This is a genomic window from Nocardioides antri, from assembly GCF_008373765.1.
GTDB classification, from domain to species: Bacteria; Actinomycetota; Actinomycetes; order Propionibacteriales; family Nocardioidaceae; genus Nocardioides; species Nocardioides antri.
Map to the genome: position 1 here is coordinate 733998 of NZ_VUJW01000001.1, position 110274 is coordinate 844271.

At 71.6% G+C, this 110274-nt stretch carries 115 protein-coding genes and 1 tRNA gene (2 of these 116 running past the window's edge); 78 read left to right on the forward strand and 38 right to left on the reverse strand.

Annotated features, from left to right (window positions below; all coding sequences use genetic code 11):
• The 3 genes from F0U47_RS03565 to F0U47_RS03575 all read right to left on the reverse strand — a co-directional run.
• Positions 1–457, reverse strand: partial view of an ABC transporter ATP-binding protein gene (locus tag F0U47_RS03565; protein WP_149748900.1) — the 5' portion only. The gene continues 317 nt to the left of window position 1, outside the view; only the first 457 of its 774 coding nucleotides appear in the window; it begins with the start codon at positions 455–457; the stop codon falls past the left edge of the window.
• A 65-nt stretch (positions 458–522) separates the two neighbouring features.
• Positions 523–1611, reverse strand: a complete 1089-nt coding sequence (locus F0U47_RS03570) for an S-adenosylmethionine:tRNA ribosyltransferase-isomerase (protein ID WP_149748901.1) — start codon at positions 1609–1611, stop codon at positions 523–525.
• Position 1612: 1 nt separating this feature from the next.
• The gene (locus F0U47_RS03575) at positions 1613–2341 is read right to left on the reverse strand and encodes an SDR family NAD(P)-dependent oxidoreductase (protein ID WP_149748902.1); all 729 of its coding nucleotides are present in this window, start codon (positions 2339–2341) and stop codon (positions 1613–1615) included.
• Between the two features lie 140 nt (positions 2342–2481).
• Here F0U47_RS03575 and glpK point away from each other — a divergent pair, with 140 nt between their 5' ends.
• Both glpK and F0U47_RS03585 read left to right on the forward strand, forming a co-directional pair.
• Positions 2482–4005: a glycerol kinase GlpK gene (gene glpK, locus F0U47_RS03580; protein WP_149748903.1), complete on the forward strand. Its 1524-nt coding sequence runs from the start codon at positions 2482–2484 to the stop codon at positions 4003–4005.
• Positions 4006–4018: 13 nt separating this feature from the next.
• Positions 4019–5773 carry a glycerol-3-phosphate dehydrogenase/oxidase gene (locus tag F0U47_RS03585; protein WP_149748904.1) on the forward strand — a complete coding sequence of 585 codons (1755 nt, stop codon included), beginning with the start codon at positions 4019–4021 and terminating at the stop codon, positions 5771–5773.
• Between the two features lie 10 nt (positions 5774–5783).
• Here the strand turns inward: F0U47_RS03585 and F0U47_RS03590 are convergent, their stop codons facing one another.
• The gene (locus tag F0U47_RS03590; protein WP_149748905.1) at positions 5784–7742 is read right to left on the reverse strand and encodes a carboxypeptidase regulatory-like domain-containing protein; all 1959 of its coding nucleotides are present in this window, start codon (positions 7740–7742) and stop codon (positions 5784–5786) included.
• A 29-nt stretch (positions 7743–7771) separates the two neighbouring features.
• On the opposite strand from F0U47_RS03590, the gene F0U47_RS03595 reads away from it, so the two are divergent.
• Positions 7772–8539 (forward strand): SDR family oxidoreductase, encoded by a 768-nt coding sequence (locus F0U47_RS03595; protein ID WP_149748906.1) that lies wholly within the window; start codon positions 7772–7774, stop codon positions 8537–8539.
• Here F0U47_RS03595 and F0U47_RS03600 read toward each other — a convergent pair.
• On the reverse strand, positions 8531–9310 hold the full coding sequence (locus tag F0U47_RS03600) for an SURF1 family cytochrome oxidase biogenesis protein (protein ID WP_188111145.1): 780 nt from the start codon (positions 9308–9310) through the stop codon (positions 8531–8533). The two genes, F0U47_RS03595 and F0U47_RS03600, sit on opposite strands and share 9 nt — an antisense overlap.
• A gap of 46 nt (positions 9311–9356) precedes the next feature.
• Here F0U47_RS03600 and moaA point away from each other — a divergent pair, with 46 nt between their 5' ends.
• The gene (moaA, locus tag F0U47_RS03605) at positions 9357–10349 is read left to right on the forward strand and encodes a GTP 3',8-cyclase MoaA (RefSeq protein WP_438362045.1); all 993 of its coding nucleotides are present in this window, start codon (positions 9357–9359) and stop codon (positions 10347–10349) included.
• Between the two features lie 16 nt (positions 10350–10365).
• On the opposite strand, the gene F0U47_RS03610 is transcribed toward moaA, so the two are convergent.
• The gene (locus tag F0U47_RS03610; protein ID WP_149748908.1) at positions 10366–10569 is read right to left on the reverse strand and encodes an acetone carboxylase; all 204 of its coding nucleotides are present in this window, start codon (positions 10567–10569) and stop codon (positions 10366–10368) included.
• Positions 10566–10853, reverse strand: a complete 288-nt coding sequence (locus tag F0U47_RS03615; protein ID WP_149748909.1) for a DUF3099 domain-containing protein — start codon at positions 10851–10853, stop codon at positions 10566–10568. Before F0U47_RS03615 ends, F0U47_RS03610 begins: the two co-directional genes overlap by 4 nt.
• A 52-nt stretch (positions 10854–10905) precedes the next feature.
• Here F0U47_RS03615 and F0U47_RS03620 point away from each other — a divergent pair, with 52 nt between their 5' ends.
• The 3 genes from F0U47_RS03620 (at position 10906) to fabI (ending at position 12852) form a co-directional block, all read left to right on the forward strand.
• Positions 10906–11118: a dodecin gene (locus F0U47_RS03620; protein WP_149748910.1), complete on the forward strand. Its 213-nt coding sequence runs from the start codon at positions 10906–10908 to the stop codon at positions 11116–11118.
• A 224-nt stretch (positions 11119–11342) separates the two neighbouring features.
• The gene (gene fabG, locus F0U47_RS03625) at positions 11343–12068 is read left to right on the forward strand and encodes a 3-oxoacyl-ACP reductase FabG (RefSeq protein ID WP_149748911.1); all 726 of its coding nucleotides are present in this window, start codon (positions 11343–11345) and stop codon (positions 12066–12068) included.
• A gap of 1 nt (position 12069) precedes the next feature.
• Positions 12070–12852, forward strand: a complete 783-nt coding sequence (gene fabI, locus F0U47_RS03630; RefSeq protein ID WP_149748912.1) for an enoyl-ACP reductase FabI — start codon at positions 12070–12072, stop codon at positions 12850–12852.
• Here the strand turns inward: fabI and F0U47_RS03635 are convergent.
• On the reverse strand, positions 12797–13510 hold the full coding sequence (locus tag F0U47_RS03635; protein WP_188111146.1) for a YwaF family protein: 714 nt from the start codon (positions 13508–13510) through the stop codon (positions 12797–12799). The genes fabI and F0U47_RS03635 overlap by 56 nt on opposite strands.
• Positions 13511–13545: 35 nt before the next feature.
• Between F0U47_RS03635 and F0U47_RS03640 the strand changes: the two genes are divergently transcribed.
• Entirely contained in the window at positions 13546–14085 is a 540-nt protein-coding gene (locus F0U47_RS03640) for a SixA phosphatase family protein (RefSeq protein ID WP_149748914.1), read from the forward strand.
• Here F0U47_RS03640 and serB read toward each other — a convergent pair.
• Complete coding sequence (gene serB, locus F0U47_RS03645) at positions 14082–15293, reverse strand: phosphoserine phosphatase SerB (RefSeq protein WP_149748915.1); 1212 nt, start codon at positions 15291–15293, stop codon at positions 14082–14084. The genes F0U47_RS03640 and serB overlap by 4 nt on opposite strands.
• Before the next feature lie 25 nt (positions 15294–15318).
• Positions 15319–16056, reverse strand: coding sequence for an Rv1486c family protein (locus F0U47_RS03650; RefSeq protein WP_246159412.1), 738 nt, complete (start codon positions 16054–16056; stop codon positions 15319–15321).
• 70 nt (positions 16057–16126) lie between these two features.
• Between F0U47_RS03650 and F0U47_RS03655 the strand changes: the two genes are divergently transcribed.
• Together F0U47_RS03655 and F0U47_RS03660 are read left to right on the forward strand one after the other, a co-directional pair.
• Positions 16127–16921 (forward strand): ABC transporter ATP-binding protein, encoded by a 795-nt coding sequence (locus F0U47_RS03655; protein WP_149748916.1) that lies wholly within the window; start codon positions 16127–16129, stop codon positions 16919–16921.
• Positions 16918–17703, forward strand: a complete 786-nt coding sequence (locus F0U47_RS03660; RefSeq protein WP_149748917.1) for a sulfite exporter TauE/SafE family protein — start codon at positions 16918–16920, stop codon at positions 17701–17703. Before F0U47_RS03655 ends, F0U47_RS03660 begins: the two co-directional genes overlap by 4 nt.
• 11 nt (positions 17704–17714) lie before the next feature.
• On the opposite strand, the gene F0U47_RS03665 is transcribed toward F0U47_RS03660, so the two are convergent.
• Positions 17715–18092 (reverse strand): DUF4267 domain-containing protein, encoded by a 378-nt coding sequence (locus tag F0U47_RS03665; protein WP_149748918.1) that lies wholly within the window; start codon positions 18090–18092, stop codon positions 17715–17717.
• A 10-nt stretch (positions 18093–18102) separates the two neighbouring features.
• Positions 18103–19086, reverse strand: a complete 984-nt coding sequence (locus F0U47_RS03670; protein WP_149748919.1) for an alpha/beta hydrolase — start codon at positions 19084–19086, stop codon at positions 18103–18105.
• A gap of 74 nt (positions 19087–19160) precedes the next feature.
• On the opposite strand from F0U47_RS03670, the gene F0U47_RS03675 reads away from it, so the two are divergent.
• Complete coding sequence (locus F0U47_RS03675; RefSeq protein WP_223162628.1) at positions 19161–19934, forward strand: class I SAM-dependent methyltransferase; 774 nt, start codon at positions 19161–19163, stop codon at positions 19932–19934.
• Here the strand turns inward: F0U47_RS03675 and F0U47_RS03680 are convergent.
• The gene (locus F0U47_RS03680) at positions 19919–21337 is read right to left on the reverse strand and encodes a metallophosphoesterase (RefSeq protein ID WP_149748920.1); all 1419 of its coding nucleotides are present in this window, start codon (positions 21335–21337) and stop codon (positions 19919–19921) included. The genes F0U47_RS03675 and F0U47_RS03680 overlap by 16 nt on opposite strands.
• A 63-nt stretch (positions 21338–21400) precedes the next feature.
• Between F0U47_RS03680 and F0U47_RS03685 the strand changes: the two genes are divergently transcribed.
• The 3 genes from F0U47_RS03685 to F0U47_RS03695 all read left to right on the forward strand — a co-directional run bounded on the left by F0U47_RS03685 (position 21401) and on the right by F0U47_RS03695 (position 24025).
• Positions 21401–22123 (forward strand): PP2C family protein-serine/threonine phosphatase, encoded by a 723-nt coding sequence (locus F0U47_RS03685; protein WP_149748921.1) that lies wholly within the window; start codon positions 21401–21403, stop codon positions 22121–22123.
• Between the two features lie 91 nt (positions 22124–22214).
• Positions 22215–23345, forward strand: coding sequence for an LLM class flavin-dependent oxidoreductase (locus tag F0U47_RS03690; protein WP_149748922.1), 1131 nt, complete (start codon positions 22215–22217; stop codon positions 23343–23345).
• On the forward strand, positions 23342–24025 hold the full coding sequence (locus F0U47_RS03695) for an FMN reductase (protein ID WP_149748923.1): 684 nt from the start codon (positions 23342–23344) through the stop codon (positions 24023–24025). Before F0U47_RS03690 ends, F0U47_RS03695 begins: the two co-directional genes overlap by 4 nt.
• A gap of 6 nt (positions 24026–24031) precedes the next feature.
• Here the strand turns inward: F0U47_RS03695 and F0U47_RS03700 are convergent, their stop codons facing one another.
• Together F0U47_RS03700 and F0U47_RS03705 are read right to left on the reverse strand one after the other, a co-directional pair.
• Positions 24032–26029: an elongation factor G gene (locus tag F0U47_RS03700; RefSeq protein ID WP_149748924.1), complete on the reverse strand. Its 1998-nt coding sequence runs from the start codon at positions 26027–26029 to the stop codon at positions 24032–24034.
• A gap of 85 nt (positions 26030–26114) precedes the next feature.
• A complete protein-coding gene (locus F0U47_RS03705; protein ID WP_149748925.1) occupies positions 26115–26642 on the reverse strand; it encodes a YbhB/YbcL family Raf kinase inhibitor-like protein in 528 nt (175 codons plus the stop codon).
• A 107-nt stretch (positions 26643–26749) separates the two neighbouring features.
• On the opposite strand from F0U47_RS03705, the gene cobA reads away from it, so the two are divergent.
• Together cobA and F0U47_RS03715 are read left to right on the forward strand one after the other, a co-directional pair.
• Positions 26750–27982 carry a uroporphyrinogen-III C-methyltransferase gene (gene cobA, locus F0U47_RS03710; protein WP_149748926.1) on the forward strand — a complete coding sequence of 411 codons (1233 nt, stop codon included), beginning with the start codon at positions 26750–26752 and terminating at the stop codon, positions 27980–27982.
• Positions 27975–28778, forward strand: a complete 804-nt coding sequence (locus tag F0U47_RS03715) for a TrmH family RNA methyltransferase (protein WP_149748927.1) — start codon at positions 27975–27977, stop codon at positions 28776–28778. Before cobA ends, F0U47_RS03715 begins: the two co-directional genes overlap by 8 nt.
• A 27-nt stretch (positions 28779–28805) precedes the next feature.
• Here the strand turns inward: F0U47_RS03715 and F0U47_RS03720 are convergent, their stop codons facing one another.
• Positions 28806–29825 carry a response regulator gene (locus F0U47_RS03720; RefSeq protein ID WP_149748928.1) on the reverse strand — a complete coding sequence of 340 codons (1020 nt, stop codon included), beginning with the start codon at positions 29823–29825 and terminating at the stop codon, positions 28806–28808.
• A gap of 89 nt (positions 29826–29914) precedes the next feature.
• Between F0U47_RS03720 and F0U47_RS03725 the strand changes: the two genes are divergently transcribed.
• Entirely contained in the window at positions 29915–31459 is a 1545-nt protein-coding gene (locus F0U47_RS03725) for a sensor histidine kinase (RefSeq protein WP_149748929.1), read from the forward strand.
• A complete protein-coding gene (locus F0U47_RS03730) occupies positions 31456–32991 on the forward strand; it encodes a sensor histidine kinase (protein WP_149748930.1) in 1536 nt (511 codons plus the stop codon). Before F0U47_RS03725 ends, F0U47_RS03730 begins: the two co-directional genes overlap by 4 nt.
• Positions 32992–33000: 9 nt before the next feature.
• Here F0U47_RS03730 and def read toward each other — a convergent pair whose 3' ends face one another.
• On the reverse strand, positions 33001–33606 hold the full coding sequence (gene def / locus F0U47_RS03735; protein ID WP_149748931.1) for a peptide deformylase: 606 nt from the start codon (positions 33604–33606) through the stop codon (positions 33001–33003).
• Between the two features lie 106 nt (positions 33607–33712).
• Between def and F0U47_RS03740 the strand changes: the two genes are divergently transcribed.
• From F0U47_RS03740 to F0U47_RS03765, 6 genes are all read left to right on the forward strand, one after another.
• Positions 33713–35077: an acyl-CoA dehydrogenase family protein gene (locus tag F0U47_RS03740; protein ID WP_149748932.1), complete on the forward strand. Its 1365-nt coding sequence runs from the start codon at positions 33713–33715 to the stop codon at positions 35075–35077.
• Positions 35077–36291 (forward strand): acyl-CoA dehydrogenase family protein, encoded by a 1215-nt coding sequence (locus tag F0U47_RS03745; protein WP_149748933.1) that lies wholly within the window; start codon positions 35077–35079, stop codon positions 36289–36291. The genes F0U47_RS03740 and F0U47_RS03745 overlap by 1 nt, the downstream gene beginning before the upstream one ends.
• Before the next feature lie 244 nt (positions 36292–36535).
• A complete protein-coding gene (locus F0U47_RS03750) occupies positions 36536–37021 on the forward strand; it encodes an RNA polymerase sigma factor (RefSeq protein ID WP_149748934.1) in 486 nt (161 codons plus the stop codon).
• The gene (locus F0U47_RS03755; protein ID WP_149748935.1) at positions 37014–37592 is read left to right on the forward strand and encodes a hypothetical protein; all 579 of its coding nucleotides are present in this window, start codon (positions 37014–37016) and stop codon (positions 37590–37592) included. The genes F0U47_RS03750 and F0U47_RS03755 overlap by 8 nt, the downstream gene beginning before the upstream one ends.
• Entirely contained in the window at positions 37589–38020 is a 432-nt protein-coding gene (locus tag F0U47_RS03760) for a hypothetical protein (RefSeq protein WP_149748936.1), read from the forward strand. Before F0U47_RS03755 ends, F0U47_RS03760 begins: the two co-directional genes overlap by 4 nt.
• Complete coding sequence (locus tag F0U47_RS03765; RefSeq protein ID WP_149748937.1) at positions 38008–38556, forward strand: carboxymuconolactone decarboxylase family protein; 549 nt, start codon at positions 38008–38010, stop codon at positions 38554–38556. Before F0U47_RS03760 ends, F0U47_RS03765 begins: the two co-directional genes overlap by 13 nt.
• Here the strand turns inward: F0U47_RS03765 and galK are convergent.
• Positions 38553–39671, reverse strand: coding sequence for a galactokinase (galK, locus tag F0U47_RS03770; protein WP_149748938.1), 1119 nt, complete (start codon positions 39669–39671; stop codon positions 38553–38555). The two genes, F0U47_RS03765 and galK, sit on opposite strands and share 4 nt — an antisense overlap.
• Before the next feature lie 63 nt (positions 39672–39734).
• On the opposite strand from galK, the gene F0U47_RS03775 reads away from it, so the two are divergent.
• The 5 genes from F0U47_RS03775 (at position 39735) to F0U47_RS03795 (ending at position 44042) form a co-directional block, all read left to right on the forward strand.
• Positions 39735–41174: a GuaB1 family IMP dehydrogenase-related protein gene (locus tag F0U47_RS03775; RefSeq protein ID WP_223162629.1), complete on the forward strand. Its 1440-nt coding sequence runs from the start codon at positions 39735–39737 to the stop codon at positions 41172–41174.
• 7 nt (positions 41175–41181) lie between these two features.
• Complete coding sequence (locus F0U47_RS03780) at positions 41182–41736, forward strand: nucleosidase (protein ID WP_149748940.1); 555 nt, start codon at positions 41182–41184, stop codon at positions 41734–41736.
• 13 nt (positions 41737–41749) lie between these two features.
• Positions 41750–42799, forward strand: coding sequence for a serine/threonine-protein kinase (locus tag F0U47_RS21975; RefSeq protein ID WP_188111147.1), 1050 nt, complete (start codon positions 41750–41752; stop codon positions 42797–42799).
• Positions 42796–43431, forward strand: a complete 636-nt coding sequence (locus F0U47_RS03790; RefSeq protein ID WP_149748942.1) for an RNA polymerase sigma factor — start codon at positions 42796–42798, stop codon at positions 43429–43431. The genes F0U47_RS21975 and F0U47_RS03790 overlap by 4 nt, the downstream gene beginning before the upstream one ends.
• A 98-nt stretch (positions 43432–43529) precedes the next feature.
• Positions 43530–44042 (forward strand): calcium-binding protein, encoded by a 513-nt coding sequence (locus F0U47_RS03795; protein ID WP_188111148.1) that lies wholly within the window; start codon positions 43530–43532, stop codon positions 44040–44042.
• A gap of 9 nt (positions 44043–44051) precedes the next feature.
• Here F0U47_RS03795 and F0U47_RS03800 read toward each other — a convergent pair whose 3' ends face one another.
• Entirely contained in the window at positions 44052–44645 is a 594-nt protein-coding gene (locus F0U47_RS03800) for a LysR family transcriptional regulator substrate-binding protein (protein ID WP_149748944.1), read from the reverse strand.
• Between the two features lie 90 nt (positions 44646–44735).
• Between F0U47_RS03800 and F0U47_RS03805 the strand changes: the two genes are divergently transcribed.
• From F0U47_RS03805 to F0U47_RS03815, 3 genes are all read left to right on the forward strand, one after another.
• Entirely contained in the window at positions 44736–45200 is a 465-nt protein-coding gene (locus tag F0U47_RS03805) for an HNH endonuclease (RefSeq protein ID WP_246159413.1), read from the forward strand.
• A 45-nt stretch (positions 45201–45245) separates the two neighbouring features.
• Positions 45246–46100 carry a polyphosphate kinase 2 gene (ppk2, locus tag F0U47_RS03810; protein ID WP_149748946.1) on the forward strand — a complete coding sequence of 285 codons (855 nt, stop codon included), beginning with the start codon at positions 45246–45248 and terminating at the stop codon, positions 46098–46100.
• A gap of 194 nt (positions 46101–46294) precedes the next feature.
• Positions 46295–46882 carry a M23 family metallopeptidase gene (locus F0U47_RS03815; RefSeq protein WP_223162630.1) on the forward strand — a complete coding sequence of 196 codons (588 nt, stop codon included), beginning with the start codon at positions 46295–46297 and terminating at the stop codon, positions 46880–46882.
• 23 nt (positions 46883–46905) lie between these two features.
• On the opposite strand, the gene F0U47_RS03820 is transcribed toward F0U47_RS03815, so the two are convergent.
• Positions 46906–47184 carry a Fe-S cluster assembly protein HesB gene (locus F0U47_RS03820; protein ID WP_149748948.1) on the reverse strand — a complete coding sequence of 93 codons (279 nt, stop codon included), beginning with the start codon at positions 47182–47184 and terminating at the stop codon, positions 46906–46908.
• A 132-nt stretch (positions 47185–47316) separates the two neighbouring features.
• Between F0U47_RS03820 and F0U47_RS03825 the strand changes: the two genes are divergently transcribed.
• Positions 47317–47402, forward strand: a tRNA-Leu gene (locus F0U47_RS03825).
• Between the two features lie 41 nt (positions 47403–47443).
• Here F0U47_RS03825 and F0U47_RS03830 read toward each other — a convergent pair.
• The 3 genes from F0U47_RS03830 to F0U47_RS03840 all read right to left on the reverse strand — a co-directional run bounded on the left by F0U47_RS03830 (position 47444) and on the right by F0U47_RS03840 (position 49281).
• Complete coding sequence (locus F0U47_RS03830) at positions 47444–47875, reverse strand: hypothetical protein (RefSeq protein ID WP_149748949.1); 432 nt, start codon at positions 47873–47875, stop codon at positions 47444–47446.
• A gap of 344 nt (positions 47876–48219) precedes the next feature.
• Positions 48220–48693: a DUF4383 domain-containing protein gene (locus F0U47_RS03835; protein WP_149748950.1), complete on the reverse strand. Its 474-nt coding sequence runs from the start codon at positions 48691–48693 to the stop codon at positions 48220–48222.
• 120 nt (positions 48694–48813) lie between these two features.
• Complete coding sequence (locus F0U47_RS03840; protein ID WP_149748951.1) at positions 48814–49281, reverse strand: GNAT family N-acetyltransferase; 468 nt, start codon at positions 49279–49281, stop codon at positions 48814–48816.
• A 41-nt stretch (positions 49282–49322) separates the two neighbouring features.
• Between F0U47_RS03840 and F0U47_RS03845 the strand changes: the two genes are divergently transcribed.
• The gene (locus tag F0U47_RS03845) at positions 49323–50627 is read left to right on the forward strand and encodes a M20/M25/M40 family metallo-hydrolase (RefSeq protein ID WP_223162631.1); all 1305 of its coding nucleotides are present in this window, start codon (positions 49323–49325) and stop codon (positions 50625–50627) included.
• Positions 50628–50633: 6 nt separating this feature from the next.
• Here F0U47_RS03845 and F0U47_RS03850 read toward each other — a convergent pair whose 3' ends face one another.
• Both F0U47_RS03850 and F0U47_RS03855 read right to left on the reverse strand, forming a co-directional pair.
• Positions 50634–50831 carry a DUF5703 family protein gene (locus F0U47_RS03850; protein ID WP_149748953.1) on the reverse strand — a complete coding sequence of 66 codons (198 nt, stop codon included), beginning with the start codon at positions 50829–50831 and terminating at the stop codon, positions 50634–50636.
• On the reverse strand, positions 50831–51778 hold the full coding sequence (locus tag F0U47_RS03855) for an aldo/keto reductase (RefSeq protein ID WP_149748954.1): 948 nt from the start codon (positions 51776–51778) through the stop codon (positions 50831–50833). Before F0U47_RS03855 ends, F0U47_RS03850 begins: the two co-directional genes overlap by 1 nt.
• Before the next feature lie 75 nt (positions 51779–51853).
• Between F0U47_RS03855 and F0U47_RS03860 the strand changes: the two genes are divergently transcribed.
• Positions 51854–52675 carry an undecaprenyl-diphosphate phosphatase gene (locus F0U47_RS03860; RefSeq protein WP_149748955.1) on the forward strand — a complete coding sequence of 274 codons (822 nt, stop codon included), beginning with the start codon at positions 51854–51856 and terminating at the stop codon, positions 52673–52675.
• Between the two features lie 4 nt (positions 52676–52679).
• Here the strand turns inward: F0U47_RS03860 and corA are convergent, their stop codons facing one another.
• Positions 52680–53660: a magnesium/cobalt transporter CorA gene (corA, locus tag F0U47_RS03865; RefSeq protein WP_149748956.1), complete on the reverse strand. Its 981-nt coding sequence runs from the start codon at positions 53658–53660 to the stop codon at positions 52680–52682.
• A 30-nt stretch (positions 53661–53690) separates the two neighbouring features.
• Between corA and F0U47_RS03870 the strand changes: the two genes are divergently transcribed.
• The 4 genes from F0U47_RS03870 to mshC are packed head-to-tail and all read left to right on the forward strand — an operon-like array spanning position 53691 to position 57014.
• Positions 53691–54407 (forward strand): histidine phosphatase family protein, encoded by a 717-nt coding sequence (locus tag F0U47_RS03870; RefSeq protein ID WP_149748957.1) that lies wholly within the window; start codon positions 53691–53693, stop codon positions 54405–54407.
• Positions 54408–54416: 9 nt separating this feature from the next.
• Positions 54417–55001 (forward strand): DUF3090 domain-containing protein, encoded by a 585-nt coding sequence (locus F0U47_RS03875; RefSeq protein WP_149748958.1) that lies wholly within the window; start codon positions 54417–54419, stop codon positions 54999–55001.
• Positions 55001–55756: an SCO1664 family protein gene (locus F0U47_RS03880; RefSeq protein ID WP_149748959.1), complete on the forward strand. Its 756-nt coding sequence runs from the start codon at positions 55001–55003 to the stop codon at positions 55754–55756. Before F0U47_RS03875 ends, F0U47_RS03880 begins: the two co-directional genes overlap by 1 nt.
• A gap of 22 nt (positions 55757–55778) precedes the next feature.
• Positions 55779–57014, forward strand: coding sequence for a cysteine--1-D-myo-inosityl 2-amino-2-deoxy-alpha-D-glucopyranoside ligase (gene mshC, locus F0U47_RS03885; protein WP_149748960.1), 1236 nt, complete (start codon positions 55779–55781; stop codon positions 57012–57014).
• A gap of 8 nt (positions 57015–57022) precedes the next feature.
• Here mshC and F0U47_RS03890 read toward each other — a convergent pair whose 3' ends face one another.
• A complete protein-coding gene (locus F0U47_RS03890) occupies positions 57023–57868 on the reverse strand; it encodes a PAC2 family protein (protein WP_438362050.1) in 846 nt (281 codons plus the stop codon).
• Positions 57869–58030: 162 nt separating this feature from the next.
• Here F0U47_RS03890 and metH point away from each other — a divergent pair, with 162 nt between their 5' ends.
• Positions 58031–61804 (forward strand): methionine synthase, encoded by a 3774-nt coding sequence (gene metH / locus F0U47_RS03895; protein ID WP_149748962.1) that lies wholly within the window; start codon positions 58031–58033, stop codon positions 61802–61804.
• On the forward strand, positions 61788–62444 hold the full coding sequence (locus F0U47_RS03900) for an HAD family hydrolase (protein ID WP_149748963.1): 657 nt from the start codon (positions 61788–61790) through the stop codon (positions 62442–62444). Before metH ends, F0U47_RS03900 begins: the two co-directional genes overlap by 17 nt.
• Here F0U47_RS03900 and F0U47_RS03905 read toward each other — a convergent pair.
• Positions 62416–63309, reverse strand: a complete 894-nt coding sequence (locus F0U47_RS03905; protein ID WP_149748964.1) for a RecB family exonuclease — start codon at positions 63307–63309, stop codon at positions 62416–62418. The two genes, F0U47_RS03900 and F0U47_RS03905, sit on opposite strands and share 29 nt — an antisense overlap.
• 76 nt (positions 63310–63385) lie before the next feature.
• Between F0U47_RS03905 and F0U47_RS03910 the strand changes: the two genes are divergently transcribed.
• From F0U47_RS03910 to arc, 4 genes are all read left to right on the forward strand, one after another.
• Positions 63386–64540, forward strand: coding sequence for a M50 family metallopeptidase (locus F0U47_RS03910; RefSeq protein WP_246159414.1), 1155 nt, complete (start codon positions 63386–63388; stop codon positions 64538–64540).
• An 11-nt stretch (positions 64541–64551) separates the two neighbouring features.
• On the forward strand, positions 64552–65508 hold the full coding sequence (locus F0U47_RS03915; protein WP_281290961.1) for a tRNA (adenine-N1)-methyltransferase: 957 nt from the start codon (positions 64552–64554) through the stop codon (positions 65506–65508).
• A complete protein-coding gene (locus F0U47_RS03920; protein WP_149748965.1) occupies positions 65508–66278 on the forward strand; it encodes a glutamine amidotransferase in 771 nt (256 codons plus the stop codon). Before F0U47_RS03915 ends, F0U47_RS03920 begins: the two co-directional genes overlap by 1 nt.
• Before the next feature lie 75 nt (positions 66279–66353).
• On the forward strand, positions 66354–68105 hold the full coding sequence (gene arc, locus F0U47_RS03925; RefSeq protein WP_149748966.1) for a proteasome ATPase: 1752 nt from the start codon (positions 66354–66356) through the stop codon (positions 68103–68105).
• 22 nt (positions 68106–68127) lie between these two features.
• Here arc and F0U47_RS03930 read toward each other — a convergent pair whose 3' ends face one another.
• A complete protein-coding gene (locus F0U47_RS03930; RefSeq protein ID WP_149748967.1) occupies positions 68128–68961 on the reverse strand; it encodes a DUF1206 domain-containing protein in 834 nt (277 codons plus the stop codon).
• Between the two features lie 80 nt (positions 68962–69041).
• Here F0U47_RS03930 and dop point away from each other — a divergent pair, with 80 nt between their 5' ends.
• From dop to prcA, 4 genes are read left to right on the forward strand one after another with little or no spacing between them, the layout of a single operon-like run.
• Positions 69042–70550 carry a depupylase/deamidase Dop gene (dop, locus tag F0U47_RS03935; RefSeq protein ID WP_149748968.1) on the forward strand — a complete coding sequence of 503 codons (1509 nt, stop codon included), beginning with the start codon at positions 69042–69044 and terminating at the stop codon, positions 70548–70550.
• Between the two features lie 9 nt (positions 70551–70559).
• Positions 70560–70757 (forward strand): ubiquitin-like protein Pup, encoded by a 198-nt coding sequence (locus F0U47_RS03940; RefSeq protein WP_149748969.1) that lies wholly within the window; start codon positions 70560–70562, stop codon positions 70755–70757.
• Entirely contained in the window at positions 70754–71608 is an 855-nt protein-coding gene (gene prcB, locus F0U47_RS03945; RefSeq protein ID WP_149748970.1) for a proteasome subunit beta, read from the forward strand. Before F0U47_RS03940 ends, prcB begins: the two co-directional genes overlap by 4 nt.
• Positions 71605–72489, forward strand: a complete 885-nt coding sequence (gene prcA / locus F0U47_RS03950; protein WP_149748971.1) for a proteasome subunit alpha — start codon at positions 71605–71607, stop codon at positions 72487–72489. The genes prcB and prcA overlap by 4 nt, the downstream gene beginning before the upstream one ends.
• Here the strand turns inward: prcA and F0U47_RS03955 are convergent, their stop codons facing one another.
• The gene (locus tag F0U47_RS03955; protein WP_149748972.1) at positions 72490–73908 is read right to left on the reverse strand and encodes an FAD-dependent oxidoreductase; all 1419 of its coding nucleotides are present in this window, start codon (positions 73906–73908) and stop codon (positions 72490–72492) included.
• 58 nt (positions 73909–73966) lie between these two features.
• Here F0U47_RS03955 and pafA point away from each other — a divergent pair, with 58 nt between their 5' ends.
• The 11 genes from pafA (at position 73967) to F0U47_RS04010 (ending at position 85393) form a co-directional block, all read left to right on the forward strand.
• Positions 73967–75328 carry a Pup--protein ligase gene (pafA, locus tag F0U47_RS03960; protein WP_149748973.1) on the forward strand — a complete coding sequence of 454 codons (1362 nt, stop codon included), beginning with the start codon at positions 73967–73969 and terminating at the stop codon, positions 75326–75328.
• 46 nt (positions 75329–75374) lie between these two features.
• Positions 75375–76385 (forward strand): FKBP-type peptidyl-prolyl cis-trans isomerase, encoded by a 1011-nt coding sequence (locus tag F0U47_RS03965; protein WP_149748974.1) that lies wholly within the window; start codon positions 75375–75377, stop codon positions 76383–76385.
• A gap of 29 nt (positions 76386–76414) precedes the next feature.
• Positions 76415–77377 (forward strand): helix-turn-helix transcriptional regulator, encoded by a 963-nt coding sequence (locus F0U47_RS03970; protein WP_149748975.1) that lies wholly within the window; start codon positions 76415–76417, stop codon positions 77375–77377.
• Positions 77374–78381 carry a helix-turn-helix transcriptional regulator gene (locus F0U47_RS03975; protein WP_149748976.1) on the forward strand — a complete coding sequence of 336 codons (1008 nt, stop codon included), beginning with the start codon at positions 77374–77376 and terminating at the stop codon, positions 78379–78381. Before F0U47_RS03970 ends, F0U47_RS03975 begins: the two co-directional genes overlap by 4 nt.
• Before the next feature lie 54 nt (positions 78382–78435).
• Entirely contained in the window at positions 78436–78684 is a 249-nt protein-coding gene (gene tatA, locus F0U47_RS03980; RefSeq protein WP_149748977.1) for a twin-arginine translocase TatA/TatE family subunit, read from the forward strand.
• Positions 78685–78697: 13 nt separating this feature from the next.
• Positions 78698–79534: a twin-arginine translocase subunit TatC gene (tatC, locus tag F0U47_RS03985; protein ID WP_149748978.1), complete on the forward strand. Its 837-nt coding sequence runs from the start codon at positions 78698–78700 to the stop codon at positions 79532–79534.
• Entirely contained in the window at positions 79531–79950 is a 420-nt protein-coding gene (locus F0U47_RS03990; protein ID WP_149748979.1) for a hypothetical protein, read from the forward strand. The genes tatC and F0U47_RS03990 overlap by 4 nt, the downstream gene beginning before the upstream one ends.
• 9 nt (positions 79951–79959) lie before the next feature.
• Complete coding sequence (locus F0U47_RS03995) at positions 79960–80841, forward strand: diacylglycerol kinase (RefSeq protein ID WP_246159415.1); 882 nt, start codon at positions 79960–79962, stop codon at positions 80839–80841.
• Positions 80838–83558 (forward strand): DEAD/DEAH box helicase, encoded by a 2721-nt coding sequence (locus F0U47_RS04000; protein WP_149748980.1) that lies wholly within the window; start codon positions 80838–80840, stop codon positions 83556–83558. Before F0U47_RS03995 ends, F0U47_RS04000 begins: the two co-directional genes overlap by 4 nt.
• 8 nt (positions 83559–83566) lie before the next feature.
• The gene (locus F0U47_RS04005) at positions 83567–84460 is read left to right on the forward strand and encodes an LLM class flavin-dependent oxidoreductase (protein WP_246159416.1); all 894 of its coding nucleotides are present in this window, start codon (positions 83567–83569) and stop codon (positions 84458–84460) included.
• 69 nt (positions 84461–84529) lie between these two features.
• A complete protein-coding gene (locus tag F0U47_RS04010) occupies positions 84530–85393 on the forward strand; it encodes an alpha/beta fold hydrolase (RefSeq protein ID WP_149748981.1) in 864 nt (287 codons plus the stop codon).
• Here the strand turns inward: F0U47_RS04010 and F0U47_RS04015 are convergent.
• Complete coding sequence (locus F0U47_RS04015; protein WP_246159417.1) at positions 85390–86325, reverse strand: 5'-3' exonuclease; 936 nt, start codon at positions 86323–86325, stop codon at positions 85390–85392. The genes F0U47_RS04010 and F0U47_RS04015 overlap by 4 nt on opposite strands.
• Before the next feature lie 51 nt (positions 86326–86376).
• On the opposite strand from F0U47_RS04015, the gene F0U47_RS04020 reads away from it, so the two are divergent.
• The gene (locus tag F0U47_RS04020; RefSeq protein WP_246159418.1) at positions 86377–86844 is read left to right on the forward strand and encodes an Lrp/AsnC family transcriptional regulator; all 468 of its coding nucleotides are present in this window, start codon (positions 86377–86379) and stop codon (positions 86842–86844) included.
• A gap of 23 nt (positions 86845–86867) precedes the next feature.
• Here the strand turns inward: F0U47_RS04020 and F0U47_RS04025 are convergent, their stop codons facing one another.
• On the reverse strand, positions 86868–88334 hold the full coding sequence (locus F0U47_RS04025) for a KamA family radical SAM protein (RefSeq protein WP_149748982.1): 1467 nt from the start codon (positions 88332–88334) through the stop codon (positions 86868–86870).
• Positions 88335–88426: 92 nt separating this feature from the next.
• Between F0U47_RS04025 and kdd the strand changes: the two genes are divergently transcribed.
• The 7 genes from kdd (at position 88427) to F0U47_RS04060 (ending at position 95419) form a co-directional block, all read left to right on the forward strand.
• The gene (gene kdd / locus F0U47_RS04030) at positions 88427–89485 is read left to right on the forward strand and encodes an L-erythro-3,5-diaminohexanoate dehydrogenase (protein ID WP_149748983.1); all 1059 of its coding nucleotides are present in this window, start codon (positions 88427–88429) and stop codon (positions 89483–89485) included.
• The gene (kamD, locus tag F0U47_RS04035) at positions 89482–91041 is read left to right on the forward strand and encodes a lysine 5,6-aminomutase subunit alpha (RefSeq protein ID WP_149748984.1); all 1560 of its coding nucleotides are present in this window, start codon (positions 89482–89484) and stop codon (positions 91039–91041) included. Before kdd ends, kamD begins: the two co-directional genes overlap by 4 nt.
• A complete protein-coding gene (gene kamE / locus F0U47_RS04040) occupies positions 91038–91766 on the forward strand; it encodes a lysine 5,6-aminomutase subunit beta (RefSeq protein WP_149748985.1) in 729 nt (242 codons plus the stop codon). Before kamD ends, kamE begins: the two co-directional genes overlap by 4 nt.
• Positions 91763–92155 (forward strand): 3-aminobutyryl-CoA ammonia lyase, encoded by a 393-nt coding sequence (gene kal, locus F0U47_RS04045; RefSeq protein WP_149748986.1) that lies wholly within the window; start codon positions 91763–91765, stop codon positions 92153–92155. Before kamE ends, kal begins: the two co-directional genes overlap by 4 nt.
• Positions 92156–92554: 399 nt before the next feature.
• Positions 92555–94132, forward strand: a complete 1578-nt coding sequence (gene lnt / locus F0U47_RS04050) for an apolipoprotein N-acyltransferase (protein ID WP_149748987.1) — start codon at positions 92555–92557, stop codon at positions 94130–94132.
• Positions 94125–94925, forward strand: a complete 801-nt coding sequence (locus F0U47_RS04055) for a polyprenol monophosphomannose synthase (RefSeq protein WP_246159419.1) — start codon at positions 94125–94127, stop codon at positions 94923–94925. Before lnt ends, F0U47_RS04055 begins: the two co-directional genes overlap by 8 nt.
• On the forward strand, positions 94922–95419 hold the full coding sequence (locus F0U47_RS04060; RefSeq protein WP_246159420.1) for an FxsA family protein: 498 nt from the start codon (positions 94922–94924) through the stop codon (positions 95417–95419). Before F0U47_RS04055 ends, F0U47_RS04060 begins: the two co-directional genes overlap by 4 nt.
• A gap of 20 nt (positions 95420–95439) precedes the next feature.
• Here F0U47_RS04060 and F0U47_RS04065 read toward each other — a convergent pair whose 3' ends face one another.
• From F0U47_RS04065 to F0U47_RS04080, 4 genes are all read right to left on the reverse strand, one after another.
• Entirely contained in the window at positions 95440–95829 is a 390-nt protein-coding gene (locus tag F0U47_RS04065) for an RNA polymerase-binding protein RbpA (RefSeq protein WP_149748989.1), read from the reverse strand.
• A gap of 167 nt (positions 95830–95996) precedes the next feature.
• Positions 95997–97349, reverse strand: a complete 1353-nt coding sequence (locus F0U47_RS04070; protein WP_149748990.1) for an MFS transporter — start codon at positions 97347–97349, stop codon at positions 95997–95999.
• On the reverse strand, positions 97346–98119 hold the full coding sequence (locus tag F0U47_RS04075; protein WP_149748991.1) for a glycerophosphodiester phosphodiesterase family protein: 774 nt from the start codon (positions 98117–98119) through the stop codon (positions 97346–97348). Before F0U47_RS04075 ends, F0U47_RS04070 begins: the two co-directional genes overlap by 4 nt.
• Positions 98120–98126: 7 nt before the next feature.
• On the reverse strand, positions 98127–99677 hold the full coding sequence (locus F0U47_RS04080; RefSeq protein WP_149748992.1) for a helix-turn-helix domain-containing protein: 1551 nt from the start codon (positions 99675–99677) through the stop codon (positions 98127–98129).
• An 85-nt stretch (positions 99678–99762) separates the two neighbouring features.
• Here F0U47_RS04080 and F0U47_RS04085 point away from each other — a divergent pair, with 85 nt between their 5' ends.
• The gene (locus tag F0U47_RS04085; RefSeq protein ID WP_149748993.1) at positions 99763–100782 is read left to right on the forward strand and encodes a zinc-dependent alcohol dehydrogenase family protein; all 1020 of its coding nucleotides are present in this window, start codon (positions 99763–99765) and stop codon (positions 100780–100782) included.
• A 3-nt stretch (positions 100783–100785) separates the two neighbouring features.
• Here the strand turns inward: F0U47_RS04085 and F0U47_RS04090 are convergent, their stop codons facing one another.
• Complete coding sequence (locus tag F0U47_RS04090) at positions 100786–101322, reverse strand: META domain-containing protein (RefSeq protein ID WP_149748994.1); 537 nt, start codon at positions 101320–101322, stop codon at positions 100786–100788.
• Positions 101323–101326: 4 nt separating this feature from the next.
• Complete coding sequence (locus tag F0U47_RS04095) at positions 101327–102031, reverse strand: alpha/beta fold hydrolase (RefSeq protein ID WP_149748995.1); 705 nt, start codon at positions 102029–102031, stop codon at positions 101327–101329.
• 434 nt (positions 102032–102465) lie between these two features.
• Here F0U47_RS04095 and F0U47_RS04100 point away from each other — a divergent pair, with 434 nt between their 5' ends.
• The 9 genes from F0U47_RS04100 to F0U47_RS04140 form a co-directional block, all read left to right on the forward strand.
• The gene (locus F0U47_RS04100) at positions 102466–103245 is read left to right on the forward strand and encodes a DinB family protein (protein WP_149748996.1); all 780 of its coding nucleotides are present in this window, start codon (positions 102466–102468) and stop codon (positions 103243–103245) included.
• Between the two features lie 118 nt (positions 103246–103363).
• Complete coding sequence (locus F0U47_RS04105) at positions 103364–104593, forward strand: GGDEF domain-containing protein (RefSeq protein ID WP_188111149.1); 1230 nt, start codon at positions 103364–103366, stop codon at positions 104591–104593.
• 338 nt (positions 104594–104931) lie between these two features.
• On the forward strand, positions 104932–105687 hold the full coding sequence (locus tag F0U47_RS04110) for an alpha/beta hydrolase family protein (protein ID WP_149748998.1): 756 nt from the start codon (positions 104932–104934) through the stop codon (positions 105685–105687).
• A gap of 10 nt (positions 105688–105697) precedes the next feature.
• Positions 105698–106129 carry a helix-turn-helix transcriptional regulator gene (locus F0U47_RS04115; protein WP_149748999.1) on the forward strand — a complete coding sequence of 144 codons (432 nt, stop codon included), beginning with the start codon at positions 105698–105700 and terminating at the stop codon, positions 106127–106129.
• Positions 106130–106191: 62 nt separating this feature from the next.
• Positions 106192–107037, forward strand: a complete 846-nt coding sequence (locus F0U47_RS04120; RefSeq protein ID WP_149749000.1) for an SDR family oxidoreductase — start codon at positions 106192–106194, stop codon at positions 107035–107037.
• Between the two features lie 34 nt (positions 107038–107071).
• Positions 107072–107263 (forward strand): hypothetical protein, encoded by a 192-nt coding sequence (locus F0U47_RS04125; RefSeq protein WP_149749001.1) that lies wholly within the window; start codon positions 107072–107074, stop codon positions 107261–107263.
• Between the two features lie 63 nt (positions 107264–107326).
• Positions 107327–107737: a VOC family protein gene (locus tag F0U47_RS04130; RefSeq protein WP_149749002.1), complete on the forward strand. Its 411-nt coding sequence runs from the start codon at positions 107327–107329 to the stop codon at positions 107735–107737.
• A gap of 26 nt (positions 107738–107763) precedes the next feature.
• On the forward strand, positions 107764–110109 hold the full coding sequence (locus tag F0U47_RS04135; RefSeq protein WP_149749003.1) for an ATP-binding cassette domain-containing protein: 2346 nt from the start codon (positions 107764–107766) through the stop codon (positions 110107–110109).
• Positions 110110–110125: 16 nt separating this feature from the next.
• Positions 110126–110274: the 5' end (the start) of a VOC family protein gene (locus F0U47_RS04140; RefSeq protein WP_149749004.1), read on the forward strand. Its footprint extends 313 nt past the window's final position; the window shows 149 of its 462 coding nt (coding positions 1–149); its start codon is at positions 110126–110128; the stop codon falls past the right edge of the window.

Consider the following 110274-nt stretch of genomic DNA (forward strand, 5'->3'; position numbering starts at 1 on the left):
CGCCCGACATCTCGCTCGGCCGGTGCCCGAGCCGGTCGCGCAGGCCCACCGCGTCGACCACCATGTCGAACCAGGCCTGGTCGGGCTTGGTGCCGGCCAGGTCGAGGGGGAGGAGGATGTTCTCCTTCGCGGTCAGCGTGGGGATCAGGTTGAAGGCCTGGAAGACGAACCCGACCCGGTCCCGGCGCAGGGCCGTGAGCGCCTTGTCGCTGAGGCCGGACAGGGAGGTGCCGTCGACCTCGACGGTGCCGGAGGTCGGGGTGTCGAGGGCGGCCAGGCAGTGCATCAGGGTCGACTTGCCCGAGCCCGAGGGGCCCATGATGGCGGTGAACTTGCCGGCCTCGAGGTCGACGGTGACGCCGGCGAGGGCGTGGACTTCCGACTGGCCGGAGCCGTACACCTTGCGCAGGTCGACGGCACGTGCGGCTACAGGCGGGCGATGGGGGGCGCTCGTCATGAGGTTCACCTTGCCCGATCGCCGGTGGTGGCGCATCGGGATATCCCCTGAGGCGACCCCGGGGTTCAGCCGCGGGCCGGGAGCAGCAGCGCCGAGTCCCCGAACTCGTGCCACAGGTAGCGCGCCTCGACGGCGGCGGCATAGGCCCGCTGGGTGAGCTCGCGCCCGGCGACGGCCTCGACGAGGAGCAGGTGCGAGGCCTCCGGGTCGTGCCACCCGGTGATCAGACCGTCCACGATCCGGGGCGGGTCGGCGGGGGTCACGACACGCGACGTCCAGCCGCGGGCTGCAACCACAGTGGCGCCGTCCCCGGTGCTGTGCACTGCCGACTCCAGGGCGCGGGTGACGGTCGTGCCGACCGCGACCACCCGGCCGCCGCCGGCGCGGGCGGCGTTGACGACCGCGGCGGTCGTCGCAGTCACCTCGAACCGCTCCGGCTGCGGAGCCTCGCCGGCCTCCTGCGAGGAGACGCCGGTGTGCAGCGTGACGGGGGCGACGACCACGCCGCGGGCGACGAGACGCGTCACCAGGTCCGCGGTGAACGGACGGCCCGCCGACGGCATCTCCGCGCTGCCGGGCCGATGGCCGAAGACGGTCTGGTAGTCGGCCAGCGGGTAGCGGTCGGCCAGGTAGCCGTAGGAGATCGGCCGGCCGTAGCGGCGCGCGACGCCGGGGAGGTCTCCGTGGACGACCTCCGCCTGCCAGAGCCTGTTCCCGGTCCCGGTGGGCGAGGAGTGCGGCTCGGGGTACGGCGCCAGCAGGCGCAACCGGGCGGCACCCGCAGCGATCTCCAGCACGTCGCCGGGCTCCGCGTCGAGCACGGCGCGATCGGCATCGGGCGCGCGTCGTACCTCCACCACCCAGGTGCCCTCGGGCAGGGGCGTGGCGAGGTGGACGACCACCGGGCCGTGGCGGTCCGAGAGCGCGTCGAGCTGTGCCGCGACGGTCGCGGAGTCGTTCACGACGACGACATCGCCGGGGTGGAGGTGCTCGGGGAGGTGGGTGAACCGGGTGTGGTTGAGCCCGCGCTCCCCGTCGGAGACCAGCAGCCTGACCCGGTCCCGGGCGACGCCGCGTCGCTCCGCCGGAGCAGGCGCGAAGACCGAGCGGGGAGCAGCGAAGCTGGTGGCGGGACGCTCGTCGAGAAGGGGCATCTCAGACCACCGCCCGGTCCGCCGCACGGAGCGCGGGGAAATCGGCGGCGCGGTAGCGGCCCGACGGGGGCCGGCTGGACAGCAGGGCGAGCAGGTGCGGGACGACGGTCTCCGGGAGCGGGCGGTCGGAGATGTCCTCGCCCGGGAACCAGTCCTGGTGCATCTGGGTCCGCATGTCGCCCGGGTCGACGGCGTACGCCGTGATCTCGGGGTTCTCGGCGGCGAAGGTCAGCGTGATGTGGTCCAGCCCCGCCTTCGAGGCGCTGTAGAGCCCCCACCCGGCGTAGTGCTCGACCGCTGCGTCGGACGAGATCGAGAGGAGCACCCCGCGGGAGGCGGCGAGCCTCGGCAGCAGCAGCGACGTGAGGACGAGCGGCGCGCCGACGTTGTGGCGCCAGACGTACTGCAGGTCCTCCGGCGTCGTGTCGGCCAGCAGGCGGTGCCGGGTGTCCCCGCTGATCGGTCCGAGCGCGCTGGCGTTGTGGACGAGGAGGTCGAGACCGCCGCGCTCGTCGACGGCCGCGCGGAGCGCGTCGCGGTGGCCGGCGTCGGTGACGTCGCCCGGGATCGCGGTGATCCGGTCGGCGCCGGGGAGGTCACGGAGGCGGTCGAGGCGGGCGGCGTCGCGGCCGTCGGTCACGACGTGCCAGCCCTGGTCGGAGAGTGCGGCCACGAGCGCGCGGCCGAGGCCGGCGCTGCCGCCGGTGATGAGTGCTGTCTTGGTGGTCATGCACCCATCGTGAAACTTAAAGTTAACTTGAAGTCAAGGGCTCGGTCGGGGGAGATGAACGCGATCGGGATCGGCTGTTCCGCGCCCGCCGCGCTGCACTTCCCGCTCATCTCGCCGGACTGACGTGCCAGAGTGGGTCCGTGGCGGAATACGTGGGGGCCATCGACCAGGGCACGACGAGCACCAGGTTCATGGTGTTCGACCATGCGGGCGCCGAGGTCGTGCGCCACCAGCTCGAGCACGAGCAGGTCCTGCCGCGGGCAGGCTGGGTCGAGCACAACCCGGTCGAGATCTGGGAGCGGACGTCGGCCGTCGTGCAGACCGCGCTCGGCAAGGCCCGGCTCGGCGCCGATGACCTGGCGGCGGTCGGGATCACGAACCAGCGGGAGACCACCTTCGTCTGGGACCGGCGCACGGGCCGCCCGCTCCACAACGCGATCGTGTGGCAGGACACCCGCACCGACGGCATCGCCGCGGCCCTCGACCGGGACGGGCGAGGCGACGTGATCCGGCACCGGGCGGGACTGCCCCCGGCGACGTACTTCGCCGGCGGGAAGCTGCAGTGGATCCTCGAGAACGTCGACGGCGTGCGGGAGGCCGCCGAGCGCGGCGATGCACTGTTCGGTACGGCGGACACCTGGCTGCTGTGGCACCTCACGGGTGGCCCGGACGGCGGGGTCCACGTCACCGACGTCACCAACGCCAGCCGCACCATGCTGATGGACCTCGAGACCCTAGACTGGGACGACGAGCTGCTCGGGTTCTTCGGCGTCCCGCGGGCGATGCTGCCCGTCATCCGGGAGTCGTCGGCCGCGGCGTCCGGCGGCCCGTTCGGCGTGACGCGCAGGACCGGCCCGTTTGGCGGCGAGGTGCCGCTCACCGGCATCCTCGGCGACCAGCAGGCCGCCACCGTCGGCCAGGTCTGCTTCGCACCCGGCGAGGCCAAGAACACCTACGGCACCGGCAACTTCATGCTGCTCAACACCGGCACCGAGATCGTGCGGTCGAAGGCGGGGCTGCTCACGACGCCGGCCTACCGGCTCGGCGACGAGCCCTGCGTCTACGCGCTCGAGGGCTCGATCGCCGTCACCGGCTCCGCCGTGCAGTGGCTGCGCGACCAGCTCGGCATCATCAGCGGAGCGGCCGAGTCCGAGGCGCTGGCCCGCCAGGTCGAGGACAACGGCGGCGTCTACTTCGTGCCGGCGTTCTCGGGCCTGTTCGCGCCGTACTGGCGCTCCGACGCCCGCGGCGCCATCGTCGGCCTGTCCCGCTTCAACACCAACGCCCACCTGGCGCGGGCGACCCTTGAGGCCATCTGCTACCAGTCCCGTGACGTCGTCGAGGCGATGTGCCAGGACTCGGGTGTCGAGCTGGAGGTGCTCAAGGTCGACGGGGGAGTGACCGCCAACCAGCTGTGCATGCAGATCCAGGCCGACGTGCTGGGCGTGCCCGTCAGCCGGCCGGTCGTCCCGGAGACGACGGCGCTCGGCGCGGCGTACGCTGCCGGCCTCTCCGTCGGGTTCTGGTCCAGCACCGACGAGCTGCGGCAGAACTGGCGCGAGGACACCCGCTGGGAGCCCCAGTGGGACGAGGACCGTCGAGCCGACGGCTACGCCCGCTGGCAGAAGGCCGTGCAGCGCACGCTCGACTGGGTCGAGGTGTGATGAGGGAGCCCCGATGACGCCCGCCGCCCTGTCGCCCCGCGCCCGCGCCGCGGCGCTCAAGCGCCTCGAGAGCCAGCAGTTCGACGTGCTCGTGATCGGCGCCGGCGTCGTCGGCTCGGGGTGCGCCCTCGACGCCGCGACCCGTGGCCTCAAGGTCGGCCTGGTCGAGGCCCGCGACTTCGCCTCCGGCACGTCGAGCCGCAGCTCCAAGCTGATCCACGGCGGGCTGCGCTACCTGGAGATGCTCGACTTCCGGCTGGTGGCCGAGGCGCTCAAGGAGCGGGGCCTGCTCATGCAGCGGCTGGCGCCGCACCTGGTCCGTCCGGTGCCCTTCCTCTACCCGCTGACCGGTCGCGGCTGGGAGCGCTGGTACGCCGGCTCCGGCGTCGCGCTCTACGACGCGCTGGCCAAGACGAGCGGCTACGGCGACGGCACGCCGGTGCATCGGCACCTGACCCGGCACGGCGCTCGCAAGGCCTTCCCGTCGCTGCGCAAGGACGCCCTGGTCGGCGCGATCAAGTACTACGACGCGCAGGTCGACGACGCGCGCCACACCATGTTCCTCGCGCGGACCGCGGCGACCTACGGCGCCGCGGTCGCGAGCCGAACCCGTGTGATCGGCCTGATCAAGGAGAGCGAGCGGGTCGTCGGCGCCGAGGTGATCGACCTCGAGACCGGCCACCGGTTCGAGATCCGCGCGTCCCAGGTCATCAACGCGACGGGCATCTGGACCGACGAGACCCAGGCGATGGCCCGCGAGCGCGGCCAGTTCCAGGTGCGGGCGAGCAAGGGCATCCATCTCGTCGTACCCCGCGACCGCGTCCGCGGCGAGACCGGCCTGATCCTGCGCACGGAGAAGTCGGTGCTGTTCGTCATCCCGTGGAAGCGGCACTGGATCATCGGCACCACGGACACCGACTGGGCGCTCTCGAAGGACCACCCGGCGGCGAGCTCGAGCGACATCGACTACCTGCTCGAGCACGTCAACGCAGTGCTCGAGGTGCCGCTGACCCGCGACGACGTCGAGGGCGTGTACGCCGGCCTCCGGCCGCTCCTGGCGGGCGAGGACGCGGCCACGTCGAAGCTGTCGCGCGAGCACGCCGTCGCGCACTCCGTGCCGGGCCTGGTGGTGATCGCCGGCGGCAAGTACACGACCTACCGGGTGATGGCGGCCGACGCGGTCGACGAGGCCGTGCGGGGCCTGGAGATCTCGGAGGGGAAGACGGTGGGGCCGTGCGTGACGGAGCAGATCCCGCTCGTCGGCGCCGACGGCTACCAGGCGCTGTGGAACCAGCGCCGCACGCTGGCAGCCCAGTCCGGGCTGGCGATCAACCGGATCGAGCACCTGCTGGAGCGCTACGGCTCACTGGTGCTGGAGGTGCTCGACCTGGTCGCCGCCGAGCCCGACCTCGCCGATCCGCTGCCGGGCGCCGAGGACTACCTCAAGGCCGAGGCGGTGTACGCCGTCACCCACGAGGGCGCCCGCCACCTCGACGACGTGCTCACCCGCCGTACGCGGATCTCGATCGAGACGTTCGACCGCGGCGTCGCTGCCGCTCCGTGCGTCGCGGACCTCGCCCGCGGCTACCTCGGCTGGGACTCCGCGCAGCACGGCCGCGAGCTGGAGCACTACCTCAAGCGGGTCGAGGCCGAGCGCGAGAGCCAGCGGCAGCCGGACGACCACACCGCCGACGCCGCCCGGAAGGGCGCGCCCGACGTGGTGCCCGTCTCCCACGTGGCGGAGAGCATCGAGGGCGTCGTCGACTGATCGGGGGTGCCTACGGCGTCGCGGCGACGAGGTCGCCGGCCAGGGGCGCGGTCTGCCCCCGGACCACCGCGACCGGGTCGGCGTCGCGCACCTGCGGGTTCGTCCGGGTGGGTGAGTCGGCGTCGTAGTAGAGCCCGGTCGCCGCGCCGCTGCACGCGCGCGTGACGAGCACGAGGTACGACGCCGTGCTGAGCCCGCCGACCGCGAAGTAACCCTCAGCGTCGGTCACCGTCCGGCGGACCGCGAGCGCGTTGTCCGGCGCGCGCGCCCGGAGCTGGCAGCCGACGACGGGGTCGCCGGACCCGTCCAGCAGCCGGCCGGTGATCGTGCCGCCCGGGTCGAGGGTGGCGCTGATGCCGCTGACGATGGCGGCGTCGACCGGCACCGGGGTCGCGCCGGCGAGCCCGCCGCCGTCGCCCCGGTTGCGCCACCACTCAGCGGCCAGGGATGACGCCGCCGTCTCCCGGTGGAAGCCGACGAAGTAGCTGCCGGACGGGATCTCCCGGAAGCGGTAGTAGCCGTTCGCGTCGGTCGTCCGCGTGGTCGCCAGCCGGCCGGACGGCATGTACAGGTCCACCCGGACCGGCTCGGTCGCGCCGTTGACGCGACCGCGGATCTCGCCCGCCTGGCCGGTGGCGATGTCGATCCCCGTCGTCGTCGCTCCGGCGATCACCTCGAACGGCTCGCCGCCCTGCGGCGTCGGGCTGCCGCCGTTGCAGGTGTGCGGGAACGCGGGCACGAACTCGGGCTCCTGGTGGTTGACGCACACCACGTAGGTCCCGGTGGGGAGCGAGCCGACCGCATAGGTCCAGTCGTTCCCGACGCCCACGGGGACGGACTCACCGGTCGCGACCGCCTCCCAGTCGTCGCCAACCCGTCGCCACGCCGTCACGTTGGGGTAGCCCTGGGCGCCGAGGTACATCTCGGGCAGCGTGCCCTCGACGAATCCGGCGGGTCCCGGTGCGAGGTCGATGCCGGTCCGCTGCTGGCTCGTCGCGAGCACGATGTCCCTGGCCTCCGCCGGTTGGGAGCCGTGGCGCCAGCAGGCGGTGACGACGTCGTACCCGGACGCGCACACGCGGTAGGTGTCAGCGTCCAGGCCGGCGATCCGGTATCCGCCGTCGCCGCCGACATCGTCAGCGGCGGTGTACTGCCACCGGTCGGCCTGCCGCCGGTAGGCAACGACACTCACGTATCCCGTCGATGCCGGTGGGCGGGTGACGCTCCCGGAGATCGTGGCGCGCCGGGCGACGCGGAAGTAGATGGCGGACGTCGTGTCTGGGTCGACTGTCACCTCCTGGGCGTCGTCCAGGGAGGCGACATCCTCCCAGCACTCCGGGAGGAACTCCCGCGGCACGTCAAGGAGGCAGAACCGGTACGTGCCGGGGTCGAGGTCGGGTACGACGAAGGTGCCGTCGGCCAGGCTCTGCTCGCCGCCGCGCCACTGCCAGGTCCCGTCCGGCATCCGCCGGTACGGCGCGACGTACGCCGACACGCCGGCCCCGCCGGCACCGACGACACGACCGCGCAGGCGGGCCTCCAGGGGGAGCGAGGGCGTGACCGTCGTCGTACCGCCCTCGGCGAGGACGATGTCGGTGGCGCCCCAGACGTCGTAGCCGCCTGACCAGCAGCGCTGTCCCACGTCCTCCCACCACATCTCGTCCGGTGCCCGGAAGCACGCCCGGTACGTGCCGGTGGGCAGCGCGAGCGAGAACTCGCCGGGCGGCAGTGCGGTGCTGCTCTGCCACACGGTCTGGGACGCCGCGAGGCGCCAGCGGTCCGGACCGTCGGCCTCGTAGACCTCGACCATGAACGACCCGTACGGGGTCCCGTCGGGTCCGCTCACGATGCCGTTGAGGGTGCCGGTTGCGGCTGTCGCGGACGTGCCGGTGAGGAGAGTGACGATCAGCGCCAGCACGAGAGCAACGCCCGAGATCGGCGCCCGTCCGGCCCGGGGGCGGCGGGGCATTGCGACACAGTACGCCCTAACCTCGCAGCATGGATCTTGATCTTCGCGACCGCGTCTTCATCGTCACCGGTGGGACGCGCGGGCTCGGAAGGGCGACGGCGGAGACGCTCGCGGCCGAGGGGGCCCGCGTCGTCGTCTCGGGTCGCTCGCAGGCCAACGTCGACTCGGCGGTCGCCGCGCTGGACGTGGTGGGGGAGAACCGCGCGGTCGGTGTCGCGACCGACAACGCGGACCCGGCGACCCCGGGAAGGCTGATCGCGGCTGCGCAGGACCGGTGGGGCCGGCTCGACGGCGCGCTGATCAGCGTCGGCGGCCCGCCCCCCGGCACGCTCGGCGCGATCACCGACGAGCAGTGGACCGAGTCCTTCTCGTCGGTGTTCCTCGGCGGGGTGCGGCTCGCCCGCGAGATCGGCGCGGTGCTCGGCGAGGACGGGGCGATCGCGATGGTGCTCTCCACCAGCGTACGGGAGCCGGCGGCGGGTCTCACCGTCTCCAACGGCCTGCGGCCGGGACTTGCGATGGTCGCCAAGGACCTGGCCGACGAGCTCGGTCCGCGCGGCGTGCGCGTCAACGGGCTGCTGCCCGGCCGCGTGAGCACCGAGCGGGTCGCCGAGCTGGACGAGGCGACCGGCGACGCCGATGCCGCGCGTCACCGTTGGCGGGAGCGGATCCCGCTACGGAGGTACGGCGCGCCTGCCGAGTTCGGCCGGGTCGCGGCGTTCCTGCTGTCGCCGGCGGCGTCGTTCGTCACCGGCACGATGGTGCCCGTCGACGGGGGCATGACCCGCTCATTCTGACGCGGTCTCGCGTCGGCGTCGCTCGCCGCGCGGGCCGTGCTTCCGCTCGTCCCAGGCGAGGTAGCCGAAGCCGCCGAGGGCGAGCACGCCGAAGAACCACCACTGGAGCCCGTAGAAGAAGTGCGGGCCCTCGTCGGTGTCGGGCTCCTCGGGGCGCTCGAGCGACTCCGCCGGCTCCGGCTCCTCGGACAGGAGCTCCACGAACCCGCCGTACACCTCGCGGTCGAGCGCCTGGCCGACCGCCTCGCTCGAGATCGCGCGCATCCCGCCGTCCGAGACCTCGGTGCTCTCGCCCTCGCCGTCGGCGCGCACCCAGCCGGTGATGGTCACCTCGCCGGCCGGCGGCTCCGGCACAAGGTCGATCGGCTCGACGCCCGGGTCGCCCTCCGGCATCCAGCCGCGGTCGACGACCAACGTGGTGCCGTCCGCCGTCACCAGCGGGACGACCACCTGCATCCCGGGGGCGCCGTCGCGGGTGCGGTAGCGGACCAGGAGGGTGTCCTCGGCGGCGTACGTGCCCGTTGCCTCGACCACGGTGTACTCCTCGTCCGCGGCGACCGGCTCGCCGACCGCGAGCACCTCGTCGACGGGCACCGGGTCGTCGTGCGCGTTCGCCTCGATCACGGCGTTGCGGTCGCGGCGGTCGTCGAGGCGGCCGAACTGCCACTCGCCGAGCCACCAGGTGCCGATTCCGAGGAGAACGACCGTCAGGAAGAAGAGGAACCAGCGGCGGCTGAGCAGGAACTGCCATGACCCCAGCCACTCACGCACGGGCACCACGGTAGTGCTGTCAGGGGTTGCGCCTATCCTTGGGAGGGTGCAGCCGCTCGTGGACCGTTATGGTCGGGTGGCGACAGACCTCCGGGTGTCGCTGACCGACCGCTGCAACCTGCGCTGTACCTACTGCATGCCGGCCGAGGGGCTCGACTGGCTGCCGGGCGACGACCAGCTCACCGACGACGAGGTGGTGCGGCTGATCGCGATCGCCGTGGAGCGGCTCGGCGTCCGCGAGGTGCGCTTCACCGGTGGTGAGCCGCTCGTGCGCCGCGGCCTGGTCGACATCGTGCGCCGCACCAGCGCGCTCGACCCCGGCGTCGAGCTCTCGATCACCACCAACGGGATCGGCCTCGCCCGCACGGCGCAGGCGCTGGCGGACGCCGGGCTCGACCGGGTCAACGTCAGCCTCGACACCGTCCGCCCGACGACCTTCCAGGAGATCACCCGCCGCGACCGGTTCGACGACGTGGTCGCGGGGCTCGCGGCCGCCGAGGCCGCCGGGCTCGGCCCGGTGAAGGTCAACGCCGTGCTGCTCCGGGGCGTCAACGACGACGAGGCGCCCGAGCTGCTCCGCTGGTGCCTCGAGCGGGGCTACCAGCTGCGCTTCATCGAGCAGATGCCCCTCGACGCCCAGCACGGCTGGTCGCGCGAGGAGATGGTCACCGCCGACGAGATCTTCCGCCACCTGGACCAGGAGTTCGCGCTCACGCCGGCCACCGAGCCCCGGGGGAGTGCCCCGGCGGAGCTGTTCCTCGTCGACGGGGGCCCGGCGACGGTGGGCGTGATCGCCTCGGTCACCCGGCCGTTCTGCGGCGACTGCGACCGGGTCCGCCTCACCGCCGACGGCCAGGTGCGCAACTGCCTCTTCGCCCGGCAGGAGTCCGACCTGCGCGCGGCGATGCGCGCCGGCGCCACCGACGAGGAACTCGCCGACCGGTGGCTGGTCGCGATGGCCGGCAAGGCCGCCGGCCACGGCATCGACGACCCGACCTTCCTGCAGCCCGACCGCCCGATGTCCGCCATCGGCGGCTAGTGCGGCCTATTGCGGCCTAGTGCGGCACCGTGTCCTTCAGGAACCCACGGGCGCCGAGGAACGCCTCGAGCGAGTCCTTGTGGTCGTCGCACGCGAGCCAGACCTTGCGCCGGTCGGGCGTGTGGATCCGCGGGTTGTTCCAGAGCAGCTGCCACGCGGCGCCTGCGCGACAGCCCTTGGCGGAGCAGAGCTCCGGCTCGCTCTGAGGTGCTCCGGTCACTTCGAGCCCAGCTGACGGTCGCTGCGCCCACCGTCGGTGAGGGGCAGGGCGTCGGTCTTGGAGCTGGCGGCGTTGGCGTTGACGACCGCGACGTAGGGGAGGATCACAGCGGCGGCGATCAGGATCGGCCAGAGCCACGTGATGCCCGCCATCCCGGCGATCGCAGCGCCGATGAAGCACGCCGTCCGGATCGACATCGAGATGATGTAGCGACGCTGCCGGCGGGCCAGGTCGGCCTGCGGCGTGGATCCCGCGGTGGTGATCCGGATCGGGGCGTCGGACATACCTGCAGCCTACGCCGCTCGGGGGCACCCGAGCAGGTCTAGGCTCACCCCCATGAGCAACCGCACCTACCGGGTCACCGAGATCGTCGGCACCTCACCTGATGGCATCGACCAGGCCGTCCGCAACGGCATCGAGCGCGCCGCCATGACGCTGCGCCACCTCGACTGGTTCGAGGTCATCGGGACGCGCGGCCAGATCAAGGACGGCCAGGTCGAGCACTTCCAGGTCACGATGAAGGTCGGGTTCCGGCTCGAGGACGACTAGGCGGGGGTTTGTCAGGTCCCGGGCCGCGGAATACCCGGTCGACCGGGTACGCCGCGGGTTGTCGGCCTCTGCAGTAGCGGACAACCCGTGGGATACCCGGTCAACCGGGTATCCCACGCCACCCCACGCCACCCCCTCTTTGTCGAGTCTCCACAAAACCACCGGGCTAAGTTGCGCGGTGAGCGCAGCGAGCGGCGACCGGTCGGGGCGCTAGCGTCGAAGACGTGAACACCCCGACCGTCACCGAGCCGCGCTCGGTCCTCGTCACCGGCGGCAACCGTGGCATCGGCCGCGCGATCGCCGAGGCGTTCCTCGCCCAGGGCGACCGGGTCGCCGTGACCACCCGCAGCGGCGGTGCGCCCGACGGCGCGCTCGAGATCAAGGCCGACATCACCAACCCCGCCGACGTCGACGCCGCGTTCGCCGCGGCCGAGGAGGCGCACGGGCCGGTCGAGATCCTCGTCGCCAACGCCGGGATCACGGCCGACACGCTCCTGCTGCGGATGTCGGAGGAGGACTGGTCGTCGGTCATCGACACCAACCTCACCGGCTCCTTCCGGCTGGCGAAGCGGGCGGCCAAGGGCATGCTGCGACTCAAGCGCGGCCGGATCATCTTCATCTCCAGCGTCGTCGGCCTCCTCGGCTCACCGGGCCAGGTCAACTACGCGGCGTCGAAGGCCGGCCTGGTCGGCATGGCGCGATCGCTGGCCCGCGAGCTCGGGTCCCGGTCGATCACCGCCAACGTCGTCGCTCCGGGCTATGTCGAGACCGACATGACCGCGGTGCTGAGCGACGAGCAGAAGGACGCGATCCGGGGTCAGATCCCGCTCGGGCGCTACGCACAGCCGGAGGAGGTCGCCGCGGCTGTGACGTGGCTGGCCGCGCCGGCGTCGGCCTACGTCACCGGCGCCGTGATCCCCGTCGACGGCGGCCTGGGAATGGGGCACTGACATGGCAGGCATCCTCGAGGGCAAGAACGTCCTGGTCACCGGCGTCACCCACAACACGTCCATCGGCTTCGCCGTGGCCCGCTTCGCGCAGGAGCAGGGCGCGACGGTGCTGATCTCCAACTTCGGCCGCGCACTCGGGATCACCCAGCGGATCGCGAAGCGGCTGCCCGAGACGCCGCCGGTGCTCGAGCTCGACGTCACCGACGCCGACCACCTCGCGAACCTCCCGGCGATGGTCCGCGAGCACCTCGGCGAGGAGGCGACGCTCGACGGCGTCGTCCACTCGATCGCCTACGGCAACCCCGAGACCCTGCTCGGCGGGAACTTCCTCGACGGGCCGTGGGAGGACGTGGCGCAGGCGGTCCAGGTGTCGGCGTACTCCCTGAAGTCGCTCGCCGTCGCCTGCCGCCCCCTGATGCCGACGGGCGGCTCGATCGTCGGGCTGACCTTCGATGCGACCGTGGCCTGGCCGGCGTACGACTGGATGGGCGTCGCGAAGGCCGGGCTGGAGTCCTGCTCGCGTTACCTCGCGCGCGACCTCGGCCCGCAGGGCATCCGGGTCAACCTGGTCTCCGCCGGGCCGCTGCGCACCCTCGCCGCCAAGGCGATCCCGGGCTTCGGCGACCTCGAGGACATGTGGAAGACCCGCGCCCCGCTCGGCTGGGACAACTCCGACACCGAGCCCACGGCCCGCGCCGTCGGCGCGCTGCTGTCCGACCTGTTCCCGGCTACGACGGGAGAGATCGTTCACGTGGACGGTGGCTTCCACGCGATGGGCGCTTGACCGCCCCCTGCAGCACCCAGGTCATCAGCGCCCACACGGCGACGATGAGCACGATCTCCTCGACGACGTACCACGGCCAGTCGTGGAAGTAGTCGAGGATCGAGCTGCGCGGCTTGCGCATCAGGTAGCCGTAGTTGGTGTCGGCGACGACGTTGAAGGCGTACGTCGCCACGGCCCAGACCAGCGTCGTGAGGACCGTCGCGCCGTAGTCCCGCCACCGCGGCACCAGGCGCAGCCCCACCACGAGGTAGACAGCCGCCCACACGATCAGCAGGTGCAGCGCCCAGAACGCGAAGTACCGCGGGTGTGGGATCTCCTCGTTCAGGGCAGGCGTCAGCACTCCCTGGATGGTGAGGGTCAGACCCCAGAAGAACGTCAGGGCCACCGGGAACGGCCGGTGCGACCACAGCGCCCACGTCGCCGCGACCCAGGCCAGGTCGCACAGGTGCAGCGGCAGCGTCACGCCGATGTCGAAGTTGGCGACCAGGTCGACGACCTGGAACGGGACCGTCACCGCCGGGATCAGCACCGCCATGGTCCGGCTGAACTGGGTCGGTCCGTCGGCAGCACGATGCTGCCGGCCCAGCCACGCGGCGCCGAAGAGGCCGACCGCGAAGAGGACCAGCGGCACCAGGTGGCTCGGCCCGTACGACGACACGTCTCCATCCTCTCTCACCCCCTAGGCTTTCGGGTATGGTGAGCACCCCCCATCGGCTGGTCGTGGTCCGGCACGCGAAGGCCGAGGCGTACGGGCCGACCGACTTCGAGCGGGAGCTGGCTCCTCGCGGCCGTCGGGACGCCGCCGCTGCCGGCGCGTGGCTTGCCGGGCAGGGGGTCGAACCCGACGCCGCGCTCGTGTCGGCGGCGCTGCGGGCCCGCCAGACCTGGGAGGCGCTCGCCGACGGCGCCGGGTGGTCGGTCGCACCCGATCTCGACGACTCGCTCTACAACGCCGACGAGGACGGCGTCCTCGACCTGGTGCGGGCCGTCGACGAGGCGGTCGGCACGCTGGTCGTCGTCGGCCACAACCCGACCATGGGGTTGCTCGCGCAGCTGCTCGACGACGGCGACGGGCCGCCCGACGCGGTGGACCGGCTGATGCGCGGCTTCCCGACCAGCGCGACCGCGGTTTTCGAGCTGCCCGGTGGCTGGGCCGACGTCGCGATGGGTCGCACCCGGCTCACGCTCTTCCACGTGGGCCGCGACAGCGCAGACACCGCGGACGAGTCCTAGACCGGGGGAGCCGGCGTGACGATGCCTTCCGCGGCGTCGGCGGCCTCGATCTCCTCGCGACTGATGCCGAGGAGGTACATGATCGCGTCGAGGTAGGGGATGTTGAGCGAGGTGTCGGCGACCTCACGGACGACCGGACGTGCGTTGTAGGCGATGCCGAGGCCGGCCGCCTCGAGCATGTCCAGGTCGTTGGCGCCGTCGCCGATCGCGATCGTCGCGGCCACGGGCACGCCGAGGTCGGCCGCGAACTCGCGGAGCGCCTTCGCCTTGCCGGCGCGGTCGACCACGTCGCCGATGACGTTGCCGGTGAGCCTGCCGTCGACGATCTCGAGCGTGTTGGCGCGGGCGCGGTGGATCCCGAGCTCGGCCGCCAGCCGGTCGGTGATGTGGGTGAAGCCCCCCGACACGATCGCGAACCGGTAGCCGAGGCGCCGCAACGTCCGCACCAGGGTCCGGGCACCGGGGTTGATCACGATCGAGTCGTAGACCTGGTCCAGGACCTCGGCGTCGAGGCCGGCGAGCAGCTTCACCCGCGCGCGCAGCGACTCCTCGAAGTCGATCTCGCCGCGCATCGCAGCCTCGGTGATCGTGGCGACCTCGGCCTCGAAGCCCGCGTGGGCCGCGATCATCTCGATCACCTCGCCCTGGATCAGCGTCGAGTCGACGTCCATGACGATCAGCCGCACGGCGTGCCGCAGCAGCGAGGCGGGCTGGACGGCCACGTCGACCGAGAGCGACCGGGCGTCCCGCGCCAGCAGGCGGCGCAGGGCCATTGGGTCGGCGCCCGACACGTCGAGCTCGATGGCTGTGACGGGGTAGCGCGCCATCCGCTCGATCCGGTCGATGTTGCCACCGAGGTCGGCGATCCGGCCGGCGATCGCTCCCATCGCCGACGCCTTGAGCGGGGTCCCGATGACCGTGACGTGCGAACGGCCCTCCCGTCGAGGCCGGTTGTCGCCCGTGCCCTGCTCGATCTCGACCGCCATCGCGAGGTCGGCGGCGACCTTCTCCACGGCCTTGCAGAGCTTCTTGACGTCGCGGGGCGCGGTGACCAGGACGCCGAGGATCAGGCGCCGCCGCAGGAGGATCTGCTCGAGGTCGATGACGTTGACGCCGGCACCTGCGAGGGCGCCGAAGATCGCCGAGGTGACCCCGGGTCGGTCCTTGCCCGTGAGCGTGATCAGCAGCGTGTCGGCAGGTGTGGTCATGTCGGCACGAGGCTAATGCCTCAGGTCACGCATCCGGCCAGCCGTCCGGCGAGCAGGCGGCCGTCAGGGCGTGCCGCGCGGCCGCGCCGAGCGGTACGAGCACAGCACGGCGGGCGGCGATCTCGCCGGCGCTCACCGCGGCGCCCTCGCTGTCGAGCGCGAGGTCGACGACCTCGCCGAGGTGCAGGGCGCGACGGGCCAGGTCCGCGGCTCGGTGAGGGACACCGGCCGGCGCGGTCACCGGGTCGCCGGCCCGGAGGTCGTGCAGCGCGTCGGCGACCTCGGGCCGCCACCGCGCGACGTCGAGCCGCGCGAGCTCGTTGGCCGCCTCCAGCAGGGCGCGGCGGAGTGTCCGGTCGGCCTCGCCGAGGTCGGGCGGCATCCGCCGCCGCGCGTCGTACGACGACCACTCGATCGCGCGTCCCACCCGGACCGGTACCCAGCCGATGCCGGGCTCCGTCGGGACGCCCAGCGCGACGACCGCCTCCCCGGCGTCGGTCGCCGCCGTCGAGAACGCCGGTGGCCCGCCGAGGCCGTGCGGGTCGCCGGGCGCCGGGAACGCCGCGCCGAGCGCCGTGGCCCCCGCCCGCCGCAGTCCGGCCGTCGCCTCGAGCAGCGAACCCGGCCCCTCCGGACCTGCGAACACGTGGGCGGCGTCGTCGGCGAGCACCGCGTCGACGTACGCATCGGGGCTCGCCAGGCCGCGGAGGAACGCCGTCCCCCACCACGCCAGCCGGCCCGCCACCGGCATCTCGGTCGCCACGACGGGCGACGATAGGGCACGCGGGCAGGTCACCTCAGGACGGGTTCGAGGGGTCTATAGGGTGATCCGCATGTCCGCTGTCCTTGAGCTCGCCGAGGTCACCATCCGACGGGGCGACGCGGTCCTGCTGGATCGGGTGACGTGGGTGGTCAAGGACGGCGAGCGCTGGGTGGTGCTCGGCTCCAACGGAGCCGGCAAGACGACCCTGCTCCAGGTCGCCGCGGCGCAGATGTACCCCACCTCGGGCGCCGTCGGCGTGCTCGGCGAGCTCATCGGCACCGTCGACGTGTTCGACCTGCGCCCGCGGATCGGGCTCACCAGCGCGGCGCTCGCGGAGCGCATCCCGCGCGACGAGAAGGTCAGCGACGTGGTCGTCTCGGCGTCGTACGCCGTCGTCGGGCGCTGGCGCGAGGTCTACGACCACCTCGACCACGACCGCGCGAGCTCCCTGCTCCGCGAGGTGCGTGCCGACAAGCTGGCCGACCGGACGTTCGGCACCCTCAGCGAGGGGGAGCGGAAGCGGGTCCAGATCGCCCGCGCCCTCATGACCGACCCCGAGCTGCTGCTGCTCGACGAGCCTGCCGCGGGCCTCGACCTCGGCGGCCGGGAGGACCTCGTGTCGACGCTGTCGGTCCTCGCCTACGACCCGTCGTCACCGGCGACCGTCCTGGTCTCCCACCACGTCGAGGAGATCCCGCCGGGCTTCACCCACGTGCTCATGCTGCGCGAGGGCCGGGTCGTCGCTCAGGGTCCGATCGAGACCACGCTCACCCCGGAGGCGCTGTCGGCGACGTTCGGGATGCCGCTGGTGCTCGAGCAGCACGACGGGCGCTACGCCGCGCGTCGCCGCCTCCACCGGGGATGAGCGCCCTCGAGATCGCCGCGATCCTGCTGGCGGGGCTCGGGGCCGGAGCGATCAACTCGGTTGTCGGGTCCGGGACGATCATCACGTTCTCGACCCTGCTCGCGTTCGGCGTGCCGCCGGTCGTCGCCAACATCTCCAACAGCCTCGGCGTCGTCCCGGGCTCCGTCACGGGTGCCTACGGCTACCGCCGCGAGCTGACCGGCCAGCGGGCGCGGGTGGGGCGCCTGCTCGTCGCCTCCGTGCTCGGCGGGATCGTCGGCGCGGCCCTGCTCATGCTCCTCCCGCCGGGCGCCTTCGAGGCGATCGTTCCGGCGCTGATCCTGCTCGGCGTCGTGCTGGTGATCCTCGGCCCCCGCCTCTCCGAGGCGGTCGCCCGCCGGGCGGAGAAGCGCGGCGACGAGACCGGCTCCGACGCGGGCTGGGTGTGGCCGGCGGTGTTCGGCGGCGCGATCTACGGCGGTTACTTCGGCGCCGCGCAGGGCGTGATCCTGATGGCGATGCTGGGCATCGGCGTGCAGGAGCCACTGCAGCGGCTCAACGGGATCAAGAACGTCCTGGTGGCCGCCGCCAACCTGGTCGCCGGGATCGTGTTCGTGGTGGTGTCGTGGGTCGGCTGGTCGGAGGCCGAGGTCGACTGGCTGATCGTGCTGCTGATCGGCGTCGGAGCGTTCGCCGGGGGACTGCTCGGCTCGTCGTACGGGCGGAAGCTGCCGCCCAACGTGCTGCGGGCCTTCATCGTGGTGGTCGGCCTGGCAGCCGTGGTCGCGATGCTGGTGACCTGACCGCCGCGCGGCTACCGAGCCGCGTCGCCGTCCCGGTCGAGAGCCAGGGCGGCGCCACCGGCGCCGACGGCGCCGAGCGCGACGGCAATCAGCGAGCTGCCGGTGAACACCGGGACCTCCTTGCGGGCGAGGGCGATCACGCCGCTCGCCGCGTCGCCGCCGTCGACGGCCATGCCGGCGAGCACCATCGTGCGCCGGGCGTTGCCCTGGGCCAGCAGGGTGAGGCCACCGAGAGCGATCTCGCGGACGCCGAACAGCCGCACGAAGAACCCCAGCTGCGGGTTGGCGGCCGGGGACAGGCCGAACAGGCGAGCGGTGAGCGTCGGGGAGGCAAGCGAGGAGACGCCGATGGCGATGCGGCCGAGGGACAGGCCGGTCACAGGATCCATGAAGGGGACCCTAGAGGACGTACGTCGTCAACCACCGCTGGATCTCCGCATAGGCGCGGGCCCGCGCCTCCGGGCGCGAGAGGACCACGTCGTGCACGGCGCCGGGTACGGCGACCGACGTGACGTTGCTGCCGAGCGAGCTGGCCCACCGTCGGATCTGCCGGACGTCGAGGACGATGTCGGTGGTGTGTGCGCTCTCGTCGAGGGTGGTCGTGAACGTCGAGCGGTCCGAGGACAGCACCAGGACGGGGCAGTGGAGGTCGAGCCCGCGGTGGACGCGCGCGTGCCCGGCGCGGATCGCGCGGAGCCAGCCGAACCGGACGGGGAACGACTCGAGGGGCTTCCAGGCGAGGTCGAAGGCCCACTCACCCGCATGGTCGCGGTGGAGGCTCTGTGCATACACGCCGGTCACCTCGCGCGGGAAGATCCGCATCGGCTGGAGCCGGCCGATCCGGTCGAGGGCCACCCCCGCGGGGAGCGACCGCATCCAGGCCTTGCCCTGGAGGTCGAGCCACGGCGAGTTGAGGACGATGCCCGCGAGCTCGGCCGGCTTCCGGGCGTCGGCCCACAGGGCCACGACCAGGCCGCCGGTCGAGTGCCCGGAGAGCAGCACCTGCTGGTGGCCGTCGCGCTCCGTGATCCGCTGCCAGGCCTCGTCGAGCTCGGCGAAGTACTCCTCCAGGTCCGCCACGTACGTCGGCGTCTGGTGCGGGCGCAGGGACCGGCCGTACTTCCGGAGATCCAGCGCGTACATGTCGTGGTCGCGCCCGAGCCACCACTCGCCGTACTCGGACTGGAAGAAGTAGTCCGCGAACCCGTGCACGTGGAGCACCGCGCGCTCGGTGGCCGCCGCGGCCCGCCGGCTGACCAGCGTGGCGACGACCTCGCCCTCCTCGTCCGGCGGCAGCGCGATCGTCTCGGCCCGCCACGGCTGGCCGAGGACGTCGGTCACGGCCTCGGCGACGGCGTCGGCCGACAGGGTCTCGTCGGTCATGATCGGATTCTGCCCCACCGAGGCGAACGCTGCCGGAGGTAGTCGCAGGAGAGACCGCACCTACAGTGGGGATCGTGTCCTGGGCGCACTTCGAGCAGCTGGGAGAGGAGTACGCCGGCGCCCGACCGCCGTACCCCGAGGCGCTCTACGACGCGCTGGAGACGGAGGGCGTCGTGGGCCCCGGAGTTCGGGTGCTGGAGATCGGCGCCGGCGCCGGCCTCGCCACCCGGGAGCTGGTCCGCCGGGGTTGTGATGTCGTCGCGGTCGAGCCGGGTGTCCGGCTCGCCTCGGTCCTCGAGGACACGGTCCCGGGCGTCCAGGTGGTGGTCGCGCGCCTGGAGGAGACAGACCTGCCCGAGCGCGCCTTCGACGCCGCCGTGGCGGCCACCTCCCTGCACTGGGTGGACCTCACCGTGGGCCTGCCGCGGATCCACGCAGCCCTGCGGCCGGGCGGCCGGCTCGCCGTGTGGCGCACGGTCTTCCGCGACGAAGCCGTCGAGACCCCGTTCCGGGACCGGGTGGCTCGGATCGTCGCCGCGCGTCAGGCGCGGGGCGGGGAGGACCGTCGGGTGCCCGAGCGGCCCACCATGGAGGAGCTGGCCTCGGGAGGGTGGTTCGAGCCGGTCCGCTCCGAGCGCTGGCGCCGGTCGGTCGTGCTCACCACCGACCAGGTGCACCGGCTGTTCCTCACCTTCAGCGACTGGAGGCCCGCCGAGGCGGACGCGGCCGCGCAGGCGGCCGACGACCTGGGCGGCGAGGTCACCGAGCACTACCAGACCGTCCTGCACCTGCTGCGTGGGGCGGAGTCGAGCGACGGCGGGGATCCCGACCTTCACGCCCGTTCGTGACGGACGACCAGGGGCGGGCGCACGACCTCGTTGTCGCGGTTGAGCGCAGTCATCAGGTGCAGGGAGCCGTCGGGCAGGAGCCCCGACACGGGCGTCAGCCGCGCCTCCTCGCCGTCGATCTCGACGAGCAGCAGGTGAGCCTGAGCGGCCCACGCGGTCGTGTGGGCCTCCTCGAACCCCTCGGGCAGGTCCTCGCGGAGCTTGCCGCCGGATCCGGAGACGACGTACGTGCGACCGTCGACCTCGGACACCTGGAAGTTGTGCTCGTGTCCTGCCAGGGCGAGGCGGACCCCGCCGCGCTCGAACACCGGCAGCAGCGTCTCCAGCATCTCCCGGTCGTTCTCGTGCGTCGGCCCGGCGCAGAACATCGGGTGGTGCGAGAACGGGATCCGCCAGGTGGGGTCACCGACGGACAGCGCCTCCTCGAGCCAGGTCAGGTGGTCGGGCACCTGGAAGAACCGGTGATAGCCGGCGTCCTCCTCGTCCTGGGACGTGTCGATGCAGATGAGCTCGAGGTCGCGGCCGTAGCTGAGGCGGTAGAAGAGCCCTGGCCCCACCGACGCGCGGTCCTGCTGGTGACGGAAGCGCTCGTGGACGTGGAAGTTGTCCTCCATCTGTGCCCGGTCGTCGCTGCCCTCGGTGTCGGTCGTGTCGTGGTTGCCGATCGCGGGGTACACCGGGACCCGCGAGATGACGTAGCGGTAGGGCTGGAAGAAGCTGGAGTACCAGTCGTCGTCCTCGCCGCCACTCTCGTCGTCCACCTGGCCCTGCTCTCCCAGGTAGATGTTGTCGCCGAGCGAGACGACGAAGCGGGCGTCGTGGTGCCGGACCAGGGTGTCGAGCACCTCGGCGATGCGCCGCTGCCGCCGGCTGGACTCGCTGTCCGACCGGATCCCGACGCCGTAGTCGCCGACGGCGACGAAGCGCACCGCGGGTGTCTCGCTGTCGGGGGCCGGGAAGGTGCGGAACCGGAGGTCGTAGCTCCCCGCCGGTTCGAGGTCGTAGCCGCCTGCCGCGCTCGGGACCCAGTCCCACCGCTGTCCGGCCGCCCACTCCTCCCCGTCGACGAGGATGCGGTAGGCGTACTCCGTGTCGTGCTCGAGGCCTTCGACCCAGGCCCAGCACCGGGCCGTCGTCCGGGCCTCGCCGACGACCTCACCGCTCGCGTCGAGCACCTCGACCCGGGTCTCGCCGAACGGCTCCGCGCCGTGTCCGATGCAGGTACGGCGCCCCACCGCCTCCTCGAGCTCGGAGTCGTCGAGGATGACCCAGGCGGCGTCCACCTCGCGCCGGCGGAACCAGAAGGCTCCCCAGGCGATCAGGACCCGGTCGTGCGAGAGGTCGACCAGGTGCACGAACTCCTCACGACGGATCTCCTTGCGATCCACCCCACTCCCTGCCATCCCTGCAGCCTAGGTGCGGTCGAACCACCTCGGGGAGCATTGGCCGGCCTCTAGGGTGGCCGGGTGGACGAGGCATTCCTGAGCGGGTTGCGCGACCTGCTCCAGGAGCAGTGCCGCGTCCCCCCGTTGCCCGCGGGGTGGCGGTGCACGTCGGCGATGCTGGCCGCGCACGGGTTCTCGTACGGCGGTGACTTCTTCGTGGCCGACCTCGTGCGCGCGCCGGGCGGGGGCACCAGCCTGACGATGGTCCTCGTCGACGTCTGCGGCAAGGGCGAGACCGCCCTGCCGCACGCGGTCCAGTTCGCCGGTGCGCTCCGCGGGCTCATGGTCGGTCTGCCGGGCGAAGGCCTGATGCAGGCCGCCAACGCCTTCCTGCTCCGCCAGCCGTCCGACGAGAGCATCGCGACGGCAGCCCAGGTGGTGCTCGACCTCGACACCGGGCACTACGCGATCCGCAGCGCCGGGCACCCGCCGGTGCTGCGGTGGGACGCAGGAGCGGACGAGTGGCGGGTCGACACGGCCCGCGGGACGGCGCTCGGCGTGGTCGACGACCCCGAGTTCAGCGTCAGTGAGGGCGTGCTGGCGCCGGGGGAGGGCCTGCTCTTCTACACCGACGGCGTCGTGGAGTCGCCGGCCTCCGACATCGACAGCGGGATCGAGTGGCTCCGCGAGAGGGCCCGAGACGCGGTCGCCGAGGACGGCCTGGCCGCCGTACCTGCGCGGATCCTCGGGCAGGTCACCCGCGGCGACGACGACCGCGCCCTCCTGGTCCTGGCGCGGGAATAGCACCCGCCGACCCCAGGTTGTAACTGATAGTTGCCATGTCAACTAGACTGGTGACAGCCGAGGACGATGACACCAAGGGGAGAGTGGACCCATGCAGATCGGCATCTTCACCGTCGGTGACGTGACGACCGATCCCACGACCGGGCGGACGCCCACCGAGCACGAGCGCATCAAGGCGACGGTCGCGATCGCCAAGAAGGCCGACGAGATCGGCCTCGACGTGTTCGCGACGGGGGAGCACCACAACCCGCCGTTCATCGCGTCCGCTCCGACGACCACGCTGGCCTACATCGGCGCCCAGACCGAGAACATCATCCTCTCGACGGCGACCACGCTGATCACCACCACCGACCCGGTGCTGATCGCGGAGAACTACGCGAAGCTCCAGCACCTCACCGACGGCCGCGTGGACCTGATGACGGGGCGCGGCAACACCGGTCCGGTCTACCCCTGGTTCGGCAAGGACATCCGGCAGGGCATCAACCTGGCGATCGAGAACTACGCGCTGCTGCACCGGCTCTGGCGCGAGGACGTCGTCGACTGGGAGGGCCGGTTCCGGACGCCGCTGCACGGGTTCACCTCGACGCCGCGGCCGCTCGACGGCGTGCCGCCCTTCGTGTGGCACGGCTCGATCCGCAGCCCCGAGATCGCCGAGCAGGCGGCCTACTACGGCGACGGGTTCTTCCACAACCACATCTTCTGGCCGCCGTCCCACACCGAGCAGATGGTCCGGCTCTACCGGGAGCGCTTCGAGCACTACGGCCACGGTCCGGCGGACACCGCCATCGTCGGCCTGGGCGGGCAGTTCTTCATGCGCAAGAACAGCCAGGACGCGGTCAAGGAGTTCCGGCCGTACTTCGACAACGCCCCCGTCTACGGCCACGGGCCGTCGCTGGAGGAGTTCACCGAGGGCACGCCGCTGACCGTCGGCTCACCGCAGCAGGTGCTCGAGCGCACCCTGTCGTTCCGCGACTACGTCGGCCACTACCAGCGCCAGCTGTTCCTGGTCGACCACGCGGGACTGCCGCTCAAGACGGTGCTCGAGCAGCTCGACCTGCTCGGCGAGATCCTCCCGGACCTGCGCAGGGGCTTCGCGGAGGGCCGGCCCGACCACATCCCCGACGCACCGACCCACGCCTCGCTCGTCGCCGCGTCCGGGGGAGCGAAGGACTCGACGGTGTACGCCGAGGCGGACGCCGTCACGGGAAGGACCGACCGATGACCCGGATCGTCGTCGTCACCGCCGGCCTGAGCGTCCCGTCGTCCACCCGGCTCCTCGCCGACCTGCTCGGCGACGCCGCCGGCCGGGCCGTCGAGGCCAGGGGCTCGGAGGTCGACGTCGAGACGATCGAGCTGCGCCCGCTCGCGCACGCGCTGGCCGACCGCCTGCTGACCGGGTTCCCGAGCGCGGAGCTGGCCGCGGTGATCGAGAAGGTGCACCGCGCCGACGGGCTCGTGGTCGTCACGCCGGTGTTCGCGGCGTCGTACTCCGGGCTCTTCAAGACGTTCTTCGACGTGCTCGAGGAAGGCACGCTCGACGGCAAGCCGGTGCTCCTCGCCGCGACCGCCGGCACCGCCCGGCACTCGCTGGTGCTCGACCACGCCCTGCGTCCGCTGTTCTCCTACCTGCACGCCGTGGTCGTCCCGACCGGCGTCTTCGCCGCGACCGACGACTTCGGGGGCGCGACCGCTTCGACAGGCTCGGGGACCGCGACCAGCGTGGAGGGCGCGCTCCAGAAGCGCGTCGAGCGGGCGGCCGGTGAGCTGGCTGCTCTCGTTGCCGGCAGTGGTACGCCGGCGCCGGCGGCTCCCGGGCGGAGAATGGTCGGGGACGAGCTGGCCAGCCCGACGCCGTTCGACCAGCTGCTCAAGCAGGCCAGCGAGGGACCGCCGCAGTACTGACGGCGGTCAGCGGCGCGGAGCCACGTTGCGGGCGAGCTCCTCGGGCATCGGCTCGTAGTGGGCGAAGGTCCGGCTGAACGTGCCGGCGCCGTGGGACGACGCGCGGATGTCGATGGCGTAGCGCACGAGCTCCCGCTGCGGCACGTGCGCCTTCACCAGAGCCCGGTCGCCCACCTGGTCGGTGCCGAGCAGCCGCCCCCGCCGGGCGGAGAGGTCGCTCATCACCCCGCCGACCAGCTCGTCGGAGACCAGCACCGACACCTCGTCGTACGGCTCCAGCAGCGCGATGCCGGCCTGCTCGGCTGCCTCGCGCAGCGCGAGCGCGCCAGCGGTCTGGAACGCCATGTCGGAGGAGTCGACGCTGTGCGCCTTGCCGTCGGTGAGGGTGACCCGGATGTCGACGACGGGGTAGCCGAGCCGGCAGCCCCGCTGCATCTGGGCGCGGACGCCCTTCTCGACGGAGGGGATGAACTGGCGGGGGACCGAGCCGCCGACCACCTTGTCGACGAACTCGAAGCCGGACCCCTCGGGAAGCGGCTCGACCTCGATGTCGCAGACGGCGTACTGGCCGTGGCCGCCGGACTGCTTGACGTGGCGGCCGTGGCCCTTCGCCGGCCCCATGAAGCACTCCCGCAGCGGGATCACCAGCTCCGTCTGCTCGACGGTGACGCCGTAGCGCTCGCGGAGCCGCTCGAGCGCGACCTCGGCGTGTGCCTCGCCCATCACCCAGATCACGAGCTGGCCGGTCTCGAGGTCGTGGTGGACCCGCAGGCTGGGGTCCTCGGCCGCGAGCCGGGTCAGCGCGGCGGACAGCTTGTCCTCGTCGGAGCGGGTCGCTGCCTCGATCGCGACCGGGAGCAGCGGGTCCGGCAGCGACCATGGGCGGAGCACCCGCGGAGCGTCGGGGGAGGAGAGCGTGTCGCCGGTCTCGGCGCGGGAGAGCCGGCCGACGATCGCGATGTCGCCCGCCGCCACCCGAGGTGCGAGCACCTGCTGGTTGCCCGCCGGGAACGCCAGCGCCCCGATCCGCTCGTCCTCGTCGTGGTCCTCGTGACCCTCGGTGCCGAAGCTCGCGAAATGGCCGGAGACGTGGACCGACGCGTCGGGGTCGAGGGTCCCGGAGAACACCCGGACCAGGCTCACCCGGCCGATGTAGGGATCGCTGGTCGTCTTCACCACCTCGGCGACGAGAGGGCCGGCCGGGTCGCAGGTGACCGCGTCCGCCGCGCGCCCCTCGGGCGTGAAGACGTCCGGCGGCACGTGCTCCGGCGGCGAGGGGAAGGCCCGCACGCACAGGTCGAGCAGCTCGGGAAGGCCCACCCCCGTCTGGGCGCAGACCGGCATGACGGGGAAGAAGCCGCCCCGGGCGATCGCGGTCTCCAGGTCGTCGATCAGGAGCCTCTCGTCGATCTGCTCACCGCCCAGGTAGCGATCCATGAGCGTCTCGTCCTCGGACTCCTCGATGATCGCCTCGATCAGCTCGCCCCGCCGCGGGTCGTCGGTGTCGGAGCCGATCAGGCTGGTCACGCCGCCGTCGTGCGGGACGTAGACCGGCAGCACCTTCTCGCCGAAGGCCTCCTGCGCGGCGCGCAGGACCTGGTCGTGGTCCGCGCGCGGGTGGTCGAGCTTGGTGACCACGACGGCGCGCGGCATCCCGACCGACGAGCACTCCCGCCACAGCTCACGGGTACCGTCGTCGACGCCCTCGTTGGCCGCGATGACGAAGAGCGCACAGTCGGCCGCGCGGAGCCCGGCGCGCACCTCACCGACGAAGTCGGCGTAGCCGGGGGTGTCGACGAGGTTCACCTTCGTGCCGTCGACCACGAGAGGTGCGACGGCGAGGGACACGGACCGGCCCTCGCCGAGGGACACCCCGGCGAGCGCCTCGACCAGAGCGGTCTTGCCTGACTGGGTGGGCCCGACCAGGACGACGTTGCGGATCCGGTCGGGCCCCGGCGCCGCTAGGTCCTGGTCGCTGGCCTTCCTGGATGTCTTGTCGGCCATGGGCCTACGTAACTCCGATGTGACGACGACCACAAGGGTCGCCGCCCACCAGGTTCACCCGGTGGCGGGGTGCTACGTCGGCGGCTCAGTGCTGGTAGGTGCCGACGACCATGCCGCGCGCGAGGGTCTTGAAGGCCAGGTTGAACCCGACGACGGCAGGACTGGCGCTGCCGTCGACACCAAGCTCGGGCTCCTTCACCGCGTGCACCACGAAGTAGTAGCGGTGCACCTGGTCGCCCTCCGGCGGCGCCGCGCCGCCGAAGGCGTTCTCGCCGAAGTCGTTGCGCACGTGGAACGCCCCGTCCGGCAGGCTGTCGTCGCTCGCGCCGGCACCGGTGTCGAGGCTGGTGACGTCTGCCGGGATGTCCACCGCGACCCAGTGCCAGAACCCGCTCACGATGGGGGCGTCCGGGTCGAAGCAGGTCACGACGTAGCTCTGCGTGCCCTCGGGCCCGGGCTCCCAGGACAGCTGTGGCGAGGTGTTGCCGCCGTCGTAGACCTGGTCGTCCTTGAGCGGCTGGCCGTCGGTGACGTCGGCGCTCGTGACGTCGAAGGAAGGTACGGCGGGCAGCAGCTCGTAGGGGTCGGGGGTGACCGGTCGGTCCAGGGACATGGATGCTCCTTCGTGGATGGGAAGCACAGTGCAATCGACGTCCGCGAATCTAGTCCGGCTGGTGGGTCGGTGACAGGGGGCGATCGCCGCGCGTCGATGATGTCTCCATGGACTTTCCGCCCTACCCCTCGGGTCTGCGCCTCGCCGGGCGGCGCGTTCTGGTCGTCGGCGGTGGCAACGTCGCCCAGCGCCGGGTGCCGCAGCTGATCGCGGTCGGGGCCGAGGTGCACGTGGTCTCTCCGGAGGTCACACCGGCGATCGAGGGGCTGGTCGGGTCGGGCGAGATCACCTGGCACCGACGTGCGTTCGAGGACACCGACCTCGAGGGGTGCTGGTACGTCATCGCCGTCACCGACGACGTGGACGTCAACGACCGGGTCAGCGAGCTGGCGGAGCAGCAGCGGATCTTCTGCGTGCGGTCGGACGACGGCACCCGCGGCACCGCGTGGACCCCGGCCGTCGGGCGCCACGCCGGCGTCACCATCGCCGTCCTCGGCAACCGGGAGCCGCGCCGATCGGCCGCTGTGCGGGACGAGATCCTCGAGGCGCTCCGGGAGGGCAGCATCACCGCGGGCCACCACCGCGACCGGACTCCGGGGGTCACCCTCGTCGGCGGCGGCCCCGGCGACCCGGAGCTGATGTCGATCGCTGGCCGGAAGGCCCTGATGGAGGCGGACGTCGTCGTGGCCGACCGGCTCGCACCGCGCGAGGTGCTCGGCGAGCTGCCGGCCGACGTCGAGCTCATCGACGTCGCGAAGCTGCCGCGCGGTCGCAGCGCCCAGCAGGCCGAGATCAACCGCGTCATCGTCGAGCGCGCCCTTGCCGGCAAGCGGGTCGTGCGGTTCAAGGGCGGCGACAACTTCGTGTTCGGCCGCGGCTACGAGGAGATCATCGCCTGCCGGGAGGCAGGGGTCCCGGTGACCGTGATCCCGGGCCTCACCAGCCCCGTCGCCGTACCCGCCATCGCCGGCATCCCCGTGACCCACCGCGGCGTCACCCACGAGTTCACGATCGTGTCCGGCCACCTCCCGCCGGGACACCCCGAGTCCCTCGTCGAGTACGCCGCCCTGGCCCGGATGCGGGGCACGATCGTCCTGATGATGGCTGTCGAGAACGCGCCCGCCATCGCCGACGCGCTGGTCGCCGGCGGCCGCAAGCCGGGCACGCCGGTGGCCGTGGTCTGCGACGGAACCATGCCGACCCAGCGGACCGTGCTCTCCACCCTCGGGACGCTGGCTGCGTCGATCGCGGCCGAGAAGGTGCAGCCGCCCGCGATCATCGTGGTCGGCGAGGTGGTCCGGGTCGCGTTCCCCGACGCGTACCCCGCCTCCGATGGCTGAGCTGGTCGAGATCGCGTCGGCCGACGACCCGCGTCTGGCCGACTACCGCGACCTGCGCGACGTCCAGTTGCGCAAGCACCTCGAGGCCGAGCAGGGGCTCTTCCTCGCGGAGGGGGAGAAGGTCGTCCGGCGTGCGGTCGAGGGCGGCTTCCCGGTCCGCTCGTTCCTGATGGCGCCCCGCTGGCTCCAGGGGCTCGCGGACGTGCTCGCGACGACCGACGCGCCGTGCTACGTCGTGCCGGAGGCGCTCGCCGAGGAGGTCACCGGCTTCCACGTGCACCGGGGAGCCCTGGCCTCGCTGGTACGACGCCCGCTCCCGCCGGTCTCCGAGGTGCTCGAGGGCGCCCGGTCGGTGCTCGTGCTCGAGGACATCGTCGACCACACCAACGTCGGCGCGGTCTTCCGCAGCGGGGCGGCCCTCGGGTTCGACGCGGTCCTCCTGGCGCCCCGCTGCGCGGACCCGCTCTACCGGCGCTCGATCAAGGTGGCGATGGGTGCGGTCTTCAGCGTGCCGTGGACACGGCTGCCGGACTGGCACGACGCGCTCCCCACGCTGTCGGCCTCCGGGTTCACGACCGTCGCCCTGACGCTCGCCGACGACGCGACCCCGATCGAGGAGGCCGTGGCCGGGCTCGACAAGGTCGCCCTCGTGCTCGGGTCGGAGGGGCACGGTCTGTCCACGCGCTGGCAGCAGTCCGCGGACCGCCGCGCGATCATCCCGATGGCCGCAGGCATCGACTCTCTCAACGTGGCCGCCGCCTCCGCAGTCGCGTGCTACGTCACCGCGCGCCGCTGACGAGCCGCCGGGTCGCCACGGCTGGGCTCAGTCGGGCAGAGCGGCCCGCGACTGGTCGAGGAACCGGAGGACGGCCCCGACCCGGGGGTTCTGACCGGTGCAGCGCTCGATGCCGAGCTTGTCGAGGATGCGGCCGACGTGCGCCTCGACCGTGCGGGGGCTGACGACGAGCTCGGTGGCGATGCCGTCGTTCGAGAGCCCGGCCGCCATCAGCTGCAGCACGTCGTGCTCGCGTTCGGTGAGCGAGCTCAACGGATCGGTCGCGCCGTGCATCAGCACGGTCACCACCTGGGGGTCGACCGCCAGGCCGCCGTTCGCCACCCGGGTCAGCGCTGCGGCGAAGCTCGGCAGGTCACCGACCCGGTCCTTGAGCAGGTAGCCGCGGTGCGACGGCTGGTCCTGCAGGAGCCGGAGGGCGAAGTCGGGAGTGAGGTAGTGGGACAGCACCATCACGCCGACGTCCGGGAACCGCTCCGCGATCGCACTCGCCGTGCTGACGCCCTCGCTGGTGAAGCTGGGGGGCATCCGGATGTCCACGATCACGACGTCCGGCTGCTGCGTCTCCAGCAGGTCCAGGAGCTCGTCCCCGTCGGACACCTGCCCGACGACAATGAAGCCGAGGTCGCCGAGAACCCGGACGATCCCCTCGCGGAAGAGGACCGAGTCCTCGGCGATCGCCACCCGGATCGTCCGGCGCAGCCTGGCCAGCTCGCGGATGGCCGTCGTCGTGAGCTCGTCCTTCGGGACGAACCCGAGCACGGGTGCCGTCGCGATGCGGTCGTCGTAGGCCGAGCGGCTGCGGCTCGACGTGATGATCACGCCGGGCGGCGCCGGCAGGTCCGCGAGGCGGCGGGCGACCTCGAAGCCGTCGGGGCCGTCGCCGAGGTGGATGTCGAGCAGCACGAGGTCGGGGTGGACCGCGGCTGCGGTGGCGACCGCCTGCTCGGCGTCGGGGACGTCGCCCACGACGTCGAACCCGTCGTCCTCGAGCACGCTGCGGAGGTACTCGCGGAAGGCCGGGTGGTCGTCGACGATCAGCACGGACACAGGACGACTCTCTCACGCGGGAGCCGCGCCCCGGATCCGTGGATTCCCGCATTGTCGGGGTGGTGCCGGCGGTAGGAGAATCGCGTCCGATGCAGACCAGCGCGGCGCCGTACGCCGGGGGGTCCCGCGGGGGCACCGGCCTCCTCGAGGGGCTCGTCCGGGTCGCGCACCGGCGGCTGGGGCCGTGGTACTTCCACGGCCTGGTCGTCGCCACCGGGCTCCTGGTGGTGACGGTGACCGTGCCGCTCCAGAACCTGACCCAGGTCCCGCTGTGGACGGGGAGCTTCGAGGGGTGGCAGTACATCGGCGTGTTCATGGCAATCGCCGCCGCTTCCGGCCCGTTCGTGCTCGGCCTGGTGGTCGTGCCGCGGCACCGGGCCCTGCTCGCCCACCTCCGCGGTCAGGAGGTCGACCCCGCCGCGGTGTGGCGGGAGTGCGTCACCCGGCTACCCGCGACGGCAGCACTCACCTCGCTGGCGTGGGGCGTCGTGGTCGTGGGCGGCGGGGTGGCGTTCGTCGGGCAGCGGGAGGACTTCGGCGTCCTCACCTACCCCGGGGCGTACGCCGCCCACGCGCTGATCCTCGTCGGCGTCGCCGCGTTCTACCTGATGGTGTGGGAGCTCGCGCTCCTGCCGATCACCCGCGAGGTCGCCCGGGCGCTCCCCGCCGGGTTCCGCGAGCAGTCGCTGGTCACCGGTCGCCGGCGGCTGATCCTCCTCAACACCTCCATCACCTTCACGGTCGGGTGCGAGACCGCAGGACTGTCCGTGGGGTTCGCCGGCGAGCACCGCTCGCTGATGGTGGTCCTGGTGCTGGTCGGCCTGATGACGACGTACGTCGGCGTGCTCCTCGCCCTGGTGTCGTCCAGCGTCACCCGGCGCGTGGACGAGCTCGCCGACGCCCTCAACAGCGCCGCGCGCGGCGGCGCGCCGATGCGGATGCTGCCGACGTCGGGGGACGAGTTCGACTCCGTGGGCGGTGCGTTCAACACCATGGTCGGCCTGCTCGAGGACCACGCCGAGGAGCTGCGCGGGTCGCGCTCCCGCCTGGTCTCCGTCGCGGATGCCACCCGTCGCCACATCGAACGCGACCTCCACGACGGGGCCCAGCAGCACCTGGCGCTCCTCAGCATGCAGCTCGGCCAGCTCGAGTCCACCTGCGCCCAGCACGGGTCCGTCGCTGCCCGGGTCCACGAGATCCGCGCCGAGCTGAGCGCGGTCGTGGCCGAGATGCGCGTCCTGGCGCACGGGATCTATCCCGCCTCGCTCGAGGCCGAGGGGCTGCCGTCGGCGCTGCGCGCAGCGGCACGTGAGTCGGACGTCGTGGTCCGCCTCGACATCGCCGTCGAGAGTCGCTGGAGCCATCCGGTCGAGACCGCCGTCTACTTCGGCTGCTGGGAGGTCCTCCAGCGGGCCCGGCACGCCGCGACCGGAGACGCCACGCTCGAGATCGCGCTGGGCGAGCACGATGGCACGGGGACGGTGGAGCTGTGCGTGCGGCCGGCGCTGCCGGCCGAGCACGAGGCCGAGCTGGCGCTGTTCCTCCAGGACCGGCTCGGCGCTGTCGGCGGCACCTTGGTCACCCGCCCCCGGGGGACGGACGTCGTCTACGTCGGACGGGTGCCGGTCCGATGAACGCCGCGACGGACGAGCGGATGCCATGGCTGGACACCCTGTTCGCCCGCTCGTACGCACGGCACCGGCAGCGGTACGTCGAGCTCTGGCTGCTCGTCAGTGCCTTCGGGATCCTGCTCCTGGCGTGGCCCTCGCAGTTCTGGACCGAGCATCCGCTGTGGGGGCCGGGCGGGGGTGACGCCCCCGCGTTCCTGGTCTCGATGGCGAGCGCGACCGCGATCGTCGTCCTGTTCGTCGTGCCCTGGACGCTGCGGGTGGCGTTCCGGCCGATCGTCCTCTTCCTGCGGGGAGAGCCGGTGGACCCGACGGACGTCTGGTTCGCCGCCGTACGACGGCTGCCGGTCGCCGGCGTCACGTTCACGGCCGCGTTCTGCGTGTTCGGCAACATCCCGACGCTGGTCGCGGTCGGCCGGCCGCGCGGGTTCGACGGCCTCGACTACCTCGGCGGCTGGCTGGTCGCCTGCCTGATCACGGCAGCCGCCGGCGCGTTCTTCGTGCTCGCGTGGGAGATCGCGTTCCGACCGCTCCTGCGGGAGGTCCAGCCGCTCCTCCCGCCGGACTTCGACGGGGGCACCAGCTGGCTGACCCTCACCCGGCGGAGCGCCCTCGCGTCGGCGTCCGCCATGGCCTACACGGGAGCAGCGGTCGGCAGTCTCGTCGCCGGCTCCGAGGACCGCGAGCACGTCCTCGTGATCACGGTGCTCGCGACGATCGGTGCGTCGGTGACGTTCGGTGGCGCGATCACCGTTCTCGTCTCGCACTCCATCTTCATGCGGCTCTCGGAGCTCAAGGCGGCGCTGGTCCGGATCGGGGAGCGCGACTACCGGGTCCGGGTCGCCGTCCGTGCCGGCGACGAGCTCGACGAGGCGGCCGCCAGCCTGAACCGGATGGCGGAACGCCTCGAGCACGAGGAGGCGGAGCTGCGCGCCTCGCGGGCCCGGCTGGCGTCGGTCGCCGACGCCGAGCGCCGCCGGATGGAGCGGGACCTCCGGCTGCGCGTCCTCGCCCGGCTGCGCCAGGTCCGGCAGGACGTGACCGAGGTCGCGAGCGAGCTCCCGGACGTCCCCGCCCTCCACCGGCTGTGCGAGCGGGTCCGGGTGACGACGGCCGACGCGATGCTCGAGATCCACCGGCTCGCCCGCGGGGTCTATCCCGCCGAGCTGACCTCCGGCGGGCTCGAGGCCGCGCTGGAGGCGGCAGGGCAGCGCGCCGCGGTACCGGTGTCGGTGCGCAGCGACGGCGTCGGCCGGCTCGACCCGGTCCACGAGTCGTCGGTCTACTTCACCTGCAACGAGGCCGTCCAGAACGCCGCGAAGCACGCCGGACCGGACGCGTGCGTGACGATCGACCTCGCCCGGGACAACGGCCGGCTCACCTTCGTGGTCAGCGACAACGGGCAGGGGTTCGAGGCCGCCGACGTGGGCCTCGGGCTCGAGAACATGCGCGACCGGGTCCGGGCCGTCGGCGGCGACCTCATGGTCGGGTCCGCACCGGGGAGCGGCACCACGGTGCGCGGCTGGGTCCCCGCCTGAGCGCCTCGCTCAGGTGGGCCAGTCCGGCGGGTAGTCGCCGGAGAGGGCCTCGTGCTGCTTGGTCAGCTTCTTGCGCGCGCGGGCCGAGATGCGGTCGCCGAAGACCGTCCCGTAGGTGTGGTCGGTCTCGTGCTGCAGGCAACGGGCCAGGAGGCCGTCGCCCTCGAACCGGACCGGGGAGCCGTCGAGGCCGAAGCCGTCGACGGTGGCGAAGTCCGGCCGGGCGCACGAGCAGAACGCGCCCGGGAAGGACAGGCAGCCCTCGTCGCCGTCGTCGAGGGTGCGGTCCTTGCCCTCAGGGAGGGTCACCGTCGGGTTGCAGACGACGCCGACCCAGCGCTCGCCGGCCTCGTCGGGACAGTCGAACACGAACATCGCCAGGTCGACCCCGACCTGGCAGGCCGCCAGCCCGACCCCGTCCGCGGCGTACATCGTGGCGACCATGTCGGCGGCGAGCGCACGCAGGTCCTCGCCGCCGAACTGGTCCGTCGTCACCCGCTGCTGGGGCCGGTGCATGACCGGCGTGCCCCAGCGGGTGATCGGTCGCACGGTGCCACCGCGGGGGAGCGGTCCGTACGGCGCGTGCACGGGCTGCTCGGGCCGCGGGTCCACCATGGCCAGCGATCCTAGGACGGGCGCGATCCGCGTGTGACGCGGGGCACGCCCACTTTTGCGAGGCATGGTGTAGCGCATTGTGTAACTCACAGTTACATTTGCCCGCATGTCCCTGATCAGCAACCTCAAGCCAGGTGGCAAGCACGGGGTCCCGAACACCGAGAGCCGCGATCCGATCGGCTTCCTCGTCGCGGGACTGAACCGGCTCGCCCAGAGTGACCTCATCGACAAGATGGGCCTCCGCAAGCAGACCGAGCAGGTCGTCTTCAACGTGACCCGCACCGGCTTCAAGACCATCACCAACGCGAGCCGGACGTTCGCCCGGTCCGGCAAGAAGGGTGCCCCCGGCACCCGCCCCGCCGCGACCGCCGGCACCGGCCCCTTCGACCTGACGCCCACCGAGGACGAGCAGATGCTCGTCGACGTGGTGTCGGAGTTCGCCGAGGAGGTCGTCCGCCCGGCTGCGCTGGAGGCCGACACCAAGTGCGCCGCCCCCGACGAGCTGCTCAAGGCCAGCCTCGAGATCGGACTGCCGATCCTGGGCGTGCCGGAGTCCCTCGGCGGCGTGTCCGAGGAGCGCTCCGCGATGGCCGGGACCCTGGTCGCCGAGGCGCTCGCGAAGGGCGACATGGGACTCGCGGTCGCCACCCTCGCGCCCGGCTCGGTCGCGACCGCGATCGGCCTGTGGGGCACCGACGAGCAGCAGCAGACCTACCTGCCGGCCTTCACCGGCGACGAGGTCCCGGCGGCCGCGCTGGCGCTCAACGAGCCCACCGTGCTCTTCGACGTCTTCGCCCCCGCCACGACGGCGAAGAAGGCCGACGGCGGGTACGTCCTGAACGGCACCAAGAGCCTCGTCGCCCGGGGTGACCAGGCCGAGCTCTTCGTCGTCGGCGCCGAGCTCGACGGCAAGCCGGTCCTGTTCCTCGTGGAGTCCTCGACCGAGGGCCTCAGCATCGAGGGCGACCCGGCGATGGGCGTCCGCGCGGCGTCGATGACCAAGCTGCACCTCAAGGACGTCAAGGTCCCGGCCGAGTCCGTCCTCGGCGAGACCGACGGGTCGACGTACGCCGACTGCGTGCGCCTCTCGCGCCTCGCCTGGTGCGCCCTCGCGGTCGGCACCGCCCAGGCCGTGCTCGACTACGTCACGCCCTACGTCAAGGAGCGCGAGGCGTTCGGCGAGCCGATCGCCCACCGCCAGTCGGTGGCGTTCATGGTCGCCAACATCGCGATCGAGCTGCAGGCCATGCGTCTCGTCACCTACCGCGCCGCGGCGCGGGCCGCGGCCGGCAAGAACTTCAGCAAGCAGGTGGCGCTCGCCAGGAAGCTGTGTGCCGACAAGGGCATGCAGATCGGCCTCGACGGCGTGCAGCTGCTCGGTGGCCACGGATACGTCAAGGAGCACCCGGTCGAGCGGTGGTACCGCGACCTGCGTGCCATCGGGATCATGGAAGGAACGGTGCTGGTCTGATGGCCATCAACCTCGAGATTCCCAAGAAGCACCGGGCGCTGATCGACCAGGCCCACCAGGTCGCGATGAACATGCTGCGACCGATCTCCCGCAAGTACGACATCGCCGAGCACGAGTACCCCAAGGAGCTCGACCTCCTCGCCGCGATGATCGACGGCCTGGAGGAGTCCGGTGCGAGCGAGGGTGCCGGCGCTGCCGGTGTCCGGCGCGAGGGCATCGCGGACGACAAGACCGTCAAGAACGGCGCCAACATGGCCTCCGTGACCTCGATCGCCGAGATGTGCTGGGGCGACGTCGGCCTGATGCTGTCGTTCCCGCGCCAGGGCCTTGGCAACTCCGCGATCGCGTCGGTCGCCAACGACGAGCAGCTCGCCCGGTTCAAGGGCAAGTGGGCGTCCATGGCGATCACCGAGCCGTCGTTCGGCTCGGACTCCGCCGCCGTGTCGACCACTGCGGTGCTCGACGGCGACGAGTACGTCATCAACGGCGAGAAGATCTTCGTCACCTCCGGTGAGCGGTCCGACTGCGTCGTCGTGTGGGCCACGCTCGACAAGTCGCTCGGCCGTGCCGCCATCAAGTCGTTCGTGGTCGAGAAGGGCACGCCCGGCATGAAGGTCGAGCGGCTGGAGGAGAAGCTCGGCATCCGGGCCTCCGACACCGCGGTGATCACCTTCACCGACTGCCGGGTGCCCAAGGAGAACCTCATGGGTTCCCCGGAGGTCAACGTCGAGCAGGGCTTCGCCGGCGCGATGGCGACCTTCGACAACACCCGCCCGCTGGTGGCGGCGATGGCCATCGGCTGCGCCCAGGCGTCGCTCGACCTCACCCGCGACCTGCTCAAGGACGCCGGCGTCGAGATCGACTACGACAAGCCGGCCAACCTGCAGTCGGCGGCCGCCGCGCGGTTCCTCCAGCTCGAGGCGGACTGGGAGGGCGCACGCCTGCTCACCCTCCAGGCGGCATGGATGGCCGACAACCGCAAGCCGAACTCGCTGGAGGCCTCGATGGCCAAGGCGAAGGCGGGCCGGGTCGGCTCCGACGTCACGCTGAGCTGCGTCGAGCTGTGCTCATCGGTCGGCTACAGCGAGGCGGAGCTTCTCGAGAAGTGGGCGCGCGACTCGAAGATCCTCGACATCTTCGAGGGCACCCAGCAGATCCAGCAGCTGATCGTGGCGCGCCGGGTCCTCGGGCTCTCGAGCGCCGAGCTCAAGTGAGGTCCTAGCAGTCCGTACGACGGCCCGGTCCTGGTTCGCCAGGGGCCGGGCTGTCGTCATTTCGGGGCGGCGGCCGCGACAGTTTCACCGGCCGGCCGGTGAAACTGTCGCTGGGAGTACGAAGTTTCATCGGCCAAGCGACAGTTTTCTCGGCCAAGTCTGGGCCACCCCAGGCCGGAAGTCGCCAGCAGCTTCCGCGTGACAGGCTGGAGCGCCACCGCGAAGACCCTGCAGAAGAGGTGAGATGCGGTTCGAGGAGGTCTACCGCGACCACGTGACGCCCGTGTGGCGTTACGTGCGCCTGCGTGTGCCCTCGGACATCGATGCGGAGGACGTGACCAGCCAGGTGTTCGAGAAGGCGCTGAGGTCGTGGCCGTCGTACGACGCGGGCCGCGGCAGCGTCGTCGGCTGGCTGCTCGGGATCGCGCGGCACGCCGTCGCCGACTGGTGGCGCAAGCACGGCCGCGAGCTCCCGGTCGACCAGGTTGGCGTCGAGGAGGCCGCGGTCGACGACCCCGAGGGAGACGCGCTGCGCAGCCTCGGCGCCGACGAGGTACGACGACAGCTCGGCGTGCTGACCCCGCGGGAGCGGGAGGCTGTCGCGCTGCGGTTCGGCAGCGAGCTCACCTCGGCCGAGATCGGCGAGGTGCTCGGCATCTCGGCGACCGCCGCCCGGATGCTCGTGCACCGCGGCGTCGGCCGGTTGCGGGAGGTGATGACCGATGGATGAGCAGTACGACGCGGTCGAGCGGTGGGACGACGAGCTCGGCGACCTGCTCGCCGGGCGCGGCGGTCGAGCCGTCCTCCCGACCGAGCAGTGGCTGGCGAGCGCGGCCCGCCCGACCGTCCCTGGCACCGTCGTCGCACGGGTCGACCACGCCGTGGGCGTCGTCTCCCGGCGCGATGACCGACCGTCGCGGTGGCTCACCGTGGTCGCGATCGGGCTGGCCGCGGCGTTCGTCTTCCAGGGCGTCGGCAACCTGGTCGCAGGGGAGTGGGTCGCGGACAACCTCGGTGAGCCCTACGCGCCGCACCCGTTCCGTGAAGGCGGCCTGGCGATGATCGCGATCGGCGTCTGCGCGGCGGCCGGCGCCGTCAGCCGACGGTGGAGCACGGCATCGGTGCTGACCTGCACCCCGCTGGCGATCGGGCTCGGGCTCCACGGCTTCACCGAGGTCGGGGTCTTCGCCGCCGGCGTCGCGCTGCACCTCACGGAGGGCACGCTCGGGATCCTGCTGGCCGTGTGCTGGTGGCTGGACCGACGTGACAGGGCAGCCGCCCGCCGCGAAGTCAGGACATGAGGTCCCTGACACCGACGCGCGCCTTCGGGATCGCGCTGGCCGTGCCCCAGTTCGTGATCGGCGTCTGGGCGGTGCTGAGCCCGCGCGGGTGGTACGACAGCTTCCCCGGGATCGGCCCCGCGCTCGCCGCGGCCGAGCCGCCGTACAACGCACACCTGGTCACCGACGCCGGCGCGGGCTTCCTGGCCACCGGCGGCCTCCTGCTCGGTGCCTGCCTGCTCGGCGGCGCGGCCGAGATGCGCGTCGCCGCAGCCGGCTACCTGCTCTTCGCCGCGCCGCACCTCGTCTACCACGCGCTCAACCCGTCGCCGCTGCTCGACGCGGCCAACGACGTGCTCAACGTGATCCTGATCGGGGCCCAGGTCGCGGGCGCCGTCACCCTCATCGCGCTCACCACTCATCGGAAGGAACCAGCATGGGCATCCTGAAGCGGATCTGGGTCCACCTGAAGGTCATTCGCAAGGCGCGCCGCAACCGCGGCGACCTCCTGGGCTGGCTGGTGCGCAGGCCCCAGCTCCTGCTCGCGCAGGGCACCTACGAGTCGTCGCTGCTCCTCATGGGGCGGGTGCCGGGCGAGCTGAAGACGCTCGCGGTGGCGAAGGCGGCGATGATCGTCAACTGCGAGTACTGCCTCGACATCGGCGCCGAGATCGCGCGCACCGAGGGGATCTCCGACGAGAAGCTGCAGGCGCTGCTGACCTACGAGGACAGCACGGTGCTCAGTGACGACGAGAAGCTCGTGGTCGCGTTCGCGGCCGCCGTCTCGTCCTCGCCGGCGGTCGTCCCGGAGGACCTCCGCGCGCGCCTGGAGGCGCGGTTCAGCCGAGCGCAGATCGCCGAGCTCGCTGCGGAGATCACCTGGGAGAACCAGCGTGCGCGCCTCAACCAGGCGCTCGCCGTCCGCCCGTCCGGGTTCTCCGACGGCGCCTTCTGCCTGGTCCCGGAGCCCGCGAAGACCTCCTAGGAGGGTCGGCCGACGGCCGCACCTTCCGCCGGCAGCACCGTGAGGTGCGTGGGCGCGCGGAGCCCGTCCGCGGCGAACGCCGTGTCGATGGCGTCCTGTACGGCGGTCGCGCGCTCCTCGGGAACGAGCGCAATCGACGAGCCGCCGAACCCGCCGCCGGTCAGTCGGGCGCCGAGCGCGCCGGCCTCGACCGCGGTCGCGACGGCGAGGTCGAGAGCGGGCGTCGATGCGGCGTAGTCGCCCCGCAGCGAGGCGTGGGAGGCGCTGAGGATCGTCCCAACGCGGTCCCAGTCGCCCGCCGCCACCGCCGTGACCGTGTCCTCGACCCGGGCGCTCTCGGAGAGCACGTGGCGGGCCCGGGCACGGTGCACGTCGTCGTCGAGACGGCTGAGGTCGTCGGCCCAGGCGAGCCCGAGGCGCGGCAGCTCGAGCACGGCGGCGGCGGCGTCGCACTCCGTCCTGCGCTGGGCATAGCCGCTCCCGGCGTCCGCGAGGTCGTGCGCGGCGCCGGTGTCGGAGACGAGGAGAACCAGGCCAGCGTCCCGGAGGGGGAGCGGGACGTGTTGGAGGCTGGTGTCCGCGAAGTCGATGAGGAGGGCGTGGTCGGGCTTCGCGAGGAGCGAGACCAGCTGGTCCATGCCCCCGGTCGGCGCACCGACGTACTCCCTCTCGGCGCGGCTGCACAGCGCGGCGAGCGGCTGACGGCTGCCCGGGTCGAGCGGCCGGTCGAGCAGCGAGCCGACGGCCAGCGCGACGGAGCACTCGAGTGCTGCCGAGCTGGACAGCCCGGCGCCGGACGGGAGGTCGCTGTCGATGACGAGGTCGAGGCCCGGCAGCCGCCACCCCTCGTCGCGGGCCGCCCACAGCACGCCGGCGACGTAGCGCACCCAGCCGGGCATCGCCGCCCGGCCGACGAGCGTGAGGTCGGCCAGCCGACCGGTCCAGACTTCCCGGAACGCAGTGCTCCGGACCCGGACCCGGTCGTCGCCTCGCTCCCGCGCGGTAGTGGTCGTGCCGAGCGCGATCGCGAAGGGGAGGCACAGACCGCCGTTGTAGTCGGTGTGGTCACCGATGAGGTTGACCCGGCCGGGGGCGAAGGCGGTCACGGAGGACATCCCCCATCCTTACCCGGGGACCGCGGGACGGACGACAGGGGGCAGCGGAGGTAGATTCGGGACGTGCGCTTCCTCGACGACCGCCATCCCTCTCACGACCTCACCTACGACGACGTCTTCATGGTCCCGCGCCGGTCGTCGGTGGGGAGTCGGTACGACGTCGACCTGGCGACCACCGACGGCACCGGCACCACGATCCCGATCGTGGTGGCCAACATGACAGCGATCGCCGGCAAGCGGATGGCCGAGACCGTCGCCCGCCGCGGCGGCCTGGTCGTGATCCCGCAGGACATCCCGTCGCCCGTGGTCGCCGACGTCGTCGCCTACGTGAAGTCGCGCCACCTCGTGCTCGACACCCCGATCCAGCTGCGCCCGGACCAGACCGTCGCCGAGGCGCTGTCGCTGATCCCGAAGCGCGCCCACCAGGCAGCCGTCGTCGTCGACGAGGACCAGCGCCCGGTCGGCATCGTGCTCGAGAGCGACTGCGCCGACGTCGACCGGTTCGCCCAGGCACACCAGGTGATGCGCCCGGTGGAGGTGCTGATCGAGGCCGACACCGAGCCGCGCAAGGCTTTCGACGCCCTTGACGACGCGCGCGCCGTCATCGCGGTCGGCGTCGACGCGGACGGGCGGCTGGTCGGCGTGCTGAACCGCACCAGCGCGCTGCGCGCGACCCTCTACCGTCCGGCGACCGACGACGCCGGCAGCCTGCGGATCGCCGCGGCGGTCGGCGTCAACGGAGACGTCGCAGCGAAGGCGAGCGCGCTGCTCGACGCGGGTGTCGACTGCCTCGTCGTCGACACCGCGCACGGCCACCAGGACCGGATGGTCGAGGCGCTGCAGGCGGTGCGCTCGCTGAGCCCCGAGGTGCCCGTCGTCGCCGGCAACGTGGTCGACGGCGACGGCACCCGCACCCTGGTGGAGGCGGGCGCCGACATCGTCAAGGTCGGCGTCGGGCCCGGGGCCATGTGCACGACCCGGATGATGACCGGCGTCGGGCGCCCCCAGTTCTCGGCCGTCCTCGACTGCGCTGCGGCGGCCCGCGAGCTCGGCGCCCACGTGTGGGCCGACGGCGGGGTCCGCCACCCGCGCGACGTCGCGCTCGCGCTGGCTGCCGGTGCGTCCTCGGTGATGATCGGCTCGTGGTTCGCCGGCACCCACGAGTCGCCCGGCGACCTGCTCGAGGACGCCGACGGCAGGCCGTTCAAGGTCTCCTTCGGCATGGCGTCGGCGCGGGCCGTCGCCGGCCGCACGGTCTCGGAGTCCGCGTTCGACCGGGCCCGCAAGGGCCTCTACGAGGAGGGCATCTCGTCCTCGCGGATGTACCTCGACCCCGCCCGTCCCGGCGTCGAGGACCTGCTCGACCAGATCTCCGCCGGCGTGCGCTCGGCCTGCACCTACGCCGGTGCGACGACCCTGGCCGAGCTCCACGAGCGGGCCGTGGTCGGCGTCCAGTCCGCCGCCGGATTCCACGAGGGCCGTCCGCTGGCCACCAGCTGGTGACCGGCGGGTGACCGGCACGGCGCGGGTCCTGGTCGTCGCGGCGACCAAAGCGGAGGCCGCGTACGTCCCGGCCGACCTGCCGCTCCTCATCACCGGCATCGGCAAGACCGCGGCCGCCACCGCGGTCGCACGGGCCTTGGCGTCGTACGACGACCTCGAGGGCCTCGAGATCCTCAACATCGGGACCGCCGGGGCTCTCCACGACCACCACGAGGGTCTTCACGAGCCGGGCATCGTGCTCAACCACGACATCAACGCCGACGCGATCCGGGCGCTCGGCTACGACCCGCACGAGCGGCTGCGGTGCGGGCCGGGCGAGGTGGTCCTGGCGACCGGCGACATCTTCGTCACCGACCCCGTCGTGCGCTCCCGGCTGGCGCTGCAGGCCGACCTCGTCGACATGGAGGGCTACGCCGTCGTCTACGCGGCGCAGCAGTTCGGTGTCCCGGTCCGGCTGGCGAAGCACGTCTCCGACAACGCCGACGAGCGGGCGATGGACTGGCCGACGCTGGTCGACCGCAGTGCCCGCGCGTTGGGCGAGTGGCTGGCCGCGGCTCTCTGACAGGATGGGCTCCGTGGACGCGATCGGTCGGTTCGTCGTCCTCGAGCGGATCGGCGTCGGTGCCCACGCCGCGGTCTACCGTGCCGAGGACCCGGTGCTCGAGCAGCTCGTCGCGCTCAAGGTGCTCTCGGCACAGGTCGCCTTCGACCCGGACGGTCGCGCGCGGTTCATCAAGGAGGCGCGGCTGATGCGGCGGATCGACTCGGTCCGCACCGCCACGGTCTACGACGTCGCGCAGCTCCCGGACGGACGCCCCTACCTCGTCCTCGAGCTCGCCGAGCGCGGCACGCTCCGGGACCGTCTCGACGACCTCGAGCAGCGCGCTGTGGCGCTCACCGTGCGCGACGTGCGAGCGGTGGCGGCCGGGCTCGGCGCCGCGCTCGCCGCGATCCACGACCGCGGGGTCGTCCACCGCGACGTCAAGCCGTCCAACATCCTCATCCGGCCGGCGGCGGAGGGACACCCGCCCGACGGCTATCCCGACGGCGTCCTCCTCCGCGACGACGACTTCCTGATCCTCACCGACTTCGGCCTCGCCAAGGCGCTCGACTCGACCCGGCTGGTGACGGTGCCCGTGGGGACCCCGGACTACATGGCGCCCGAGCAGCAGGCGATCGGCGCCCCGATCGACGGCCGCGCCGACATCTACGCCGCCTCGGCGGTCGTCGCCGAGCTGGTCGGCCGCACCCACGGTGCGCCGGACGCCCGGGTCGCGGCGGTGCTCCGGCGCGGGATGGCCCACGACCGCGACGACCGGCACCCCGACGCCCGCACCTGGGCCCGTGACGTGGTCGGAGCCCTCGACGCCAGCCTCGCGCCGGCCACCGTCCTGGGCCAGGCCCCTCCGGTGGCGACGCCCACACCCACGCCCCCTGCCCCGGTACCCGGCCCTTCCCGCCCCGGGCCGGTGCCGGTCCTCGACTACAGTCCGGGCCAGCCGCCGGCCGTCCGCCGCCGAGGCTTCCCGGGCGGTCCGGTGCTGCTCGCTGTCCTGGTGGCGGCACTGATCGCCGTCGTGATCCTGGTTCTGCTCGCCCTCGACCACACCGGAGGGACCCGATGATCGACCCGTCGCTGCTCCAGGCCGCCGCCGCCGGCGACGCTGCGGCGCGCGGAGCCGTCCTCAGCGACTACGCCGCGACCGGCGCCGAGGCCCGGATCGCGATCCTCGACGGCCTGGCGGGGCACGCCGCGACGGGCGCCATCCCGGCGACCGAGCTCCTGCTCGAGCTCGTCCACAAGCACCGCATCGCGCACCCGGCGATCACCACCCTGCTGGTCGACCCGGCCGACATCGAGGACGCCGCCCAGCTGACGCTGATCGCGGTGATGGAGAAGATGGCGCAGTTCGAGGGGCGCTCCCGCTTCCAGACCTGGGTGCGCGCCATCGCCCGCAACGAGGCGCTCCAGGTGCTGCGGCGCAAGCAGCGCAAGAACGAGCCGTCGGGCGACGAGGTGCCCGAGCGGGCGGCGTTCAGCAGACGGCTGAGCTCCGTCGTCGCCGACGAGGTGGCGGTGCGCCAGGCTCTCGACCAGGTGCCGGAGCCCTACCGCGAGGCCCTGATCCTGCGCGAGTTCGACCAGCTGGGCTACGACGAGATCGCCGAGCGGCTGAGCGTCCCGGTCGGCACCGTCCGGTCCCGGATCGCGCGCGCCCGTGAGCTGCTCGCCAAGCAGGCCTGGAACTGGTCGTAGAAAAAAGTCTCGCGATTCCGGGAACTGGCCGGGGGAGTGGGCGCATCCCGTGGATGAGGCCGGCCGCAGCGGCGGGCCACGATCCGAAGGAGACACCCATGCGTTCCATCCGAATCCTGACCCTCGGCGCGGCGGCCGCCGCCGCCGGCATCGCTGCGTTCTCGGCGAGCCCGGCCTCGGCGGCCGTCGTCAACGGCAGCAGCTACGACGACGTCCTCTACGGCACGTCGTCCGCCGACACCATCTACGGCTACGAGGGCCACGACTCCCTCTACGGCTACGCCGGCGCCGACGCCCTCTACGGCGGCTACGGCTACGACTACCTCGACGGCGCCGACGGCAGGGACGTGCTGCGCGGCGGCCCCGACGGCGACTACATCGCCGGTGGCGGCGGCTCCGACCGGGTCTACGGCAACGACGGCGGCGACACGCTCGTGCCGGGCTTCGGACCGGACGCCGTCCGTGCCGGCTACGGCGACGACTACCTGTACGTGTACTCCGACGGCAACGCCGACTTCGTCAAGTGCGGGCCCGGCTACGACACCGTCTACTACGACACCACCGACTTCGGCGACGAGTTCTACGGCTGCGACAACTTCGTCGCCGTCTGAGATGTGGGGTCAGTGCCCGCGGCCGCTGCCGGCGCGGCGGCCGCGGGTGACCCCCACGAAGTCCTGGTGGACCGGGCCGTCGTCCGCCACCCGCCAGATCAGCGCCACCTGGGTCGGCGGCAGGTCGACCACCGGCCGGTGGACGATGTCCTTGCGGTGGTGCAGCCGGGCGATCGCCATCGGCAGCACGACGACCCCGGTCCCGGCCGCGGCCACCTCCACGGCGTCCTTCGTCGTCATCGGCGGGAAGTCCAGCTGGTCGGCCTCCGGCCGCCAACCGGATCGCTCCGGCAGCACCAGCTGCTCGTCGACCAGGTCGGCCGTGCTGACCTCGTCCGCGGCCGCCACGAAGTGGTCGACGCCGGCCACGACGACGGGGAGCTCCTCGTAGAGCACCACGCAGTGCAAGGCCGACGGGCGGTCCCGGTCGACGGGCAGCCGGGCGAGCGCGAGGTCCGCCGTACCGTCGTCGAGCACGGCCCGCTGCTGCTCCTCCTCGACCGGCAGCAGCTCCAACCTGATGTCCGGGTGCCGTTCGCGCCACACGCGGGCCCACTTGTCGGGGGTGACCCCGGGGACGAAGGCGACGCGGAGCCGATGCACAGAACGAGAATATGGGGCAACATCACCGAAACTCTGTTTTCCGCGGCGTACGCCATGCTTAGGGTGCGGCAACGGAAGGAGGCGATTCCCTTGGCGACGACCCACGGCCCCGTCGTACTGCTGAACGCCTCCTACGAGCCGCACGACGTCGTGTCATTCCCCCACGCGGTGCGCATGCTCTTCCGGGGCGTCGCCGTCGTGCACGAGGCCGACGAGGACCGGACGATCGGCCCCCACCCGTGGCCCAAGGTCCTCCGACTGGTGCGGTATGTCGTCGCCAGCTGGATGTACCGCCCGGCGGCCTACGGCCGCGAGGCCGTGCTGCGGCGCGACCAGCGCCGGTGCGCCTACTGCGGCGCCCACGCGGACACCATCGACCACCTGGTCCCGCGCTCACGCGGCGGGACCTGGACCTGGCTCAACACGGTGGCCGCGTGCGGCCGCTGCAACAGCCGCAAGGGCAACCGGACCCCGCGCGAGGCGGGGATGCGGTTGCGATTCGAGCCGTGGGTACCTACCCGTATCGAGGTCACTGCGTGGGGGCAGCGCCGCTGACCTCGGCGAACCGGTACCAGCGCTCGGTGTCCCACGGAGGCCGCAATGACACTCACCCCGCCTGAGGGCGCCAACGACGTCGGTTTCGCGCCGCACCGCGGGAACCCGGACGACTACAACAAGAAGGGCAAGCTCCGGAAGAAGGTGTACGCGGCGGAAATCAAGCGCCTCCAGCAGGAGCTCGTGCAGCTGCAGTACTGGATCCAGAAGCAGGACCTCAAGGTCCTGGTGATCTTCGAGGGTCGAGGCTCGGCCGGCAAGGGCGGCGTGATCAAGCGAATCACCGAGATGACCAGCCCGCGAACGGTGCGGGTGGTGGCGCTGCCGAAGCCCACCGAGCGGGAGCGCACCCAGTGGTACTTCCAGCGCTACATCGCGCACCTTCCGGCCGCGGGGGAGATGTGCCTGTTCGACCGCTCCTGGTACAACCGCTCGAACGTCGAGTGGGTCATGGACTTCTGCACGCCCGAGGAGCACCAGGAGTTCCTCCGGTCGGTACCCGAGTTCGAGCGGATGCTCGTGCGGAGCGGGATCATCGTCATCAAGTACTGGTTCTCGGTGTCCTACGAGGAGCAGCGCAAGCGCTTCGAGGCGCGGAACGCCGAGCCGCTCAAGCGCTGGAAGCTGTCCGACATGGACCTCGCCGAGCACGAGCTCTACGTGCGCTACTCGATGGCGAAGGACACCACCTTCCAGCACACCGACACGAAGGCGGCGCCGTGGTACGTCGTACCGTCGGACGACAAGAAGACGGCTCGCCTCAACTGCATCAGCCACCTGCTGAGCCAGTTCGACTACGAGGACGCCGCGCCGGACGAGGTCGAGCTGCCCACGATGCGCGAAGAGCCCTACATCCGGCCGCCCATGCACGAGCAGACGTTCGTGCCGCAGCTGTTCTGACCGCCGCTGTCCTCTCAAGCGACGAGTGTGATGTCCGTCGCTGAATAGAAGGTGCCTGAGCGGTAACGAGAACGTGTTCTCGTGACCGCGGCCACAGGTCGCCGTGTCTCGAATTGCGCCTGCGGGCGCGACTTTGGCGCACTGGAGCGCAAGTGCTTGCAATAGCAAGCGTTTCGCAAACCAGAGGAAGCGTCGTGAACCACAGCTCCGCCCGTCGAGTCCGACGAGTCGCCACCGCGCCCGTGTTGATCGGCGCCATCGCCTGCTCGCTCGGTGTCCCGGAGGCGGCAGCGGCTGCCGACCCGATCAGGCCGGCGTGGCTCGTCACGGCGCAGCCCGACCGTCCCCTGAAGATCGTCGAGGGACTCACCGTGCGCCCGGAGCGCGAGACCAAGGCGCTGCCGACACGGGGCTACCAGCTGACCGCCACTTTCGGGAACGCGGGGAGCCTGTGGTCGAGCGACCACACCGGGCTCGACTTCGCCGCGCCCGAGGGCACACCGCTGTTCGCCATCGGAGACGGGGTCGTCACCGAGGTCGGCTACGACGGCGCCTACGGCAACAAGACCGTCATCAGGCTCGAGGACGGCACCGAGCTGTGGTACTGCCACCAGTCGAGCCAGAGCGTCGCCGTGGGCCAGTCGGTCTCCGCCGGCGACGTCATCGGCGCCATCGGCTCGACCGGCAACTCCACCGGGCCGCACCTCCACCTCGAGGTGCGTCGCCACGGCGAGCCGGTCGACCCCGCGGTGGCCCTCGCCGACTGGGGGCTCAGCGTCTGAGGGACCGCGGGGCCGACCCGATGTCAGGCCTGGGTGAGGAGCCCGAACTGGACGTTGCCGGCCTCGTCGATTCCGGCGTCGAGGATCTTGTCGTCGAGCTGGTCGGCCGCGGTCGAGTCGAGGTAGATCTTCGCCCCGTCCTGCTCGACGACTTGGTCACCCGCCACGGGTTGGTCCGCGGTGGTGACGGTCAGCTGTGCGTCCGGAGTGCTCATGATGCGCAGACCCGCTTCCTCAGGGGTCTCGGGGTGATCGGTGTAGCGCTTCACGATGTTGCATGCGTTCTCGGTCAGGGTGAGCATGGGAATGCTTTCTGAGTTGAGTGCAGGGCCCTTCCACCGTTGCAGCCTTGCCGCGATGGTTCAAGGCCGCCCCCGAAGGCCTGCCCCGATGCGGGCTCCCGGGGCTACCTTTGCTAATCTCAGGCCGCACTCGTCCGGGTGGCGGAATTGGCAGACGCGCTAGCTTGAGGTGCTAGTGCCCGTATTAGGGCGTGGGGGTTCAAGTCCCCCCTCGGACACCGAAGAAGGACCAGGCCGTGGCCTGGTCCTTCGTGCTTTTTCAGAGCGTGCCGGTCGCGACGAGCCAGGTGAGGACGCCGGCGTCGAGCAGCACGGAGCCGTGCGCGACGACGGAGAGGAGCGGCCCGGAGGACCAGGCGTCGGCGGTCGCCGGGGACGCGTGGCGACCCCGGGCAGGTAGCCACCGGAGCAGGATGAGGACCCCGAGGGAGGCGACCGCCCACCACGCGGCCAGGGCGACGAACGTCAGGGGGCCGCCGGTCGGCTCGGCAGCCGCCTCGGAGAGCAGGATGGTGGCCCAGCAGACCACGGCGACGGTCCCGGTCGTGGTGTGGCAGGTGAGCAGGCCGGTGCCGACGTCGAGGCGCCCGGCACCGGCGGCACCGCCGAGCCGCATCCTGGTCAGCAGGACCACGAGGGCCCCGTGCGCCACCAGGAGGCAGACCGCGTAGCGGAGCAGCTCGGGCGACATGGAGCGATGCTGCCAGTCGACGAGGACCGCGCCACGGGGACTGTTGCCGCTCCGCAGCGCGGTCCTCACCGCATTGTCCGGCGGTGACAAGTTCACCCCTCGAGCGACCTGACCCCGGCGGCGGTGCAACCGGGAGGCGCACCCTGGCGTCTCAGAGTTCGAAGGGGTGATGGCCATGGGGACCACGTGGACCGGCGATCACAGAGACGTCCCGCGGGCGCCCTGCGCGTTCCCGACGTGCGAGGCCGAGACCGTCACCGGCACGCCGATGTGCGAGGGTCACCGCCGGGTGGCGATCTCCCAGACCGGCTCCTGGCTCGAAGCCGGCTGGCCGCGGCCGAACGTCAGGTCGTCGTCGTCGTACGACGACCGCCGACGTCTGTCGTGCGACGGTTGCCGAGCGCCAGCCCGATCGCCAGCATGCCGATGGCGAGCACGAGGTGGAGCCAGTTGTCCGCGTCGTTGAGGGGCACGAAGTTGGCGTCGCTCTTGTGGTCGACGACGAGCCCGTAGACGAACAGCAGGGCGTAGATCGCACCGCCGCCGATCAGGAAGGCGCGGGCGCCGCTCCAGGTGCGGGCCATGACGAGCCCGGCGATGCCGAACAGCAGGTGCACGATGTTGTGCAGGATCGACACCTGGAAGACACCGAGCAGCTCGGCCGACGACTTGTGCCCGGCGAACTCCAGGTCGTCGACGTTGGTGGTCAGGCCGGGGACGAACCCGGCGACGCCGACGAGGAGGAAGACCGCGGCAACCACGGCGGCCATCGTCTGCAGGGGCGAAGCGGTGATCGAAGTGCGGGACGTCGTACTCATATCGGACTCCTTGGGTCGAACGACACTGGTGTGGTACCCGCGGACAGGGAGAACAGCCCTTCCCGCCACAGCAGTGGTTCGGAGCCGGTCGGCGCCCGGATTGGGTCGAGATCGACGCGGCTAGAGGTCCCGCTCGTAGGCGAGCATCAGCGGGCCGCCCTCACCCTCCGTGCGACGGAAGCCGGCCGCCTCGTAGGCGCGCTGCGCGGCGCGGTCGTCCTCGCTCGTGATCAGGTAGGCGTAGTCCGCGCCGGCCTCCCGGGACATGGTGAGCACCGCCTCCAGCAGCTCCCGGCCGAAGCCCTGTCCGCGCCGCGCCGGCACGACGTAGAGCTCGGCCAGGTAGGACTCGAGCGCGTCGCTCCAGAGCGACGGCTGCAGGCGCAGGACCGCGATGCCGACCGCCTCCCCGGACCCGTCCCGCGCGAGGAGCACCGTCGCGTTGCCGTCGGCGACGCGGGCGCGCAGGAGCCGGGCCAGCACCTCCGGCTCGGGGGCCGGCTCGTCGTACTCCGCGTTGAAGTCGCGGAGCAGCCGTCCCGCGTCCGCGAGGCCACCGTCGTCGTGCGGGGTCACCGTCTCGACCACGGATGCGACGGTACCTGCCTGCCGGGTGCGAAGATGGCGCCATGGACGAGGTCGTCGACATCTGCCGCGAGCTGATCAGGATCGACACGTCCAACTACGGGTCCGACGAGGGGCCGGGGGAGCGCAAGGCCGCTGAGTACGTCGCGGGGCTGCTCGACGAGGTCGGCATCCCCGCGGAGGTCATCGAGACGGCACCCGGTCGCGCCAACGTCCTCGCCCGCTGGGGCGGGGTCTCCACAGGCCCGACCAGCGGGGAGCGCTCGGACGCGCTGCTCCTCCACGGTCACCTCGACGTCGTGCCCGCCGCGGCGGAGGACTGGGCCGTGCACCCGTTCAGCGGCGAGGTGCAGGACGGTTACGTCTGGGGGCGAGGCGCGGTCGACATGAAGGACTTCGACGCGATGCTGCTGTCGGTCGTCCGCGAGCGGCAGCGCGCCGGGCGGGTCCCGAAGCGACCGATCGTGCTCTGCTTCACCGCCGACGAGGAGGCGGGCGGCCACCTCGGCGCCGAGATCCTGGTCCGCGACCACCCCGAGTACTTCGAGGGCTGCACAGAGGCGGTCGGCGAGGTCGGCGGCTTCAGCACGACGGTGCGCGGCCGCCGGCTCTACCTGATCGAGGCTGCGGAGAAGGGCATGGCCTGGATGCGCCTGACTGCCCGTGGTCGCGCGGGCCACGGCTCGATGATCAACCCCGACAACGCCGTCACACAGATCGCGGCTGCCGTCGCCCGCATCGGCACCTACGAGTGGCCGGTGCGGCTGACGCCGACGATGCGGACCCTCCTCGGGACCGTCGGGGCGCTGGCCGGCACCGACGTCACGCCCGAGAACGCCCGCGACCTGGTCGAGGAGTTCGGCGGTGCGACCCGGATGCTCGGCGCGGTGCTGAGCAACACCACCAACCCGACGATGCTGGGAGCCGGCTACAAGGTCAACGTGATCCCGACCGAGGCCACGGCGCACGTCGACGGCCGGACGCTGCCGGGCTACGAGGACGAGTTCTTCCGCACGCTCGCCGAGCTGTGCGGAGACGACATCAGCATCGACTACGTGTCGAACCAGCCGCCCTGGGAGACGCCGTACGACGGCGCCCTGGTCGACGCGATGACCCGCAGCCTGGTGGCGGAGGACCCTGACGCGCTGGTGGCGCCTTTCCTCATGAGCGGCGGGACCGACGCGAAGCACTTCCGCAAGTTCGGCATGCGCACCTACGGGTTCACGCCGCTCCGGCTGCCCGAGGACCTCGACTTCACCGCCCTCTTCCACGGCGTGGACGAGCGGGTGCCCGTCGACGCGCTGCAGTTCGGCGCGCGGGTGCTCGACGGCTTCCTCGACGAGGTCTGAGCCCGCTCAGGCCGTCCTGACGGCCCGGATGATCTTGCGGCGCAGGACGACGCGCCTGGTGCCGTCGGGGGAGATCCGCACCCGCACCAGCTCCCAGCCGCCGTGCTCCGCGCGCTCGACGAGCAGCTTCGTCACGACGTTGCGCGGATACTCGCGGGAGAAGGTCACCTTCTCGAACTGCCACTCAACCCCGCCGCTTCGCATCAGGCCGACTCCGAGACGTCGTCGAGAGCCGCGCGGATCTCAGGTGGCAGCTCCTTGCCTTCCACCCCGAGCGCGCCCTTCAGCTGGGTGGCGGTGCGGGCGCCGACGATCGGGGCGGTGACGCCGGGCCGGTCGCGCACCCACACCAGCGCGACCTCGAGGGGGGTCCAGCCCAGTCCGTCACCCGCGCGCACCACGGCCTCCACGATGCCGCGTCCGCGCTCGTCGAGGTAGCCCTCGAGCATGCCCGCGTGCTCGGACGCACCCCTCGACTCCGAGGGAGTGCCGGTCCGGTACTTGCCGGTCAGCACCCCCTTGCCGAGCGGGGAGTACGGCAGCACGCCGAGCCCGCTCGCCCTCGCCGCGGGCAGCACCTCGTCCTCGACCTCGCGGTTGACGAGGGAGTACTCCACCTGGGTGGACGTGATCGGCGCCCGGCCGGGCACGGCACGCTGCCAGGTGGCGGCCTGCGCGGTCTGCCAGCCGGTGTAGTTCGAGATGCCGACGTAGGACGCGCGGCCGCTGCTCACGGCGATGTCCAGTGCGGCGAGCGTCTCGTCGAGCGGGGTGCGGTCGTCCCAGACGTGCATCTGCCACAGGTCGACGTGGTCCACGCCGAGCCGCCGCAGCGACAGGTCGAGCGCCGTGAGGACGGTCCCGCGCGATGCGTCGTACGTCGGCTGTCCGCGACGGACGCCGAACCCGGCCTTGGTCGCGATCACCACGTCGTCACGGGGGACCACGTCACCGAGCAGCCGTCCGAGCAGCTCCTCGGACGCGCCGTCGCCGTAGATGTGGGCGGTGTCGAGCAGCGTGCCGCCGGCCTCGACGAACGCGATCAGCTGGTCGCGGGCCTCGTGCTCGTCGGTGCCCGTTCCCCAGGTCATCGTGCCGAGGCCCAGCCGCGACACCCGGAGACCGCTGGCGCCGACGTACCGCTGCTGCATGGGGGCAAACGTAGTCGCTCGCGCCAGCAGGGCGGATGACGGCTCGCCCATGACGCGCCCGTAGGATCCGTCACCGTGGCGGACTTCCTGCAGGCCCTGTTCCTCGGCACCCTGCAGGGCCTGACGGAGTTCCTGCCGATCTCCAGCAGCGCCCACCTGCGGATCTTCCCCGAGCTGTTCGGCTGGGGCGACCCGGGAGCGGCGTTCACCGCGGTCATCCAGATCGGGACCGAGCTCGCCGTGCTCATCTACTTCCGCAAGGACATCTGGCGGATCGCCCGGACCTGGGTCGTGTCGCTGTTCAAGCCGGAGTACCGCGGCAACCTCGACGCGCGGATGGGCTGGTTCATCATCATGGGCTCGCTGCCCATCGTCGTCCTCGGCGTGATGTTCAAGGAGACGATCGAGAAGGACTTCCGCAACCTCTGGCTGATCGGGGCGATGCTGGTCGCGATGGGCGTGGTGCTCGGCGTGGCGGACAGGCTCGGCCGCACGGACCGCAAGATCAAGCAGCTCACGGTGCGCGACGCGGTCCTGATGGGGCTGGCGCAGGCGATGGCGCTGATCCCCGGCGTCTCCCGGTCCGGCGCGACGCTGTCGATGGGTCGGATCCTGGGCTATGAGCGCGAGGCGGCCACCCGCTACGCCTTCCTGCTCGCGATCCCGGCGGTGGTCGGCGCGGGCGTCTACGAGATGAAGGAGATCAACGGCCCCAACACCTACGGCTGGGGCCCGACGGTCGTCGCGACGATCATGTCGTTCCTGGTGGGGTACGCCGCGATCGCGTGGCTGCTGCGCTACGTGAGCACCCACAGCTACACGCCGTTCGTGATCTACCGGGTGCTGCTCGGCGGTGCGGTGCTGGCGCTGCTCGCGGCGGGCGTGCTGACCGCCTGACCCGTCACATCCACCCGGACTTCTTGAACCACGCCCAGAGCACCGCCGAGCTGCCGACCATGAGGAACAGCGCCCACAGGTAGCCGAGCTGCCAGTGCAGCTCGGGCATGCGGTCGAAGTTCATGCCGTAGACGCCGGCGATCAGCGTCGGCAGCAGGAGGAGGGCCGCGCCGGCGGAGATCTTGCGCATGTCGTCGTTCTGCTGCAGCTGGATCCGGGCGACGTGGGCCTCGAACGCGGTCGACAGGAGGGAGTCGAGGGTGTCGATCGACTCGGCGGCGACGCTGAGGTGGTCACCGACGTCCCGGAAGAACGGGCCGGCGTCCGGCACGATCCCGGGCACGTCGCCGGCGGTGAACCGGCGCATCGGCTCCCGGAGCGGCAGGACGGCGCGGCGCACCTCCGCGAGCTCGCGCTTCAGCCGGTAGATCCGAACCGAGTCGTTGGTGCGCTCCTCGGAGAACACCGAGCTCTCGACCTCGTCGACGTCGACCTGCAGGTCCTGCATCACGGCGAGGTAGCCGTCGACGACCGTGTCGCTGACCGCGTAGACCACCGCCGACGGCCCGTGGCTGAGGACGTCGTGCTGCCCCTCGAGCTGGTGCCGGGCGTCCTTGAGCTGGGACCCGCGACCGTGGCGCACGGTGACCACGAAGTCCTCACCGACGAAGAGGTTGATCTCGCCGGTCTCGACGGCATCGTCCTCGTCGACGTACCAGAGCGTCTTGAGGGTCAGGAACAGGCTGCCCTCGTAGAGCTCCAGCTTCGGTCGCTGGTGTGCGACGACGGCGTCCTCGACGGCGAGCGGGTGCAGTCCGAACGCCCCCGCGATCTCGTCGAGCTCGTCCTGGGTCGGCTCGTAGAGGCCGACCCAGACGAAGTCGTGGTCGCGCGACGCGGCTGCCCGCAGCGCCTGGTAGTCCTGGGCAGGGCAGTCGACCGGGACCCGCTCCCCCTTGTGGTAGACGGCGCTGTCAACGATCACGGTCACACGCTAGTGGCTAGATTCACCTTCGTGGCCACGGTTCTCCTGGTGCGACACGGTCGCACCACTGCCAACGCGTCCGGCGTGCTGGCCGGTCGGCTCGCCGGCGTACGCCTCGACGAGACGGGGGAGCGCCAGGCGCGCACGACCGCCGAGCGGATCGCCGCCGTCCCGGTGGCGGCCCTCGTCACCAGCCCGCAGGAGCGGTGCCGCCAGACGGCGAAGGTGGTTGCCGCTGCTCAGGCCGACCGGATGAAGGCGACGAGCGAGCGCGGCCTCGCCGAGTGCGACTACGGCGAGTGGCAGGGCCGCACGATCAGGGAGCTCGCCAAGGAGAAGCTCTGGACGACGGTGCAGCGCCATCCGTCGGCCGCCGTGTTCCCCGGCGGCGAGTCCATGGTCGACATGCGGCACCGCGCGGTCGAGGCCGTACGACGCCACGACGCCGCTGTCGAGGCGGAGCACGGCCCGAGCGCGGTCTGGGTGGCCGTGAGCCACGGCGACATCATCAAGGCGATCCTCGCCGACGCCCTCGGCATGCACCTGGACCTGTTCCAGCGGATCAACGTCGACCCGGCGTCGGTGTCGATCGTGCAGTACACCCTCGACCGGCCCTACGTGCTGGCGTCGAACACCCACGCAGGTGACCTGTCGTGGCTCGCGCGACCGGCCGGGAAGCGGACCCGCCGGTCTCGGGCGACCGTCGGCGGCGGCGCCGGGCCCGACCCCGTGACCGAAGGCTCGTAGGCTCTGACCATGCCTCCGATCGTCCACGCCTTCGACCCGCCCGAGCGCTTCGTCGCCGGCACCGTCGGCGAGCCCGGGGCGCGCACGTTCTTCCTGCAGGCCCGCGAGGGGGCCCGCGTCGTCAGCGTGGCGCTCGAGAAGCAGCAGGTGGCGGCACTCGCCGAGCGGGTCGACGAGCTGCTCGACGAAGTGATGGCCGAGGCGCGCACCACGTCGGTGATCCCGGCGGTCGCGCCGGTGGGCCTGGCCGACGAGGAGCCGCTGGACCTCCCGATCGCGGAGGAGTTCCGCGCCGGCACGATGACCCTCTCCTGGGACCCCCAGGCCGAGCGCGTCGTGATCGAGGTCTTCCCGGTCGGCGAGGAGATGGTCGGGCTGGCCGACGACGCCGAGGACGCCGTGATCCTCGAGGACGCCGAGCCGACGGAGGTGTTCGTCGTCCGCATCGACGCCGCGCACGCCCGGGCCTTCGTCCAGCGCGCCGAGCGGGTCATCGGCGCGGGCCGTCCGGACTGCCCGTTCTGCGGCCAGCCGATCGACCCCGACGGTCACCTCTGCGTGCGGGCCAACGGCTTCAAGCGCCGGCTCGAGTGATGGACGCCCCCGCCGGCCGCGTGGAGCTGCGCGGGCGGATCATGCCGGCGTCCAACGTCACGTTCCTCGCGGACCTCGACGGCCGGGAGGTCGTCTACAAGCCGGTCGCCGGCGAGCGGCCGCTGTGGGACTTCCCCGACGGCACCCTCGCCGACCGCGAGGTGGCCGCCTACCTCGTGAGCGAGGCAACCGGGTGGGAGCTCGTGCCGCGCACGTGGTGGGGCGAGGGGCCGCACGGTCCGGGCATGCTCCAGGAGTGGCAGGTGGTCGACCCCGACCAGGAGGCGGTGACGCTGGTACGGGCGGGACGCGTCCCCGACGGCTGGTTCGCGGTCTTCGACGGCATCGACGACCGCGACCGCGACGTCACCCTCGTCCACGAGGACTCCGTCGCGCTGCGCCGGCTGGCCGTCTTCGACGTGCTGGTCAACAACGCCGACCGCAAGGGCGGCCACGTCCTGCCGATGCCGGACGGCCACCGCTACGGCGTCGACCACGGCGTGACCCTCCACCACGAGCCGAAGCTCCGCACCGTGCTCTGGGGCTGGGCGGGCATGCCGCTGACCGACGAGGAGCGCGAGCGCGTGTCCGCCGTGCTCGCTGACCTGCGGGGCGACCTCGGCGTACGGCTCGGCGACCACCTCACCGACGTCGAGGTCCACGCCTTGGAGCACCGTGCCGAGCGGTTGCTCGCCCGCGGCGTGCTTCCCGGGCCGCACGGCGGGTGGCCGGCCATCCCCTGGCCCCCGTTCTGAGAGCCGCAGATAGCATCAGCGCATGCGCGCGTGGACCGCTCCGGAGATCCCGACCCTCGACGTGGTCGGGCCGCCGGTGTCGCTGCACGACACCGCGTCCGGCGGGCGGGTGACGGTGGCGCCGGACGACGCCGCCCGGCTCTACGTCTGCGGCATCACGCCGTACGACGCCACCCACCTCGGGCACGCCAACACCTACATCGGGTTCGATCTGCTCAACCGCGCGTGGCGATCGGCCGGCCACCAGGTGCGCTACGTCCAGAACGTCACCGACGTCGACGACCCGCTGCTCGAGCGCGCGACCAAGGTAGGCGTCGACTGGGTCGAGCTCGCCGAGCGCGAGACCGAGCTGTTCCGCCAGGACATGCAGGCCCTGCGGGTGCTGCCGCCGGACGCCTACGTCGGCGCGGTCGAGTCGATCCCGCTCGTGGTCGCGCTCATCGAGCGCCTCCAGGAAGCGGGCGCGATCTACCGCGTCGAGGACGACCTCTACTTTTCCGTGACCGCCGACCCCGCCTTCGGCGACGAGTCGGGCTACGACCGCGAGACGATGATGCGGTTCTTCGCCGAGCGCGGGGGAGACCCCGACCGCGCCGGCAAGAAGGACCCGCTCGACTGCGTCGTGTGGCGCGGCGAGCGGCCCGACGAGCCGTCCTGGGAGAGCCCGTTCGGCCCCGGCCGGCCCGGTTGGCACATCGAGTGCACGGCGATCGCGCTGGAGCACCTCGGCTCGACGATGGACGTCCAGGCCGGCGGCAGCGACCTCGTCTTCCCCCACCACGAGATGTGCGCGGGCCACGCACAGGTGGCGACCGGCGCGCCGTTCGCCCGCGCCTACGTGCACGCCGGCATGGTCGGCTACGACGGCGAGAAGATGTCGAAGTCCCGCGGCAACCTGGTCTTCGTCTCCGCCCTCCGCAACAGCGACATCGACCCGATGGCGATCCGGCTGGCCCTGCTGCGGCACCACTACCGCGAGGACTGGGAGTGGACCGACGACGTGCTCTGGACCGCCCTCGACGACGTCGAGCGGTGGCGCCGCGCTCTCGCGCTGGGAGCCGGAGCCCCGGCGGAGCCGGTCGTGACCGAGGTGCTTGCCGCGCTGGCCGACGACATCGACGCCCCCCGTGCGACGGCGGCGATCGACGCCTGGGTGGCCGCCACCCTGGGCACTGACGGTCTTGCCGACACCAGCGACCCCGACGCCGCCGCGACGCTGCTCCCGGTGCTCGACGCGGCGCTGGGCCTCAGCCTCTAGTCGACCGGCTACTCGTCCTCGGTGCGCCGCTTCAGGTAGCGCTCGAACTCGCGGGCGATCGCCTCGCCCGACGCCTCCGGCAGGTCCGCGGTGTCCCGCGTCTCCTCGAGCGACCGGACGTAGTCGGCGACGTCCTCGTCCTCCTCGGCGAGCTCGTCGACGCCGCGCTCCCAGGCGCGCGCGTCCTCGGGGAGGTCGCCGAGCGGGATGCTGACCTCGAGCAGGTCCTCGATCTGCCCCAGCAGGGCGAGCGTGGCCTTCGGGCACGGCGGCTGCGCGACGTAGTGCGGCACCGCTGCCCAGTACGACGCCGCCGGGATGTCGAGCTTCACGCAGGCGTCCTGGAGCACGCCGACGATCCCGGTCGGCCCCTCGTAGGTGGACTGCTCGAGCTTCATCCGGTCGACGAGGTCGGGCTCGGTCGCCGTACCCGTCACCGGGATCGGCCGGGTGTGCGGCGTGTCGGCGAGGAGGGCGCCGAGCGTCACGACCAGCTCGGCGCCCAGGTCGTCGATGCAGGCGAGCAGCTCGGCGCAGAACCCGCGCCACCGCATGTTGGGCTCGATGCCGCGGACCAGGATCACGTCGTGGTCGAGGTCCGGGGGAGAGGCGATGGCGACGTGCGTGCTCGGCCAGGTGAGCTTGCGGAAGCCGTTCTCGTCCACCCCGACCGTCGGCCGGTTCACCTGGAAGTCGTAGTAGTCCTCGGGATCGATGGCCGCGATGACCCGCGCGTTCCACACCCTGAGCAGGTGGTCCACGACCCCCGAGGCCGCCTCGGCAGCGTCGTTCCACCCCTCGAACGCAGCGATCACCACGGGCCGGACCAGCGCCGGCGGGTCCTCGATCTCCATCACCTCGTCGAGCCTAGTGCCAGCATTCGGAAAATCCTTGGTGGGTCGGACGCGCCCGTTAGGATCGGCAGTGCCGAGAGGCGTTGCAACGGATCCCGAAACCGGAGGGTCCGCCACGCTCGGTGATTCTCAAGGGCGCCTTCCGTGACGGAAGGATGTGACATGGCAGCGGCAGACCAGGCCTGGCAGCCGGATGCGACCGACGAGCTGACGACGCTCCTGCGTGAGCGGATCGTGATCCTCGACGGCGCGATGGGCACCGCGATCCAGCGGGACCGCCCGGACGAGGCCGGCTACCGCGGGGAGCGGTTCTCTGATCGCACGGCCTGGCCGTCGGACCTGATCGGCAACAACGACCTGCTGACGATCACCCAGCCCGCGATCATCGCCGGCATCCACCGGGAGTACCTCGAGGCCGGCGCCGACATCATCGAGACCAACACGTTCAACTCGAACTCCGTCTCGCTCTCCGACTACGGCATGGAGGAGCTCTCCTACGAGCTCAACCTCGAGGCGGCCCGGTTGGCGCGCGGTGTCTGCGACGAGGTCGCAGCGGCGACCGGCCGGAGGCGCTACGTCGCCGGCGCGCTCGGCCCCACGACGCGCACCGCGTCGATCAGCCCCGACGTCAACGACCCCGGCGCCCGCAACGTCTCCTGGGACCAGCTCGTCGACGCCTACCTGACCGCCGCCCGCGGCCTGGTCGACGGCGGCTCCGACCTGCTCTTCATCGAGACCATCTTCGACACCCTCAACGCGAAGGCCGCGATCTTCGCGGTGGAGACGCTCTTCGAGGAGACCGGGCGCCGTTGGCCCGTGGTCATCTCCGGCACCATCACCGACGCGTCCGGCCGGACCCTGTCCGGCCAGGTCACCGAGGCGTTCTGGGACTCCGTCCGACACGCCCGCCCGCTCGCCGTCGGCCTGAACTGCGCCCTCGGCGCGAAGGAGATGCGGCCCTACATCGCCGAGCTCTCGCGCCTCGCCGACTCGTTCGTGTCGGCGTACCCCAACGCCGGCCTGCCCAACGCCTTCGGTGAGTACGACGAGGCGCCGGCCGACACCGCGGCCGTGATCTCGGAGTTCGCCGAGTCCGGCTTCGTCAACATCGTCGGCGGCTGCTGCGGCACGACTCCCGCGCACATCGCGGCGATCGCCGCCGCCGTCGACGGGAAGGACCGACGCGAGCCGGTCGCCGTACAGCCCGCCCTCCGGCTGTCCGGCCTCGAGCCGTTCACGATCAACGAGGACAGCCTCTTCGTGAACGTCGGCGAGCGCACCAACATCACCGGCTCGGCGAAGTTCCGCAACCTGATCAAGGACGGCGACTACGACACGGCGTTGTCGGTCGCTGCGCAGCAGGTCGAGGCCGGCGCCCAGGTCATCGACGTCAACATGGACGAGGGCATGATCGACGGCGTCGCGGCCATGGACCGCTTCCTCAAGCTGATCGCCGCCGAGCCCGACATCAGCCGGGTGCCGATCATGGTGGACTCCTCGAAGTGGGAGGTCATCGAGGCCGGGCTCAAGACCGTCCAGGGCAAGCCGATCGTCAACTCGATCTCCATGAAGGAGGGCGAGGCGAGGTTCATCGAGCAGGCCCAGCTGTGCAAGAAGTACGGCGCCGCGGCCGTGGTGATGGCGTTCGACGAGGACGGCCAGGCCGACAACCTCGAGCGCCGGAAGGCGATCTGCGAGCGGGCCTACCGGATCCTGGTCGACCAGGTCGGGTTCCCGGCCGAGGACATCATCTTCGACCCGAACGTGTTCGCGGTCGCCACCGGCATCGAGGAGCACGCCAACTACGGCGTCGACTTCATCGAGGCCACCCGCTGGATCAAGCAGAACCTGCCCGGCGCGAAGGTCTCCGGCGGCATCTCCAACGTCAGCTTCAGCTTCCGGGGCAACAACCCCGTGCGTGAGGCGATCCACGCGGTGTTCCTGTACCACGCGATCGAGGCCGGCCTCGACATGGGCATCGTCAACGCCGGTGCGTTGGTTCCTTACACCGAGATCGACCCGGAGCTCCGCGACGCGATCGAGGACGTCGTCCTCAACCGCACCGACGACTCGGTCGCCGCCACCGAGCGGCTGCTCGGCCTCGCCGAGCGCTACCGGGGGACTGGCGAGGTCGCCGAAGCAACTGCCGAGGAGTGGCGCAGCCTGCCCGTCGGCGAGCGGATCACGCACGCGCTGGTGAAGGGCATCGACGCCCACGTCGAGGCCGACACCGAGGAGCTCCGCGCCGAGATCGCCGCCCGCGGCGGCCGCCCGATCGAGGTGATCGAGGGCCCGCTGATGGACGGGATGAACGTGGTCGGCGACCTCTTCGGCGCCGGCAAGATGTTCCTTCCGCAGGTCGTGAAGTCGGCACGGGTGATGAAGAAGGCCGTCGCGTATCTCATTCCCTTCATCGAGCAGGAGAAGCTCGACAACCCCGAGCTCGCCGCTGAGTCGTCGGGGAAGGACACGAACGGCACGATCGTGCTCGCCACCGTCAAGGGCGACGTCCACGACATCGGCAAGAACATCGTCGGCGTCGTGCTGTCCTGCAACAACTACGAGGTCATCGACCTCGGCGTGATGGTGCCGGCGCAGAAGATCCTCGACACGGCGAAGGAGGTCGGCGCCGACATCATCGGCCTCTCCGGCCTGATCACGCCGAGCTTGGACGAGATGGTCGGGTTCGCCACCGAGATGCAGCGCCTCGGTCTGAGCATTCCGCTCCTCATCGGCGGTGCCACCACGTCCCGCGCGCACACGGCCGTCAAGGTCGACCCGAAGTACGACGGCCCCGTCGTGTGGGTCAAGGACGCTTCGCGCTCGGTCCCGACCGCTGCCGCCCTGCTCGACGACCGGCAGCGCCCGGCGCTGCTCGACGCGACCAAGGCCGACTACGACTCGCTCCGGGCACGCCACTCCCAGAAGTCGGAGCGCCCGCAGCTGTCCTTCGCGCTCGCGCAGGCCAACAAGACGCCGATCGACTGGGACGGCTACACGCCGCCGCAGCCCAAGCAGCCGGGCGTCCACGTGCTCGCCGACTACGACCTCAGCGAGCTGCGCGGCTACATCGACTGGCAGCCGTTCTTCAACGCGTGGGAGATGAAGGGCAAGTTCCCCGACATCCTCAACAGCCCGACCCAGGGCGAGACCGCGCGCAAGCTCTACGAGGACGCGCAGGCCATGCTCGACCGGCTTCTCGAGGAGAAGTGGCTGACGGCCAACGGCGTCTACGGCCTGTTCCCGGCCGCGAGCACCGGCGAGGACGTCGTGGTCTACGCCGACGACAGCCGCGCCGAGACCGTGGCGACGCTCCACCAGCTCCGCCAGCAGGGCCAGCACCGCGCCGGCGTACCCAACCGCTCCCTCGCCGACTACGTCGCCCCCATCGGGGCGGACCTGTCCGGGGGCGGCGACTGGGTGGGCGCGTTCGCGGTGACCGCGGGCCACGGGGTGACCGAGCGGATCAAGGCGTTCAAGGAGGAGCTCGACGACTACTCCGCGATCCTGCTGGAGGCGCTCGCCGACCGGCTCGCCGAGGCGTTCGCGGAGCGGCTGCACCAGCGGGTGCGCACGGAGTTCTGGGCCCATGTGCCCGAGGAGCAGCTCTCCAACGAGGACCTGATCGCGGAGAAGTACACCGGGATCCGTCCCGCGCCGGGCTACCCCGCCTGCCCCGACCACACCGAGAAGCAGACCATCTGGGAGCTGCTCGACGTCGAGGCCAACACCGGCATCCAGCTGACCGAGTCGATGGCGATGTGGCCGGGTGCGGCCGTCTCCGGTGTCTACTACAGCCACCCGCAGGCGCAGTACTTCGTGGTCGGCCGGCTCGGGCGCGACCAGGTCGCCGACTACGCCGAGCGCAAGGGCTGGACCCTGGCCGAGGCGGAGAAGTGGCTCTCGCCGAACCTCGGGTATGACCCCGAGGACTGACGCTCCGGCGGCCGTCCTCTGGGACATGGACGGCACGCTGGTCGACACGGAGCCCTACTGGATGGCGACCGAGATCGAGCTCGCCGAGGAGTACGGCGCCACCTGGACCACGGCCGACGCCCACGCGTTGGTCGGCAACAGCCTGCTGGCGTCCGGGGCCTACATCCGGGAGCGGATGGGGATCCCGCTGAGCCCGGAGGAGATCGTGGAGCGGCTGCTCGACGGTGTCGTCGCCCGCGTCCAGCACGCCGTGCCGTGGTGTCCCGGCGCCCGCGAGCTGCTGCTGGCATTGAAGGACGCCGGCGTGCCGTGCGGACTGGTGACGATGTCCTACCAGCGGTTCGTCGCCCCGATCCTCGAGCACCTGCCCCCCGAGACCTTCCGGGTCGTCGTCACCGGCGACCAGGTCGACCAGGGCAAGCCGCACCCGGAGGCCTATCTCACCGCGGCCGCTGCCCTGGGCGTCGACCCCGAGGACTGCGTGGCGATCGAGGACTCCCCGACCGGCGCAACCTCTGCGGAGGCGGCGAACTGCCGGGTGCTGGTGGTGCCGAACCACGTCGCCGTGCCCCCCGGACCGCGCCGGGTCTTCCGCGACACCCTGGTGGGGCTCAGTCCGGCGGAGCTGGCGTCGTTGTAGGCAGCGGCGGGGGCGTGCCGCCGTACGACGGGCACAGCGCCTGGTGGGAGCACCACCGGCACAGCGGACCGGGGCTCGGCTGCCAGTCTCCGGTCTCCTGAGCGCGCCGGACGGCCTCCCACACGGCCTGGACCTTGCGCTCGGTGGCGAGGAGGTCCTGCTCGTCGGGGTCGTAGGTGAGGACCTCGGCGTTGGCGAGGTAGATCAGCTGGAGGCGGCGGGGGATCACCCCGCGCATCCGCCAGATCACCAGCGCGTAGAACTTGAGCTGGAACAGCGCCTTGCCCTCGAAGGCCTCCTGCGGTGACTTGGAGGTCTTGTAGTCCACCACCCTGATCGCGCCGTCGGGCGCGATGTCGACGCGGTCCACGACGCCCCGGAGCAGGAGCTTGGTGTCGGTCAGCGTCTCGACGTAGAGCTCCCGCTCGGCCGGCTCGAGCAGCCGCGGGTCCTCGAGCGTGAAGTAGCGCGCCAGCACCTCCCGGCACGAGACCAGCCATGCTCCGACCGCGGCGCCCTCGTCGCGGTCGGGGAAGAGCGCCTCGAGCGCCGGCTCTGCCTCGAGCACCGCCTCCCAGGCCGGCGCCACCATCGCGGCGGCACGCTCCGGGGTCCGGTCGGTCGCCGGCAGGTCGAAGAGGTCCTCCAGCACCTTGTGCACGACCGTGCCGCGAACCGCGTCGACCGACGGCGGCTCCGGCAGCCGGTCGATGGTGCGGAACCGGAAGAGAAGGGGGCAGGTCATGAAGTCGCCCGCCCGCGACGGCGACAGCGCGCCCAGCACGTCCACGCCGTCGACGCGGGTGCCGACCCGCTCGGCGGGGTCGGCCGGCGCGACGCCGGTCGGGACGGTCGGGGTGGTCATGACATCGACGGTAGGTCACACCGCCGACACTGTCCGCGAAGCGGGCTGTCGCGGACAGGTTGGATAGCCTCGACGCGTGTCCTCCAGTGCTCCGGATCAGGCCCGGCAACCCCGCCGCGGCCCGAACCCGCGCGGCACCTTCCGGATCGGCACCATCGCCGGCAGCGACGTCCTCGTGTCGTCGTCGTGGTTCCTGGTCGCCGCGCTCATCGCGGTGGTCATGGCGCCACGGGTCGACTCGATCCAGCCCGGCCTCGGCGGCTGGAAGTACGTCGTGGGCGTGGCGTTCGCGGTGGTGCTCTACCTCGCGGTGCTCCTCCACGAGGCGTCGCACGCGGTGGTGGCGCGGCGCTACGGGTTCGAGGTGCACTCGATCACGCTGCACTTCCTCGGCGGCGTGACCGCCATCGAGGGCGAGGCGCGCACCCCGCGGCAGGAGTTCTGGATCGCCGTGGTCGGTCCGATCACGTCGCTGGCCGTGGGTGTCGCCGCTGCCGCACTGTGGTTCGTCACGCCCGACGGCCTGCTGCTCATGACGGTCGAGGGCCTGGCCGGCGCGAACCTCCTCATCGGAGTGCTCAATCTGGTGCCCGGCCTGCCGCTCGACGGTGGTCGCGTCCTCAAGGCCGCGGTGTGGCAGCTGACCGGCCGGGTCGAGACGGGTGTGACTGCCGCCGGCTGGGGCGGTCGGGTGACCGCGGTCGCCGTCGTGCTCGTGCCGCTGCTGCTTCCGATGCTCACCGACTACGAGCCGACGACGATCGACATCGTGCTCACGTTCGTCATCGCGATCTTCCTCTGGTCGGGGGCCTCGCAGGCGATCGTGTCCGGACGGGTCCGGACCAAGGTCGCCCAGGTAGTGGCGAGGGACCTCGCCCGGCGCACGCTCGCCGTTCCCGACGACCTCCCGCTCGCCGAGGCGATCCGGCAGGCCCACGACGCGAAGGCAGGGAGCATCGTCACCGTCAGCTCGGCCGGGCGGCCGATCGGCGTCGTGGACGAGGCCGCGGTGCGCGCGATGCCCGAGGACCGCCGGCCGTGGGTGGCGGTCTCCGCCGTGACCCGGACCCTCGAGGAGGGACTCCGGCTCCCGGTCGCGATCACCGGCGCCCAGCTGCTCGACGCCATCCGGCGAACCCCCGCCAGCGAGTACCTCCTCATCGAGCCCGACGGCTCGGTCTACGGCGTGCTGGCGACCGCCGACGTGGAGCGCGCCGTCCGGGCTGGATAGGCTCCGCGTCCGTGAGCCAACCCGATCCCGGCGACGTGCCGACCGAGGCCTGGTCCGGCGTGCACCGCGGCCCGCTGCGGGCCGGTGAGTGGGTGCGCCTCGTCGACGGCAAGGGCCGCAAGCACAACTTCTGCCTCGAGCCGGGCAAGCGGTTCTTCTCCAACCGCGGTCACCTCGACCACGACGAGCTGATCGGCCGCGAGGAGGGGTTCACGGTGACCTCCTCGGCGGGTGGCGAGTACCTCGTCTTCCGTCCGCTGCTCTCGGAGTTCGTCGTGTCGATGCCGCGCGGCGCGGCCGTCGTCTACCCGAAGGACGCCGCCCAGATCATCGCGATGGCCGACATCTTCCCCGGCGCCCACGTGGTCGAGGCCGGCGTCGGCTCCGGCGCGCTCACGTGCTCGCTGCTGCGGGCCGTCGGACCCTACGGCCGGGTGTCGTCCTACGAGCGGCGCGAGGAGTTCGCCGACGTCGCCCGCCGCAACGTCAGCCAGTTCTTCGGAGCCCCCGACGGAGAGACCCACCCTGCGTGGCGGCTCACGATCGGCGACCTGGCCGAGGCGCTGCCGGCGTCGGGGGAGCAGTGTGACCGGATCATCCTCGACATGCTCGCGCCCTGGGACTGCCTCGACGCGGCTGCCGACGCGCTGCGCCCCGGCGGCATCGTCTGCGCGTACGTCGCCACCACGACCCAGATGTCGCGGTTCGTCGAGACCGTGCGGGTGCACGGCGGGTTCACCGAGCCGACCGGGTGGGAGTCGCTCGTGCGTGACTGGCACGTCGAGGGCCTCGCCGTACGCCCCGGACACAAGATGATCGGGCACACCGCGTTCCTCGTCACCGCGCGGCGGATGGCGCCCGGGGAGCGGGCGCCGCGCAAGTCCCGGCGTCCGGCGCCCGGCGCCTACGGCCCCGACTACACCGGCCCCCGGTCGGCCGACGTCCCGGACGAGCCCGCGGAGGGCTGATGTCGCCGGTCGCCGCGGGGCCGAAGCCGTTCCTGCTCCTGTCGATCCGCGCGGAGGAGCGCGCGGCGCTCGACGAGCACGCGGCGTTCGTGCGGTTCCTCGGTGTCGGCGCCGACGAGGTTCGTCGGGTCCAGCTCGGCCTCGCTCCGCTGCCGCCCCTCGACCTGGACGAGTGGGCGGGGATCATCCTCGGCGGCGGTGCCTTCAACGCCTCCGACCCCGAGGAGAGCAAGTCGGAGGCGCAGCTCCGCGCCGAGCGGGACCTCGGCCGGCTGCTCGACGAGGTGATCGCGCGCGACTTCCCGTTCCTCGGCGCCTGCTACGGCATCGGCACGATCGGCCGGCACCAGGGCGCCGTCGTCGACCGGTCCTACCCCGAGCCCGTCGGGCCGGTCAGCGTCGAGCTCACCGACGAGGGCGCGGCCGACCCCCTGTTCGCCGGCCTGCCGCGCGCGTTCACGGCGTACGGCGGCCACAAGGAGGCCATCAGCCGGCTGCCGGACCATGCCGTGGCCCTCGCCACCTCGGCGGCCGCTCCCGTGCAGGCGTTCCGGGTCGGCCGGCACGTCTACGCGACCCAGTTCCACCCCGAGCTCGACCTGGACGGGATCCTGACCCGGATCGCGGTCTACGCGCACCACGGGTACTTCGACCCGTCGGAGCAGGAGGCGCTCGGCGCCGCGGCAGCCGCCGTCACCGTGACCCACCCGATGACGATCCTGCGCAACTTCACCAGTCGCTACCGGCAGGCGGGCGCAATCCAATCGTGACCGACGCACGGCGCGGAACACTTCCCTGCAACAACCCGCCGAGTAGGTTGGTATCGGACTACAGGAGGTGTGCGGATGTCGAACACGGGAGCCGACGGGCGTCGACAGAGCCGTGAGGAGCTCGAGGACCAGGTTCGTTACCTCGAGGCCGAGGTCCACGACCTGCGCCATCGTCTGACCGACATCCCGGGCGGCTCGTCCCGGTCCCTCGAGCTCCGTCTCGCCGACGCGCAGCGGTCGCTCGCGGCCGTGACTGCGCAGAACGAGCGGCTCGCCGGCACACTGCGTGAGGCCCGTGACCAGATCCTCAAGCTGAAGGAGGAGGTCGACCGCCTCGCCCAGCCCCCGGCCGGCTTCGGCACGTTCCTCCAGCGCAACGAGGACGACTCGGTCGACGTCTACACCGGTGGCCGCAAGCTGCGGGTGAGCGTCAGCCCCAACGTCGACCTCGACCAGCTCCGGCGCGGCCAAGAGGTCATGCTCAACGAGGCACTGAACGTCGTCGCCGCGTTCGACTACGAGACGATCGGCGAGGTCGTGATGTTCAAGGAGCTGCTCGCCGACGGGGAGCGGGTCCTCGTGATCGCCAACGCCGACGAGGAGCGCGTCGTACGCCTCGCGGAACCGCTGGTCGGCCAGACCCTCCGCGCCGGCGACTCCCTGCTGCTCGACGCGCGAGCCGGCTACGTCTACGAGCGGGTGCCGAAGTCGGAGGTCGAGGAGCTCGTCCTCGAAGAGGTCCCGGACATCACCTACGAGACCATCGGCGGCCTCGGCAACCAGATCGAGATGATCCAGGACGCGGTCGAGCTGCCCTACCTCTACCCCGAGCTGTTCGCGGAGCACGAGCTGAAGCCGCCGAAGGGCATCCTGCTCTACGGCCCGCCGGGCTGCGGCAAGACGCTGATCGCCAAGGCCGTCGCCAACTCCTTGGCCAAGAAGGTCGCGGCGAAGACGGGCGCCGAGGGCAAGTCCTACTTCCTCAACATCAAGGGCCCCGAGCTGCTCAACAAGTACGTCGGCGAGACCGAGCGGCACATCCGGCTGGTCTTCCAGCGCGCCCGCGAGAAGGCCAGCAGCGGCACGCCGGTCATCGTGTTCTTCGACGAGATGGACTCCCTCTTCCGGACCCGCGGGTCGGGCGTCTCGTCCGACGTCGAGAACACCATCGTCCCGCAGCTGCTGAGCGAGATCGACGGCGTCGAGCTGCTCGAGAACGTGCTGGTGATCGGTGCCTCCAACCGCGAGGACATGATCGACCCCGCGATCCTGCGCCCGGGCCGGCTCGACGTGAAGATCAAGATCGAGCGCCCTGACGCCGAGTCGGCGCGCGACATCTTCACCAAGTACCTCACGACGAACCTGCCGCTCCACGCCGACGACCTCGCCGAGTTCGGCGGGGACCGGCAGGCCACGGTGAACGGCATGATCCGGGCCGCGGTCGAGCGGATGTACTCCGAGACCGAGGAGAACCGCTTCCTCGAGGTCACCTACGCCAACGGCGACAAGGAGGTCCTGTACTTCAAGGACTTCAACTCGGGCGCGATGATCCAGAACATCGTCGACCGCGCCAAGAAGATGGCGATCAAGGACTTCATCGACCACGACCAGAAGGGCCTGCGGATCTCCCACCTGCTCCAGGCGTGCGTCGACGAGTTCAAGGAGAACGAGGACCTGCCCAACACGACCAACCCCGACGACTGGGCGCGGATCTCCGGCAAGAAGGGCGAGCGGATCGTGTTCATCCGCACACTCATCACCGGCAAGCAGGGCACCGAGCCGGGACGGTCGATCGACACCGTGTCCAACACGGGCCAGTACCTCTGAGGGCCAACGGCCGGTCCGCGGGTCAACGCTGCTTGAGGTACCACGCCTTGGCGACGTTGTAGACGCCGTACGCCGCGAGCCCGATCGCGACGGCGACCAGCAGCGCCTTGCCGAACGGGGCGTCCCGGAGCGTCAGCAGCGCCTGGTCGAGCCCGCCGGACTTGTCGGCGTCGTGGGTGAAACCGGCCCAGACGAAGAGCCCGCCGATCACGGCGAACGCCAGTCCGCGGCTGGAGTACCCGACTCGGGCCAGGACAGTGATGGCGGTGCCGATGTCACCGGTGCGGCCGCCGGACTCGAGGCTCTTCCGCCACTTGTCCGTCAGCCCCTTGTAGGCGCTGTAGACGCCGTAGCCGATGATCGCGATGCCGACGGCCACGACCAGCACCGGCCCGAGCGGCATCTTCATGATCGTCGCGGTGTAGCCGTCCTCGCTGCTCCCGCCGCTGGAGGAGCCGGTGACGGTCTGGAAGGCCAGGACCGCCAGGAGCGCGAAGACGACTGCCTTGCCGGCCGACATGGCGCGGGCGGCCACGAGCTTGCGGCCGTCCTCCTCGTCGTGACCGGCGACGGCCTCGCAGATCTTCCAGACCACCAGCGCGACGAACCCGATGCAGGCGATCCAGAGAATGGTCTCCCCGAAGGGCTGCTGCGACATCTCCCGCAGCGCGCCCTGTCCGGAAGCTCGTCCGGCCGGCTCCCCGAACGCGATCTGGAGGGCGAGCCAGCCGACGACGACGTACGTCACGCCGTAGATCGCGGTGCCGATCTTCGCCAGCCACTCCAGCGCCGGATTGTTCCTGGCCTGTTGCGCCTTGTCCTCGGCCGCTGTGCCGGCCGCATCTTGAGTAGTCATCTGCCCTCCGGCCCCTCATTACCCGGTTGCCACGCCCGCCATGCGTCTGGTCGGGACGTGTGCCCGCGTACGCTGGATCCATGAGCGTCCGCCGCGTGATGGGCACCGAGGTCGAGTACGGCATCTCGGTCCAGGGCATGCCCACCGCGAACCCGATGGTCGCGTCGTCGCAGGTGGTCAACGCCTACGCCTCCGCCACGGTGCGTGCCCGGCGCGCGCGCTGGGACTTCGAGGAGGAGTCCCCGTTGCGGGACGCCCGCGGGTTCGACATGTCCCGGCAGGTGGCCGACCCGAGCCAGCTGACCGACGAGGACCTCGGGCTTGCGAACGTCATCCTGACCAACGGCGCGCGGCTGTACGTCGACCACGCCCATCCGGAGTACTCCACGCCCGAGGTCGTCTCGCCGCTCGACGTGGTCCGGTGGGACAAGGCGGGGGAGCAGGTGATGCTCGACGCCGCCAGGCTCGCCCAGCAGCTGCCCGGCAACCCGTCGATCGTGCTCTACAAGAACAACACCGACAACAAGGGAGCGTCGTACGGCGCCCACGAGAACTACCTGATGCGACGCTCGACGCCGTTCGCCGACATCGTGCGCCACCTGACGCCGTTCTTCGTCAGCCGCCAGGTGGTCTGCGGCGCCGGCCGGGTGGGCATGGGGCAGGACGGGCGCGAGCACGGCTACCAGATCAGCCAGCGCGCCGACTACTTCGAGGTCGAGGTCGGGCTCGAGACGACGCTCAAGCGGCCGATCATCAACACCCGCGACGAGCCGCACGCCGACCCGGAGAAGTACCGCCGGCTCCACGTGATCATCGGCGACGCCAACCTCTCCGAGATCTCGACCTACCTCAAGATCGGCACGACCGCCCTGGTGCTGTCGATGATCGAGGACCGGTTCATCGGTCGCGACCTCACCGTCGACACGCCGGTCTCCTCGCTCCGTGCGGTCTCCCACGACCCCACGCTGCGCCAGACGATCACGATGTCCGACGGTCGGCGGCTGACGGGCGTCCAGCTGCAGCTGGAGTACCTCGACCTGGCCAAGAAGTACGTCGAGGACCGGCTCGGCGCCGACGCCGACGAGCAGACCCTCGACGTGCTCGCCCGGTGGGAGGACGTGCTCGACCGGCTCGAGCGCGACCCGATGTCCCTCGCCGACCAGCTCGACTGGGTCGCCAAGCTGAAGCTGCTCGAGCAGTACCGCTCCCGTGACGGGCTCGACTGGGACGACGCCAAGCTCCAGCTGATCGACTACCAGTACTCCGACATCAGGCCGGAGAAGGGCCTCTACCACCGCCTGGTCAACGCCGGCCGGATCCAGCGCCTCCTCGACGACGAGGTGGTCGAGCGGGCGATGACCGAGCCGCCCGAGCAGACCCGCGCCTACTTCCGCGGCCGGTGTCTGGAGAAGTACGCCGCTCACGTCGCCGCCGCGTCGTGGGACTCCGTGATCTTCGACCTGCCCGGCCGGGAGTCGCTCCAGCGGGTGCCCACGATGGACCCGCTGCGGGGCAGCAAGGCCCACGTCGGCCAGCTGATCGACGCCTGTGACACGGCAGAGGCTCTCGTCTCTGCACTGACTCGCTAGGCTCTCGGCATGGCACAGGAGCAGAAGCAGCCGCGCAAGAGCGGTGAGGAGCAGGAAGCGACCGAGGTCGCCCCTGAGTCCGACGTCGCCGAGCGCAAGGAAGCCCTCGACGACGACGTCGACGCGATCCTCGACGAGATCGACGACGTGCTCGAGACCAACGCCGAGGACTTCGTCAAGTCGTTCATCCAGAAGGGCGGCGAATGAACGACGCCCGGATCCCGGCCAGCTACATGCGGCCGGGCACATCGTCCTTCAGCGAGTTCCTGAGCGAGCAGGCGCCGGACCTGCTCCCCGCGCGGCGGTCCTTGCCCCCCGGCAGCGCCGCCGACCTCGCACCGCACGGCACCACGATCGTCGCGGCGACCTTCCCCGGCGGCCTGGTGATGGCCGGTGACCGGCGCGCGACGATGGGCAACGTCATCGCCCAGCGCGACATCGACAAGGTCTTCCCCGCCGACGAGTACTCCGTCGTCGGCATCGCCGGCACCGCAGGCCTGGCGGTCGAGATGGTGCGGCTGTTCCAGGTGGAGCTCGAGCACTACGAGAAGATCGAGGGCAGCATCCTCTCGCTCGACGGCAAGGCCAACCGGCTGTCGGCGCTGATCCGCGCCAACCTCGGGATGGCGATGCAGGGGCTCGCCGTCGTACCCATGTTCGCCGGCTTCGACCTGGACCGCGGGATCGGCCGGATCTTCGGCTACGACGTCACCGGTGGCCGCCACGAGGAGACGCACTTCTTCACCGTCGGCTCGGGCAGCCTGTTCGCCCGCGGGGCCATGAAGAAGCTCTACCGCGAGGATCTCAGCGAGACCGAGTGCGTGACGCTCGCGCTGCAGGCGCTCTACGACGCCGCCGACGACGACTCCGCGACGGGCGGGCCCGACCTGACCCGCCGGATCTTCCCGATCATCCACGTCGTCACCGTCGACGGCGGCCGCAAGCTCCCCGAGGACGAGATCGCCGAGCTCGCCGACCGCGTCGTGGGCGCCCGGATGACCCGGCCGGACGGCCCGGTCGCCCCGCTCGCCCTGCCCGACCAGGAGGCGCCGCGATGAGCATGCCGTTCTACGTCTCGCCCGAGCAGCTGATGAAGGACCGGGCCGACTTCGCGCGCAAGGGCATCGCCCGCGGTCGGTCCCTGGTCGCCGTGCAGTACGCCGACGGCGTGCTCTTCGTGACCGAGAACCCCTCCCAGGCGCTGCACAAGGTGTCGGAGCTCTACGACCGGCTCGCGTTCGCCGCTGTCGGCCGCTACAACGAGTTCGAGAACCTCCGGATCGCCGGTGTCCGCCTCGCCGACATGCGGGGCTACTCCTACGACCGCCGGGACGTGACCGGGCGCGGCCTCGCCAACGCGTACGCCCAGACGCTCGGCACGATCTTCTCCAGCGGCGGCGAGAAGCCCTACGAGGTCGAGATCTTCGTCGCCGAGGTCGGCGCGAGCGCCGAGGAGGACCAGATCTACCGGCTGACCTACGAGGGCCGGGTCGGCGACGAGCACGGCTACGCCGTCATGGGCGGTGACGCCGAGACGGTCGCGTCCTACCTCGCCGAGCACTACCGCGAGGGCGCCACGCTCGACAACGCGCTCAGGGTCGCCGTCGCTGCCCTGGGCCACTCGACCGAGGGCGGGCAGACGACCGACCGGGTGATCCCGGTGGGTGACCTCGAGGTCGCGGTGCTCGACCGGACCCGGGTCCAGCCGCGCAAGTTCGCGCGGATCAGGCCGTCGCGCATCGAGACGCTCCTGGGCGAACGCGGTCCGAGCGAGCACGCCGCCCCGGAGGCCGGTCCCGACAGCCCGTCGTCGGTTGCTCCGAGGCACGCGGCGCCGACGACCGACGACCCGGCCGACCCGACGGACCAGGTCAGCGGCAACGTGCCCCCGCTGGAGGACCCGGACTCGGGCGAGCCGCCGATCGCGCCGCCGCTCTAGTCAGAGCTTCCGCAAGCCGCACACCGCGGGCCCCTCGAGCACCGACCCGTCGGGGGCGAACCGGGACCCGTGGAGCGGGCAGTCCCACGACCGCTCGGCATCGTTCCAGCGCACAGCGCCGCCGAGGTGGGTGCAGAGGCCGCGGACGGGCGGGTCGGCCTGCTCGGCGTCCCGCCACTTCCGGCGTACGACGTCCTTGGCCAGCTCGACGCCGACCTCGCCGTTGAAGAGGGCAGCCCGGCCCGCGCCGATCGCCTCACGGGGCGTCCAGGTGCTGAACGCCCGGTGCCACGGGGGCCGCTCGCCGGCCCCGCCCTCCTCGAGCAGCGTCTTCGAGAGCAGCAGGGCAGCGGCGGGCGCTGCCGCGAGGCCCCACTTGTCGAAGCCGGTCGCCACCCAGATCGAGTGGTCGCGGGGCAGCATCGGGCCGACGTACGGGAGCCCCGTGACCGAGGCGTGGTCCTGCGCCGACCAGGTGTGGGTGACCTCGCCGCCGAAGGTTGACCGAGCCCAGGTGAGCAGCTCCTCGAGGTGCTCCGCCTCCGACTGGGCCCTCCCCGTGACGTGACCGCTGCCGCCCACGAGCAGCAGCTCGTCGCCACCGTTGACGGGCAGCGACCGGAGCGACCGGGTCGGCTGTTCGGCGGAGAGGTACATGCCGCGCGGGACCCAGGGGGAGCGCAGCGCGGCGGCGTAGGACCGCTGAGGCTTCAACCGGGCGAAGAAGCCGTGCCGGCGCAGCACCGGCTGGCCGGTGGCGAGCACCAGGTGCCGCGCGGTCACGTTGGCGTCGTCCGTCGTCACCGTCACGCCGTCGGCCGTGCGTCGGGCGTCGGTGAGCCGGGAGTGCTCGAAGAGCTCGCCGCCCTCGGCGAGGAGCTGCGCCACCAGCGCGTCCACCAGGTCGAGCGGGTGCAGCTGCATCTGGTCGGCGAGGCGGACCGCTCCGCGGATGGGGAACGGCAGCTCGGTGGCTTCCTCCCACGTCACGTCGAGGCCGACCAGGCTCGCCGCCGACAGCTCCGCCCGCGCCCGCAGCTCGCCGGGCCGGGTGGTGCCGTAGGTGTAGGCGGGCCGGTCCTGGTGGGGGACGTCGTGGGCGTCGCAGAACCGCCGCAGCCACGCCTGGCCCTCCTGGTTGGCGGTGACGTAGTCACGCACGATCGACGGCCGGTTGGTCCGCAGTGCCTGGGAGAGCCGGGTCCCCTGCAGGACGCTCACCTTGGCGGTGGTGTGGCCGGTGGTGCCGTCGGCGACCTGCCTGGCCTCGAGCACGGCGACCCGGAGACCGGCTCGCGCCAGCAGCAGCCCGGTCAGCAGCCCGGTGACGCCGGCGCCCGCCACGACGACGTCGTACGTCGCTGTGCCGGTGAGCTTCGGATGGGTCGCACGCGGTCGGTCCAGCCAGATCGGAGTCATGCCAGTCATATCGGCGGAGGTACCCCCTGCTGCTCCGCGCACCCCGTACTGTTGCGGCATGGACCGCCGGATCTTCGGGATCGAGAACGAGTACGGCGTCACGTGCACGTTCAAGGGACAGCGGCGGCTCAGCCCCGACGAGGTGGCCCGCTACCTCTTCCGCAAGGTCGTGTCCTGGGGCCGTTCGAGCAACGTCTTCCTGCGCAACGGCGCCCGTCTCTACCTCGACGTGGGCAGCCACCCGGAGTACGCCACGCCCGAGTGCGACGACGTCGTCGAGCTCGTGACCCACGACAAGGCGGGGGAGCGGGTGCTCGAGGGTCTCCTCCTCGACGCCGAGCAGCGGCTCCACGACGAGGGCATCGCCGGCGAGATCTACCTCTTCAAGAACAACACCGACTCGGCCGGCAACTCCTACGGCTGCCACGAGAACTACCTGGTCAGCCGGGCGGGCGAGTTCAGCCGGCTCGCCGACGTGCTCATCCCGTTCCTGGTCACCCGGCAGATCATCGTGGGCGCCGGCAAGGTCACCCAGACGCCGCGAGGCACGTCGTACTCCGTCAGCCAGCGGGCCGAGCACATCTGGGAGGGCGTCTCCAGCGCGACCACCCGCAGCCGACCGATCATCAACACCCGCGACGAGCCCCACGCGGACGCGGAGAAGTACCGCCGCCTCCACGTGATCGTCGGCGACAGCAACATGAGCGAGACCACCACGATGCTCAAGGTGGCCTCCTGCGACCTGGTGCTGCGGATGATCGAGGAGGGTGTGGTGATGCGCGACCTCACGATGGAGAACCCGATCCGCGCGATCCGCGAGATCTCCCACGACGTCACCGGCCGGCGCAAGGTGCGCCTGGCCAACGGGCGCGAGGCGAGCGCGCTGGAGATCCAGGGGGAGTACCTCCAGAAGGCCCGCGACTTCGTGGACCGCCGAGGGATCGCCACGCCGGTGATCGAGCGCACGCTCGACCTCTGGGAGCGCGGTCTCAAGGCGATCGAGTCCGACGACCTCGGCCTCGTCGACCGCGAGATCGACTGGGTGATCAAGTGGAAGCTGATCGACCGCTACCGGGCGAAGCACGGGCTGCCGCTGAGCCACCCCCGGGTCGCCCAGCTCGACCTCGCCTACCACGACATCCACCGCAACCGCGGCCTCTACTACCTGCTCGAGAAGCGCGGAGCCGTCGCGCGGGTCACTACCGACCTGCGGATCTTCGAGGCCAAGTCGGTGCCGCCGCAGAACACCCGCGCCCGCCTCCGCGGCGAGTTCATCCGCAAGGCGCAGGAGCGCCGTCGCGACTTCACGGTGGACTGGGTCCACCTCAAGCTGAACGACCAGGCCCAGCGCACGGTCCTGTGCAAGGACCCGTTCCGGGCCTACGACGAGCGGGTGCAGCGCCTGATCGACGGCATGTAGCTCAGCCGGCAGCGCGGCGGGACCATCCAACTTGTAGGGTTTCGGCGTGCTGAGCCGACTGACCCGCCCCGTAGCAGCCGCCACCGCAACGCTGTTCGCCCTTGCCGTGCTGTCGGCCTGCGGTGACGACTCCCCCGAGGAGGAGACCGCCGAGGGGTTCGACGCCGTCGAGGTCTCCGGTCCGGTCGGCGAGCTGCCGGAGTTCGAGTGGAAGGCGATGCTCGCGTCGGGGGAGACCCAGACCGAGGTCCTCGAGGAGGGTGACGGCGCCGAGATCGTCGAGGGCGACCAGGTGCTGGCCAACCTCGCCGTGTCCACCGACTTCGACGAGCAGATCGCGCTCGAGACCTACGGCGAGGACCGCACCGCCGCGCTGATCACCGTGGGCGAGGAGGCCGCGCCCCAGGCCGCGTTCGACCTGCTCACGGCCCTGGTCGCCGAGCAGGTCGAGCCGGGCATGACCCTCGGCACCCGCCTCGCCCTCACCGTGGACGTCAAGGAGGAGTGGGGCGACACCGGCCTGTTCCTGGGCGAGCTGGGGATCGGCAACGAGGACGGCATCGTCGTCGTCGCGGACCTCGAGGCGACCACCCTGGACGGCCCGCAGGGTGCGAAGAAGGCCGCACCCGCCTGGGCACCGCGGGTCGTCTCCACCGACGGCGTGCCGACGGGGCTGAGCTCCGCCGGCATCCCCAAGCCGGACGTGAAGGGCAAGGAGATCCGGTCGGCCGTGGTGATCCAGGGCACCGGCCCGAAGGTCGAGAAGGGTGACCTCGCGATCGTCGACTACCTCGGCCAGACCTGGGGCGGCGAGCAGCCCTTCGACGAGAGCTACTCGAAGAAGAAGCAGCCGCTCAAGGTCAACGTGGGCGGAGCCGAGGGCCCCGGCATCCCCGTCATCGAGGGCTGGTCCGACGGTCTCGTCGGCGTCCCGGTGGGGAGCCGCATCCTGATCGAGATCCCGCCGGCCAAGGGCTACGGCAAGCAGGGCCAGGGCAAGGACATCAAGGGTGACGACATCCTCTACTTCGTGGTCGACGTCCTCGCTGCCGCCTAGCCCACCCACCCTCAGGCAGAATCGAGGCCATGCCCGCGCCGAAGAGTGAGCGCCTCCTCAACCTCCTCATCATGCTGCTGGTGCAGCGGCGCCCGATCGCCAAGGACCGCATCCGGGAGCTCCTCTACCCGGACTCCCGGCCGGACGCGTTCGAGAAGATGTTCGAGCGCGACAAGGACGAGCTGCGCAGCCTCGGCATCCCGGTCGAGGTGGCCCAGCTGGACCCGCTGTTCGACGACGAGATCGGCTACCGGATCCCGCCCGACGAGTTCGCGCTGCCGGACGTCTCGCTGACGCCGGAGGAGGCCGCGGTGGTCAGCCTGGCCTCGCGCGTCTGGCAGCAGGCGACGATGGCGCAGGCCACGACCGACGCGGTGCGCAAGCTGAACGCCGCCGGGCTCGACGTCGACCTCACCGCGCTCGACATCGCCCAGCCCCGGCAGAACGCCGACGAGCCCGCCTTCGCCACCACCTGGGAGGCGGTCTGCGACCGCACCCGGATCGTGTTCGACTACCAGCGGCCCGACGAGCCGGAGCCGCGGCGGCGCCATGTCCAGCCGTGGGGTCTCGTGCGCACCTCCGGCCGCTGGTACCTCGTCGGCTTCGACACCGACCGGGACGCCGAGCGGGTCTTCCGCCTGGACCGGGTGTGCAGCCCCGTGCGCAAGGTCGGTCCGGCCCGGGCGTACGACGTGCCGCCCGACACCGACCTCCGGGAGGTGATCGACCGGCTCGCCCCGATGCCCGCGGCCGAGCGCGCCGTGCTACTGGTCCGGAAGGGGGCCGGCCACAGCTTCCGGAGGCGCGCCAGCCACGTCGAGGAGGGCGTCCGGGGACCGGACGACAGCACGACCTGGGACTGCGTGGAGCTGGACCGGCCGGCGCGGGGGCTCGTCGACGAGGTGCTCTACCACGGACCGGACGTCGTGCTGGTGGAGCCGGCGGCGCTCCGCGCCGAGGTCGTCCGGCGCCTCGAGGCGGTGGCCGGATGACGACGACACCCACACCTGGCGCCCGCGACCAGGTCGCGCGGCTGCTCACCCTGGTGCCGTTCCTCCACCACCGCGACGAGGTGCGCCTGGCGGACGCCGCCGAGCTGCTCGGGACGACACCGGCGCAGGTGCTCACCGACCTCAAGGTGCTGTTCATGTGCGGCCTGCCGGGCGGCCTGCCCGACGACCTGATCGACGTGGACCTCGACGCGATCGAGTCCGACGAGGGCGGCCCGGTCAGCGACGGCGTCATCCGGATCGAGAACGCCGACTACCTCGCCCGGCCGCTCCGGCTCAGCCCGACCGAGGCGTCCGCGGTGATGGTCGCCCTCAACAGCCTCCGGGACGTGTCGACCGCCGAGACCCAGGCGATCATCGACGGGGTGCTCGCGAAGCTCGAGGCGGCGGCCACGAGCGCCGCCGCGACCCGCCGGATCGCGGTGGACGCCCGCTCGGAGGAGGTGGCGCTGCTCGCGCTCGCCGACAGCCTGCAACGCGCTGCGGACGAGCGGAAGCAGGTGCGGCTGACCTACCACGTGCCGGCCCGCGACGAGCTCTCCGAGCGGGTGGTCGATCCGCGCGGCGTGGTGCCGCACGGACGCTTCAGCTACCTCGACGCCTGGTGCCACACGGCCGGGGCGGAGCGACTCTTCCGGCTCGACCGGATCACCGAGGCGACCGTGCTCGACAGCCCGATCGCGACCGAGCCGCGCCCACCGCGCGAGGTCACCGAGGGGCTGCTCTCGGGCGAGCTGCCGGTGGGCGGCACCGTCGCGACGCTGGTGCTGCAGCCGCAGGCCGACTGGGTGCCGCACTACTACCCGATGCAGGAGGTTCGCCCGCAGGGCGACGGCGTGCTGGAGGTGGACCTGCCGGTCGCCGACCCGCGCTGGCTGATCCGGCTGCTGCTGAGGCTGGCGCCGTACGCCGCCGTGGTGGCTCCCGAAGAGTTCACCGAGACTTTCACGGCGACAGCACAGGAGACCCTCGCGCTGTATCGCTGACCGCGGCGTACGATGGGAGCACACGAGTTCCTCGAGTCGAGAGTTGGTCGCAGCATGGTTCCCCTGATCGGAATGCCGGGCACCTGGGAGATGGTGATCATCCTGGCGATCGTCATCCTGATCTTCGGTGCTGCGAAGCTGCCCGAGCTCGCCCGCGGGACCGGCCAGGCGCTGCGGATCTTCAAGGCCGAGACGAAGGGCCTGAAGGACGACGACGAGACGCCCAAGGGCGAGCTGCCGCCGGCTGACGACCACGTCACCGAGGGCGAGATCGTCGACGAGCAGCACAAGCACAGCAGCTGAGCCCGGACCGCACTTGTCGCTCACGGGAGTCGTCCAGCTCTTCGTCGGCAGACCCGTCCACCCCGTCGGCCCCGACGGGCGGATGGCGCTGTCCGACCACCTGCGCGAGCTCCGCGCCCGGATCCTGAAGGCCGCGCTCGCGATCACCGTCGCGTTCGTCGTCGCGCTTTTCTTCTTCGAGCCGCTGTTCCAACTGGTGCTCGACCCCTATCTGGAGGCACAGGAGAGGCTCCCGAACGGGCGCACCGAGGCGACGACCGCCGGCGCGGCCGGCGGCTTCCTGCTCTACCTCAAGCTGTGCGGCCTGGCCGCGCTGATCGGGTCCAGCCCGCTGTGGCTCTACCAGATCTGGGCGTTCATCCTGCCCGGCCTCCACCGCAACGAGAAGAAGTGGTCCGCGATATTCGGGGCGATCGCCGGACCGTTGTTCTTCATCGGCATCGTGCTCGGCTACGTCACCCTCCCGAAGGGGCTCGAGGTCCTCATCGGCTTCACCCCGGCCGACCTCACCAACCTGGTCGAGTTCAACGACTACCTGACGTTCTTCATCCGCACGCTGCTCGCCTTCGGCATTGCGTTCGAGATCCCGGTCTTCGTCGTAATGCTGAACCTCGCCGGCATCGTGAAGGGCAAGACGCTCGGAGCGCACCGGCCCTGGATCATCATCGGCACCTTCGTCTTCGCCGCCGTGATCACACCGTCCGGCGATCCCTTCACGATGACGTTCATGGCGGTGCCGATGGTGGTGCTGTTCGCCATCTCGGAGGTCATCGCCCGCCTCAACGACCGCCGTCGTGACAAGCACGCTCTCAACGCCGGGCTCAGCCCCGACGAGGCATCACCGCTGTGACCGAACGGTGCAGTGCGGTCGACGCGTTCGACCTGCCGGAATGGCTCGGCGTCGACCCGGTCACCTGGTCGGCGGCGGGGCCGCTCCGCCACGGGATCGTCCCCGGCGTGCTGTGCAGCGACAGGACCGGCGTCGAGCTGCCGTGCGACCTGATGGCGGGCGACGTCGCCTACCCGGTCGCGGTCACCGACGAGGAGACCCGGGTCCAGATCCACCAGGCGTGGCGGCACGGCCAGGTCCACGTCGTACGACGGGGCGACCGGCTCACGCTCGGCGCCCCCGGCACGGACTTCACCGCCCCGCGCGTCCTCGATGTCGTCGGGCGACTCGCCAAGGCCGTGGGCGCGCCGCCGGACCACTTCGCGGTGCGGCTCCGGGTCGCCCGCGACGGCTCGGGCTGGGACCGCGGCGGATAGGTTCTCCCTGTGACCCGTGAGATCCGTGAGATCGCCTTCCTCACCAACCCCACGGCGGGGAAGGGGCGTGCGGGCCGGGTGCGGGACGTGGCGCTGCCGCTGCTCCACGGCGCGGGCTGGCGGGTGCGGCTGCTCGAAGGTCGCGACGCTGCCGAGGCCGCCGATCTCGCGCGGAAGGCCGTCGTCGACGACGTCGACGCGCTGGTGGTGTGCGGAGGCGACGGGCTGGTCCATCTCGCGCTCCAGGAGGTCGCCGGGACGGACCTGCCGCTCGGCATCCTCCCGGCCGGCACCGGCAACGACGCCGCCCGGTCGGTCGGCATCCCGCTGCGGGACCCGGCTGCAGCGACCGCCCGGCTGCTCGCCTGGCGACCGCGGCGGATCGACCTTGCCCGCTCGGGCGACCGGTGGTTCGCCACCGTGCTCGCGGCGGGCTTCGACGCCGTCGTCAACGAGCGCGCCAACCGGATGTCGTGGCCGCGGGGCCAGATGCGCTACAACCTGGCGACCGTCGCCGAGCTCCGCACGTTCGAGCCGCTCCACTACGAGCTGGACCTGGACGGCGAGCACCAGCAGATCGAGGCGACGCTGGTCGCCGTCGGCAACGGCCCGTCGTTCGGCGGCGGCCTCCGGATCGCCGAGGGCGCGTCACTCGACGACGGCTTGCTCGAGGTGATCGTCATCGGGCCGGTCACCAAGCCCGAGCTCGTGCGCACCTACCCGAAGCTGTTCAAGGGGACCCACGTGCACCACCCACAGTTCTCGCGGCACCGGGTGCGGCGGGTCACCGTCGCCTGCCCGGGGATCGTCGGCTACGCCGACGGCGAGCGGTTCGGCGCCCTGCCGCTCACCGTCGAGTGCGTCCCCGGCGCGCTCAAGGTGCTGGCATGAGCGTCTTCGAGGAGTTCGCGGCGTCGTACGCCTTCGAGCTGGACGACTTCCAGGTGGAGGGCTGCCGCGCCCTGGAGGCCGGACAGGGGGTGCTGGTCGCGGCCCCGACCGGCGCCGGCAAGACCCTGGTGGGGGAGTTCGCCGTCCACCTGGCTCTCGAGACCGGCCGGAAGTGCTTCTACACGACGCCGATCAAGGCGCTGTCGAACCAGAAGTACCACGACCTGGTGGCCCGCTACGGGCCCGAGCGGGTCGGGCTGCTGACCGGCGACACCACCGTCAACGGCGAGGCGCCGGTGGTCGTGATGACCACCGAGGTGCTCCGCAACATGCTCTACGCCGGGTCGCGGACGCTGATCGGGCTGGGCTTCGTGGTGATGGACGAGGTGCACTACCTCGCGGACCGCTCCCGTGGCGCGGTCTGGGAGGAGGTGATCATCCACCTCCCCGAGTCGGTGACCGTCGCCTCCCTGTCGGCGACCGTGTCGAACGCCGAGGAGTTCGGCGAGTGGCTGGAGACCGTGCGCGGCGAGACGCGCACGATCGTCGCCGAGCGGCGGCCGGTGCCGCTCTACCAGCACGTCATGGTCGGGCGCCGCCTGCTCGACCTGTTCGCGTCGTCCGACGTGGACGCGTCGGCCGGCTTCGTGCGGGAGGGCGCCCCGGTCAACGACGAGCTGATGCGGATCGCGCGCGACGACTGGGCCAGCACCCGCCTCATGCGCGACCGCCGGTCGCCCCGCAAGGGCAAGCCGGGGTCGTCCAAGAACCCGCGCAGCGTCGGCAACGGCCGCCGGGTGTGGATCCCGGGGCGGATCGACGTCATCGACCGGCTCGAGCGCGAGGCGATGCTCCCCGCGATCGTCTTCATCTTCAGCCGGGCGGCGTGCGACGCCGCCGTCGAGCAGTGCGTCGACGCCAACCTCCGCCTGACGACGGCCGACCAGCGCGACGAGGTGATCTCGTTCGTCGAGCAGACGGTGGGCCAGCTGCCGGGCGCCGACCTCGACGTGCTGGGGTACCACGAGTTCCTCGACGCCCTGAGCCGCGGCGTCGCCGCCCACCACGCGGGGATGCTGCCGGCGTTCAAGGAGTGCGTCGAGGCGCTCTACCTGCGCGGGCTGGTCAAGGTGGTCTTCGCGACCGAGACCCTCGCGCTGGGCATCAACATGCCGGCGCGCACCGTGGTCCTGGAGAAGCTGACGAAGTGGAACGGCGAGACCCACGCCGACATCACGCCGGGGGAGTACACCCAGCTCACCGGCCGGGCGGGACGGCGCGGGCTCGACGTCGAGGGCCACGGGATCGTGCTGTGGCAGCCGGGCATGAACCCGCGGGAGGTCGCCGGTCTCGCGTCGACGCGCACCTACCCGCTCCGGTCCTCGTTCCGCCCCTCCTACAACATGGCGGTCAACCTGGTGCACCAGTACGGCCGCCACCGCTCCCGGGAGCTGCTCGAGCAGTCGTTCGCCCAGTTCCAGGCCGACCGCGCCGTGGTCGGGCTCGCACGCCAGCTCCGCAAGGCGGAGGACGCGCTCGCCGGCTACGCCGAGGCCGCCAAGTGCCACCTCGGCGACTTCATGGAGTACGCCGACCTCCGCCGCCAGGTCAACGACCTCGAGAAGGACGCGAAGCGCTCGCGCCGCGCCGAGCGGCGCGACGAGGCGGCGACCTCCCTCGAGCGGCTCAAGCCGGGGGACGTGATCGTGGTGCCCGCCGGCAAGTACGCCGGCCCGGCGGTGGTCGTCGAGCCCGGCCTCTCCGAGCACGGGCACCGTCCGCTCGTGGTGACGGCCACGCGGCAGTCCAAGCGACTGGCCGCGCCGGACTTCCCGGTGCCGGTCGAGCCCGTCGGCCGGATCCGGCTGCCGAAGCGGTTCGACGGCCGCAACCCGCATCAGCGCAAGCAGGTGGCGGACTCGATCCGGCAGGCCGTCGAGCACCTCCCGCACTCCGTCACCCGGCCACGTCTGGAGAAGGGGTCGGTCGACCCCGCGGTCGCGTCCGAGGTCTCCGCCCTCCGCGAGCGACTGCGGTCGCACCCGTGCCACGGCTGCCCGGAGCGGGAGGACCATGCGCGCTGGACCGAGCGCTACTTCAAGCTGCAGCGCGACACCGAGACGCTCGCGCGGCGGGTGGAGCGTCGTACCAACACCGTCGCCCGGCAGTTCGACCGGGTCTGCGAGGTGCTCGACGCGCTCCGGTACCTCGATGAGGACCGGGTCACCGATCGCGGACGCGGGCTGATGCGCATCTACTCCGACCTCGACCTCGTGGCAGCGGAGGCGCTGCGCGAGGGGATGTGGGACGACCTGTCGCCGGCCCAGCTGGCCTCGGTGCTGTCGGCCCTCGTCTACGAGGCCCGTCGTCCCGACGAGTCGCCCCCTCGGGTGCCGGGCGGGCCGATCGCGAGCACGATCGAGCGGATGCAGCGCCTCTGGGGGGAGCTGGAGCGCCTCGAGAAGGACCACAGGCTCGCCTTCCTCCGGGCCCCGGACGCCGGTTTCGCGTGGACCGCCTACCGGTGGGCGGAGGGCGACCCGCTCGACGAGGTCCTCACCCGCGCCGACCTCACCGCCGGCGACTTCGTCCGCCAGATGAAGCAGCTCGTCGACTTCACCGGTCAGATCGCCGACGCGGCCGGCGACTCGCCGGTGCGGAAGACCGCGCGCGCGGCCGTCGGCCTGCTCCGGCGGGGGATCGTGTCGACCGACTGATCGCGGTCGTGCCACCATCGATCATGCGCCTGGGTGCGATGGTCCTCCAGACCCGTCCATGGCACCAGCTCAGCGATGAGTTCCGTGCCATCGAGGAGGTCGGGTACGACGTCGCCTACGTCGCCGACCACCTGACCCATGCGACCATGCCCGGTCGATGGCTCGGGGACGCGTTCACGACCCTGGCGGCGGCGTCCGGCGTGACCCGACGTCTCGAGCTCGGCACGCTGGTCGCGTCCGCTGCCTACCGGACGCCGGTGCCGCTGGCGCGCGCGATGGCCACCGTCACCGACATCTCCGGCGGCCGGCTGGTCGTCGGCCTGGGCGCCGGCTCACCGGCGTGTGCGGCGGCCGACCGTGCGGCGCACCCGTCGGCGCCGGAGATGATGGACCGGTTCGTCGACCTGGTGGAAGGCCTGTGCCAGGTCTGGGACCAGGCGGCCGAATGGCGAGGCAGTGGACTGGCGTTCGAAGGTGTCGAGACGCTGCCGCTGCCACCCGGCGTCACGGCCCCGCACCTGCTGCTGGCGGCGCACGGGCGGCGCGGGCTCGACCTCGTCGCCCGGCACGGCGACGGCTGGAGCACGTACGGCGGGGTCGGCGTCGCCGACCTGACCCCCGACGAGTTCTGGACCCGCGTCGGCGAGCAGGCTGCGGGTCTCACCGCGGCGTGCGAGCGTCACGGCCGTGATCCCTCGACACCGCGCCGGTCCCTGCTGGTGGGGTTCGGGAAGCTGCGGCCGACCGAGAGCGTGGGAAGCTTCCTCGACGCCGTCGAGCGGGCGAGCACCGCCGGCTTCGACGAGGTCGTCGTCTACTGGCCGGAGGGTGAGCCCGGCGACCGCTTCTGGTCTGACCCCGAGGTCCACGCCGAGGCCCTGAGCCGGCTCGGGAAGACCTGAGCCTGTAGGCGCGATGAGTTCGGTGGAACTCTGGGGTCAGCCCAGCAGACACTTCTTCGAGGAGGCCGGATGACCACCACGACCACCCGCACGCTCGCCGTCCCGGGCGCCGTCCTGACCTACGACGTGCACGAGCCCGACGCCCCTGCCGACCACCCGCCGCTCTTCGTCTTCGGCTCGCCGATGGGCGCGTCCGGCTTCGCGCAGCTGGTGCCGCACCTCGACGACCGCATCGTCATCACCTACGACCCCCGGGTCACCGAGCGCAGCCGGCTCGAGGAGGGTGGCGAGGTGTCGTTCGAGGCCCACGCCGACGACGTGCACCGCGTCGCGGAGGCGACCGGCCTTGGTCCCGTCGACGTCTTCGCGTCCAGCGGGGGAGCGGTCGCCGCGCTGGCCTGGGTGGTGGCCCACCCCGACGAGGTCGGCACCGTCGTCGCCCACGAGCCGCCGCTCTCGACCCTGCTGGAGGACGCCTCCGTGCTCGAGCGCGTCAACAAGGACATCGTCGACACCTACCAGCGCAGCGGCCAGGGGCCGGCGATGGCGAAGTTCATCCAGCTCGTCATGCACGAGGGCGTGCTCACCGAGGACTTCCTCGACCAGCCGGCGCCGCCTCCGGAGCAGTTCGGGTTCTCCAGCGAGGACGACGGCCGCCGGGACGACCCGCTGCTCGCCCACAACATGACGATGGCGCCGTACCACCCCGACGGCGAGGCCCTGCGCGCCTCCGGCGTGCGGATCGTGCCGGCGGTCGGTGCGACCAGCGGAGCAGCCGTGCCACGCCGCGGTGGCGAGGCCCTGGCGGCCCTCCTCGGCGTGGAGGCGGTCGAGTTCCCGGGCGACCACGGCGGCTTCGTCGCCAACGAGTGGTCGCCGGCCAACGACCCGGCCGCGTTCGCCGCGAGGCTGAAGGACGTGCTCGCGGGCTAGCCTGCGAGCACGGTCGTCAGCCGCTCGACCGGCGAGCCCAGCCCCCAGCGCTCGGTCAGCGTCGCCACGGCGTCGGGATCGGCAGGGGCGCTCGGCAACGCGAGCGCGTCGCCCCGCGGGAGGTCCAGGTCGCGCGCCACAGCGACGACGGTCGGCGCGACGGCGAGGTAGTCAGCCGCGTCCTTGATCTTCAGCCGCGGTCCGGGCGCCAGGTCGCTGTCCGGGTCGCCCGCAGCGGCGATGATGCCGGCGATGTCGCCGAACCGCCCGAGGAGGGTGGCGGCCGTCTTGTCGCCCACGCCCTTCACGCCCGGCAGCCCGTCGGACGGGTCACCCCGCAGGGTGGCGAAGTCGGCGTACTGACGGGCGCTGACGCCGTACTTGTCCAGCACCCAGGCCTCGTCCACACGCTCGTGCTTGCTGACACCCTTGCCGATGTAGAGCACCCGCACGTCCGCACCGTCGTCGACGAGCTGGAAGAGGTCGCGGTCGCCGGTCACGACGTCGACCGGCTGCCCGGCGCCCGTCGCGAGGGTGCCGATGACGTCGTCGGCCTCGTAGCCGGGGGCGCCCACGACGGCGATGCCGAACGCGTCCAGCACCTCGCGGATGATCGGCACCTGCGCCTCGAGCGGGTCGGGGACCTCCTCGACGTCCGGAGCGCCCTCGACGGGTACGACGACCCGGTGGGACTTGTACGTCGGCAGCAGGTCGACCCGCCACTGCGGTCGCCAGTCGTCGTCCCAGCAGCAGACCAGGTGGCTCGGCCGGTACTGCTCGACGAGGTAGGCGATGTAGCTCACCATCCCCCGCACGGCGTTGACGTTGGTGCCGTCGGGCGCGAGTGCCTCGGGTGCGCCGAAGAAGGCGCGGAAGTACATCGAGGCGGTGTCGAGGAGCATGAGGCGCCCGGGCGCAGCAGAGGTGTCCATCACGCCGAATCGTAGGCCCCGGGCCCGACCGGATGCCCTAGGGTGGCGATCGTGAGCCCGAACAGCAGTTCCTCCGCCGTCGAGGCCACCGATCGCCAGATCCTCGAACTGCTGGCCACGGACGGCCGGATGTCCTACACCGACCTCGGGAAGGCGACCGGACTGTCGACCTCCGCGGTGCACCAGCGGGTGAAGCGACTGGAGCAGCGCGGCCTGATCCTGGGCTACGGCGCGACGGTCAACCACGCCGAGATCGGGCTCCCGCTCACCGCGTTCATCGCGATCCGCCCGATCGACCCGTCCCAACCCGACGACTGCCCCGAGCGGTTGCAGCCGCTCCCGGAGATCGAGTCGTGCTGGTCGGTGGCGGGCGAGGAGTCCTACGTCATCAAGGTGCGCACGCACTCGCCGTCGGAGCTCGAGGAGCTGCTGGCCCGGATCAGGGCCGCCGCCAACGTCTCCACGCGCACGACGATCGTGCTGTCGACGTACTACGAGAACCGGCCCGTCACCGGCTGACGCCGGGCCGTCCCAGTGGGGCCTCAGTGGGCCTGGAGCGCCGCCGTACGACGTGAGGCCTCGGCGACCTCTGCGGCCCGCAGCGCCGAGTCGTCGAGGTCGGCGTGGCTCGCCCACCAGGCCTGGCCAGCCGCCGGGAGCGTGTGGATCGGGTCGTAGTACTCGTACGTGCGCTCCAGCGCCTGCGGGTCGCCGGCCTCGATCGAGGTCAGGTAGTTCTTGGTCCAGTAGCTGATGCCGCGCTCGACGTCGTAGTCGGCGAGCTGGTGGACCCAGCGCTTGCCGACGAACGGCACGTCGCACACGATCCGCGGCGTGGCGAAGCCCGGCAGGTAGCCCATGATCTGGTGCTGCAGGTGCTGCGCCTGGGCGACCGAGATCCGCCAGTGCTCGCTGTAGGGGATCAGGTCGCACATGTAGAAGTAGTAGGGCATGATCCGCGCGCCGTCGAGGAGCGCGAAGCACAGGTCGAGCAGCGCGTGCGGGTCGGCGTTGACCCCGTTGAGGATGACGCCCTGGTTGCGGACGTCGCGGACGCCGGCGTCGAGCAGCAGCGCCGCCGCGTCGGCGACCGCGGGCGTGATCGACTGCGCGTGGTTGGCGTGGGTGTGGATCGCGAGCGAGACGCCGCGGCTGCGAGCGGTGGCCGCGACGCGGCCGAGGCCGTCGACCAGGTCGGGCTGGGCCCAGTGCTGCGGGAGGCCGATCAGCGCCTTCGTCGCGAGCCGGATGTCGCGGATGTTCTCGATCTCCAGCAGGGAGTCGAGGAACGCCTCGAGCCGGGGCCACGGCATGTTCGCGACGTCTCCGCCGGAGACGACGACGTCGCGCACCGACGGCGTACGGCGGAGGTAGTCGAGCATCGAGGTCAGCCGGTCGTTCGGCTTGGCGACGAACTTGAGCTTCTCGACCGTCGGCGTGGAGTTGCCGACGAGGTCCATCCGGGTGCAGTGGCCGCAGTACTGCGGGCAGGTCGGCAGCAGCTCGGCGAGCACCTTGGTGGGGTAGCGGTGGGTCAGGCCCTCGGCCACCCACATGTCGTGCTCGTGGAGCGAGTCGCGGGTTGCGTGGGGGTGGGACGGCCAGTCCGTGCGCCGGTCGGAGAAGACGGGCAGCATGTAGTGACGGATCGGGTCGGCGTAGAACGCGTCGGTGAGCGAGCCGGGGCCGGAGGGCTGCACGTGCGGAGCCATCGTGTTGAGCATCTGCGGCGGGACGAGCATGGACATGGTCGCCCGCTCGGTCTGGTCGCGCTCGAGGTCGGCGTAGAAGCGATCGTCGACGAGGTCGCCGAGGAGCTCGCGGAGCTGCTTGATGTTCTTGACGCAGTGCGCGCGCTGCCACTGCACCGAAGCCCAGTCCTCCGCGGTCACGTCGCGCCACCCCGGGAAGCGGGTCCAGTCCGGCTCGGTGAGCTCGACCCGGGTGTACGGATAGGGCTGACCGGCGGGCTCGGGGATGCCGACTGCGATCGACGACTCGATGCTCATATGTGCCAGACTACGTGAAGATAATCCGGCTGCAACATCCACACGCCGGACGATTTCCGGCCTAGTGAATCATTGGAGGGACCGTGTCGACGGTGAAGCAGCGCAGCGACGCGACCGGGCTGCACCGGGTGCTGGACGATGCGACCGTGCTGCCGCAGGCGGCCCGGCGGCTCGACACCCGCCGCGAGCTGTGGCCGGACGAGGTGCGGATCCGCGTCGAGCGGCTCAACCTCGACGCAGCGTCCTTCCGCCAGCTCGAGGAAGCGGCAAAGGACGGCGACGGCCGTGTCGATCATGGGGCAGTCCGCGAGGCGGTGCTGGCGATCGTGGCCGAGCGCGGCAAGATGCAGAACCCGGTCACCGGCTCCGGCGGGATGCTCATCGGCACCGTCGAGGAGGTCGGCCCGGAGTCGCCGCTGGGGCTCGAGGTGGGTCAGCGCGTCGCGACCCTGGTCTCCCTCACCCTCACGCCCCTGGTCATCACCGATGGCCTGGTCGGCTGGGACGGCCGGTCGGAGCAGGTGCCGTGTGATGGCTACGCGGTCCTCTTCGGCCGGTCGATCGCAGCCGTGCTGCCCGACGACCTGCCCACCGGTCTCAGCCTCGCGGTGATGGACGTGTGCGGCGCCCCGGCGCTGACCGCGCGCGTCGTCCGGCAGTACGTCGACCGCGGGCGGGCGCCGCGCGTTGCGGTGATCGGCGGCGGAGGCAAGTCCGGGTCGCTGGCGCTCGCCGCCGCCCGGGCCGGGGGAGCCGGTCGGCTGATCGGGGTCGTGCCGACCGATCGCGAGGCTGCGTCGCTGGCCGCTGCCGACCTCGCCGACGAGGTCGTGGTGACCGACGCCCGCGACCCGATCGCGCTGCGCGACGCGGTCACCGCCGCCGGCGGGCCGGCCGACATCACAGTGGTCTGCGTCGACGTGCCGGGCTGCGAGGGCGGCGCCATCCTGGCGACGGCCGAGGGCGGCACCATCATCTTCTTCTCGATGGCCACGTCCTTCTCCGCCGCCGCGCTCGGCGCGGAGGGCGTTGCCGCCGACGTCACGATGCTCGTCGGCAACGGCTACGTCCCCGGCCATGCCGCGCTGGCGCTCGACCTGGTCCGGACCAACCCCGGTGTCCGGAAGCTCTTCGAGGAGCGACTGGCGTGAGGGGCAAGCTGGACCTCGACCCGGTCACCGTCCGCAAGGCACGATCGCTGGCCCGCAAGGCCGGTCGGCCGATCGTGAAGCTCGCGCAGCAGCACACGACCGTGTCGGTGGAGCGCGCGACACTGCGGCTCGCCGGCCTCGGCGGCGCCGATGCCGAGGGGACGCCGTGGGTCAACCGCCTCCTCGACGCTGTCCGCGCGGACGTCGGGCTCGAGCACGGCGTCGCGCTGCCCGTCTGGGACGCGCTCGCCCGGGGCGAGGCGGAGGACCTGCTCACGCTCGCCCAGAAGGCCTCGGCGGGCTCGGTGCGGTTCGAGATCCCCGAGGGGACCCGCGCGAAGCGGGCCCGGACAGCGAGTCGGCGCCAGGTGGGTGCCGGCGTCCGGCAGGTCGACCGCCGCCGTACGGAGCGCGACCGGCTGATCAAGCGGCACGGCGACGCGCCACGACAGCCCTGGATCTACCTGATCGTCGCCACCGGCGACATCTACGAGGACATCCCGCAGGCGCAGCAGGCTGCCCGGGAGGGCGCCGACGTCATCGCCGTGATCCGGTCCACCGGTCAGAGCCTGCTCGACTTCGTGCCCGAGGGCGCGACCCGCGAGGGCTTCGCCGGCACGTACGCGACCCAGGAGAACTTCCGCCTCATGCGGGCCGCGCTCGACGAGTCGAGCAGGGAGCTCGGTCGCTACGTCCGGCTGACCAACTACGCCAGCGGCCTCTGCATGCCGGAGATCGCGGCGCTCGCCGGCCTCGAGCGGCTCGACATGATGCTCAACGACTCGATGTACGGGATCCTCTTCCGCGACATCAACCCGGTGCGCACGTTCGTCGACCAGCGGTTCAGCCGCCAGGTCCACGCGCGCGCGGGCATCATCATCAACACCGGCGAGGACAACTACCTGACCACCGCCGACGCCGTCGAGGCGGCGCACACGGTCACCACGAGCCAGCTGCTCAACGAGTACTTCGCCAAGGAGGCCGGGCTCGAGGACTGGCAGCGCGGCCTCGGCCACGCGTTCGAGATCGACCCGGCGGTCCCCGAGTCGTTCCGGCTGGAGCTCGCTCACGCCCTGCTGGCGCGCGAGCTCTTCCCGGACGCGCCGCTCAAGTGGATGCCGCCCACGCGGCACATGACCGGCGACGTGTTCCGCGGCTACCTGCTCGACGGCTTCTTCAACCTGGTCGGCGCGATGACCGGCCAGGGCATCTTGCTGGTCGGCATGATGACCGAGGCGGTCGTGACGCCGTGGCTCTCCGACCGCGACCTCGCCCTCCAGAACGTCCGCTACGTCCTCGACGCCGCCGGCGGTCTGCACGAGGACTTCCACCCGGCGCCCGAGGGGTTGATCGCCACCCGCGCCCGCCAGGTGCTGGGGGAGACGATCGAGCTGCTCGAGCGGATCACCGACGAGGGCCTCCTCGACGCCATCGCCGACGGGACCTTCGGCCTGATGCGACGCCCGGCCGACGGGGGCAAGGGGCTCGACGGCGTCGCCCGAAAGGCTCACGACTACTACAACCCCGCCAGCGACCTGCTCGAGGAGGGACGATGAGCACGCTCGTGCGCCCCTACGGCGACACCACCGGCGACGGCATGGTGCAGATCAGCTTCACCCTGCCGGTCCCGCACTCCAAGCGTGCCGAGGGCGCTGCCCAGCAGCTCGCGGCCAAGATGGGGCTCGACCCCGCGCTGGTCGTCCACGCCAAGGCGATGGGGCCCGACTTCACGTTCTTCGTCGTCTACGGCCGGGTGCACCACCTGGTCGACCTCGATGCCGTGGAGGTCGTCGAGCGTGACTACCCGCTGCTCACCCCGAAGGAGGTCAACGCGGCGATCAAGGCGTCGCTGCGCCGCCGGCTCGTCGTCATCGGTGCCTGCATCGGCACGGACGCCCACACGGTCGGGATCGACGCGATCCTCAACATCAAGGGCTTCGCGGGCGAGAAGGGACTGGAGTACTACCGGGAGATCAAGGTGGTCAACCTGGGCGCCCAGGTCTCCGTGCCGCAGCTCGTCGACCGCGCCGTGACCGAGCAGGCGGACGCCGTGCTCGTCTCCCAGGTCGTCACCCAGCGCGACGCGCACCTGCTCAACACCCGCGAGATGGCGGCGGCGTTCGGCGAGGCCTTCCCGGCCGAGAAGCGCCCGCTGCTGGTGGTGGGCGGACCGCGGTTCGACGAGGCGATGGCGGCCGAGCTGGGTGTCGACCGGATCTTCGGCCGGGGCACGACGCCAGGCGAGGTCGCGAGCTTCCTCGCCCATAGGCTGGCCTCGTGAGCGCCCCCCAGCAGCCGGTCGGCACGAAGGTGACCCAGCGCCGCTACGTGCCCTACTCCCACGCCCACTACGCCGGCAACCTGGTCGACGGGGCCTACGGGCTCGGCCTCTTCGGGGACGTGGCGACCGAGCTCTGCATCCTCACCGACGGCGACGAGGGCCTGTTCGCGTCCTACGACGACGTGCAGTTCCGCGCACCGGTCCGGGCCGGCGACGTCGTCGAGGCCACCGCCGAGCTGGTCCGGGCCGGCAGCCGGTCGCGCCGGATGGCGTTCACGCTGACGGTCGTCGCGCGCGGGGCAGCGACGCCGGAGAGCCCCGGTTCCGCCTCGTTGCTCGACCCGCCGCTGGTCGCCACGACCGCCACCGGCACCGTCGTCGTCCCCTGACCGCGATTCCGTCGGCGCGTTGCAAGCGACACGCCGTCGATGCCCGAGATTTTTCGCGGATCTGGGCTTCGAGCCACCCCGCTCTGACCTGCGCGTTCGCGCATCCGTGCAGGTCAGCGGGCGGTTGACACTCAGCCCTTCACTCGCCCAAAGTACGTGGCGTTGCTCGTGCAGGTCGTGGTAGGCGGACCGACGTCCGAGTGGCCGCAGACGGGGGTGTAGCGCCAACACCTCTCATCACGGTTCGCGGAGGTCGGTCCGCTCCTCGAGAGCGACACGGAAGGGTCGTCTTCCCCCTAGACAACGTCCCGAGATCGGCAGCCGGTCGATCGTCGAGATGGTCCGAAGGTGAGGTCGACCCTTCCGTCGCCCTGACGGTGCGGTCACTAGGCTGATCACGTGCTCGTCGCCCGCCTCCTCCTCGCGATCGCGGGCGGCCTGGCTCTCACCGCCTCCTTCGAGCCGATCGCGATCGCGTACCTCCTGCCGTTCGGCCTGGCTGCGTTCGCGCTGGCGACCCACGACCTCCCGTTCTGGCGCTCCGGGCTGGTGGGCCTGGTGTTCGGCGTGACGTTCTACTTCACCCACATCGACTGGATGCGCACGTCGATCGGCCCGGACGCGTGGCTGGCCCTCTCCGCGGTCGAGGCGCTCTTCTACGGCATCGTCGGGCTCGCCGTACCCCTGGTCCGGCGGCTGCCGGCATGGCCGGTGTGGCTCGCTGCGACCTGGACCGCCGTCGACGCCCTCCGGAGCGAGTGGCCGTTCAGCGGCATGCCGTGGGGACGGCTGGGCTTCGCCGTCGCGGACACCCCGGTCGCGCCGGCGCTCGCGTACGTCGGGATGACGGGTCTGTCGTTCCTGCTGGCGCTGCTCGGCTTCCTGCTGGCCGCCGGGGTCGAGGACTGGCTGCCGTCCGTCGCGGGGACGGTACGACGACGCCGGCCGGTCGCGCTCGGGGGAGCGGTCGCGATCCTCGCGGTGCTGGTGGTGCCGGTGGTGGTGCCCTACGAGGCGGACCGGTCCGGCTCCGCCGTCGTCGCGGCGGTGCAGGGCAACCTGCCGGGTCCCGCCGACGACATCCTCTACGACCACCGGGGCGTCACCCGCAACCATGTCGAGGCGACGATCGACCTCGCGAACAGGTCGACGCTCCGCCCCGACTTCGTGCTGTGGCCGGAGAACTCCACCGCGGTGGACCCGTTCGTCGACAGCGACGTCAACGACGGCATCCGCGAGGCCGTCGCCGCGATCGGCGTCCCGGTCGTCGTCGGCGGCCTGGTCGACGACGGCGAGGAGCACGTGCTCAACCAGGGGATCGTGTGGGACCCCGCCACCGGGCCGGGGGACCGCTACACCAAGCGGCACCCCGTGGCCTACGGCGAATACATCCCGCTCCGCCGCTACTGGGACCCCAACTTCGGCGCGCTCCGGGCGATCAGCCGGGACATGAAGAGCGGGACCCGCACCAGCCCGCTGCGGGTCGCCGGGATCCCCGTCGCCGACGCCATCTGCTTCGACGTCGCCTACGACGACGTGATGCGCGATCAGCTGCAGGAAGGTGCGGAGCTGCTCACCGTGCAGACCAGCAACGCGAGCTTCATCTTCACCGACCAGATCGACCAGCAGTTCGCGATCACCCGGCTGCGGGCGATCGAGTCCGGGCGGTGGCTGGTGGTCGCCGCCACCAACGGGATCACCGGGGTGATCGCGCCCGACGGCACGGTGATCGCCGCGGCCGACCCCCGGACGACGGCGGTGCTGGTGGAGGAGGTCGGCCTCAGCACCGAGCTGACGCCGGCGACCCGGCTCGGGGCGTGGCCGTCGCGGGTGTTCACCGGGCTGTCGCTCGTCGGTCTCGTGCTGGGCGGGATCGCGTACCGTCGACAGCGAGATCATGCCGGGTCCGCCCGGGCCACCGCCGACCATGCGGAGCCCGAGACGTCCCCGACTCCGAGTGAGGCTCCAGTTGGCTGAGAACGTGACCACCGGCGGCGACGCCGTCGCCGGGCTCGGACGCGTGGTCGTGGTGGTCCCCACCTACGACGAGGCGGCCAACCTGGCCTGGATCGTCGGCCGCCTGCGGCGCGCGCAGCCCGCCCTCGACGTCCTCGTCGTCGACGACAACTCTCCCGACGGCACGGGAGAGATCGCCGACGGCCTCGCGGCCGCCGACCCGCACGTCCACGTCCTGCACCGGACCGCCAAGGGCGGTCTCGGCGCGGCGTACCTCGCCGGCTTCGCGTGGGCGCTGGCCGCCGGCTACGACGTCGTGGGGGAGATGGACGCCGACGGCTCGCACCAGCCGGAGCAGCTGCACCGGCTGCTGCAGGCGCTCCGCTCCGCCGACCTCGTGATCGGGTCGCGGTGGGTGCCGGGCGGAAGCGTGGTCAACTGGCCGCGGCGGCGCGAGGCGCTGTCCCGCGGCGGCAACCTCTACGTCCGGCTGCTGCTGGGGATCGACATCCGCGACGCGACCGCCGGCTACCGGCTCTTCCGTCGCGAGGCGCTGGAGAAGATCGACCTCGCCTCGGTGCGCTCCACCGGGTACGTCTTCCAGACCGACCTGGTCACCCGCTGCCTGCGTGCCGGGCTGGTCGTGCGGGAGGTCCCCATCGAGTTCATCGAGCGGGTCCGGGGCGAGTCGAAGATGAGCAGCCAGGTGGCCCTCGAGTCGCTGAAGCGGATCACCCAGTGGGGCATCCGCGAGCGCTGGGAGCACGCTCGGGCACGGGCCCGCAACCGGTCCTCATCTACCCTCGAAGCGTGAGTACGACGAGGCGCCGCCGCTGGCTGCCGCTGCTGCTGTTCGTGGCGTTCGTCGTGGTTCCGCTGGTGGAGATCTACCTCGTCATCCAGGTCGGCCAGACCATCGGGCCGTGGTGGACGATCGGGCTGCTGATCCTCGACAGCCTCGTCGGAGCCTGGCTCGTGAAGCGGGAGGGGCGCCGCGCGTGGACCGCCCTCCGCACGGCCCTCGCAAGCTACCGCCCGCCCGCCAGGGAGCTCGCCGACGGCGCGCTCATCCTCATCGGCGGCACGTTGCTGCTGACCCCCGGCTTCGCCACCGACGTCGTCGGGTTCCTGCTGATCCTGCCGTTCACCCGCCCGATCTTCCGGCGGGCGTTGTCGGCGTACGTCGGCTCGCGGATGACCGTCGTCGCCGCAGGCCAGGCCCGACCGGCAGGACCACGACCGACAAGACAGAGCCCCGGCCCGACGGCAGGGGATGCCGTCGTCCGGGGCGAGGTCGTCGAGGACTGAGCGAAGGTCAGGGCCGAGGCTCAGGCGTTCGCCGCCTTCCGCTTCCGTCCGGTGGAGCGGTGGAGGTGGGCCGGGCCGATCTCGCCGCCCCGGAGCAGCTCCAGCCGCTCGGTGAGGATGTCCTCGAGCTCCTTCTCCGAGCGCCGCTCGAGCAGCATGTCCCAGTGGGTGCGCTGCGGCTTCTCGACCTTCTGCTCACGCTCGATGCCGGACGTGCTCTCGGCCTCGGCGCCGCACCGCGGGCACTCCCACACCGCGGGGACCTCGGCCTCGATCGACATCGTGATCTCGAACTGGTGTCCGTGGGGGCACAGGTATCCGACCTGCTGACGTGCGGCGAACTCGATGCCGCGCTCGTCCTCGAAGGACTGCCCGCCCAGTCGTGCGCCCCGCAAGGTCCGCTCCGCCATGATGCTCCGCCTCCCATGTCTCGACCCCTGCTCCTGGCGGGGTCCGGCGGCGTGGTCGCCGGGGGATCTCCCCGGGCGTGGTTGACCGACGCGGCCGCTTCTTCTTCCAACGCTACCCGCCGGCAAAAGGTTGCATTCCCGACGATATTTCGCCGAGGACGACGAGATCAGACGGTGACGGGGCGTTCGTTGCCCGCGTCCCTGATGCCCCGCTCGGTGTCGACCCGGAGCAGCAGCAGTCCGCCGACGAGGAAGAAGATCACCAGCGCGAAGACGGCCGGCCGGAACGAGCCCGTGACCTGGACCACGATGCCGAAGGTGAGCGTGCCGAACCAGGACGTGCCGCGGTCCATCAGGTGGTAGAAGCTGAAGAACTCTGCTTCCTTGCCCCGCGGGATCAGCAACGAGAAGTACGACCGCGCCAGCGCCTGGGTGCCGCCGAGCACGACGCCGATCGCCACGCCGAGGACGATCAGCCAGACGAGCTGCTCCGCCGGGATCACCAGGGCAGCGGTGACGATCAGCATCCAGACCGCGATCCCGGCGAGGATCACCTGCTTGGCGCCGTACCGCCGGGCGACCGCACCGAAGAACAGCGCGCCGCCGACGGCGACGAACTGCACCAGCAGGTAGATCGCCAACATCGTGCCCTGCTCGAAGCCGAGCTCCTCGACGCCGAAGACCGACGCCTGGGCGATCACCGTCTGGATGCCGTCGTTGAAGAAGAGGTAGGCCAGGAGGAAGGTCAGGGCGACCGGGTAGCGGCGCAGCTCACGCAGCGTCGACCACAGCTGGCCGAAGCTGCTCGCCACCAGTCCACCCTCGACACGTTCGACGGCGCGCGGTGGGTGGTTGGTCAGGCCGCGGAAGGGGATGAAGGTGAACGCTGCCCACCACACCGCCGCGGAGAGCAGGCTGATCCGCACCGCCAGCCCTTGGCTGAGCCCGAAGGAGTCGTGGAAGCTCACCAGGACGAAGTTGAGCGCCAGCAGGAGCCCCCCGCCGACGTAGCCCATCGCCCACCCGCGGCTGGACACCCGGTCCCGCTCGGACTCGGTGGAGATGATCGGCAGGATCGCGTCGTTGAAGACCGTGGACGCGGCGAAGCACAGGTTGGCGACGATGAACGACACCACCCCGATCTGCCAGTTGTCCCCGGTCATGAAGAACAGGACGGCAGCAGCCGCGGCGCCCGCCCAGGCGAACCCGGCCAGCAGGTCCTTCTTGCGAGCGGTCCGGTCGGCGAGGGCCCCGAGCGGCGGCAGGATGATCGCGGACAGGATGGTCGAGGCGGTGATCACGAACGCGGGGAGCGCGTCGGGGTCGATCCCGGCGCCGAGGACGGAGACCCGGCCGTCGACCGCAGCCTCCTCGGCGACGGCGATGAGGTACGGCGCGAACAGGACGCCGGCGATCGTCGTCGCGAACGCGGAGTTCGCCCAGTCGTAGAAGAACCACGCCTTCTGCTCCCGGGCGCGGTTCAGCGGTCCCAGATCGGCGATCGGGGGTGTGGCGTTCATGGGGCTCCCTCCCACAGGCCGCGTGCGACCAGCACATCCTTGAGCAGATCGGTCCGATCCGTGAAGAGGCCGTCGACACCACGGTCGAGGAGGTCGCCCATCTCATCGGGGTCGTCGACGGTCCAGACGTGGACGTGCTTCCCCGTCGCGTGGGCTCGCCGGACCAGCCCGCTCGATGCGACCCGTAGCCCGAAGCGGCGATGGGGGATCTGGAACGCGACGAAGTCGCGCCCGGCGAGCAGGTTCGCGAGCCGCGCGCTCGGCAGGAACCGGTACACCAGGATCTCCCAGAGGTGGGCGGCGGTCGGGACCCGGCCCTCGGTGAGCCGTCGGAACTCGCGGACCCGGGCGGGGGAGAAGGAGCCGACCAGCACCCGGTCCCACAGGTCGTGCTCCCGGATCACGTCGGCGAGGACCTCAGCCGCGCCGTCCGACTTGATGTCGATGTTGAAGCGCGCGTCGGGGAACGCGTCGAGCAGCTGCCCGAAGGTCGGGATCTGCTCCCTCCCGGCGATCCGGGCCTCCCGGATCTCGGAGAGGGTGAGGTTGGCGATGGCGCCCATCCGGTCGGTGACCCGCTCGAGGACGGCGTCGTGGAAGGCGAGCAGCGCGCCGTCCTTGGTGACGTGCACATCGGTCTCGAGGTACTCGTAGCCCAGTGAGACGGCGTGCCGGAACGCGGAGAGGGTGTTCTCGAGGCCCTCGATCTCCGGGTGGTAGGCACCACCCCGGTGGGCGAACGCGAGGACGCGCCCGTTCTGCAGGTACATCCGCAGGTCAGATATCGCGGAAGGTCTCGATCTCCGCGCCCAGCGAGCTGAGCCGCTCGGCGAGATCCTCGTAGCCGCGGTGGATGACGTAGGTGCCGCGGAGGACCGACGTGCCCTTGCTCGCCAGCATCGCGAGGAGGACGACGACCGCCGGACGCAGCGCGGGCGGGCACATCAGCTCGGCCCCGGTCCACGACGTCGGCCCCTCGATCATCACCCGGTGGGGATCGAGCAGGCTGACCCGTCCGCCGAGCTTGTTGAGGTCGGTGAGGTAGATCGCCCGGTTGTCGTAGACCCAGTCGTGGATGTAGGTCTGGCCCTCCGCGACCGCGGCGATCACCGCGAAGAACGGCAGGTTGTCGATGTTGAGGCCCGGGAACGGCATCGGGTGGATCTTGTCCCGCGGCGCCACCAGGTCCGAGGGCAGCGTGCGGATGTCGACGAGACGGGTGTGGCCGTTGGCTGCGAGGTACTCCTGGGACAGCTCGTATCGGAAGCCCATCTCCTCCAGGACCGCGAGCTCGATCTCGAGGAACTCGATGGGCGCCCGGCGGACCGTGATCTCCGAGCGGGTGACGATCGCGGCAGCCAGCAGCGACATCGCCTCGATCGGGTCCTCGCTCGGCGAGTAGTCGACGTCCACGTCGATCACCGTGCGACCGGTGATGGTCAGCGTCGTCGTACCGACGCCCTCGACGGCCACGCCGAGCGCCTGCAGGTAGAAGCAGAGGTCCTGCACCATGTAGTTCGACGACGCGTTGCGGATCACGGTGGTGCCGGGGTGCAGCGCGGCCGCCATCACGGCGTTCTCGGTGACGGTGTCGCCGCGCTCGGTCAGGATGATCGGCTTGCCCGGTGAGATCGCGCGGTTGACCTGGCCGTGGTACCAGCCGTCGGTGGCCTTGACCTCGAGGCCGAACGGGCGCAGCGCCGACATGTGCGGCTCGACCGTGCGGGTGCCGAGGTTGCAGCCGCCGGCGTAGGGGAGCTCGAAGGTGTCGGCGCGGTGGAGGAGCGGGCCGAGGAACATCAGCACGGAGCGGGTACGACGGGCCGCCTCCTCGTCGATGCGGCTGAGATCGAGCTCCTTCGGCGGGATGATCTCGAGGTCGTTCTCGTCGTTGATCCAGCGGGTCTGGACGCCGAGGCTGCCCAGCACCTCGAGCAGCCGGTTGACCTCCTCGATGCGCGCGACCTTCCGGAGCGTCGTGCGCCCGCGGTTCAGCAGGGAGGCGCAGAGCAGCGCCACGCCGGCGTTCTTCGAGGTCTTGACGTCGATCGTGCCCGACAGCGTCGTGGGGCCCTTGACCCGGAGGTGGGTCGGGCCCGCGCCGAGGGCGACGATCTCGGAGTCGAGAGCGGCGCCGATCCGGGCGAGCATCTCCAGCGAGAGGTTCTGGTGGCCCTTCTCGATCCGGTTGATCGCGCTCTGGCTGGTGCCGAGCCGCTCGGCGAGCTGGGTCTGGGTCAGCCCGCGATGCTTGCGAGCGTCGCGGATCAGGTTGCCGATGCGACCTTTGTAGTCGGAGTCGCTCTCGACAGGGAGGGAAGCCGTCATACGACGACGGTAACTCATATATGAGATAGAGCCAACCGAGCGAGCGCCCCGCGCGTGTCCCCCACGATACGGCAGGATGACCGCCATGCTCGCGACGACCATCCACGGACCGCGGGACATCCGCGTCGAAGAGGTGCCCGACCCGACGATCAAGCGTCCGACGGACGCGATCGTCCGCGTGGTCGCAGGCTGCGTGTGCGGATCGGACCTCTGGCCGTACCGCGGGGAGAACCCGATCCAGGCGGGAGCGACGATCGGCCACGAGTGCATCGGCGTCGTGGAGGAGGTCGGCGGGGACGTGCAGCAGTTCCGCCCCGGCGACTTCGTGATCGTGCCGTTCTGCCACTGCGACAACACCTGCGCGCACTGCGAGGCCGGCGTGCAGTCGGCCTGCGACAACCTCAGCATGACCACGAGCGGTCAGGGCGAGCTCGCCCGGGTCGGGCAGGCCGATGGCAGCCTGGTCGCCGTGGACGGTGGTGCGCCCGACGCCGCGCTGGTGCCGTCGCTGCTCGCGTTGACCGACGTGATGCCCACCGGCTGGCACGCGGCGGTCTCGGCGGGGGTCGCGAAGGGCGGCTCGGTGGTCGTGGTCGGCGACGGAGCGGTCGGACTGTGCGGGGTGCTCGCCGCATCGGTGATGGGCGCCGAGACGATCATCGCCATGTCGCGGCACGAGGACCGGCAGCGGCTCGCCACCGACTTCGGGGCCACGCACGTCGTCGCCGAGCGCGACCGGGCGGGCGCGAAGGCGGTCAAGGAGATCACCGGGGGAGTGGGGGCCGACGCCGTCCTGGAGTGCGTCGGCACCGACCAGTCGATGGGCACGGCGTTCGCGGTCGCCCGGCCCGGCGCGACCGTCGGGTTCGTCGGCGTGCCGCACGGCGTGGAGCTCCCGGTCGGCAAGATGTTCCAGAAGAACGTCGCCCTGCGCGGAGGCATCGCACCGGTACGGCGCTACCTCCCCGAGCTGCTCGAGCTCGTCCTCGACGGTCGCATCGACCCCGGCCGGGTCTTCGACCTGACGCTGCCGCTCGCCGACGCGCCCGAGGCCTACCGGGCGATGGACGAGCGCCGCGCGATCAAGGTGCTGCTGCAGCCCTGACGGTCACTGGACGACGACGCCCTCGTCACTGGTGGCGCTGGGCTCGTCCGGGTTGCCCGTCGGTGCCTCGGGGACCTGCACCTCGACCAGCTCGATGACCACGTCGCTGCCGGTGAGGGTCAGCGTGTCGCCGTCGAGACCGACGTCTGGGCCCGCGCTGAGGAACTGCGAGATCCACGCGTCCTGGTCGTTGCGCCCGTCGGGGCAACCCATCTCGGTGCCGCCCATGGTGCCGACCTCCAGCCGGTCACCGTTGAGCGCCACCGTGCCGAACAGGTGGTTGCAGCCGGCGTTGACCGAGATGTCGTCGCCGGCGAACCCGATCTGGATCCGGGTGTCGTCCACCAGCTGGTGGCCGTCGACCCGCACCGAGGCGAACGTCCGTCCGTCGAGGTCGTCCAGCGACAGAGCGGCAGCCTGGTCGTCCCGTGCCGTGATGGCCGCGTCGCCGTCATCGCCACCACAGCCAGTGAGCGTCACGGTCAGGAGAGCTGCCGTGACCATCAGGATGGTCTTCACACCGATCGGACGTAGCGCCACGCCGTCAGGTTCCCACACCGCGGGCGACGTCGCCGAGGACCGCGGCCAGATCGGCGGGACGGGACCACATCGGCCAGTGGCTGGTCGGCAGGTCGACCCAGGTGACGTCGCTGAGCTCGGCCAGCCCGGCGAGGAAGCCGTAACCCTCGGCGGCGTACTGGCGGTACTGCTCGGAGGTGTAGGCCGTGCAGATGATCGTGCTCGGGACGTCACGGCGCGCGTCGTTGCCGAACGTCCACTCGCCCCGGAGCGCAGCCGCCGGCTGCGGCACGGCGCGCTCGCGGAACCGCGCCAGCTGCTCGTCGGAGAGGCCGTCGAGGTTCTCGTCGAGGTCGTCCCAGGACTGGGGGAGCGGCATCTCGTCACCCTCGAAGTCGGGGTTCATCGCGCCCTTCCCGGGCGCCGTGTCGACGTAGACCATCGCCGCGACCTGCTCGGGGATCTTGTCGGTCACCGCGTAGCCGGGCATCCCGGCTCCGCTGTGGACGGCGAGCACGACGGGGGCGCCGGCTGCCGCGACCGCGTCACAGATGGCGTCGACGTGGTCGGCGAAGGTGACCGAGGAGCGGTCAGTGGTGGGGGAGTCGAGGCCGGGCAGGGTGACCGGGTGGACGTCGTGCCCCTGCTCGCGGAGCTCGGATGCGACCTCGTCCCACGCCCAGGCGCCGAGCCAGAATCCGGGGACCAGCACGATCGGTGGAGTTGCCATGGTGACAACGTAGGGCTGTCCACCGACAGCGGTCCGCGGCGGTCAGACGAACTGGCCGGGCAGGACGACCGGCGGGCAGTCGCAGCGGTCGCCGCAGGGGAGGAAGGTGTGCACGCCGTGTCCGCACCGTTGGCAAGGCAGGTCGTGTGACAGATGAGTCACGGTGGTCATGGTCATGGTGTCGTTCCACATTTTCGGCACCTCCTCTCCTACTGATCGAGATTCGCGGCTGGTGATACAACGTTCTGCCGATGAAGACCCGCTACGAGCATCCGGTTCATCGCTCTCGGTGGGCTTACCTCTCCGACGTTAGGAATCCGTGGCCGCGCGCGCAGCGGATTGGAGAGAGACTGTCCTTCGGATTTGCCGGGGTGGTCAGAAATGACCAACCCGCATGGTGGAAAGGGGTCGGAGCGAGGTGGCACGCTCCACCCATGGCCGAGTTCACCCAGCAGGACCTCAGCGGTTCCCGGTTCGAGCAGGTCGACCTGCGCGGGTCGACGTTCACCGACGTCTATCTCAACGACATCGTGGTCCGCGACGCCATCCTGAGCGGGATGCGGGTCAACGAGGCGATCCTCGACGACGTCGAGATCAATGCCGAGATCCGCAACGTCCGGATCAACGGTGTCGATGTCGCGCCCCTCGTCGAGGCCGAGCTCGACCGGCGTTACCCGCAGCGACCGAAGATGCGCCCCACCACCGCGGCCGGGTTCGTCGAGGCCTGGGAGATCCTCGGCCGGCTCTGGGCCGGGACCATCGACCGGGCCCGCACGCTGCCGCCCGCGATGCTGCACGAGAGCGTCGACGGCGAGTGGTCCTTCATCCAGACCCTGCGCCACCTCTCGTTCGCGACCGCTGCTTGGGTCGGTCGGGGGATCCTCGGTGACCTCACGCCGTGGCACCCCCTCGACCTGCCGTGGGACGGCATGCCCGACAAGCCCGGCATCCCTCGGGACCGCGAGGCACGCCCCGACCTCGACACCGTGCTGGCGTTGCGGGCCGAGCGGCGGGCGATGGTGGCGAGCGTCCTCGAGGGGCTCACCGACGAGCGGCTCGCGTCCCTGATCACGCCTCCACCCGGCGACAGCTGGCCCCCGTCGGAGGAGATGCCGCTCTCGGAGCCGCTGCGGGTCGTGCTCAACGAGGAGTGGCAGCACCGGCTCTACGCCGAGCGGGATCTCGACGAGCTGGAGCGACGCGTCCGGGCATAGCGCGAGACCCCCGATCATGGCGGGTTCGGCTGACGCGGCGCGGGGGGACGTCGTACCGTCGGTCACGGGGAAAGTGACCGTGCTGGCGACCTCGCACGGTCGAAGGGGGAGGATCTCGATGCGCCGCTGGGCGTTTCTGCGGACGACGTGGGGCTGCCGGCTGTGGGTGTCGGCCGCCGTAACGGCTGCGCTGGTGCTGCCGCTGGTGCTCGCCCCGGTCGGCCACGGCCAGATGACCGACCACCCCGAGCTGACCGGCCTGCTGCTGGTGGGCCTGTCGATCCTCAACGTCGAGATCGGCCGGATCCTGGAGGGCGGGGTCTCGGACAGCCAGCGCCCCCACAAGGGCCTCTCGGCGTGGGCGTTCGCCAGTGCCCTGCTGCTCCCCACCTGGTGGCTGCTCCCGGTCGTCGGGGTCACCTACGCGCACGCCTGGTGGCGCGGGCTGCGGGTGACGCCGTGGAAGTGGGTCGGCTCGGCGTCGTACGTCGTGCTGGCCGCTCTCGCCGCGGCCGCGAGCGCCCACGTCGTGCTCGGCGGCACGCAGGACCTGATGCAGGGCGACGGTGCAGTGGGCCTGCTCGCCGTGCTGACGGCGACTGCGGCGTTCCTGGCCGTGGAGACGGCGATGTTCCACGGCAGTGCCTACCTCAACCACGCCGCGGACGAGGTCTGGCTCCGGCAGACCCTGCGCACGGCGTCGTTCTACCTGACCGAGACCGGGGTCCTGCTCATCGGCGGTCTGTCGGCGGCGATCTGGACCGGTGGGGGCTGGTTCGTGGTGCTGCTCGTGCCGGTCTACCTGGTGACCCAGCGAGCGGCGCTGCACGAACCGCTGCGGGAGCAGGCCGAGCACGACGCGAAGACCGGCACCCTCCGGTTCGAGTCGTGGCGACGGCTCGCCATGGTCGCCGCCGACCGCTGCCACCGCAAGCAGCGCCCCTGGTGCGTGCTCTTCGCCGACCTCGACCACTTCAAGGCCTTCAACGAGACCTGGGGCCACCTGGTCGGCGACGCCGCGCTGGTCACGGTGGCCGACGCCATCCGGGCGGAGCTGCGGGCCGAGGACCTGCTGGGACGGTTCGGCGGCGAGGAGTTCTGCGTGTTGCTGCCGGACGTGACGCCCGAGGACGCCGGTCGGATCGCCGAGCGCATCCGGTGTGGCGTGTCGACGGCCGCGGTGCCCGCCGCGGCGCCGGTCACCATCAGCATCGGCATCGCCACGATCACGCCGGGCGACGGGCCGACCGAGTTCGTCGCGGCCCTCACGGCCGCTGACCGCGCGCTGTACCGCGCGAAGGACGACGGCCGCAACCGCACCGGCATGGTGGAGGTCGGCGCGATCTGACCGTGTCCGTTCGGTCGTCCGGATGACCCATCGTGACCAGGACCCTTGTGGACGACCGCACGACGAGGTTTGTCCGTGGCGAGGAGGAGCATGAGTAGTCCAAGACCGAGGGGGGCGATCGTCAATGGGGGCAGGATCTTCGTACGACGCAGGACCGGCCGGTGGACCGGACGGCATGGAGAGCGGCTGCGGCTTTCCGACCTGTGACCGGGACACGGTCACCGAGCGCGGCATGTGCGACCTGCATCAACGGGTCGGCATCTCGCGCACCGGATCCTGGCTCGAGGCCAGCTGACTGTTCTCGGTTGCAAGCGGGTGACGCGCAGTAGCCTCGATCCATGGCGACCCGCGTCCGGTTCCCGAGCAGCACCGGCCCGCTGCTCGCGGGGCTGATCGACGAGCCGAGCGAGCCGGTCCGCGGCTGGGGCCTGTTCGTCCACGGCCTCACGCTCGGCAAGGACTGTCCGGCGGCCGCGCGGATCTGCAAGCAGCTCGCCAGCGACGGCATCGGGATGCTGCGCTACGACAACCTCGGCCTGGCGGACTCCGAAGGCGACTGGGGCGACGGCTCGTTCACCCAGAAGGTCGCCGACACGGTGGAGGCGGCTCGTTTCATGGCCGAACACGGGACCCCGATCGACCTGCTGGTCGGCCATTCCCTCGGCGGGGCCGCAGCCCTCGCGGCCGCGGCCGGGACGGACGCCCGGGCCGTTGTGAGCATCGGCGCGCCGATCGAGCCGGGCCACGCCGAGCAGCAGTACGACGCGCTGGTGGACCGGGTCCTCACCGAGGGCCAGGCCGAGTGGCTGGTCGGCGGCCGGGCGCTGACCCTGCGCCGGTCGTTCGTCGAGGACATGCGTCGCGCCGAGCTGCGGGAGGCGATCCGGAGCCTGCACCGCCCGCTGCTGATCATGCACTCGCCGACCGACAACACCGTCGGGATCGCCAACGCCAGCGAGATCTTCCGCACCGCGCGGCATCCGCGGAGCTTCGTCTCGCTCGAGGGCTCCGACCACCTGCTCACCAAGCGCGGGCAGGGGAAGCGGGCCGGTCGGATCATCTCGGCCTGGGCCGACCAGTACCTCGCCGATTAGGCTCACCCCGGTGAGCACCCGTGCGGCGGACGAGCAGCACCTGCGCGACCTCAAGCTGCTGCGGAAGGTCCGCGACCGGATCGACCGGGAGTACGCCCAGCCGCTCGACGTCGAGGCACTGGCGCGGGGCGTCGGGATGTCGGCGGGCCACCTCAGCCGCCAGTTCAAGCAGGCCTACGGCGAGCCGCCGTACTCCTACCTGATGACGCGCCGCATCGAGCGGGCGATGACCCTGCTGCGCAACGGCGACCTGTCCGTGACGGACGTGTGCTTCGAGGTCGGCTGCTCGTCCCTCGGCACGTTCAGCACCCGGTTCACCGAGCTGGTCGGGGTCTCGCCGAGCGTGTACCGCCAGGAGGCCGCCCTGGCCACCGAAGGGATGCCGCCGTGCGTGGCGAAGAAGGTCACCCGGCCGGTCCGCAAGCGCGGCGAGGTGGCCTGAACCGCACAGATCCGACCCTGGTCGGACGACAGCCCGGCGCCCGGCGCCCAGGATGGTGGCCCATGAGCGACCTCACCGGACGGACGTTCCTCGTGACCGGGGCCAATACCGGGATCGGCAAGGAGACGGTGCGCGGCCTGGCGGGTCGCGGAGCGCGGGTGGTGCTCGCAGGGCGGTCGGAGGAGAAGACCCGCGCGGCGATGAAGGAGATCGCCGACGACACAGGCAACACCGACCTCGACCACCTCCCGCTCGACCTGGGCGACCTCGGTTCGGTGCGGACGGCAGCCGAGACCTTCCTCGCCGGCGGGGAGCCGCTGCACGTGCTGATCAACAACGCGGGGCTGGCCGGCTCGCGGGGGATGACGGCGAGCGGGTTCGAGCTGGCCTTCGGCACCAACCACGTCGGGCCGTTCCTGTTCACCGAGCTGCTGCGGGACCACATCGTCGCGAGCGGCCCGGGCCGCATCGTCAACGTGGCGAGCACCGGCCACTACCGGGCCAAGGGCATCGACTGGGAGGCCGTCCGCCGTACGACGGTCACGCGCACCGCGTTCGACGAGTACTGCGTCTCGAAGCTCGCCAACGTCCTCCACGCGCAGGAGCTCGGCCGGCGGCTGGAGGGGACCGGCGTGACGACGTACTCCCTCCATCCGGGGACGATCGCCTCCGACGTGTGGCGGGCGGTGCCCTTCGGGCTGCGCCAGGTGATGACGCTGTTCATGCAGTCCACGGAGCAGGGCGCACGGACCTCGTTGTACTGCGCGACCTCGCCGGAGCTCGCCGGGCACACCGGCCGCTACTACGACAACCAGCGGGAGAAGACGCCGTCGGAGGTGGCGACCCCGGAGCTCGCCGCCGAGCTGTGGAGACGCAGCGAGGAGTGGGTCAGCGCCTACGTGCGCTGACCCGGCGCTGGTCGTCCGTGGTTGACTGCGCCCCATGCGCAGCGCACCTGCCGTCGTCGTCGGGGTCGTCATGGTCCTGGCCGGCGTCCTCTTCACGCTCCAGGGCCTCGGCCACCTCGGCGGCAGCCCGATGTCCGGGGTCGAGTTCTGGGCGATCGCAGGGCCGGCCATCGCCGGGCTGGGCGTCGCGCTCGTCATCGTCGGCATCCGCGGCGGCGGGCGCTGACCGCGCCCGCAGTGATCAGGAATCGAGAAGCGTCGGCACCCAGCCGCCCGTAGCGTTCGGGCCATGGACATCAACATTCACGCGACGTTCCTCCCGCACAACGACCCGGAGGCCGCCCTCGGGTTCTACCGGGACGCCCTCGGCCTCGAGGTCCGCAAGGACGTCGGGTACGGCGGCCTGCGCTGGATCACGGTCGGCCCGGTCGGGCAGCCCGACGTCTCGATCGTGCTCTACCCGCCGGAGGGCGACCCCGGCATCACCGAGGACGAGCGCCGCACCATCAACGAGATGATGGCCAAGGGCACCTACGCGAGCATCATGTTCGCCACCAAGGACCTCGACGGTCTCTTCGAGAAGCTCCAGGCGACCGACGCGGAGGTGGTCCAGGAGCCCACCGACCAGCAGTGGGGAGAGCGCGACTGCGCCTTCCGTGACCCCTCCGGCAACATGGTCCGCATCCAGCAGGTGCAGTGACGGTGCCGGCTGGTACAAGAGGGACCATGACGACGCCGCCGGCTGACAGCCACGACCTCATCCGCGTCCAGGGCGCCCGGGAGAACAACCTCAAGGACGTCGACATCGAGCTGCCGAAGCGGCGCCTCACCGTCTTCACCGGCGTCTCCGGCTCGGGAAAGAGCTCGCTGGTCTTCTCCACCATCGCTTCGGAGTCCCAGCGGCTGATCAACGAGACCTACTCCACCTTCGTCCAGGGCTTCATGCCGACGCTCAACCGCGCCGACTACGACGTGCTCGAGGGGATCACGCCCGCGATCGTCGTCGACCAGGAGCGGATGGGGGCCAACGCCCGCTCGACCGTCGGTACCGTGACCGACGCGAACGCGATGCTCCGCGTGCTCTTCAGCCGGCTCGGGTCGCCCTACATCGGCCCGCCCACCGCCTTCTCCTTCAACGTGCCGACGCGGCGCGCGAGCGGCGTGATGACGTCGGACACGGGGGAGAAGACGATCGTCAAGGAGGCGATCTACCTCGGCGGCATGTGCGCCCACTGCGAGGGACGCGGCAGCGTCTCCGACCTCGACCTGGCCGAGATCGTCGACGAGACCAAGTCGCTGGTCGAGGGCGCGATCCTCGTGCCCGGCTACACGGCGGACGGCTGGATGGTCGCGCCGTTCAAGGAGGTCGTCCCGCCGGACGTGCCGATCAAGGACCTCAGCGCCAAGCAGCGCGACGACCTCCTCTACGGCAAGACCCGCAAGGTGAAGGTCGACAAGGTCAACATCACCTACGAAGGCCTGATCCCCAAGATCCGCAAGTCGATGTTCAGCAAGGACGTCGACTCGTTGCAGCCCCACATCCGGGCCTTCGTCGAGCGGGCCGCCGTCTTCAAGCCGTGCCCGGAGTGCGACGGCACCCGCCTCAACGCGTCCGCGCGCTCGTCGACCATCAACGGCACAAGCATCGCCGACGTGTGCGCGATGCAGATCAACGATGCCGCCGAGTGGATCCGCGGCATCGACGACCCGGGCGTCGCGCCGCTCGTCGCCAACCTGCTCCACCTCTTCGACTCCTTCGTCGAGATCGGGCTCGGCTACCTCTCGCTCGACCGGCCCTCGGGGAGCCTGTCCGGCGGAGAGGCGCAGCGCACCAAGATGATCCGCCACCTCGGCTCCGCGCTGACCGACGTCACCTACGTCTTCGACGAGCCGACCGTCGGGCTGCACCCGCACGACATCCAGCGGATGAACGGCCTGCTGCTGAGCCTGCGCGACAAGGGCAACACGGTGCTCGTGGTGGAGCACAAGCCGGAGACGATCGCGATCGCCGACCACGTCGTCGACCTCGGCCCCGGTGCTGGTACGGCGGGCGGCGCGGTCTGCTTCGAGGGCACCGTGGAGGGGCTCAAGGCGAGCGGCACCCTCACCGGCGGTCACCTCGATCACCGGGTGACGCTCAAGGAGTCGGTGCGCACGCCGACCGGTGCCCTGGAGATCCGGGGCGCGAACACCCACAACCTCCAGGACGTCGACGTCGACATCCCCCTCGGCGTCCTGTGCGTCGTCACCGGCGTCGCCGGCTCGGGCAAGAGCTCGCTCATCCACGGCTCGCTCCCGGCCTCGGCCGACGTGGTCGTGGTGGACCAGTCGGCGATCAAGGGCTCTCGGCGGAGCAACCCGGCGACCTACACCGGGCTCCTCGAGCCGATCCGCAAGGCGTTCGCCAAGGCCAACGGCGTGAAGCCGGCGCTGTTCTCCTCCAACTCCGAGGGCGCCTGCCCGACGTGCAACGGCAACGGGATGATCTACACCGAGCTCGGGTTCATGGAGACGGTGGCGACCGTGTGCGAGGACTGCGGCGGCAAGCGGTTCCAGACCGAGGTGCTGGAGCTGCGGTTCGGCGGCCTCAACATCGCCGAGGTGCTCGACCTGCCGGTCGCCGACGCGCACGCGTTCTTCGCCGACGGCGACGCCAGGACGCCGGCTGCTGCGACGATCCTCGCGCGCATGGACGACGTCGGGTTGGGTTATGTCAAGCTAGGCCAGCCGCTCAACACGCTCTCCGGGGGAGAGCGGCAGCGGCTCAGGCTGGCTACCCACCTGTCGGAGAAAGGCGGCACCTACGTCCTCGACGAGCCCACCAGCGGGCTCCACCTCGCCGACGTCGACAACCTGCTGGGCCTGCTGGACCGGCTGGTCGACGCGGGCAAGTCGGTCGTCGTCATCGAGCACCACCAGGCGGTCATGGCACACGCCGACTGGATCATCGACCTCGGCCCGGGAGCCGGTCACGACGGCGGCCGGGTCGTCTTCGAGGGGACACCGGCGGACCTGGTGGCGTCGCGGTCGACGGTGACCGGCGAGCACCTGGCGGACTATGTCGGTGCCTGATGGCACTGTCTGTGGCATGAGCCGCACCTTCCAGGTCACCTTTGACGCCCACGACCCGCGGGCCCTCTCGACGTTCTGGCGCGACGCGCTCGACTACGTCCACCCGCCGCCGCCGGGGGCCGACCTGCCCGAGGGCGCCGACCCGCTGGCGGCGTGGGACGAGTT

What these genes read in the sequence shown, in the direction of transcription:
- kamE (WP_149748985.1), top strand. Translation starts at nt 91,038, where the DNA reads ATGAGCACGCTCGTGCGCCCCTACGGCGACACCACCGGCGACGGCATG.
- F0U47_RS03760 (WP_149748936.1), top strand. Translation starts at nt 37,589, where the DNA reads ATGAGGTCCCTGACACCGACGCGCGCCTTCGGGATCGCGCTGGCCGTG.
- F0U47_RS04095 (WP_149748995.1), bottom strand. Translation starts at nt 102,031, where the DNA reads ATGGCAACTCCACCGATCGTGCTGGTCCCCGGATTCTGGCTCGGCGCC.
- F0U47_RS04120 (WP_149749000.1), top strand. Translation starts at nt 106,192, where the DNA reads ATGAGCGACCTCACCGGACGGACGTTCCTCGTGACCGGGGCCAATACC.
- arc (WP_149748966.1), top strand. Translation starts at nt 66,354, where the DNA reads ATGTCGAACACGGGAGCCGACGGGCGTCGACAGAGCCGTGAGGAGCTC.
- F0U47_RS03745 (WP_149748933.1), top strand. Translation starts at nt 35,077, where the DNA reads ATGGCCATCAACCTCGAGATTCCCAAGAAGCACCGGGCGCTGATCGAC.
- galK (WP_149748938.1), bottom strand. Translation starts at nt 39,671, where the DNA reads ATGTCCTCCGTGACCGCCTTCGCCCCCGGCCGGGTCAACCTCATCGGT.
- F0U47_RS03595 (WP_149748906.1), top strand. Translation starts at nt 7,772, where the DNA reads ATGGATCTTGATCTTCGCGACCGCGTCTTCATCGTCACCGGTGGGACG.
- F0U47_RS03900 (WP_149748963.1), top strand. Translation starts at nt 61,788, where the DNA reads ATGACCCCGAGGACTGACGCTCCGGCGGCCGTCCTCTGGGACATGGAC.
- F0U47_RS04015 (WP_246159417.1), bottom strand. Translation starts at nt 86,325, where the DNA reads ATGGACACCTCTGCTGCGCCCGGGCGCCTCATGCTCCTCGACACCGCC.
- F0U47_RS03680 (WP_149748920.1), bottom strand. Translation starts at nt 21,337, where the DNA reads ATGGCAGGGAGTGGGGTGGATCGCAAGGAGATCCGTCGTGAGGAGTTC.
- F0U47_RS03940 (WP_149748969.1), top strand. Translation starts at nt 70,560, where the DNA reads ATGGCACAGGAGCAGAAGCAGCCGCGCAAGAGCGGTGAGGAGCAGGAA.
- F0U47_RS04010 (WP_149748981.1), top strand. Translation starts at nt 84,530, where the DNA reads ATGACCACCACGACCACCCGCACGCTCGCCGTCCCGGGCGCCGTCCTG.
- F0U47_RS03970 (WP_149748975.1), top strand. Translation starts at nt 76,415, where the DNA reads ATGCCCGCGCCGAAGAGTGAGCGCCTCCTCAACCTCCTCATCATGCTG.
- F0U47_RS03820 (WP_149748948.1), bottom strand. Translation starts at nt 47,184, where the DNA reads ATGCTCACCCTGACCGAGAACGCATGCAACATCGTGAAGCGCTACACC.
- F0U47_RS03955 (WP_149748972.1), bottom strand. Translation starts at nt 73,908, where the DNA reads ATGACTCCGATCTGGCTGGACCGACCGCGTGCGACCCATCCGAAGCTC.
- F0U47_RS03655 (WP_149748916.1), top strand. Translation starts at nt 16,127, where the DNA reads ATGTCCGCTGTCCTTGAGCTCGCCGAGGTCACCATCCGACGGGGCGAC.
- F0U47_RS04025 (WP_149748982.1), bottom strand. Translation starts at nt 88,334, where the DNA reads ATGAGCATCGAGTCGTCGATCGCAGTCGGCATCCCCGAGCCCGCCGGT.
- F0U47_RS03695 (WP_149748923.1), top strand. Translation starts at nt 23,342, where the DNA reads ATGACCCGGATCGTCGTCGTCACCGCCGGCCTGAGCGTCCCGTCGTCC.
- F0U47_RS03875 (WP_149748958.1), top strand. Translation starts at nt 54,417, where the DNA reads ATGCCTCCGATCGTCCACGCCTTCGACCCGCCCGAGCGCTTCGTCGCC.
- F0U47_RS03790 (WP_149748942.1), top strand. Translation starts at nt 42,796, where the DNA reads ATGATCGACCCGTCGCTGCTCCAGGCCGCCGCCGCCGGCGACGCTGCG.
- F0U47_RS03855 (WP_149748954.1), bottom strand. Translation starts at nt 51,778, where the DNA reads ATGCAGCAGCGGTACGTCGGCGCCAGCGGTCTCCGGGTGTCGCGGCTG.
- F0U47_RS03620 (WP_149748910.1), top strand. Translation starts at nt 10,906, where the DNA reads ATGAGCAACCGCACCTACCGGGTCACCGAGATCGTCGGCACCTCACCT.
- F0U47_RS04135 (WP_149749003.1), top strand. Translation starts at nt 107,764, where the DNA reads ATGACGACGCCGCCGGCTGACAGCCACGACCTCATCCGCGTCCAGGGC.
- F0U47_RS04075 (WP_149748991.1), bottom strand. Translation starts at nt 98,119, where the DNA reads ATGTACCTGCAGAACGGGCGCGTCCTCGCGTTCGCCCACCGGGGTGGT.
- tatA (WP_149748977.1), top strand. Translation starts at nt 78,436, where the DNA reads ATGGTTCCCCTGATCGGAATGCCGGGCACCTGGGAGATGGTGATCATC.
- F0U47_RS04000 (WP_149748980.1), top strand. Translation starts at nt 80,838, where the DNA reads ATGAGCGTCTTCGAGGAGTTCGCGGCGTCGTACGCCTTCGAGCTGGAC.
- serB (WP_149748915.1), bottom strand. Translation starts at nt 15,293, where the DNA reads ATGACCACACCTGCCGACACGCTGCTGATCACGCTCACGGGCAAGGAC.
- F0U47_RS04125 (WP_149749001.1), top strand. Translation starts at nt 107,072, where the DNA reads ATGCGCAGCGCACCTGCCGTCGTCGTCGGGGTCGTCATGGTCCTGGCC.
- F0U47_RS03690 (WP_149748922.1), top strand. Translation starts at nt 22,215, where the DNA reads ATGCAGATCGGCATCTTCACCGTCGGTGACGTGACGACCGATCCCACG.
- F0U47_RS03890 (WP_438362050.1), bottom strand. Translation starts at nt 57,868, where the DNA reads ATGGAGATCGAGGACCCGCCGGCGCTGGTCCGGCCCGTGGTGATCGCT.
- F0U47_RS03830 (WP_149748949.1), bottom strand. Translation starts at nt 47,875, where the DNA reads ATGTCGCCCGAGCTGCTCCGCTACGCGGTCTGCCTCCTGGTGGCGCAC.
- F0U47_RS03795 (WP_188111148.1), top strand. Translation starts at nt 43,530, where the DNA reads ATGCGTTCCATCCGAATCCTGACCCTCGGCGCGGCGGCCGCCGCCGCC.
- F0U47_RS03765 (WP_149748937.1), top strand. Translation starts at nt 38,008, where the DNA reads ATGGGCATCCTGAAGCGGATCTGGGTCCACCTGAAGGTCATTCGCAAG.
- F0U47_RS04130 (WP_149749002.1), top strand. Translation starts at nt 107,327, where the DNA reads ATGGACATCAACATTCACGCGACGTTCCTCCCGCACAACGACCCGGAG.
- F0U47_RS03730 (WP_149748930.1), top strand. Translation starts at nt 31,456, where the DNA reads ATGAACGCCGCGACGGACGAGCGGATGCCATGGCTGGACACCCTGTTC.
- F0U47_RS03660 (WP_149748917.1), top strand. Translation starts at nt 16,918, where the DNA reads ATGAGCGCCCTCGAGATCGCCGCGATCCTGCTGGCGGGGCTCGGGGCC.
- F0U47_RS03835 (WP_149748950.1), bottom strand. Translation starts at nt 48,693, where the DNA reads ATGAGTACGACGTCCCGCACTTCGATCACCGCTTCGCCCCTGCAGACG.
- cobA (WP_149748926.1), top strand. Translation starts at nt 26,750, where the DNA reads ATGGACTTTCCGCCCTACCCCTCGGGTCTGCGCCTCGCCGGGCGGCGC.
- pafA (WP_149748973.1), top strand. Translation starts at nt 73,967, where the DNA reads ATGGACCGCCGGATCTTCGGGATCGAGAACGAGTACGGCGTCACGTGC.
- F0U47_RS03920 (WP_149748965.1), top strand. Translation starts at nt 65,508, where the DNA reads ATGTCGCCGGTCGCCGCGGGGCCGAAGCCGTTCCTGCTCCTGTCGATC.
- fabI (WP_149748912.1), top strand. Translation starts at nt 12,070, where the DNA reads ATGGCAGGCATCCTCGAGGGCAAGAACGTCCTGGTCACCGGCGTCACC.
- F0U47_RS03590 (WP_149748905.1), bottom strand. Translation starts at nt 7,742, where the DNA reads ATGCCCCGCCGCCCCCGGGCCGGACGGGCGCCGATCTCGGGCGTTGCT.
- F0U47_RS04065 (WP_149748989.1), bottom strand. Translation starts at nt 95,829, where the DNA reads ATGGCGGAGCGGACCTTGCGGGGCGCACGACTGGGCGGGCAGTCCTTC.
- F0U47_RS04110 (WP_149748998.1), top strand. Translation starts at nt 104,932, where the DNA reads ATGGCGACCCGCGTCCGGTTCCCGAGCAGCACCGGCCCGCTGCTCGCG.
- metH (WP_149748962.1), top strand. Translation starts at nt 58,031, where the DNA reads ATGGCAGCGGCAGACCAGGCCTGGCAGCCGGATGCGACCGACGAGCTG.
- F0U47_RS03705 (WP_149748925.1), bottom strand. Translation starts at nt 26,642, where the DNA reads ATGTCCCTGGACCGACCGGTCACCCCCGACCCCTACGAGCTGCTGCCC.
- F0U47_RS04085 (WP_149748993.1), top strand. Translation starts at nt 99,763, where the DNA reads ATGCTCGCGACGACCATCCACGGACCGCGGGACATCCGCGTCGAAGAG.
- F0U47_RS03715 (WP_149748927.1), top strand. Translation starts at nt 27,975, where the DNA reads ATGGCTGAGCTGGTCGAGATCGCGTCGGCCGACGACCCGCGTCTGGCC.
- F0U47_RS03725 (WP_149748929.1), top strand. Translation starts at nt 29,915, where the DNA reads ATGCAGACCAGCGCGGCGCCGTACGCCGGGGGGTCCCGCGGGGGCACC.
- F0U47_RS04080 (WP_149748992.1), bottom strand. Translation starts at nt 99,677, where the DNA reads ATGACGGCTTCCCTCCCTGTCGAGAGCGACTCCGACTACAAAGGTCGC.
- F0U47_RS03670 (WP_149748919.1), bottom strand. Translation starts at nt 19,086, where the DNA reads ATGACCGACGAGACCCTGTCGGCCGACGCCGTCGCCGAGGCCGTGACC.
- F0U47_RS03740 (WP_149748932.1), top strand. Translation starts at nt 33,713, where the DNA reads ATGTCCCTGATCAGCAACCTCAAGCCAGGTGGCAAGCACGGGGTCCCG.
- F0U47_RS03750 (WP_149748934.1), top strand. Translation starts at nt 36,536, where the DNA reads ATGCGGTTCGAGGAGGTCTACCGCGACCACGTGACGCCCGTGTGGCGT.
- F0U47_RS03665 (WP_149748918.1), bottom strand. Translation starts at nt 18,092, where the DNA reads ATGGATCCTGTGACCGGCCTGTCCCTCGGCCGCATCGCCATCGGCGTC.
- F0U47_RS03845 (WP_223162631.1), top strand. Translation starts at nt 49,323, where the DNA reads ATGGACGAGGTCGTCGACATCTGCCGCGAGCTGATCAGGATCGACACG.
- F0U47_RS03975 (WP_149748976.1), top strand. Translation starts at nt 77,374, where the DNA reads ATGACGACGACACCCACACCTGGCGCCCGCGACCAGGTCGCGCGGCTG.
- F0U47_RS03570 (WP_149748901.1), bottom strand. Translation starts at nt 1,611, where the DNA reads ATGCCCCTTCTCGACGAGCGTCCCGCCACCAGCTTCGCTGCTCCCCGC.
- F0U47_RS04070 (WP_149748990.1), bottom strand. Translation starts at nt 97,349, where the DNA reads ATGAACGCCACACCCCCGATCGCCGATCTGGGACCGCTGAACCGCGCC.
- F0U47_RS04100 (WP_149748996.1), top strand. Translation starts at nt 102,466, where the DNA reads ATGGCCGAGTTCACCCAGCAGGACCTCAGCGGTTCCCGGTTCGAGCAG.
- dop (WP_149748968.1), top strand. Translation starts at nt 69,042, where the DNA reads ATGAGCGTCCGCCGCGTGATGGGCACCGAGGTCGAGTACGGCATCTCG.
- def (WP_149748931.1), bottom strand. Translation starts at nt 33,606, where the DNA reads ATGGTGGACCCGCGGCCCGAGCAGCCCGTGCACGCGCCGTACGGACCG.
- F0U47_RS03930 (WP_149748967.1), bottom strand. Translation starts at nt 68,961, where the DNA reads ATGACTACTCAAGATGCGGCCGGCACAGCGGCCGAGGACAAGGCGCAA.
- F0U47_RS03640 (WP_149748914.1), top strand. Translation starts at nt 13,546, where the DNA reads ATGGTGAGCACCCCCCATCGGCTGGTCGTGGTCCGGCACGCGAAGGCC.
- F0U47_RS03575 (WP_149748902.1), bottom strand. Translation starts at nt 2,341, where the DNA reads ATGACCACCAAGACAGCACTCATCACCGGCGGCAGCGCCGGCCTCGGC.
- F0U47_RS03905 (WP_149748964.1), bottom strand. Translation starts at nt 63,309, where the DNA reads ATGACCACCCCGACCGTCCCGACCGGCGTCGCGCCGGCCGACCCCGCC.
- F0U47_RS04105 (WP_188111149.1), top strand. Translation starts at nt 103,364, where the DNA reads ATGCGCCGCTGGGCGTTTCTGCGGACGACGTGGGGCTGCCGGCTGTGG.
- F0U47_RS03585 (WP_149748904.1), top strand. Translation starts at nt 4,019, where the DNA reads ATGACGCCCGCCGCCCTGTCGCCCCGCGCCCGCGCCGCGGCGCTCAAG.
- prcA (WP_149748971.1), top strand. Translation starts at nt 71,605, where the DNA reads ATGAGCATGCCGTTCTACGTCTCGCCCGAGCAGCTGATGAAGGACCGG.
- prcB (WP_149748970.1), top strand. Translation starts at nt 70,754, where the DNA reads ATGAACGACGCCCGGATCCCGGCCAGCTACATGCGGCCGGGCACATCG.
- F0U47_RS03700 (WP_149748924.1), bottom strand. Translation starts at nt 26,029, where the DNA reads ATGGCCGACAAGACATCCAGGAAGGCCAGCGACCAGGACCTAGCGGCG.
- F0U47_RS03755 (WP_149748935.1), top strand. Translation starts at nt 37,014, where the DNA reads ATGGATGAGCAGTACGACGCGGTCGAGCGGTGGGACGACGAGCTCGGC.
- F0U47_RS03615 (WP_149748909.1), bottom strand. Translation starts at nt 10,853, where the DNA reads ATGTCCGACGCCCCGATCCGGATCACCACCGCGGGATCCACGCCGCAG.
- F0U47_RS03880 (WP_149748959.1), top strand. Translation starts at nt 55,001, where the DNA reads ATGGACGCCCCCGCCGGCCGCGTGGAGCTGCGCGGGCGGATCATGCCG.
- F0U47_RS03850 (WP_149748953.1), bottom strand. Translation starts at nt 50,831, where the DNA reads ATGCGAAGCGGCGGGGTTGAGTGGCAGTTCGAGAAGGTGACCTTCTCC.
- mshC (WP_149748960.1), top strand. Translation starts at nt 55,779, where the DNA reads ATGCGCGCGTGGACCGCTCCGGAGATCCCGACCCTCGACGTGGTCGGG.
- ppk2 (WP_149748946.1), top strand. Translation starts at nt 45,246, where the DNA reads ATGACACTCACCCCGCCTGAGGGCGCCAACGACGTCGGTTTCGCGCCG.